Origin of the sequence: Microcoleus sp. Pol12B3 (genome assembly GCF_036701355.1) — a bacterium.
Taxonomy (GTDB): Bacteria; Cyanobacteriota; Cyanobacteriia; order Cyanobacteriales; family Microcoleaceae; genus Microcoleus.
Genome location: NZ_JAUBQS010000009.1, coordinates 1 through 115343, shown reverse-complemented (window position 1 = coordinate 115343; position 115343 = coordinate 1). Strand labels below are relative to the sequence as shown.

Annotated in this window: 95 protein-coding genes, 2 tRNA genes and 3 pseudogenes (1 of these 100 running past the window's edge); 56 read left to right on the top strand and 44 right to left on the bottom strand. The window is 46.0% G+C overall.

Features of this window, described 5'->3' with window-relative positions; all coding sequences use genetic code 11:
• On the top strand, positions 1-1036 hold the 3' portion of the coding sequence (gene crtO / locus QUA53_RS06980; RefSeq protein WP_333095838.1) for a beta-carotene ketolase CrtO. It extends 662 nt beyond the left edge of the window; 1036 of the gene's 1698 nt are visible here — the last part of the coding sequence; its start codon lies beyond the left edge, outside the window; the stop codon is at positions 1034-1036.
• Positions 1037-1108: 72 nt separating this feature from the next.
• On the opposite strand, the gene QUA53_RS06975 is transcribed toward crtO, so the two are convergent.
• Together QUA53_RS06975 and QUA53_RS06970 are read right to left on the bottom strand one after the other, a co-directional pair.
• Positions 1109-1909 (bottom strand): HEAT repeat domain-containing protein, encoded by an 801-nt coding sequence (locus tag QUA53_RS06975; RefSeq protein WP_333095837.1) that lies wholly within the window; start codon positions 1907-1909, stop codon positions 1109-1111.
• Positions 1910-2100: 191 nt separating this feature from the next.
• Positions 2101-2325, bottom strand: a complete 225-nt coding sequence (locus tag QUA53_RS06970; protein ID WP_333095836.1) for a polymorphic toxin type 34 domain-containing protein — start codon at positions 2323-2325, stop codon at positions 2101-2103.
• A 291-nt stretch (positions 2326-2616) separates the two neighbouring features.
• Between QUA53_RS06970 and QUA53_RS06965 the strand changes: the two genes are divergently transcribed.
• The 4 genes from QUA53_RS06965 to QUA53_RS06950 all read left to right on the top strand — a co-directional run bounded on the left by QUA53_RS06965 (position 2617) and on the right by QUA53_RS06950 (position 7133).
• Positions 2617-3717, top strand: a complete 1101-nt coding sequence (locus tag QUA53_RS06965) for a saccharopine dehydrogenase NADP-binding domain-containing protein (protein ID WP_333095835.1) — start codon at positions 2617-2619, stop codon at positions 3715-3717.
• Between the two features lie 392 nt (positions 3718-4109).
• Positions 4110-4460, top strand: a complete 351-nt coding sequence (locus tag QUA53_RS06960) for a hypothetical protein (protein WP_333095834.1) — start codon at positions 4110-4112, stop codon at positions 4458-4460.
• A 287-nt stretch (positions 4461-4747) separates the two neighbouring features.
• Positions 4748-5269 (top strand): hypothetical protein, encoded by a 522-nt coding sequence (locus tag QUA53_RS06955; protein WP_333095833.1) that lies wholly within the window; start codon positions 4748-4750, stop codon positions 5267-5269.
• A gap of 529 nt (positions 5270-5798) precedes the next feature.
• On the top strand, positions 5799-7133 hold the full coding sequence (locus tag QUA53_RS06950) for a hypothetical protein (RefSeq protein WP_333095832.1): 1335 nt from the start codon (positions 5799-5801) through the stop codon (positions 7131-7133).
• 307 nt (positions 7134-7440) lie between these two features.
• On the opposite strand, the gene QUA53_RS06945 is transcribed toward QUA53_RS06950, so the two are convergent.
• Positions 7441-7761 carry a hypothetical protein gene (locus QUA53_RS06945; RefSeq protein ID WP_333039230.1) on the bottom strand — a complete coding sequence of 107 codons (321 nt, stop codon included), beginning with the start codon at positions 7759-7761 and terminating at the stop codon, positions 7441-7443.
• 112 nt (positions 7762-7873) lie between these two features.
• Between QUA53_RS06945 and QUA53_RS06940 the strand changes: the two genes are divergently transcribed.
• The 6 genes from QUA53_RS06940 to QUA53_RS06915 all read left to right on the top strand — a co-directional run bounded on the left by QUA53_RS06940 (position 7874) and on the right by QUA53_RS06915 (position 17000).
• On the top strand, positions 7874-8767 hold the full coding sequence (locus QUA53_RS06940; protein ID WP_333095831.1) for an ion channel: 894 nt from the start codon (positions 7874-7876) through the stop codon (positions 8765-8767).
• Between the two features lie 58 nt (positions 8768-8825).
• Positions 8826-9173, top strand: coding sequence for a DUF433 domain-containing protein (locus QUA53_RS06935; RefSeq protein WP_333095830.1), 348 nt, complete (start codon positions 8826-8828; stop codon positions 9171-9173).
• A gap of 193 nt (positions 9174-9366) precedes the next feature.
• The gene (locus QUA53_RS06930) at positions 9367-10542 is read left to right on the top strand and encodes an exonuclease SbcCD subunit D (protein WP_333095829.1); all 1176 of its coding nucleotides are present in this window, start codon (positions 9367-9369) and stop codon (positions 10540-10542) included.
• Between the two features lie 252 nt (positions 10543-10794).
• Positions 10795-13836, top strand: coding sequence for an SMC family ATPase (locus QUA53_RS06925; protein ID WP_333095828.1), 3042 nt, complete (start codon positions 10795-10797; stop codon positions 13834-13836).
• Between the two features lie 85 nt (positions 13837-13921).
• The gene (locus QUA53_RS06920; RefSeq protein WP_445304924.1) at positions 13922-15094 is read left to right on the top strand and encodes a pyridoxal phosphate-dependent aminotransferase; all 1173 of its coding nucleotides are present in this window, start codon (positions 13922-13924) and stop codon (positions 15092-15094) included.
• Between the two features lie 16 nt (positions 15095-15110).
• Entirely contained in the window at positions 15111-17000 is a 1890-nt protein-coding gene (locus tag QUA53_RS06915; protein WP_333095827.1) for an aminopeptidase P family protein, read from the top strand.
• Between the two features lie 180 nt (positions 17001-17180).
• Here QUA53_RS06915 and QUA53_RS06910 read toward each other — a convergent pair.
• Together QUA53_RS06910 and QUA53_RS06905 are read right to left on the bottom strand one after the other, a co-directional pair.
• Positions 17181-17253: transfer RNA gene (locus tag QUA53_RS06910), tRNA-Thr, on the bottom strand.
• A 147-nt stretch (positions 17254-17400) separates the two neighbouring features.
• On the bottom strand, positions 17401-19557 hold the full coding sequence (locus QUA53_RS06905; protein WP_333095826.1) for a WD40 domain-containing protein: 2157 nt from the start codon (positions 19555-19557) through the stop codon (positions 17401-17403).
• 366 nt (positions 19558-19923) lie between these two features.
• On the opposite strand from QUA53_RS06905, the gene QUA53_RS06900 reads away from it, so the two are divergent.
• The 5 genes from QUA53_RS06900 (at position 19924) to QUA53_RS06880 (ending at position 29427) form a co-directional block, all read left to right on the top strand.
• Positions 19924-21084 carry a sulfate ABC transporter substrate-binding protein gene (locus QUA53_RS06900; RefSeq protein ID WP_333095825.1) on the top strand — a complete coding sequence of 387 codons (1161 nt, stop codon included), beginning with the start codon at positions 19924-19926 and terminating at the stop codon, positions 21082-21084.
• A gap of 89 nt (positions 21085-21173) precedes the next feature.
• Entirely contained in the window at positions 21174-22034 is an 861-nt protein-coding gene (gene cysT, locus QUA53_RS06895) for a sulfate ABC transporter permease subunit CysT (RefSeq protein WP_333095824.1), read from the top strand.
• A complete protein-coding gene (cysW, locus tag QUA53_RS06890) occupies positions 22024-22902 on the top strand; it encodes a sulfate ABC transporter permease subunit CysW (RefSeq protein WP_333095823.1) in 879 nt (292 codons plus the stop codon). The genes cysT and cysW overlap by 11 nt, the downstream gene beginning before the upstream one ends.
• Before the next feature lie 157 nt (positions 22903-23059).
• Complete coding sequence (locus QUA53_RS06885; RefSeq protein ID WP_333095822.1) at positions 23060-23419, top strand: NIL domain-containing protein; 360 nt, start codon at positions 23060-23062, stop codon at positions 23417-23419.
• Positions 23420-24090: 671 nt separating this feature from the next.
• Positions 24091-29427 carry a DUF4347 domain-containing protein gene (locus QUA53_RS06880; RefSeq protein WP_333095821.1) on the top strand — a complete coding sequence of 1779 codons (5337 nt, stop codon included), beginning with the start codon at positions 24091-24093 and terminating at the stop codon, positions 29425-29427.
• Between the two features lie 145 nt (positions 29428-29572).
• On the opposite strand, the gene QUA53_RS06875 is transcribed toward QUA53_RS06880, so the two are convergent.
• On the bottom strand, positions 29573-29953 hold the full coding sequence (locus QUA53_RS06875; protein ID WP_333067538.1) for a c-type cytochrome: 381 nt from the start codon (positions 29951-29953) through the stop codon (positions 29573-29575).
• 180 nt (positions 29954-30133) lie between these two features.
• Between QUA53_RS06875 and petG the strand changes: the two genes are divergently transcribed.
• Positions 30134-30253: a cytochrome b6-f complex subunit V gene (petG, locus tag QUA53_RS06870; protein WP_015174208.1), complete on the top strand. Its 120-nt coding sequence runs from the start codon at positions 30134-30136 to the stop codon at positions 30251-30253.
• A 128-nt stretch (positions 30254-30381) separates the two neighbouring features.
• Here petG and QUA53_RS06865 read toward each other — a convergent pair whose 3' ends face one another.
• From QUA53_RS06865 to QUA53_RS06830, 8 genes are all read right to left on the bottom strand, one after another.
• On the bottom strand, positions 30382-31464 hold the full coding sequence (locus QUA53_RS06865) for a glycosyltransferase family 1 protein (RefSeq protein WP_333095820.1): 1083 nt from the start codon (positions 31462-31464) through the stop codon (positions 30382-30384).
• Between the two features lie 93 nt (positions 31465-31557).
• Positions 31558-32628: a glycosyltransferase family 1 protein gene (locus QUA53_RS06860; RefSeq protein ID WP_333095819.1), complete on the bottom strand. Its 1071-nt coding sequence runs from the start codon at positions 32626-32628 to the stop codon at positions 31558-31560.
• A 14-nt stretch (positions 32629-32642) separates the two neighbouring features.
• Positions 32643-34772 (bottom strand): glycosyltransferase, encoded by a 2130-nt coding sequence (locus tag QUA53_RS06855; RefSeq protein WP_333095818.1) that lies wholly within the window; start codon positions 34770-34772, stop codon positions 32643-32645.
• Positions 34773-34782: 10 nt separating this feature from the next.
• Entirely contained in the window at positions 34783-35316 is a 534-nt protein-coding gene (locus QUA53_RS06850) for a hypothetical protein (RefSeq protein ID WP_333095817.1), read from the bottom strand.
• Between the two features lie 332 nt (positions 35317-35648).
• Entirely contained in the window at positions 35649-36719 is a 1071-nt protein-coding gene (locus QUA53_RS06845; RefSeq protein WP_333095816.1) for a glucose-1-phosphate thymidylyltransferase, read from the bottom strand.
• A 285-nt stretch (positions 36720-37004) separates the two neighbouring features.
• Entirely contained in the window at positions 37005-37715 is a 711-nt protein-coding gene (locus QUA53_RS06840; protein WP_333095815.1) for a M15 family metallopeptidase, read from the bottom strand.
• Positions 37716-37844: 129 nt separating this feature from the next.
• On the bottom strand, positions 37845-37961 hold the full coding sequence (locus tag QUA53_RS06835) for a DUF433 domain-containing protein (protein ID WP_333095814.1): 117 nt from the start codon (positions 37959-37961) through the stop codon (positions 37845-37847).
• A gap of 131 nt (positions 37962-38092) precedes the next feature.
• Positions 38093-38755, bottom strand: a complete 663-nt coding sequence (locus QUA53_RS06830; RefSeq protein ID WP_333095813.1) for a class I SAM-dependent methyltransferase — start codon at positions 38753-38755, stop codon at positions 38093-38095.
• An 86-nt stretch (positions 38756-38841) separates the two neighbouring features.
• Between QUA53_RS06830 and QUA53_RS06825 the strand changes: the two genes are divergently transcribed.
• The 3 genes from QUA53_RS06825 (at position 38842) to QUA53_RS06815 (ending at position 41461) form a co-directional block, all read left to right on the top strand.
• Entirely contained in the window at positions 38842-38976 is a 135-nt protein-coding gene (locus tag QUA53_RS06825; RefSeq protein ID WP_333095812.1) for a hypothetical protein, read from the top strand.
• Positions 38977-39150: 174 nt separating this feature from the next.
• Entirely contained in the window at positions 39151-39621 is a 471-nt protein-coding gene (locus QUA53_RS06820) for a MarR family transcriptional regulator (RefSeq protein ID WP_333095811.1), read from the top strand.
• A gap of 163 nt (positions 39622-39784) precedes the next feature.
• Positions 39785-41461, top strand: coding sequence for an HlyD family efflux transporter periplasmic adaptor subunit (locus QUA53_RS06815; RefSeq protein WP_333095810.1), 1677 nt, complete (start codon positions 39785-39787; stop codon positions 41459-41461).
• A 210-nt stretch (positions 41462-41671) separates the two neighbouring features.
• Here the strand turns inward: QUA53_RS06815 and QUA53_RS06810 are convergent, their stop codons facing one another.
• Complete coding sequence (locus QUA53_RS06810; protein ID WP_333095809.1) at positions 41672-42811, bottom strand: DUF4365 domain-containing protein; 1140 nt, start codon at positions 42809-42811, stop codon at positions 41672-41674.
• 286 nt (positions 42812-43097) lie between these two features.
• Between QUA53_RS06810 and rpmH the strand changes: the two genes are divergently transcribed.
• The 11 genes from rpmH (at position 43098) to QUA53_RS06755 (ending at position 51864) form a co-directional block, all read left to right on the top strand.
• Positions 43098-43235, top strand: a complete 138-nt coding sequence (rpmH, locus tag QUA53_RS06805; RefSeq protein WP_006632320.1) for a 50S ribosomal protein L34 — start codon at positions 43098-43100, stop codon at positions 43233-43235.
• 42 nt (positions 43236-43277) lie between these two features.
• Positions 43278-43682: a ribonuclease P protein component gene (rnpA, locus tag QUA53_RS06800; protein WP_333073508.1), complete on the top strand. Its 405-nt coding sequence runs from the start codon at positions 43278-43280 to the stop codon at positions 43680-43682.
• Entirely contained in the window at positions 43654-44046 is a 393-nt protein-coding gene (locus QUA53_RS06795) for a PH domain-containing protein (protein ID WP_333067527.1), read from the top strand. Before rnpA ends, QUA53_RS06795 begins: the two co-directional genes overlap by 29 nt.
• Before the next feature lie 203 nt (positions 44047-44249).
• Positions 44250-45398 carry a membrane protein insertase YidC gene (yidC, locus tag QUA53_RS06790; RefSeq protein WP_333073514.1) on the top strand — a complete coding sequence of 383 codons (1149 nt, stop codon included), beginning with the start codon at positions 44250-44252 and terminating at the stop codon, positions 45396-45398.
• Between the two features lie 11 nt (positions 45399-45409).
• A complete protein-coding gene (locus QUA53_RS06785) occupies positions 45410-45883 on the top strand; it encodes a R3H domain-containing nucleic acid-binding protein (protein WP_333095808.1) in 474 nt (157 codons plus the stop codon).
• Between the two features lie 90 nt (positions 45884-45973).
• Entirely contained in the window at positions 45974-46489 is a 516-nt protein-coding gene (locus QUA53_RS06780; protein ID WP_333095807.1) for a YceD family protein, read from the top strand.
• 18 nt (positions 46490-46507) lie between these two features.
• Complete coding sequence (locus QUA53_RS06775; protein ID WP_333095806.1) at positions 46508-48016, top strand: AAA family ATPase; 1509 nt, start codon at positions 46508-46510, stop codon at positions 48014-48016.
• Positions 48017-48207: 191 nt separating this feature from the next.
• Entirely contained in the window at positions 48208-48669 is a 462-nt protein-coding gene (locus QUA53_RS06770; RefSeq protein WP_333095805.1) for an SH3 domain-containing protein, read from the top strand.
• A gap of 456 nt (positions 48670-49125) precedes the next feature.
• On the top strand, positions 49126-49302 hold the full coding sequence (locus QUA53_RS06765) for a hypothetical protein (RefSeq protein WP_333095804.1): 177 nt from the start codon (positions 49126-49128) through the stop codon (positions 49300-49302).
• 754 nt (positions 49303-50056) lie between these two features.
• Complete coding sequence (locus tag QUA53_RS06760) at positions 50057-50245, top strand: hypothetical protein (RefSeq protein WP_333095803.1); 189 nt, start codon at positions 50057-50059, stop codon at positions 50243-50245.
• 41 nt (positions 50246-50286) lie between these two features.
• On the top strand, positions 50287-51864 hold the full coding sequence (locus QUA53_RS06755) for a peptidoglycan-binding protein (protein ID WP_333095802.1): 1578 nt from the start codon (positions 50287-50289) through the stop codon (positions 51862-51864).
• Between the two features lie 177 nt (positions 51865-52041).
• Here QUA53_RS06755 and QUA53_RS06750 read toward each other — a convergent pair whose 3' ends face one another.
• The 4 genes and pseudogenes from QUA53_RS06750 to lipA form a co-directional block, all read right to left on the bottom strand.
• Positions 52042-52569 carry a transcriptional repressor gene (locus QUA53_RS06750; protein WP_333095801.1) on the bottom strand — a complete coding sequence of 176 codons (528 nt, stop codon included), beginning with the start codon at positions 52567-52569 and terminating at the stop codon, positions 52042-52044.
• 358 nt (positions 52570-52927) lie between these two features.
• Positions 52928-54193 (bottom strand): RNA polymerase sigma factor SigC, encoded by a 1266-nt coding sequence (gene sigC, locus QUA53_RS06745; protein WP_333073525.1) that lies wholly within the window; start codon positions 54191-54193, stop codon positions 52928-52930.
• Between the two features lie 520 nt (positions 54194-54713).
• Complete coding sequence (locus QUA53_RS06740) at positions 54714-54887, bottom strand: hypothetical protein (RefSeq protein WP_333095800.1); 174 nt, start codon at positions 54885-54887, stop codon at positions 54714-54716.
• A 92-nt stretch (positions 54888-54979) separates the two neighbouring features.
• Positions 54980-55855 (bottom strand): annotated as a pseudogene (gene lipA, locus QUA53_RS06735) (lipoyl synthase); the annotation flags it as partial.
• 91 nt (positions 55856-55946) lie between these two features.
• Between lipA and QUA53_RS06730 the strand changes: the two are divergent.
• Positions 55947-56020, top strand: a tRNA-Pro gene (locus QUA53_RS06730).
• Between the two features lie 78 nt (positions 56021-56098).
• On the opposite strand, the gene QUA53_RS06725 is transcribed toward QUA53_RS06730, so the two are convergent.
• The 5 genes and pseudogenes from QUA53_RS06725 to QUA53_RS06710 form a co-directional block, all read right to left on the bottom strand.
• Complete coding sequence (locus tag QUA53_RS06725) at positions 56099-56353, bottom strand: flagellar alpha dynein (RefSeq protein ID WP_333095799.1); 255 nt, start codon at positions 56351-56353, stop codon at positions 56099-56101.
• Positions 56347-56583, bottom strand: coding sequence for a hypothetical protein (locus tag QUA53_RS06720; protein ID WP_333095798.1), 237 nt, complete (start codon positions 56581-56583; stop codon positions 56347-56349). The genes QUA53_RS06725 and QUA53_RS06720 overlap by 7 nt, the downstream gene beginning before the upstream one ends.
• Positions 56580-56894, bottom strand: coding sequence for a transposase (locus QUA53_RS06715; protein WP_333095797.1), 315 nt, complete (start codon positions 56892-56894; stop codon positions 56580-56582). Before QUA53_RS06715 ends, QUA53_RS06720 begins: the two co-directional genes overlap by 4 nt.
• A 65-nt stretch (positions 56895-56959) precedes the next feature.
• Complete coding sequence (locus QUA53_RS29140; protein ID WP_445304923.1) at positions 56960-57202, bottom strand: transposase; 243 nt, start codon at positions 57200-57202, stop codon at positions 56960-56962.
• An 87-nt stretch (positions 57203-57289) separates the two neighbouring features.
• Positions 57290-57952: pseudogene (locus QUA53_RS06710) on the bottom strand (ISAs1 family transposase); the annotation flags it as partial.
• A 431-nt stretch (positions 57953-58383) separates the two neighbouring features.
• Between QUA53_RS06710 and QUA53_RS06705 the strand changes: the two are divergent.
• The 3 genes from QUA53_RS06705 (at position 58384) to QUA53_RS06695 (ending at position 61006) form a co-directional block, all read left to right on the top strand.
• Entirely contained in the window at positions 58384-59547 is a 1164-nt protein-coding gene (locus QUA53_RS06705; RefSeq protein WP_333095796.1) for a baeRF3 domain-containing protein, read from the top strand.
• Positions 59548-59565: 18 nt separating this feature from the next.
• The gene (locus tag QUA53_RS06700; protein WP_333095795.1) at positions 59566-60258 is read left to right on the top strand and encodes an SRPBCC family protein; all 693 of its coding nucleotides are present in this window, start codon (positions 59566-59568) and stop codon (positions 60256-60258) included.
• Between the two features lie 373 nt (positions 60259-60631).
• Positions 60632-61006 (top strand): signal peptidase I, encoded by a 375-nt coding sequence (locus tag QUA53_RS06695; protein WP_333095794.1) that lies wholly within the window; start codon positions 60632-60634, stop codon positions 61004-61006.
• On the opposite strand, the gene galK is transcribed toward QUA53_RS06695, so the two are convergent.
• Positions 60996-62075: a galactokinase gene (gene galK / locus QUA53_RS06690; RefSeq protein ID WP_333095793.1), complete on the bottom strand. Its 1080-nt coding sequence runs from the start codon at positions 62073-62075 to the stop codon at positions 60996-60998. The two genes, QUA53_RS06695 and galK, sit on opposite strands and share 11 nt — an antisense overlap.
• 277 nt (positions 62076-62352) lie before the next feature.
• On the opposite strand from galK, the gene rsmA reads away from it, so the two are divergent.
• Positions 62353-63171, top strand: a complete 819-nt coding sequence (gene rsmA, locus QUA53_RS06685; RefSeq protein ID WP_333095792.1) for a 16S rRNA (adenine(1518)-N(6)/adenine(1519)-N(6))-dimethyltransferase RsmA — start codon at positions 62353-62355, stop codon at positions 63169-63171.
• Positions 63172-63292: 121 nt separating this feature from the next.
• On the opposite strand, the gene QUA53_RS06680 is transcribed toward rsmA, so the two are convergent.
• Positions 63293-64819 carry an ATP-binding protein gene (locus QUA53_RS06680; protein ID WP_333095791.1) on the bottom strand — a complete coding sequence of 509 codons (1527 nt, stop codon included), beginning with the start codon at positions 64817-64819 and terminating at the stop codon, positions 63293-63295.
• Between the two features lie 90 nt (positions 64820-64909).
• Here QUA53_RS06680 and ispE point away from each other — a divergent pair, with 90 nt between their 5' ends.
• The 9 genes and pseudogenes from ispE (at position 64910) to QUA53_RS06635 (ending at position 72756) form a co-directional block, all read left to right on the top strand.
• On the top strand, positions 64910-65887 hold the full coding sequence (gene ispE / locus QUA53_RS06675; RefSeq protein ID WP_333095790.1) for a 4-(cytidine 5'-diphospho)-2-C-methyl-D-erythritol kinase: 978 nt from the start codon (positions 64910-64912) through the stop codon (positions 65885-65887).
• A 183-nt stretch (positions 65888-66070) separates the two neighbouring features.
• Entirely contained in the window at positions 66071-66424 is a 354-nt protein-coding gene (locus QUA53_RS06670) for a DUF3082 domain-containing protein (RefSeq protein ID WP_333039267.1), read from the top strand.
• Positions 66425-66499: 75 nt separating this feature from the next.
• Positions 66500-67117, top strand: coding sequence for a DUF488 domain-containing protein (locus QUA53_RS06665; RefSeq protein WP_333095789.1), 618 nt, complete (start codon positions 66500-66502; stop codon positions 67115-67117).
• 289 nt (positions 67118-67406) lie between these two features.
• The gene (locus QUA53_RS06660) at positions 67407-68150 is read left to right on the top strand and encodes a hypothetical protein (RefSeq protein ID WP_333095788.1); all 744 of its coding nucleotides are present in this window, start codon (positions 67407-67409) and stop codon (positions 68148-68150) included.
• 1243 nt (positions 68151-69393) lie between these two features.
• Positions 69394-70126 (top strand): annotated as a pseudogene (locus QUA53_RS29135) (IS1 family transposase).
• A gap of 83 nt (positions 70127-70209) precedes the next feature.
• Entirely contained in the window at positions 70210-70809 is a 600-nt protein-coding gene (locus tag QUA53_RS06650; protein ID WP_333095786.1) for a class I SAM-dependent methyltransferase, read from the top strand.
• Between the two features lie 21 nt (positions 70810-70830).
• Entirely contained in the window at positions 70831-70971 is a 141-nt protein-coding gene (locus tag QUA53_RS06645) for a hypothetical protein (RefSeq protein WP_333095785.1), read from the top strand.
• A gap of 249 nt (positions 70972-71220) precedes the next feature.
• Positions 71221-71859, top strand: a complete 639-nt coding sequence (gene ycaC / locus QUA53_RS06640) for an isochorismate family cysteine hydrolase YcaC (protein ID WP_333095784.1) — start codon at positions 71221-71223, stop codon at positions 71857-71859.
• 144 nt (positions 71860-72003) lie between these two features.
• Positions 72004-72756, top strand: coding sequence for an antibiotic biosynthesis monooxygenase (locus tag QUA53_RS06635; RefSeq protein ID WP_333095783.1), 753 nt, complete (start codon positions 72004-72006; stop codon positions 72754-72756).
• 318 nt (positions 72757-73074) lie between these two features.
• Here the strand turns inward: QUA53_RS06635 and QUA53_RS06630 are convergent, their stop codons facing one another.
• Both QUA53_RS06630 and QUA53_RS06625 read right to left on the bottom strand, forming a co-directional pair.
• The gene (locus QUA53_RS06630; protein WP_333073733.1) at positions 73075-74052 is read right to left on the bottom strand and encodes a heme o synthase; all 978 of its coding nucleotides are present in this window, start codon (positions 74050-74052) and stop codon (positions 73075-73077) included.
• Between the two features lie 133 nt (positions 74053-74185).
• Complete coding sequence (locus tag QUA53_RS06625; protein ID WP_333095782.1) at positions 74186-75100, bottom strand: heme A synthase; 915 nt, start codon at positions 75098-75100, stop codon at positions 74186-74188.
• A gap of 529 nt (positions 75101-75629) precedes the next feature.
• On the opposite strand from QUA53_RS06625, the gene QUA53_RS06620 reads away from it, so the two are divergent.
• Positions 75630-75794, top strand: a complete 165-nt coding sequence (locus QUA53_RS06620; RefSeq protein ID WP_333095781.1) for a hypothetical protein — start codon at positions 75630-75632, stop codon at positions 75792-75794.
• A gap of 299 nt (positions 75795-76093) precedes the next feature.
• On the top strand, positions 76094-77527 hold the full coding sequence (locus QUA53_RS06615) for an ABC transporter substrate-binding protein (protein ID WP_333095780.1): 1434 nt from the start codon (positions 76094-76096) through the stop codon (positions 77525-77527).
• Between the two features lie 551 nt (positions 77528-78078).
• Here the strand turns inward: QUA53_RS06615 and QUA53_RS06610 are convergent.
• From QUA53_RS06610 to hflX, 11 genes are all read right to left on the bottom strand, one after another.
• Positions 78079-83442, bottom strand: a complete 5364-nt coding sequence (locus tag QUA53_RS06610; RefSeq protein ID WP_333095779.1) for an AAA family ATPase — start codon at positions 83440-83442, stop codon at positions 78079-78081.
• A gap of 37 nt (positions 83443-83479) precedes the next feature.
• Complete coding sequence (locus QUA53_RS06605; protein WP_333095778.1) at positions 83480-84535, bottom strand: methyltransferase; 1056 nt, start codon at positions 84533-84535, stop codon at positions 83480-83482.
• A complete protein-coding gene (locus QUA53_RS06600) occupies positions 84536-85180 on the bottom strand; it encodes an amidohydrolase family protein (protein ID WP_333095777.1) in 645 nt (214 codons plus the stop codon). It lies immediately after the preceding gene.
• Between the two features lie 20 nt (positions 85181-85200).
• Positions 85201-87702, bottom strand: a complete 2502-nt coding sequence (locus QUA53_RS06595) for a glycosyltransferase family 2 protein (protein ID WP_333095776.1) — start codon at positions 87700-87702, stop codon at positions 85201-85203.
• A gap of 673 nt (positions 87703-88375) precedes the next feature.
• Complete coding sequence (locus QUA53_RS06590) at positions 88376-88957, bottom strand: hypothetical protein (protein WP_333095775.1); 582 nt, start codon at positions 88955-88957, stop codon at positions 88376-88378.
• A gap of 166 nt (positions 88958-89123) precedes the next feature.
• Positions 89124-90962, bottom strand: a complete 1839-nt coding sequence (locus tag QUA53_RS06585; protein ID WP_333095774.1) for a CHAT domain-containing protein — start codon at positions 90960-90962, stop codon at positions 89124-89126.
• A 108-nt stretch (positions 90963-91070) separates the two neighbouring features.
• Positions 91071-92210, bottom strand: coding sequence for a Gfo/Idh/MocA family oxidoreductase (locus QUA53_RS06580; protein WP_333095773.1), 1140 nt, complete (start codon positions 92208-92210; stop codon positions 91071-91073).
• A 156-nt stretch (positions 92211-92366) separates the two neighbouring features.
• Positions 92367-93332 carry a glutathione synthase gene (gshB, locus tag QUA53_RS06575; protein ID WP_333095772.1) on the bottom strand — a complete coding sequence of 322 codons (966 nt, stop codon included), beginning with the start codon at positions 93330-93332 and terminating at the stop codon, positions 92367-92369.
• 67 nt (positions 93333-93399) lie between these two features.
• Positions 93400-93663 carry a glutaredoxin 3 gene (grxC, locus tag QUA53_RS06570; protein WP_190656887.1) on the bottom strand — a complete coding sequence of 88 codons (264 nt, stop codon included), beginning with the start codon at positions 93661-93663 and terminating at the stop codon, positions 93400-93402.
• Between the two features lie 490 nt (positions 93664-94153).
• Positions 94154-94495 (bottom strand): PEP-CTERM sorting domain-containing protein, encoded by a 342-nt coding sequence (locus tag QUA53_RS06565; protein ID WP_333095771.1) that lies wholly within the window; start codon positions 94493-94495, stop codon positions 94154-94156.
• 504 nt (positions 94496-94999) lie between these two features.
• On the bottom strand, positions 95000-96592 hold the full coding sequence (gene hflX / locus QUA53_RS06560) for a GTPase HflX (RefSeq protein WP_333095770.1): 1593 nt from the start codon (positions 96590-96592) through the stop codon (positions 95000-95002).
• Positions 96593-97174: 582 nt separating this feature from the next.
• On the opposite strand from hflX, the gene QUA53_RS06555 reads away from it, so the two are divergent.
• The 4 genes from QUA53_RS06555 to QUA53_RS06540 all read left to right on the top strand — a co-directional run bounded on the left by QUA53_RS06555 (position 97175) and on the right by QUA53_RS06540 (position 99730).
• A complete protein-coding gene (locus tag QUA53_RS06555; RefSeq protein ID WP_333041855.1) occupies positions 97175-97387 on the top strand; it encodes a chlorophyll a/b-binding protein in 213 nt (70 codons plus the stop codon).
• A 298-nt stretch (positions 97388-97685) separates the two neighbouring features.
• A complete protein-coding gene (locus QUA53_RS06550; RefSeq protein ID WP_333095769.1) occupies positions 97686-97964 on the top strand; it encodes a Photosystem I reaction center subunit PsaK in 279 nt (92 codons plus the stop codon).
• 531 nt (positions 97965-98495) lie between these two features.
• Complete coding sequence (locus QUA53_RS06545; RefSeq protein ID WP_333221953.1) at positions 98496-98648, top strand: hypothetical protein; 153 nt, start codon at positions 98496-98498, stop codon at positions 98646-98648.
• A 53-nt stretch (positions 98649-98701) separates the two neighbouring features.
• Positions 98702-99730 (top strand): hypothetical protein, encoded by a 1029-nt coding sequence (locus QUA53_RS06540; RefSeq protein WP_333095767.1) that lies wholly within the window; start codon positions 98702-98704, stop codon positions 99728-99730.
• Positions 99731-100009: 279 nt separating this feature from the next.
• Here QUA53_RS06540 and QUA53_RS06535 read toward each other — a convergent pair whose 3' ends face one another.
• Complete coding sequence (locus QUA53_RS06535; protein WP_333095766.1) at positions 100010-100264, bottom strand: hypothetical protein; 255 nt, start codon at positions 100262-100264, stop codon at positions 100010-100012.
• Between QUA53_RS06535 and QUA53_RS06530 the strand changes: the two genes are divergently transcribed.
• Complete coding sequence (locus QUA53_RS06530; RefSeq protein ID WP_333095765.1) at positions 100263-100679, top strand: hypothetical protein; 417 nt, start codon at positions 100263-100265, stop codon at positions 100677-100679. The genes QUA53_RS06535 and QUA53_RS06530 overlap by 2 nt on opposite strands.
• A 14-nt stretch (positions 100680-100693) precedes the next feature.
• Positions 100694-101023 (top strand): DUF433 domain-containing protein, encoded by a 330-nt coding sequence (locus QUA53_RS06525; RefSeq protein ID WP_333095764.1) that lies wholly within the window; start codon positions 100694-100696, stop codon positions 101021-101023.
• A 50-nt stretch (positions 101024-101073) separates the two neighbouring features.
• On the opposite strand, the gene QUA53_RS06520 is transcribed toward QUA53_RS06525, so the two are convergent.
• From QUA53_RS06520 to QUA53_RS06505, 4 genes are all read right to left on the bottom strand, one after another.
• Positions 101074-101421 carry a XisI protein gene (locus QUA53_RS06520; protein WP_333095763.1) on the bottom strand — a complete coding sequence of 116 codons (348 nt, stop codon included), beginning with the start codon at positions 101419-101421 and terminating at the stop codon, positions 101074-101076.
• A 181-nt stretch (positions 101422-101602) separates the two neighbouring features.
• Complete coding sequence (locus QUA53_RS06515; protein WP_333095762.1) at positions 101603-102892, bottom strand: cation:proton antiporter domain-containing protein; 1290 nt, start codon at positions 102890-102892, stop codon at positions 101603-101605.
• Between the two features lie 223 nt (positions 102893-103115).
• The gene (locus QUA53_RS06510; protein ID WP_445304922.1) at positions 103116-105989 is read right to left on the bottom strand and encodes a zinc-dependent metalloprotease; all 2874 of its coding nucleotides are present in this window, start codon (positions 105987-105989) and stop codon (positions 103116-103118) included.
• A 106-nt stretch (positions 105990-106095) separates the two neighbouring features.
• Entirely contained in the window at positions 106096-109611 is a 3516-nt protein-coding gene (locus QUA53_RS06505; RefSeq protein ID WP_333095760.1) for a hypothetical protein, read from the bottom strand.
• 638 nt (positions 109612-110249) lie between these two features.
• Between QUA53_RS06505 and QUA53_RS06500 the strand changes: the two genes are divergently transcribed.
• The 3 genes from QUA53_RS06500 to QUA53_RS06490 form a co-directional block, all read left to right on the top strand.
• Positions 110250-110474: a hypothetical protein gene (locus tag QUA53_RS06500; protein ID WP_333095759.1), complete on the top strand. Its 225-nt coding sequence runs from the start codon at positions 110250-110252 to the stop codon at positions 110472-110474.
• A 420-nt stretch (positions 110475-110894) separates the two neighbouring features.
• Positions 110895-114020 carry a phosphoenolpyruvate carboxylase gene (ppc, locus tag QUA53_RS06495; RefSeq protein ID WP_333095758.1) on the top strand — a complete coding sequence of 1042 codons (3126 nt, stop codon included), beginning with the start codon at positions 110895-110897 and terminating at the stop codon, positions 114018-114020.
• A gap of 137 nt (positions 114021-114157) precedes the next feature.
• On the top strand, positions 114158-115343 hold a 1186-nt coding region (locus tag QUA53_RS06490; protein WP_333095757.1), incomplete at its 3' end, for a phosphodiester glycosidase family protein.

Genomic DNA, 115343 nt, shown 5'->3' with positions numbered 1-115343 from the left:
AGGCGCAATTATGCTGGCAATGAGGCACAATCCCGGCATGGCAAGACCGCGCGGAGGGACGGGTGCATTAGTGCAAGCGCTGCTTAATGTAGTGAAAAAATACTCGGGTGTGGTACTTACCGACCAGCACGTCGAGAAAATATTAGTTGATGATGGTCGCGCTGTGGGAGTTCGAGTTGCCGGCGGCACGGAATACCGCGCTACAAAAGGTGTCATTTCTAATATTGATGCTAAGCGCTTGTTTCTGCACTTAATAGACTCCAGCGATGTTGACAGTGCCGACCCGGATTTGCGGGAAAGATTGGAGCGCAAAATTGTTAACAATAACGAGACTATTCTCAAAATAGACTTAGCTCTCAATGAAATGCCCAAGTTTGAGCGCTGGAATCATCGGGACGAATTTTTAATCGGTTCGGTTTTAATTGCAGACTCGGTGAGACACGTTGAAATCGCTCACAGCGACCCTTCAATTGGCAGAATTCCCGACTCAGACCCATCGATGTATGTGGTATTTCCGACAGTACTAGACCCGTCAATGGCTCCCCCCGGACATCATACGGCTTGGATTGAATTTTTTGCTCCTTACGCGATCGAAAATGCTGAAGGAACCGGCCAACACGGTACGGGTTGGACGGATGAGCTGAAAAACAAAGTTGCCGATCGCTGCATTGATAAATTAGCAGAATATGCACCTAATATCAAGAATTCCATTATCGGCCGCCGCGTGGAAAGTCCGGCAGAATTGGGAGAGCGTTTGGGTGCTTTGAAGGGGAATTATTACCACGTTGACATGACGCTGGATCAGATGATATTTTTCCGTCCTTTACCAGAATTGGCGAATTACAAAACGCCGATCGAGGGTTTGTTTCTCACGGGGGCGGGAACGCATCCGGGCGGATCGATTTCGGGTATGCCGGGACGCAATACGGCTCGCGTTTTCATGCACTCGCAGCAGCCTTTCGCGCAGACTTTCGCAGATGCGGCTAATACTCTGAAAGCGAAGGGTAAGTCGGTATTTCGGAGTAATGAGAAGTAAGATTTTTAGCAAGCGCAGATAAACGCAGATAAACGCAGATGAATCACATCTGCGTTTGTTTGTATTGATTTATCAGTGTGCGAGTGCGATAATTTTTTCTGGTTGATTCCCTGTGAAGGGAAAACGATTTGCGATCGCCCTCAATACCCTTTCTAAATCCGGTGCATCTTTCGCCAATGTTGGCTGCTCCTCCCGTTCTGTCAAATCTGTTAAAATATTCAGGATGATCGTTGCTAAATGTTCATCAGCATTATCCAACAAACTCAATAGCTTCTCGATATCTTCTTTCGCGCCCAACCAGTACCTGGCTCCCAGCAATTCAGCTTTTACTGATAAAGGAAGCTCTAATTTTAGATACTCTTCAAGTTTTGGCAATAGCTGCGGCGTACCTAAAAGCCCGATAGAATTAGCAGCATACCCTCTAACTGCTTTATCTTCATCAACATCAAGCAGTGAAAGTTCCAGAGTTTCTATAGCGGATGGTTCTTCTAAATATCCAAGAGTTTCTGCTGCTGATGCGCGAACCAGTGCCGAAGGGTCATTTCTGAGAATATCTTCTATTGGTGCAACCGCAGGAGTATAACCAAGTTCTCCCAATGCCTCAACTGTTTCAGACCTAACCAGTTCTTCAGGATCGTTTAGCAAAGGCATTAATTCAAGGCCAACTGTCTCTACTTCCTCTGAACCGAGATAACCTAATGCCTCGGCTGCATCGGCTCTAATTGATTCATCGGCGGATTTTAGCAATCTTAATATCTTCGGTACAGCCTCATAAACTTCTGCATCTACAAGCTGTATCAATGCTTCTGTTTGCAGGGCATAATCATCTGAATCGCAATAATCTAGCAGTGTTTCAGTTGTCAGCTTATCCATAATTTTTGCACCTCCCTAAATTTTAGTGCTTCCAGCCTAGGTTATTTTCACACTCATCAGTTAGATTGAATGGCATTACGCAAGTATCAAAATGACTAAGTGTGAGTAATTCGACATCCCCCAAAACTCTCTGAATTTCGTGGTACTACAATAATTGCAGACTAATTTTAGGAGATGTTTCTTTGAGCAGCTTACCTTTTCATTTTCTTCTTTTTGCCGCTGGAGCGGCTATGTCTGTCACCAAAGAATTTCTGGGTGCTTTTAATTTTTTCCATTTTTTCTTTATCGTTATCGCGTTTAGCTTGCTGTTTCAATATTTTGAGTGCTTCAGACTTATCTGATGCTTTTTTTTCGGCGATTAGTTGGTTAACTTCTTCTACAATACCCGTATCAGCTACATTACCTTCTGCGGTCATAGTGTTTAATTTTTGGTTTATTATAGGGGAGGTTTATTATAGGGGAGTATTAAAAATATTAGGGACTGTTCATATTCTCATAGTCTAAGTCATACATCCCAACCTTGTCAATACTTGGGTCGGCCTTTATTGAACTTGTCTGCAATTAGTTTGATTTATTGGTTTTCCCCGCCCCTCTGGGGTTATGGACATTGGTGCAAGATATGAGTTATCACAAATTCATCCTTTGTGCAGATGCAAGTTATGCGTGAAAATATAGAAACTCAGATTAGCGTTACCCTTTTTTGAGCGATGACAAACCGAGTTTTGATTGTCGGGGGCCGAGGACGAATTGGCAGCAGCGTTGCCGAAGACCTTGTTACCCATACCGACGCGGAAATTACTGTTACCGGACGCAACTCTGAAGCCTCTATTGGGTCGGGATTGCCGCCGGATAGGGTGCAGTATCAAACTTTTGATTTAGCGGACAGTACAGCCCTGCAAAAAGCAGTTTCACAGTCTAATCTTGTAGTTCACTGTGCGGGACCTTTTCACTACCGAGACGCGGGGGTGCTGAAAACTTGCATCGAAGCAGGTGTTAATTATACTGATGTCAGTGACAGCCGCAGTTTTACTCGTAGAGCTTTAGAATTGCGCGAAGCCGCTAAAAATGCTGGGATTACTGCTATTATTAACACGGGGATTTTCCCCGGTGTGTCTAATAGCATGGTGCGCCGAGATGTGGAACAATTAGATGAAGCAGAACACATACATTTGAGTTATGTAGTCGGAGGTTCTGGCGGTGCTGGTGTTACCGTCATGAGAACTACTTTTTTAGGTTTGCAAACGCCTTTTGATGTTTGGGCCGATCGCAAGTGGCAGCAAGTACAACCCTACAGCGATCGCGAAACAATTGAATTTCCCGCGCCCTACGGTAAAACAGGGGTTTACTGGTTTGATATGCCGGAAGCAATCACTTTGCCCGAAACTTTCCCGGTCAAATCAGTTGTGACTAAATTCGGTACGTCTCCCGACCTTTACAATCACCTTACCTGGTTTGTTGCTAAGTATTGGCCTGCTAGCTGGCTCAAAAATAACTCCGTGATTGAATTTCTCTCCTACGTCAGTTATGGGATGACAAGTGTTACTAATACTTTTAGTGGGGTTGGTGTGGCAGTGCGATCGCAAGTGACAGGTCTCAAAAACGGTCAACCGGCTAAAGTTTGCTCGACAGCGGTACACCCAAATGCTGCCGCCGCTACGGGCATCGGTACTGGCAGTATAGCTCAATTAATGTTAGAAGGGAAACTGGAAAAACCGGGCGTTTGGTCGGTTGAACAAGCTCTTTCTACTGAGCTATTTGAACGAGCTATGCAGAATCGAAACCTCAAGATAGAGCAGGTTATTTTGTAGTGTTATCGGTTGTTTGTTGCCATTTGCATCTGTTTGGTGAATGAGTTTTTTTGACGAACCGCAAAGACGCAAAGGACCCGAAGAAAGAAAGGTGAAGAGTAAAGGTTCGCAATTGATGGGAGAACCCCTAGATAGGGTTCGTCGCAGAAATTGCGATCGCACCTCCTAGGAGATCGGTTCCGCTTGTCTAACTAATCTATCTTTTGGTAGAAGGAATAATAACAAGCAGGCGCTTAAGATATGGGAGGTAACGGGAAACATCCCTTTTGGCTCGCTCTAGATGCGGTAGCTGCGACAAAGATTGCGCTTGAAACAAGGTTGTCAATGTGCGATCGCAGTGAAGAAGCGACAAACACCATAATTTTTGCGGAAAAATACGAGGAGAAGTTGATATGAAGCGGGTTTTAAAATCTCTCGGAAAAAAATTGAGCCAAAGCATTTTGCTGGTCTGTGCCCTGGCTTTCATTGGTCTGCTAAGTCTAGCGGTAGTACCCAGTCAGGCTGCTTACGCAGGTCAAGACAGAACTCAGGCGCCGCCGGAAGCTAAAATGACTGACCCCGCAGAAAGTTTCGAGGATCTGAATCCCCAAGCAGCTTACGATGAAATAGTCAAAACTTCTCAAAATCCCGCAAAGGTCGAGAAAGCTTACGACGAAAGCTTAAAGGAGTACAAGGGAGAACACCCGCAAGAAGGCATAGTTCAAAAAGCTGAAGATTTGATCGAAAAGGTCACGGGAAAGTAATAAATCAAGAGATTTATATCTAACTCAAGTTGCTGGTAAATACACAGCTTCGGTGAGTACAGAAGTGAGAAAATCTCAGAATTCACTTGAACATAATTATCTAGGGTGCGCCTCGGCGCACCCTATCGCTTGAAAGTAGCGTGTAAAAATACTTTTTGAATCCACAACTGTTTTATCATTTCCTTTATTTGAAAGCTAGCAGCTTCATCCTCAAGGCAGATGAATAGATATGAATTTAAAAGGTAAATTTAATAATAGTTAGAGTTAGATAAAAGGAAAAAAATATCATGAGCGATGACAAAAAAACGGTACATGAACCTGATGCTAACCTCGACCCGCTTTCGGGGGAAACAGGGGCTCATCCAGTGGGAACGGGTATTGGTGCGGCGAGTGCCGGTGCTGCGGGCGCTGCGATCGGCGGTGCCATCGGCGGGCCTGTAGGAGCAGTTGTAGGCGCTGTTGTGGGTTCGTTTAGTGGCGGTTTGGTTGGCAAAGGTGTGGCCGAGGCGATCGACCCCACGGTAGAAGATGCTTACTGGCAAAGCAACTACAGTTCCCGTCCTTACGTGGACACGAGCGCAACTTACGAAGACTATCAGCCTGCATACCGCACCGGTTATGAGGGATACAGCCGCTATGGCGCTACTGGTAAGAAATTCCACGAGATCGAACCAGATTTGCAGCGCGACTACGAAACAAATCGCGGTAAGTCTAATGTGACTTGGGAAAAAGCTAAGCACGCCACCCGCGACGCTTGGGATCGGGTGGAACGCGCTGTTCCTGGCGACATTGACAAAGACGGCCGCTAAGGGCTGAAACCAAGTATTTCTCAGTCTTGAAGACACACAAACTCAAGCATTGCGGTTATTTTTAGCCGGGTACCGGAATGGAGGGAAGTGTTTGATAAAAAAAACCGGCTGCTGCGTCTTGGACTGTTGTTGATAGGTGGCACAGTTTTTAAAGCGAGTTTAGCAAAGTTTTTGGGGATTTTCAGCCCCTCTCTACATCGGAGAGGGTATTTTTATGCTCCCTTGAAATCGCCTTTTTCAGCACGATTTTTATTTCACAGGACTGTTCGCTGTGAGAACTCGCTAAAGACGTAGAGGGTTTGCTCTGCGGGACGATCGCACTGCTAAAAAATGCTTTTTACAAAATCGGGATGCTTCCGTTTGAGATTAACATTTTTTTTTTACTATTAGCCTTAAAATTAAACTTATTCAGGACTGAGACATCGATCGCGATGGGCTTTCTTCAATCGGAGCCGGATCGTAAAGCGTCGGTGGCTTCAAGTCCGATAATTGTTAATCTAAATCCTCTCATTCAAAATTGGTATTACTTGTGGATGAAATGTTGGAAAGAGCTTGGACACTCAAGCAAAATTTAATTGACTTTGTGCTGGATGCTGAGGGAGAGTTGGCGGTAGCTTTGGAAGCTTATGCTGCTGCTCGATCGACCGGCGAGCGCTACGATATTGCTCAGCAAAATCAAGTGATTGACAGTTTTACAGTCGAAGGTAAAGTCGGAGACAAAACGCCGATCAACCTATTTGTCGAAAGTCAGCCGGATTTAACCGAGAGCGATCGTAGCTTGCTCGAAAGTTGGGAGCACAGAAGCTTCACTGGCTTATTTGAAATCACTAAACTTTCCCCCGACAAGTTTGAACTGATGAACTGGCTGACAGCAAAGCACTACGTTGTCAAGCCCAACAGTCCTAATTTTCTAGCAGAAATGTCTCGCTTTAAGTTAGGAGAAATCTTGCTGGCTCGGATTTCTCCCCTTACCGATGACTGGTGGATACTTTCGAGCTCTCCCATCCTGAAGGGGAAATTGGGTAAGCCGAAGTTGGCGGTGGCGATCGGCAATTTCAAGCAAAATCACAACAAGAACCTGTACAGCGATGCCCCGGAATTGTTAGAGCAAGCTTGGCAGTCAGTAGAAAAGTACCATGAAGATTTTACCGAATTTTTTGGCAGTGATGAATTGACGCTATCGGGATATCACCTGAATAAACAGTTGGCTGAATTTCAGGAATTCATTACTAAAAAACGCCTAGCTGATATCGGCATTGATGAAAGTAAATCTCTGGCGGATATCGTTGAAGATGCCGGAGTCGACCGAGAAGAAGTCAAAGCAGCAGCAATCGCGGCAGCAGGTGCCGATGCTAACGCAGTTGAGGTAATGATCGACAGCAATGCTAGTTCAAAAATGGTAATGCCGAAAGTCGAATTGCCCGATCGCTTCAAGAAAGCCGAACAGGTGACAGCACTTTCTCATCCTCGCTGGGGACAAACCTTTTTGTCTACTTACGCTCAATTTACTGCACTGCTAGCAGCCGAAAACTTTTCAACCGTTCCCGGTTACGAAAAGCTGGTGCGTAACTATCTGGAAGATCCTGCAATTAATGTCTGGATTTGGCAACGGTTAGCTAAAGTTAATCCAGCGAAATTAGAACAAATTTTGCAAACTGTACTGGAACGTACAAATTTTCAGATCGATCGCGATTTAGATGCCCTGCTGCAAGAGTTTAAAAAACCGTTAGAACCCGAACTCCCGGAAATTGCCAGCGTTCCCCTGCACCTGCACAACTTATTTCAGGAAGCTTTAGGCGAAGTTAATAAGTCAAAGTCCAAACCGCAGGAGAAAAAGAAAAGCTCTAAAGGCTTTAAATCCTAACTAGCTAAGTTGGTGGCATACTGCTATGTCCTAATGCGCCGGCTTGGCCAAGGGATGATACTCGATGAGATGGCCACAGCCCAGGGACAGCAGAAACAGAGTGGCAATTTCAAGTATGAGTGCGATCGACCCTAGCGATTTTGGGCGCGTTAGTCTGCATCCCTCAGATAATAAATTATTAAATAAGGTCACAGCTAGCTGTGACCTTATGGCCCGGTAAGATTACTCAAATACCTTTGCAGTCAGGACTTTAGTTTTTCTTCACCGCGATCGAAAACACTGAAGTCCTGACTACAAACACTTTTTTTTAATCTTCAACTCGTCGGACAGCCATGCGTTGCAGCGGCAGGCTGAGTATGCTAGAAGCAGTCAACAAGTAAGAAAGAACCGTAGTCAGCTTTAAACTGAGCAATAACCAGCTATCTTCTGGTAGGTGAAGTTTCAGCCCGAAAAAAGAGATGCAGTACACTATCCAGTAAGTAAAGCTCATCTTGATTAGGATTTCCTCGCTCAAAGTGCGATCGTCCGTTGGCTGCGAGTTGCGATTATCACCCAGCAGGACTAGACCCGCAATAGAAGCCACAAAAGAAACCATAACGAGATAGTCATGCCAGTTAAGCTCAACCATTTCTAAACTCCGCTTTTATCCGAATTTTTGGAATCAGACATCAGTCTAAAGGATAAGTTTTCCCGGTCAAAGCAATAGTTACAAATTGAAACAGCCGCAGTTACAAATCGCAATGAAAACTCACCAAAACCGCCAGCCACAGGCTCGTTTAGTCAGTCGCAAAGGACAATTGCCCTTAAATATTGTCAAGTTGGGAGTACCGCGCCTGCATTTTGCCGACCTGTACCACAGGCTGCTAACTCTTTCTTGGCCGCGATTTTTCATGCTTATTTGTCTCTCCTATATAGTCACAAATTCTTTATTTGCTTTAGCTTACTTGGCGGGAGGAGATTGCATTGCTAACGCGCGACCGGGTTCTTTCCAAGATGCCTTTTATTTCAGCGTGCAAACAATGGCGACGATCGGCTACGGCGCTATGTATCCGCGCACGGATTACGCTAATACTATAGTCGCGATCCAAGCGCTTTTTGGTTTGTGGGGAGTAGCGATGGTGACGGGGCTGGCTTTTTCGAGATTTTCCAGACCAACAGCCAGAGTTATCTTCAGCCGCGTAGCTGTGATCGCTCCTTTTAACGGCGTTCCGACTCTGATGTACCGCACGGCAAATCAGCGTTTCAACCAAATTTTAGAAGCGCAGCAGCGAGCTACTTTGATCCGTGACGAGGTAACACCGGAAGGAGAATTTATGCGGCGTTTTTACGATTTGCAATTGATGCGGAGTCACTCTCCGGTTTTTGCATTAACTTGGACGGTTATGCACCCAATTGAGGAGAGCAGTCCTTTGTACCAACTTACTGCCCAAGACTTGATGGAACAGCAAGCGGAAATTGTAATTACTTTAACAGGAATTGACGAAACAGTTTCGCAAACTATTCATGCGCGACATTCTTTTGTGGCGTCTGAAATTATGTGGAATATGCGGTTTGTAGATATTCTTTTGAAATCGGCGACGGGAGGGCGGGTGGTTGATTATACTCGGTTTCACGATGTGAAGCCTGTTGAATGAAAGTGTTGATTTAGCCACCAGTGCTAGAATACCTGTATGGCAAAAAAAGTTAATATTTATGAACTCAATAACGGCAAATACGACACTGAAAGAATTGCAACCCCAACTCTTGGCTTTAACTCCCGAAGAGAAGGCTCAAGCTATAGAATTACTAGCCCAAAGTTTAAGAAAATTTTGGTCGGGAATTCAAAAGACTCCCGGCGTGTGCGGCGGCGATGCTTGCATCAGACAAACGCGAATTCCTGTTTGGTTGCTGGTGAATGCTCGCCGTTTAGGTATTTCTGAAGCTGAACTCCTAGAAGACTATCCGACTCTGGGTGCCGCTGATTTGGCGAATGCTTGGGCTTATGCTGAGGCATATCCTGATGAGATTGAAACAGCAATTCGAGAACAGGAAGAGGCATAAACTGTGACAGATATTTATACCGCGATCGCACAAAGTATTAAAACTGAGATATTTTACCATTTTAAATCAGCCTTTTATGAACGGGCAAGATGCCCGTTCCACAAGAAATTCCTTCTTTGTGGAACGGGCATCTTACCCGTTCTTGAAAATTGTACAACATCTCAGTTAACATAAACAAAATACTCCTCGTACTATGCGAATAATTCATACTGCTGACTGGCATTTAGGGCGACGTTTTCGAGGAATCGATCGCACTTTTGAAATTGCGATCGCCCTCGAACAGATTTTGAAGCAAGCAAAAGCCTTAGAGGTCGATGCTGTGCTCGTTGCGGGCGACATTTTCGACGTGCCCAACCCTCCCGCTTACGCCGAACGCATTGCTTATAACTTTTTCTGCGAACTGCAAGCAGCAGGAATTCCCGCAATTGCGATCGCCGGTAATCACGATTCGGCATCCCGCATCGACAGTATCGCACAATTGCTTTCCCTCGCCGGTGTTCGCGCTTTAGGCAAACCCAGGATTTCCGCCGACGGCGGCACAATTACTCTTAATACGAAAAGTGGTAAACTTTGTGTGGGAGCTATGCCTTTTGCTTCCGAACAAAGACTGTTAGATGCTAATTCTCTGTGGCAGTCGGGCGATGCCGATCGCCGAAAAGATTACCGCGAAATCGTAGCATATTTACTCGAAGATTTAACCAGAGAGTTTAGAGATAATACTGTCAATATTCTCATGGGACACATGAGTATTGACGGCGCTCGATTGGCAAAATCTGAAGTCGCTTATTACACGCGAGAAAAATACCTGCTGTCAGCGCAAACTCTGCCCCCGGAAGCTCAGTATGTTGCCCTCGGACACATCCACATTCACCAGCGGATTTCTGAGACTTCTCCCGCTTATTATTCCGGTTCTTTAATTCAGTTAGATTTTGGAGAAGCGGAACAGGAAAAAGGATTTTGCTTGATAGAAGTTGAGCCGGGAAGTCAGGCAAAGGTGGAATTTAAGCCTGTGGCTTGCCACAAGCCGTTAAAAGTGCTTAAATGTCATAACGACAATCTCGATGAAACTTTACAAGCTCATCAGTATCATCCGGGTTTCTTGAAAGTAATTGTCGAATTGGACAGTCCGCAAATCGGACTTGCCGATCGAGTGCGCCAAATCTGTTCTCAAGCGCTGTTAATTGAACCGCGCTATCCAGATGCAGCCTTAGAACCAACAGAAATAACTAATATCGATCCCAATAATTTGGATCCGGCAGCAGAGTTTTGCAACTATTATCAAAACCGCTTGGGAACGACACCGAAACCGGCAGTATTGGAGGAATTTAAAAATTTGTACAAGAAGTTTAAGGAAACAGTTAACAATTAGATGCGTAAAAAGATACAATCCAAAATCCAAAATCTCAAATTTCAAATAGTGTTAAGACTGAAACCCACGCTCAATGTCGCTTGTAGTCGAGTCTAGATCCCTCTAAATCCCCCCTGGTTGTTGGGGGACTTTGATAATACTCTTGTCCCCCCTTGTTAAGGGGGGTTAGGGGGGATCGGGAAGACTGTAGAAGGAAGACAGTAGACCTGAATATAACAATCTAAAACCCCAAATCCTAAAACTAAAATCAGTATGCGTCCACTCGAACTTATTCTCGAAGGATTTACCAGCTTCCACCGCGAACAGCGTTTAGATTTTTCTCAACTCGATTTGTTTGCAATTACTGGTGCTACAGGTGCGGGCAAATCTTCACTCCTAGATGCCATGACTTACGCTCTTTTTGGCACGACAACTCGCAGCGGCAAACAAGTAAGTGATTTGGCAAGTCAAGGCAGCGAAAATTTAAAAGTGCAGTTGCGTTTTGCTGTGGGTTCGGCACAGTATCGGGTGACGCGGAGGTGGCGTTTCCGTCCGAAATCTCCCGAAAATAAGGTGATTTTGGACAACTGGCAAAATGGTCAATGGGAAACTTTAGGGACGAGTATCGTTGCTGTTCAAAATACCATTGAACAGATTTTAGGAATGGATTTTGATACTTTTACGCGAGCAATTGTTCTGCCTCAAGGCAAGTTTGACGAGTTTATTAAAGGGGATACATCAAAACGCCGGGAAATTTTGCGGCAGTTAGCGGGATTTGAGATTTTTGAGCAGATGCGGAAGGAAACAAATGAACTCGCAAAGTTGCTGAAACAGGAACGGGAAATGGTGGAAAGGCAGCTAGCGGATTTGAGTGCGCCGACGGCGGATGAGGTGGCTCAAAGACGATCGCAACTTTTGATTTTAGAGCAGCAGTTGCCCCAGTTCGATCGCGCTGTGATGAAAGCTCAGAAGGATCTCGATGAAGAGGAACAGCTATTTTCGCAAATCGCTCGCTGGCAAGAGCTGCAACAACAATTGGCTAAATTAAATGCTAATTCCGCCGAGGTGACAATTTTAGCACAGCGTTTGGAAAGAGCGCAAGCTGCCAATCATTTACAGGGAGATTGGGCTTTAGTGCGATCGGCTCGCAGTCAGTATGAAACTGCAGCAAGTGGCTCGGTGGCAGCGCGAAAACTGTTAATTAAAGCTCGATCAGAGCTAGCAGTAGAGCAGCAGCAATTTGACGCGGCAAAAGCTAAAGAAGAGGTGCTAGCACCACAAATTAAGGCTCGCGAAGATGCTTTAGCTGCTGCTAAAGTATATGAAGAACAGCGCGCTCAATTAGAAAAAGAAGTTGCGCTTGCCCAAAAAATTCAACAGGAAAAACTCCGCTTTTTTATGGCAGCAGATAAAGACTTGCAAGCTGCTAACACTAAAATTCAAGGTGCGGGTTTTCGAGTTACTCAAGCAGTGGCACAACTAGAACAGTATGCGCCGGGAGGAAAGCGTTTAGAGCAATTGCAGCAAATTGCACCCTTATTGATGGAATTGCAGCTAATTGCCCAGCAGCAAAAAACTCAGGAAGAACAGTTGGAGAAATCTATTGCAGAGAAGGAAAGCGCTGAACAAAATTATGTGGAGGTTGCTACTAATTTAGAAGCAGCAGAAATCCGACTAAAAGAGTGCGATCGCGAGTTAGAAGTGGCCCAAACAGCTAATGCGGAAGCAGCACGTTTAGAGAGTGTTGCTGCTGTCAGAATGTCGCTGAATTCTGGCGATACTTGCCCGGTGTGTGGGGGGGTGCATCCTGAGAGCGATCGGCTCCCTCCTTTGCCGAATTCTAATATTGTCGATGTCGCTGGTTTGCGGCGGAAATTGGCGGATGCAAATCAGGTTTTTCAAGATGCTCAAAGGTTGGCTGCTGAGGGGAAAAGTGCAGTTTCAGCCTGCCGGCAAAAAGAGTCGGAAATTGCTCAAATGCTCGAATTAACTGCGAATAGAGTTTCTCAATTGCAGCAGCAAATCACTCAAGTGCTGGAAAATCCTCACTGGGAAAGCTTGGGGTTGCAGCAGGAGTTGGCACTCCTTAAAGAGAGCGATCGCCAATACCGCCAAACCGAACAGCAGTTCCAACTCGCATCATTGGAATATGATAATTTTCAACAAAAATTTAATTTTGCTGTGGCGACTCAAGCAGCTAAACAGCAGGAATATCAAGATGCGATCGCCGAATCAGACCGTCGGCAGCAGCAGTTGCAAAGTTGTGTAAATGCGCTTTATCAAATTACCGAATATCAACCTTATGCTAACTTAGCAAAAGTCTTAGAACAAGACAAACAAGACTTGGCAAATCTGCTGAAAGTTGCCGAAAAATCATATCAAACTGCTCAAAATAAGGTTATTCAAGCCGCAGAGAGAGAGCAACAAGCTGGAGAAGCTTTTGGACAAGCCCAGGCTCATAAACAGCAGTTAAATCAGGATTGGTCAGCAAAATTAACAGCGGCTGATTTCACAGAAGAGACATTTTTAGCAGCGGTTGCGACAGTTAAGGAACAATCTGAATGGGAAAATGCTATTCGCTCTCACCGCGAATCAAAAATTCAGTTAGAGACACGGGTGAAAGATTTGAGCGAGGATATCGCAGGCAGAACTACCGATGAGAATACTTTAGCACAAGTGCGATCGGCAAAACAGACCGCCCAAGAAAACCTCAAACAAGCCAACAACAACCGCGCCGAACTGTTAGCTTGGATTCAAGTAGCAGCCCAAAATCTCGAACAAGCCGAAAGATTGTCACAGCAAATCACAAATTTCACCGAACAAGAGCAAACTTATCACACCTTAGCGCAGAACCTCAAATCCAACGAATTTCAATCTTACATTTTAGAACATTTAGAAGCAGAATTAGTTGGAAGCGCCACCTTGATTTTGCAAGAATTAACCGAAAATCGCTACAAACTAATAAACCAAGACGGCGAATACTGGGTAGCAGATAATTGGAACGGCGGCGAAGCTAGACGAGTGCGTACTCTTTCCGGTGGCGAAACCTTTGCCACTTCCTTATCAATGGCTTTAGCTTTGTCAGAAAAACTGTCTCAAGGAACTCACTTGGGTAGCTTATTTCTAGATGAAGGATTTGGCACTTTAGATACCGAAACTCTCGAAAGCGTTACTCAAATTTTAGAATCTTTGCGGCAGCGAGACAGGCTGATTGGAGTGATTACCCACGTTCGAGAATTGGGCGAAAGATTGCCCGCACAAGTTAAAGTTTCTAAATCCCCGCAAGGTTCTAAAATAGAAGTACATAGATCCTGAAGCGGAGAGGCGCGTGCGTGAAATACTAAACTTGCTTAAGGAGGTATATTATCACTAAACCTGCCCCTACAATTACCTATAATATATGATGAAAAATCACCCGAATCGAATGCAATCGGTACAGTCGCCAATAATTCCAGTAGTTGGCGAACTGATCCGCCAAAATCCGGGAACAATATCTTTAGGACAAGGCGTAGTTTACTACAATCCGCCACAAGAATCATTTGACCGAATTCCCGAATTCTTCGCAAACCCCGACAATCACAAATACAAAGCCGTGGAAGGAATTCCACAATTACAAGATTCTATCGCAGCCAAACTAAAAACCGATAACCACATAGAAATTAATAGCAAAAACTGCATTGTCGTTACCGCAGGTAGCAACATGGGATTTACCAACGCTATTCTCGCTATCACTTCAGCGGGAGACGAAGTTATTATCCAATCACCTTATTACTTCAACCACGAAATGGCGGCAATTATGGCAAGTTGCCGACCCGTGATAGTAGAAACAGACGCCAAATATCAACTTAATATCGATGCTATAAAAAAAGCCATTACTGACAAAACACGAGCCATAGTTACCATTTCGCCAAATAATCCCACTGGTGTTGTTTATTCGGTCGAAGCACTCCGGGAAGTCAACGAAATTTGTCGCCAGCACAACATCTATCACATCAGCGATGAAGCTTATGAATATTTTACTTATAACGGCGTCAAACACTGTTCGCCCGCCGCTTTTCCCCACAGCAGCGAACATACAATTTCTCTGTTTAGCCTCTCCAAAGCCTACGGTTTTGCGAGTTGGCGGCTCGGGTATATGGTAATCCCAGAACACTTGCTCGTTTCAGTGAGAAAAATTCAAGATACAATCTTAATTTGTCCCCCAGTAATTTCTCAATATGCAGCGCTGGGAGCCTTGCAAGTTGGTAGAGGTTACTGCGATAATTACGTAAGGGCGATCGCATCTGTGCGACAACTCGTATTAGACGAACTCAATAGCATCCAAGGTTTGTGTACAATTTCCCCGGCCGCTGGAGCATTCTACTTTTTCTTGAAAGTTGATACTGAAATCGATACAATGGAATTAGTAGAAAAATTAATTCGCGAATATCACGTAGCGGTGCTTCCCGGTACAACCTTCGGCATGGATAGCGGCTGCTATTTGCGTGTTGCTTACGGTGCTTTGGAGAAAGCAACCGCCACCGCAGGTATTAGGAGATTAGTTAAAGGTTTGAAGACAATTTTAAACAAGTAAAATAGGAAATTTAAAAATGGTTGCCACTAACTTAAAAGCAAATACAAATATCCAAGATACCTCCGCTGCAAAACTGGCAGACTTGCGCGATTTGATGGCAGATTATGAATTAGATTGCTATTTCATCCCAGCGGTTGACGAACACTTAAATTTATCAGTTCCAGCAGCCAAGCAGCGGCGAGCTTGGATGTGCGGTTTTACGGGTTCTGCTGGTGATTTATTGGTTGGTAAAGATGCCGCTTGGTTGTTTGTGGATTCCCGCTATTACGAACAAGCCGAGTTGCAAGTCGATACTGGAATTATTCAAATATCGAAACTCGGCTTAGAAGGAAATTTAACCTTAATTGAAACTTTAGAAAAACTGGCGGTAGAATCGGCAGAAAAATCCACAAAAGTTCGCCTGGGTTTTGACCCGTTTACAGTAGCGACAGAGCAATATCAAAATTGGGTGAAAAAATTCGCGAATGCGGAGATTGATCTCATACCAATCCGGGAGAATTTGACAGACAAAGTGCGATCGCAAACTCCTTGGCAAACAGCAGAGACTTTACCCGCGATTGATGCAGCTCCCATATTTAGCTTACCTGTATCCCTGACCGGAGAAACCGCCGCCGAAAAATTAGCCAGAGTCAGGGAAGCGATGCAAAAAGCCAACATCGATGTGCTTCCGATTACCAACCTGAATCAAATAGCGTGGCTGTTCAATCTCCGAGGCTCGGATATTCCCCACATTCCTATTTTCATCTCCTATGCCATTGTCACCACAGATTCAGCGTTTTTGTTTACAAATCCCGAACGAATTTCACTAGAAATTAAGCAAGAATTGCGGGCGGATGTAACTTTGCTTCCCTACGCCGACTATCCGCATACATTGGAAACTTGCGTAAATTTGCCAAATAAAGTTCGGGTACTTTTAGACCCGAAACACAGCACAGCAGGCACGTACCAGTTAATCTTAAACCAGCAAGAAGCGCAGTTCTACAACATCGAAATAGTTTTTGAGACGCATCCGGTAGAAGGGATGAAAGCTCGCAAAAATCCCGTAGAAATTGAGCAGATGCAATCAGCTAATTTCAAAGCAAGTCGAGCGAAAACTTTGACTTTAAAGTGGTTGAGAGAACAGCTAGAAAATGGTAATGTAGTGACAGAGTTTGATGTCAAAGAAAGCATCGAAAAATTTTACCAGCAAGAAACAGATTTTCAGACTTTAACTTTTAGAACGATCGCAGGTGCGGGAGCCAATAGCTCGATCGTACATTACGGAACCCCCAGCCCAGAAATAACGTTAAAACCGGGGGAACTGCTGCTGCTTGACTCAGGAGCGCAATATTTAGCAGGTACAACCGACGATACGAGAACAATAAGTATCGGAGAACCGACGGCGCTACAAATAGAACACTACACAACAGTCTTAATCGCGCACATCAACTGTGCAATGCAGCAATTCCCCAAAGGAACAACGGGAGCGCAATTAGATGCGATCGCCCGTGCGGTATTATGGCAACAACAGCTAGACTACGGACACGGTACAGGGCACGGAGTCGGCGCGTTTTTAGCCGGTCACGAAGGGCCCAACGGCATCAGCAAATCTGTGCAGTATCCCCTGGAAGCCGGAATGGTAACTAGCATCGAACCTGGATATTACGAACCGGGATGGGGCGGAATTCGCATCGAAAATCTCTATGTTGTCAGGGAAATGCCATCAAAAAACGCTACGGTTTGGTACGGATTTGAACCGCTGACGTATATTCCGTTTGAGCGCAAATTAATAAATGTCGATCGACTGTCAAAGACTCAACTAGCGTGGTTGAATAATTATCATGCTGCTGTAGTCGAGAAACTGGAACCCGTACTTGATGCAGCAACAATTGAATGGTTGAAAAAAGCTTGCGCTGCGTTAGGTTAAGCCTTGTAATTTGTCGCACATTTAACTTGTGCACCTATTTTTCGGGGAACTCTTGTGGGGTGGATACGCGAGGCCGCCCCAAAGGTACAAACAAAATAGCACCTATCAGATAGGGACACGGCACTGCCGTGTCCCTACTGTATTTAATGCGATATTTAATCCGATTGAAAACTGCTATAAAGCTGGTGACAGGATTTGAACCTGCGACAGGCTGATTACAAATCAGCTACTCTACCAACTGAGTTACACCAGCAGTGAAACTTAATATAGCAAACTTATAGTCATCAGCGCAACCCCCCCAGCCAATTTTTTTTTCAGATTCCCCCAAAAGCTCTCCCCGCAAGGGCGGAACAAAAATGCTCTTCCTCTGAGCAATGCCCGATGCTTTTGGGCCCAGTCACTAATCGCAGCGCCAAATCTTAATCGTCTGATCCGCACTGCCACTGGCTAGCAAATTGCCCGAAGGTGCGATCGCCACCGAGTACACCGTACCCGAATGTCCCTGAAGAGCGCTCAACAACTCCCCCGTCTGCAAATTCCAAATATTAATAGTATTATCATCACAGCCACTAACCAAAGTCAAACCGTCCCCACTGATAGCAACCGAATCGCCTCGACTCACATAATTCTGCAAAATATGCAGCGCCTCATTCGTTCCTAAATTAGTTACACCCTTTCCCTTCGCATAATTAGTATTTAAAATCCGCAACAAACGGCCCGTGTGCAAATTCCGCAGCTTAATCGTATAATCATTGCTGACGCTAGCAAGAATCTGACCGTCTGGGGCGATCGCCACAGAATTCACCCCAACATTCAATCCCGAAAGAGTCCGCAGCAACTTGCCGCTTTCCACATCCCAAACCTTGCTCGTCGCATCCGAACTGCCACTCGCCAATATTTTACCGTCCGGGCTAAAAACCACCGCATTCACATTGTCAGAATGACCCCTCAAAGTCCGCAGCAACTCACCACTCCGCAAATTCCAAAGCTTAATCGTATTATCAGCCCCGCCGCAGCTAGCAATTACCAGGCGCTTCGGATTAATCGCCACCGAATTCACCTCCATAGAATGTCCCGGAAAAGTACACAGCAAATCACCGCTGTGCAAATTCCAAAACTTAATTGTTTCGTCCGAACTGCCACTGACCAACATTTTCCCGTCAGAGCTAATAGCAACCGAATTTACGCGATCGGAATGTCCCGTCAGAGTGCCAATTAATTCCGCCGTTTCTAAATTCCAAATCTTAATAGTTTTATCCCAACTACCGCTAGCCATAATTTTACCGTCAGGGCTAATCGCCAGAGAATTCACAAACGATGAATGTCCAGGCAGCGTATATACACACCGCCATTTCTGATGTTTTAATTTGTGAGCTAATTCCTTCACCCGCTTAGCTGCCGCCTCAGATTCCTCTCTGCGTTTGAGTTCAGCCTCTTCCAAACGCTGGCGTTCCGCCTTAGCTTTCGCCTCTCGCAGCGCCAGCCGCCGCATCTCTCCCTTATAAACTATTCGCTGTTGCTCCTGAATTTCTTTAAGAGTTTCAATATACGGTTGTGCCCAATCTTTAGAAAACCATTCCTGAGCAAATTCCCCCTCTAATTTAAATAACTGAGGTTCGTGAGTAAAATCGATATTTAAATAATACAAATCAGCTAAAAAAGCCGCCAATAACTTGTGAATAGTCACAATTATTTGCCTAATAATCCGCAGACTCAGCTTTTTGTCTTTCCCCTCCGCCTCCAAGTGGTGATAAACTTCTTCCCAATTCCAAGGCTGCATTGCCACTAGAGAAACGCTCTGATTGATGACTCCCCAAAAACCCACATGAAAATTAACTTCATAATCGCTGATATCGCTGTACAGTATAGCTGTCGGTACGGGAGACAACACTGTCTGCAACCGCTCCACATCAATATCAGAAATCGCTTTTTTGAAATAGTCTCCGTAAAACTGAACCGGGCATAAATCTCCATGGGGGGGGTAGTGCTGGTTCAAAAAAGCTCTTAACTTAGCCGGCAGCTCGATATTCAGATTGTGGCGGAACGAATCAGGGCAATCTTGGCTAATTTTTGCGGGAGCAACTAACAGCAGCAATCGGTGCTGCTGCTGCTGCAAAATCTGTTCAGTTTCCTGCCTGCTCAAATTAGAAAACCAGTTGTCCCTGTCCCAAATAGTTTGAATTTCGCTCAGCTTAACTCGAATTGCTTCTGATTGAAACTCCCGCATTAAGTCGCGGCAAAGCCGGCTAATTGCCCGCTTATCTCTTACTTCTTGTGCCTTAATTCGATTAGCCCGTTCTTCCTTTACCCTTTCTTCTGCGCCCGCGAGGGCGATTAATTCTTGTTCTCTTGCCTGCTGACGCTGCAAATATTTCATTTGTGCTTTAATCCAGCGAGGGTCTTTTTTGATTTGCTGGTTTAAAGCTGAAGAACCAGAAGGTTCAATTTCTGCATAGCGTTCGTTGACAGCGCTTGCTCCCAATCTTTCTCCCAATTCAGAGGCTACAGGCTTCAACAGTTCAATTAGGGTGTCTGAGACTGGGCGGGGTAAGGACATACCAGTTAAAACTTTTTCTTAGTTAAGGACGATCGCGCGAGTCAGGCATATCTCGCTGGGGCGGCGACTCTTGGCAGGGCTATTACATTTGGGCGATCGGCCGATGGTAGTCGTAGGGCGTATCGTGCAGCCGCGCAAGTTGACCACCTTAACTCAATTATAGTATTTATACACTTTACATTTTACCCCAAATCTGGATCGAAAGCACCGATGGAAAAGACTTCAGGATATGCGATCGACCCTGAGTTCCTCCAATTCATTTTTTTTGTTGCCTTTTGACTCGCTCTTGTCTATAATCATACTTCACAACCATAATTACGGTATTCCGACCCAATAACCGTACTTTCTCGCTTAGGAACAAATATAATGAGTCCGTGGCAACGCCTAAATCAACACCTTCGCTGGCGACAACAGTCATCAGCCAGCACAAATCAATCATTTACTGCCCTGAAAAGATTTGTGTCCCTATTTTTAGTCGGAATAACATTAAGTCTCGCCGTTGCATCCTGCGGCCAAGGAAGCACCAACAACCCCGCAGCCACTCCAGGCGGTGCTACTCCAGGCGGTGCTAGCCCAGCAGCCAACAAAGGCAACGTAGAATTAACCCTAGTATCCTTCGCCGTCACCAAAGCCGCCCACGAAGCCATAATTCCCAAATTTGTAGAACAGTGGCAAAAAGAAAAGGGTCAAACCGTCACTTTTAACCAAAGCTACGGCGGTTCCGGTTCCCAAACTCGGGCCGTAATTGACGGTTTAGAAGCAGACATCGTACACCTAGCCCTCGCCCTCGATACCGCAAAAATCGAAAAAGCTGGACTCATTGAGCCCGGGTGGGAAAAAGAAGTCCCCAACGAAGGCATAGTCAGCAAATCCGTAGGAGCAATAGTCACCCGCGAAGGCAATCCCAAAAACATCAAAACCTGGGAAGATTTAAGCCAAGACGGAGTAAAAGTGATTACTGCCGATCCTAAAACATCAGGCGTTGCCCGTTGGAATTTCCTCGCACTTTGGGGTTCGGTTGTTAAAACCGGAGGAGACGAAAGCAAAGCATTAGACTTTACTAGCAAAGTCTACAAAAACGTCCCGATTCTGACTAAAGATGCCCGCGAAGCCACTGATGTATTTTTCAAACAAGGGCAAGGCGACGCCTTAATTAACTACGAAAACGAGATTCTTCTGGCAGGTGAGAAAGGCGAAAAACCGACTTATACTATTCCCGAAGTCAATGTTTCGATCGACAATCCGATTGCCATCGTCGATAAAAACGTTGATAAACACGGTACTCGCGAAGTCGCCGAAGCATTTGTCAAGTTTCTCTACACCCCAGAAGCTCAGCGAGAATTTGCCAAAGTAGGCTTCCGCCCAGTAGATGCGACAGTAGCGGCAGAACCAGAATTTGTCAAAAAATATGCCCCCATCAAAACCCTATTTACAGCTCAAGACTTAGGAGGGTGGAAAGATATTCAGCAGAAATTCTTCGATGACGGAGCTGTTTTTGACAAAATCCAAGGTTCAATTAAACAGTAAAAAAACAGAATGCTCAGAGCCCCGACTTCCCGGAAGTTGTCGGGGCTCTAAAAGATTCACTATTCTTGACAACTCAAAACTATTCACTTATGGCTGTATCATCTCCAACCAGCAACCCTGAGTCTCCGCTCGAAAATATCAAAAAGGCGATCGGCAAAATCACATTACCTTGGGGAATCACCCTAGGCTACCTCAGCTTAATGCTATTGCTTCCAGTTGCAGCAATGCTGCTGAAAGCCAGCACAGCAAACCCCGCCGAATTTTGGGCAATTGCCACCAGTCCGATCGCTCTTTCCGCCTACGATGTCACCTTCTTTACGGCTTTAATGGCGGCATTAATTAACGGAGTATTCGGCACATTAATTGCCTGGGTATTAGTCCGCTACGACTTTCCCTTAAAACGGGTTGTCGATGCAGCAGTCGATTTACCTTTTGCACTGCCCACCTCCGTCGCCGGTTTAACCCTCGCCACAGTTTACAGCGATAACGGCTGGATCGGCGGGCTGTTTGCACCCTTGGGAATCAAGATCTCATTTACTCGCTTGGGCGTAGGAATAGCCATGATCTTTATTTCCTTGCCCTTTATCGTGCGGACTGTACAGCCAGTTTTAAACGAGATGGAAAAAGACATCGAAGAAGCAGCTTGGTGCTTGGGTGCTTCTCAATTTCAAACTTTCTGGCGAGTAGTTTTACCCCCGTTATTTCCGTCTATTTTAACCGGAGTTGCCCTCGGATTTTCGCGAGCCGTTGGTGAATATGGCTCTACTGTAATTGTAGCTTCTAACATACCCTTCAAAGATTTAATCGCGCCCGTATTAATTTTTCAAAGATTGGAACAGTACGACTATGCAGGAGCAACAGTTATCGGCACTATCCTGTTAGGTATTTCTCTGGCAATGCTGTTCGCAATTAATCTATTACAAGCATGGAGAAGACGCTATGACGGCTAATATCAATTCACCCGCTGATTACAAATTTCCGCCTGCGGGTTCTAGTCGGAGTCAGGAGAAAGCCTGGGTAAAACCAACTTTAATTGGAATTGCGAGCGGCTATCTTGCTCTCGTCTTATTCATCCCCATGCTCAACGTTTTTTACCAAGCTTTCCGCAAAGGATTTGAACCATTTCTTTCTAACTTAACCTCGCCAGATTTTCTGCATGCAGCCCAACTTACCCTGATAATTTCTCTGATAGTTGTGCCTGTAAATACAGTTTTTGGTTTGTGTGCAGCCTGGGTAATCGGCCGCAATAAATTTCCCGGTCGCACGCTATTAATCAGCATTTTAGACGTGCCGTTTGCCATATCACCCGTAGTTGCAGGTTTAATGATTGTACTGCTTTACGGTCGGGTGGGATGGTTCGGGCCGTGGCTGGAGGGGGCTAATATCAAGGTTATTTTTGCCTTCCCTGGAATGGTACTGGCTACTGCTTTTGTTACCTTGCCTTTTGTGGCCCGCGAAGTAATTCCCGTTTTGGAAGAAGTCGGTACAGATCAAGAAGAGGCAGCTAAAACTTTGGGAGCAAATGACTGGCAAATTTTCTGGAATGTCACCCTTCCCAGTATTCGCTGGGGATTGCTTTACGGAGTAATTTTGACCAATGCTAGAGCAATGGGAGAATTTGGAGCCGTCTCTGTGGTCTCGGGAAATATTGCTAAAAAAACGCAAACTTTGCCTTTGTTTGTAGAGGATGCTTACAAGCAGTATGCGACACAAGCCGCATTTTCAGCGGCGGTAATTCTAGGTTTTTTAGGAGTTATTACCCTTGTGCTTAAGGAGATTTTGGAACGAAAAACTAGCATTAAGGAGGTTGAAGAATAATCATCAGTTATTAGGCTGTAGGCTATATGCAGTTGTTAGTCATTAGTAGGGTGCGTGGCTATCGACAATCAGCTTGGAAGCTCGAAAACCTCGCAGATCCGCACTCTACAAGATATTGGTGCAAAATGTAAACTCAAAGAAACATTAGGAGGCCCAAATGTTAGCTCACAACACTAGCGAATCTGAATTTGAGGCGATCGGCAATTTTCACAGAACCCAAGAATCTGATATCCCCCAATCTGATAGCGGTGACAGCAGACCAACTCAAACCCGCATTCGCATTCGTGTTCCTAAAGAGTACCATCAGGAACCTGTGATCTCTAACTTGATTTCTGAATACGGTTTGACGGTGAATTTTAATGCAGCTTTGTTAGGTGTCAAAACTTTAGATGATGGCTGGTTTGATTTGGAACTTAACGGTACAAGTAAACAGATTGAAAGTGCTCTGCTTTATCTCAATGATTTAGATGTGGAAATCTGGAGCAATTCCAATAATCCCGATGAAGAAACTTGGTAATTAGTGAGTCTTGCACGCACCAACTTGAAATAGTTAATACTCGGTACTGACAGGCAGAATTTTATTTATTCTAGCCTGTTTATTGAGTCTAACAGGCTCCAGGAATGTTAGTCATGAGTCACCATATCTATTCCTGTAAAATTACCGTTATCACGCTTCTAGTTAGGAATGCAAGTCCTCATAAAACTCAGAGGACTTGTATTGCTTACTACCAAGCAATTTGATTGCGGTTGTTAGATTGCACATACATATCATTCAGCAGCCAACCACTACCAAATAATATCAGCTTACAGCTAATAATCGTGATTGATAACTCTTGACTCACAAATATCGATGGTCATCAGTTAACTATTAGATTGACATTTTTTATAAAATCTGGTAATTTCTCCATCTCGGGCAGATCAATAAACAGCGCACAAATCTTCTCCAACATTATTGGAACAGCCGGAACAATATCTCCCTTTAAAACTTCTAAACAATCAAACTAACTCAGTTAGGGCAGGGAAGCATAAAAAAACGTTTTTGTCAATATTCAATTTAGGTGAAAGTTAGGGGCGCTCCTCTTCGAGGGCTTCGCCAACGACTCTCATCTGCAGCAGAAAAGCTCGATCGCTGTTGCGGTTGGTTTGTGATATGAATTTGATGTGTGCGTGTACCAGGAGGATTTGAACGTGGAACTTTATAAAGAACGGAAACACCAGATAGTTTTTGCAGATTCACAAGTTAAAGATTGCGAAAGTTTAACAGAAACGGTCAATCCCGATACAGAAATTGTTATTCTGAAAGCCGATCGCGACGGCATTGAGCAAATCGCCGAAACACTTAAACAGCGGCAAAACATTGCAGCCCTCCACATTTTGTCTCACGGCGCAGCAGCCAGCTTGCAACTGGGAGCAACAGAACTAAATCTCAGCAACATTGAAAGCTACCGCAATTATTTAGAAACATGGTTTGCTTTGCCAACAACTGAGGCAAACTCTAACTCTCCAATTACAGCTAAACCCGAAATTCTGCTTTACGGTTGCAACGTCGCCGCCACAGAAGCCGGTGTGGCTTTCGTGGAAAGGCTGAGCCAGCTCACGGGTGCAAATATTGCCGCTTCCGATAACTTGACCGGCAGTGCGGCACTGGGTGGAGACTGGGAACTCGAAGTAACTACGGGAAACATTGAAACACCTTTGGCTTTTTCTGCGGAGGCGAGGGAAGCTTACAGTGCAGTTTTAGTCGCCACATTTGGCGAACTGCGCGATAAGATTCTGGTGGCAAATGTTTTGACCGACACCGACACGATTGCCATCACTGGCGACATCACCTTCGCCCCCGGAGAAGTTCTGCCCAGAATTACTAACCCCATCACGTTGACCGGTGGCGGTTTCACCCTAAATCTCAACACTAACCGGGGCTTCTCTGTAGACAGCGGTGCTGCTGTCAGCATTTCTAACCTGACAATTGCCAACGGTAGCGCTGTGGGTGGTGCCGGTACAGCCGGCGGTGGCGGTGGGGCCGGCATGGGAGGCGCACTATTTATCAACAACGGAGCTGTCACAGTTAACAGCGTGACCTTTACTGCCAACACCGCTACAGGAGGCGCTGGGGCAGCAGCGGTAGCCCCAGCGGGTGCTGGTGGCAGCGCTGATTTTGGCACCCTCTTCGGTGGCACTGCTGGCTTCAACTTCACAACTGCGGGCGGTCCTGGTGCTGCTGGTACTGCTACTGCACCCAACGCTGGCAGTGGTGGCGCTGGCGTTAACAATACTTTTGGAGCGGGCGTTCCCGGCGGCCAAGGCGGTCCGGGCGGTCCCGGTGGCATCACTACCTTCGCAGGCGGTACTGGCGGCGCAGGCGGCGCAGGCGGTAGCGGTGCGGTAGGCGTCCTCGGCGGTGGGGGCGGTGCTGGCGGTGATGGCGGTGCTGGCGGTACTGGAGTTGTTGGCAACGGCGCTGGCGGGGCTGGGGGTGCAGGCGGTGCTGGTGGCTTTGGTGGCGGTGGCGGCGCAGGCGGTTTTGGTGGTACTGCTACTGCCCCTGCTGCGGTCGGTGCGATCGGCAACGGCGGTGTCGGCGGCTTCGGTGGCGGAGGCGGCAGCGGTACCGCAGGCGGAGCCAGCACGCCTCTCGGAGCTTTTACCCCGGGCGGCGCCGGCAGCGCAGCCGGTGGCGGCGGCGGTGCTGGTTTGGGAGGCGCAATTTTTGTTAATGCTGGCAGTTTGACCCTGAACAACAGCACTTTGTTCAACAACACAGCAACGGGAGGCGCGGCTGGCGGTGCGGGGGCGACACCGGGACAGGCTGCGGGGGCCGCGATTTTTGTCAACAACGGCGCTATAGCAACTCTGACTAACAACACCATTACTAGCAATAGTGCTGGTACAGATCCTGCTGTTGCCAACGGCGGGGGGATTGCGACGAATGGCGGTACTGTGAATGTCCTAAATTCGATCGTCGCAGGCAATCTTGGCGGCGCAAGTCCCGACGTGTTCGGGGCATTCGCTGCCACCAGTATCAACAATTTGATCGGGAATCTTGCTGGCAGCACTGGCTTCGCAGCCACCCAGCAACTGACCGTTCCTCTAGCAAATGTCATCGCCCCTACCCCAGGATTGAACCAGGCTACAGGCGTTCCCCTGACTTATGCTTTGGCTGACAGCACTGGGATTCCCAATCCGGCGATCGATACTGGGGATGCCACGGCTGCGGCTGCTGCTGGCGCGACTGACCAGCGGGGTGCTGGCTTTCCTCGGACGATCGGCGCTAGTGTTGATATCGGTGCTTATGAATACGGCCCGATCGTCACAGGGGTTAAATTCAACGACCTTAACGGGGATAGCCTGCAAGGTGCCGCGGCGACTGAACCAGGTCTTCCCGGCTGGGTGATTTCTGTAGGCACGAAGAGCGCTACTACCGCAGCCGACGGCACTTACATCCTCCGCGACGTAAAAACAGATACTCCGATTACAGAAGCCGCGCCCGCTGGAACGCCTGAGAATGCTTGGGTGCAGACCCTCGGCCCGACTCCGGCAAATACGGGTATTGTTAATGTCACCGGTGCCAACTTCGGCAACTTCCAACGGACATCGATCGCGGGCAAAACCTACACCGATCTCGCGGGCAACGGCTTCACGCCCGATGACACCGTATTAAACGGCGTCACGGTCAACCTCTACAAAGACACCAACGCCAACGGTACGCTAGAAGTCGGCACAGATACTGTTGTCGGCACTGCACAAACCACTGCAGGAGCCGGAGATTACACATTTGCTGATATCGGCCCCGGCAATTACCTGATACAAGCCACGGCCCCAGCCAACTCCAGCATCTCTTTCCCCGCTGCCGCAATTCTCGTTAGCGCCCAAAGCGGTACTCCCGTCACCGCCCAAAACTTCGGCGTTTTCCAAAACATCACCGTCAGCGGCACCAAATTCACCGACCTCACAGGCAACGGCTTCTCTGCTGATGACACGCCGCTCAACGGCACCACCGTTCGCTTGTTCAAAGATACTAACAATAACAGCACTTTAGATACAGGCGACGCGGAAATCGCGTCTCAAGTTACAGGCACCGCACCTGCGGCTGCTGGCACTTATAGCTTTGCCAACGTCGGCTCCGGTAGGCACTTTGTGAGAGAAGACGTACCGACTGGTTTCTCACAAACCGCAGGCCCGACTTTTTATCCAATTAACCCAGTCAGTGGCACAAACATTACGGCTCAAGACTTCGGCAACTTCCAGTTGGGCAAAATCAGCGGGATTAAATTTAACGATCTCAACAAAAATGGCATCCAAGAAGCGCCAGCAGAAGAACCCCTAGGAGGCTGGACAATCTACCTGGATGCCAACAACAACGGCGTCCAAGACGCAGTAGCCGCCGAAACAGGCACTAACGCCGCCGTCACCGATGTCGCCGGTAACTACCAGTTCACCAACTTGCCAGCCGGCACTTATACAGTGCGGGAAGTGCCACAAACAGGCTGGACGCAAACTGTACCCCCGGTCAATGCAGCTACGCCTACTCTTCCCGGCGCGTTTACGATCGCCGTCACCAGTGGCACAGACTCCCAAAACAACAATTTCGGCAACTTCAAGCCCAACTCGATAAGTGGTCTGAAGTTCAATGACCTCAACAACAACCGGGTACAAGATACCGGGGAACTAGGGCTTGCCAATTGGCAATTCTTCCTAGATACCAACGATAACGGCACTCTCGACACCGGGGAACCGAACACCCTCACCGATGCCACAGGCAACTACAAATTCCTCGATTTGTCAGCAGGAACCTACAAGGTGCGGGAAGTGTTGCAGCCTACTTGGACGCAAACTACCCCCGACCCGGATGACATCACTGTCACCAGCGGTCAAGACATCGCTAATATCAACTTTGGCAACTTCCAGTCGAGCACAATCAGCGGTCAAAAATTCAATGACCTCAACAACAACGGCGTTAAGGATGCCGGAGAATTGGGGCTGGGTAACTGGCAAATATTCCTCGACAGTATCAATCCCGATGGCATCTTTCAGCAGGGCGAACCGACTACCATCACTGATGCAGCGGGCAACTACACTCTCCGAGATATACCCGCAGGTACTTACCAGGTAAGGGAAGTCCAGCAAAACGGCTGGACGCAGACGACCCCTAACCCCGCCCCCGTTACGGTTAATCCCTCCGATAACATCACGGGCATTGACTTCGGCAACTTCCTGCCCCAACCCGGAGCGATCCAAGGTCTGAAGTTCCAAGACACCAACAACAATGGCACTCAGGATGCTGGAGAACCGGGTTTACCCAACTTCCAAATTCAGTTAACCAATGTTGTAGCTGGAACTGCTCCTGCTCCTGTTACTACTACCACAGACAACAGTGGTAACTACCTGTTCGCAAACCTAACGCCGGGAACCTACCGTGTCCGGGAAGTCAACCAAACTGGGTTTACCCAAAGCACACCCCAACCCGCCGACATCACCCTAACTTCGGGCGCTATTGTCACTGGCATCAACTTCGGGAACTTCCCAGCGCCGACGCCGACTCCGCCGACGCCGACTCCGACCCCGCCACCACTACCACCTGTACCGACGCCGACACCTGCACCTGCACCGGCGCCGACACCTGCACCTGCACCGGCGCCGACACCTGCACCTGTACCGACGCCGACACCGACGCCTGCACCTGTACCGACGCCGACACCGACGCCTGCACCTGTACCGACGCCGACTCCTGCACCTGTACCGACAGATTTGGTTTGCCCTGAGAACTTCCCCAGAATCGCTACTCCCAATGAACCCGGCACTTCTTCAGCGGGTAATGTGATCAATGGTCCTAACGGCGACGATACGATCGTGGGTAGTGCCGGCAGTGACTCTATCTTCGGATTGGGCGGCAACGATTTGATCTTTGGCCGAGGGGGCGGTGACTACATTAATGGCAATACGGCCAACGATACTGTCTACGGAGGCATCGATAGCGATACTCTCTTCGGTGGCAAAGGGTTTGACCTGATTTTTGGCGATCGCGGTAACGATACGATTTATGGCAATCGTGGCAATGACTCTCTTTCTGGCGACGAAGGCAATGACTTATTGTACGGGGGCAAAGCCGAGGACGTAATTTTGGGAGGCGCTGGCGACGATGTGCTATTTGGCGATCAAGGCAATGACACTCTCTGCGGCGGCGAGGGTAACAATACCTTAATTGGCGGCAGCGGCGATGATTTGCTCTTTGCTGACACCGGCGATAACTTGCTCTTTGGCGGCATTGGCAGCGATACCTTCGTCGGTGGCAGTGGCAGCAATGGCTTTGTCTTGTCAGCGGGCGGAGGAATTGACACCATTATCAACTTCACCGCAGGAGTTGATTCGATCGGGTTGCTCGGAGGCTTGGACTTCAATCAACTGTCATTGACCGAAACTAATGGCTCGACGGCGATCGGAATCGCCAACAGCGACCAGATTTTGGCTATAGTGACGGGCGTACAGCCGAGCCAGTTATCGGCTCAGAGTTTTAGCTTGCTGGTTTAGTCTGCAGATAAAACTCGGCAGTTGCAACAGATCCTACACTTGCCTGTCGGCCCACCAGAGACGGACTAACTGAAAGCAGAGCCTCGAAACCCATGCTTCGAGGCTTTGCCAAAGAAGGGGAACGAATTCCGTTCCCCTTCTTTGGTCAAATTTGTTCGAGATATTTCAGCAAGTCGGCCATTTCTTGCGGACTCGGCTGAAACTGCGGCATTGGTGGGGTTTGCCCGCTGGTGACTTGCCGGATCAGATCGAATTCGGATTTGCGCTCGGACACTCCGTGCAAGTTGGGCCCGACTTGACTGTCTGAAACGGATATGTGACAGCCCGCACAGTTCATTTGAAAGATGGCAGAACCCTGAAACGGGTTGCCCGTGAGGGATAGTACGCTTTTGACGTAAGGATCGGCGACTTGAAACTGACGAATTGCGATCGTTGCCAAGATGATGGCAAGCAACACCGCTACCCCAAATATGGCTAGTCGCTCGATCGGGTTTTTAATTTCATTCCTGGCAAGTTGGTTATTCAAAGGAGTGCTATTAAAAATAGTATCTACAAGAAAATTTATTTCTCATAACATAGCTTAATCGTTCGCAGCGGGGAGAGCAAGATCTCATACTCCCGGAAGGGCGTTTTTTGGAAAATTCATCTGTGTAAGTGCTGGTAATATTAAAAATAGGTTGTTAAATCTTAACGTTAAGGAGATCTCATGGTAGAACCGCTGCTTTCAGGTATTGTTCTGGGCCTAATCTTTGTTACTCTGTCGGGGCTGTTTTTTGCTGCTTATCAGCAGTACAAGCGCGGCGATCAGTTGGGTATCAATAAGTAAAAGGGGCTACAGTCCCTCACTCAGGCTGTCAGGGGGAGGGGGAATTGGGAATTGGGCATGGGGCATGGGGCATTAATCTACCTACTGACTTCTTCCTTCTTCCCTCTTCCTTCTTCCTTCTTCCCTCGTTAAAGATATCGATCGAGAATAGCAGCAGTTTCCAGACCTGTTTTTTCCCAGCTAAATTGTTTTGCTCTGGCTAAACCGAGCTCCCGCAAGTGCGCTCGAACTTTGGCATCGACTGCAAGCTGGTGCATAGCAGAGGCAATTTCTTCGACGCTGTAGGGGTTTACTAATAATGCTGCACCCCCAGCCACTTCGGGCATTGAAGACAGGTTAGAAGTGATTACAGGAGTGCCGCAGGCCATGGCTTCGAGCACGGGGAGTCCGAATCCTTCCCAAAGACTGGGGAAAACCAGGGCGATCGCTTGGTTGATGACTTTGGGCAAGTCGGCTGCGGGGAGGTAATCTAGGAATTTTACTCGATCGACCAACCCCAATTCTTGAACTTGCGCCTTCAGCAATGGCGTATAGCGTTTGTCTTCCGAACCTGCTATCCACAATTCGTACTCGGAATTCTGCTGCAAAGCAGCAAACGCTGTTACCACTCGCTGCACATTTTTATATGGATTGTGGCGCCCGATATAAAGAAAATAATTGCTTGTTGGTAAGTCTAGAAAACGAAAAAAACTGGTATCGTATCCGGGGAAAATTGGCGTAATTAAATTAGTAGGAATATTGCAAAAATTAGTGATATCTTTGGCAGTTGATTCAGAGTCGCAAATGACGTGTTGAGCCTGTCGCAGCACTTGGGGAATGTAGTAGCGGTGATAAGGTGTCAGAGGATCGAAGCGGCGGGGAAATCGCAGCGCTATTAAGTCATGTACTGTAATTATATAGCGGCAACCTGCAAATAAAGGAGCTTCGGGAATTGGCGAAAATAACAGGTTAGATTTTAGCTGCTTGTAAATTTTGGGAAGTTGAGTTTGTGTCCACAGCAATCGGTTGATGTGTCCTTTGGTTCCTTGTTCTGGTGTGAGATTGGCGGGAATTTGGTAGCAGTTACTATTGGGAAAATTTTCGGCTGTTAGTAATGTTGGATTGAGGGGTTTTAGATGGGGAAATAGGTTTTTGGCGTAGATCGCTAAGCCAGTTGGTTTGGAAATTAGGAAAGAAAGGTTGATCAGTAAGTTAGATTGGGAATTGGGCATGGGATAATATGTAGATTGCGGTTTTTTGGTGGGAGTTTTTTTAACCGCAGACGGCGCAGAGGACGCAGAGAGGAGAAAGGAAGAGAGGGATATTTAAAGATATTGCTGTAAGATGTTGGCGGTTGCTTTTCCGGTTTTATTCCAGCTAAATTGAGATGATCTGGCTAAACTAGCAGTTTTTAAGTTCGATCGCACTTTTGAATCTGTGGCTACTGTTTGCATGGCTTCGGCTATTTCTCCGACGCTGTAAGGATTGACTAATAATGCCGCATCTCCGGCTACTTCTGGCATCGATGATAGGTTGGATGTGATGACTGGTGTGCCGCAAGCCATTGCTTCTAAAATTGGTAAGCCGAATCCTTCCCACAGTGTAGGGAAAACTAGGGCGATCGCCTGATTCATCAGTACGGGCAATTGAGAATAGGGAACGTAACCGAGAAATTTTACCAAAGATTGTAAACCTAATTGTTCAACTTGTGCTGTCAACTGCGGCGTGTAGGCATTGGGAGGCCCTGCTAGCCACAATTCGCAATTTGCGCGATCGGGCAAACTCGCAAATGCAGCAATTAATCTTTCTAAGTTTTTGTAAGGATCGTGTCTGCCCGTATAAAGAAAATAATTTTTGGCGGGCAAGTCGAGATATCTAAAATTAATATTATCGCAAGCTAGGGGAATTGCGGTCATATTTTTAGGCGGAATTTGGTAAAAATTAGCAACATCTGCCGCCGTTGCTTGAGAATCGCAAATAATGTGTTCTGCTTGCCCCAAAACCTGCGGTATGTAGTAGCGGAAATAAGCTGTTAAACGAGAAAACCGTCGGGGAAATCGCAAAGGAATTAAATCGTGAACTGTGACGATGTAGCGGCAGCCGGAATACAAAGGTGCTTCAGGAATTGGGGAAAACATGAGGGTGGACTGCAATTTTTTGTAAATTTTAGGTAACTCAAACTGAGTCCACAGCAGCCTGTTAATTTGTCCTTTAGGGCCGCGATTCGGTGTCAGAGTGTCGGGGATTTGATAGCAAGTATAATTTTCAAGTTGCTGGGAAGCGAGTAATGTTGGTTCTAGCTGTTGCAGTTGCGGGAAAAGATTAGCGGCGTAAGTCCCGATTCCCGTTGGTTCGGGTGTTAAGAATGATAAATTGATTAAAAGTGGGTTAGACACGCTTGAATTAGCCTTTAAGTTCGATCGAGCATTTGAGCTATATCGGCAGGATTTGGCAGCCGAATTGTAGCATACTCTTGGTGAATAATCTCAAAAAAACTATTGACTTTTTTATCGAAATGTGCAAGTCTAAACTTCTGACTGCGTTGCTGTGCGCCAGCTTGAAGTTCTGCTAGCAAATCGGGATTAACAATTAGTTGATGTGAATGCTGGCAAAGTTCCTCAACGGTATTGAACAAAAAGCCCGATCGCCCATGTTCGACAATTTCCGGTTGGCCGCCACCGTTGAAAACAATCGGAGCACAACTATTTTGCATTGCTTCTACAGTCGCCATACCGAAATGTTCAAATCTTTGAGGATTGACTTCACCCAAACCGCAGGCGTGCCAAAATATACTCGCTCTAGCATAAAGCGATTTTACCTCATCAAAGTCAGCATTGACTTTTAGCTCGATCGCCCTTGAATCTTGCTTCAATAAATTCTGAACAGTCTTTAAATAAGGATTTTTCGGAATGCTGCTGCCCACTAAAATTAGTCGCCATCCTTGAAGTTCTTTGGGATAATCTGCTAGCAAACAGCGGAAAGCTTTAATTAGTTCAATTTGTTTTTTTGTTCCCCCAGCTTCAAACTGTCCCACAGCCAAAATTATTTTTTCTTTCGGAACTTTAACTGTTGCCATTTCCACGGGCGGATAAAGCAGAAAAGTTGGCTGTATGTTCCAGCGTTTCTCCAACCACTTAACAGTAAATTGACTGTTGGCAATAATGAAAGTGTAGTCATCGACAGCAAAGTGACGGTTGCGGAAGGTATTGGGAAAGTGGCAGAAAAATATTGAGATTGGCGACAGTGGCTTAACTTTTTCCAGTTGGTTCGCGTTGATAAAAATATCGTAGTTTTTGCTTTCTCTGGCAATTTCATCAAAGGGATTTTCCATATCTTCCACGATGATGCTGGAATCGATGCACTGCATTCCGCGTTTCTCGTAAAACGCCAAGGGCATAATTTTAATTTTGCACCCTGAAAGGTTAAGTCCGTACCACGATTCTAAGTCGGAAACAGCAACTGGTTTGTTGGCGATAAAAGTAATGTCAAATTCATTTTGTAGCAGCGAGGCGATGGTCGCGACGTATTTTTGACCGCCACCAATAAAATGCAGCCCGTGATCGTAAATGGCGATCGACATTTTGCGATCGCCCCGAACCACCTGCAATCGAGACAAAATGCGATCGATCTTCATCCGACTGTAAATCACCGCCAACTTTTCCGACAACTGTGGCAATACAGTTTCAATGATTTCTGGTTTCTGATAATCCAGCAGCTTTTTAATCGCTACAAATAAACTCTCAAACAGCAAATCGTACTGCTTGTTAGTAAAAAAATCAGAAGTATGAATTCCTTTGACTAATTGCAACGGTTCATGTTTTGCCAAATACAAAAACCGATTCCGGTTGCAGAAATACTCGGTAAGTTTGCTTCCTTTACTCGAACCCCTATATTCGTGATGGGCGATAGCTGCGGGACTATAAAGCATTTTCCAACCGCGTTTGTGGCAGCGTTTGGCAAACTCTACATCCTCAAAATACATGACAAAATCTTCATCTATCGATCCCACATCTTCGAGACATTCTCTGCGAAAAAGCACAGCCGCCCAACAAAGCCCTTCGACTTCCCGTTCTGTATCGTACTGTCCCGAATCTTTTTCGCCAAAACCGACATCTTTCCAATAAAAATTAGGCAATTGCTGAATGCCAGCGCTGTTAATCTGCCCGTCTTTAAACAGCAATTTGCCGCTAGTCGCACCTACTTCTTTATTAGTTTCTAGCCGTTTTACAAGAATCTCTAACCAGCGACTGTCTAGGGTAGCATCGTTATTTAGAAAGCCGATATATCCTCCTTTTGCCGCGCTGATGCCGAGGTTGAGGGCTTTAGCAAAGTTGTTGGCGGAGTTGACAAAAATCCGAACTTTTGGAAATAGTTCGCGCAGGGAAGTAACGGAATCGTCTTGAGAGCAATTATCAATTACAATTAAATCTAGTTGCTGTTCGGGATACGCAAGTTTTTGTAGAGATTTTAAGCAATCTTTCGTGTGGCGCAGACCGTTATAGTTGACTATAATTAACGAGCATATGGGCAGTGTTGTCATCTTTGATGCTTTATTGTTGTCGATCGAGCAATTCAGCCGTAATCTTCTCTAAAATAGCAGTATGTTGCTGCTGCACTTCTTTAATTTGCTCTATTTCCGACTGAAAAGCTGCGATCGCTCTTTGTTGAGTCTCAAGCTGTGCTGTAACTTCGGGAGATGCGCTGCTGAAGTCGGATTGAATTTTTTTCTCTATAGTTTGCTGATTTTCTTGCAATTTTTGCAATTGAATGCTCAGTGTTTGAACTACGCGGGTATTAGCGAAATTGTAAATAACTTGGCGTTCTAGTACGGGTCTGAGCAATTTTCGGACTATTTTTCTAACGGCTATGACTGCGGAACCGAGTCGCCTTTGGTAAGAGGTAATGGGGATGTTATAAATGTCGAAACCTGCTTTTAAAAGGGCGATGTCTTCGTCATCTTCATTTTGGGCGATCGCACTATTTTCGGTTCCCAACAGAGACTGCTCAGCAATACCAATTCGCGGCTCCAAAGTTTGTCGCAATTTATGTATTATCTGTTGAGTTGGTATTTCTTCGTACTGCAAACTTTCCTCTCCTTTAGATAACTTACTATGACTTATTATGGAACAGGCATCTTTGCTGTTGCAATCATTATAACTAATTGTGAACAGGCAGCTTTGCTGTGTGAATAATTGTGGAACAGGCAAGATGCGTGTTCCAGGGCGGGCAGGATGCCCAACCCTACTCCCCACAAGAAAATTCATCTCTTGTTACATCAAGATTATTGCTTCCGATATTGGCAATATCTGAATTTAAGCTATAGCCATCCTAAATCATTTGTGAATTTCTTAATCCCTCCCCTTACCAAGGGGAGGGTTGGGGTGGGGTAAAAAGTTTACGGCTTCTGCAAGGATTGCTATAACTCAATTTGACTGTCATCACCAATCATAAACCGCAGAGCTTTTGGACGAGCCGGCGCATTTGTGAGTTGAGCTCGTTGCCCGATCACGCTGTCAACAATTCGCTGGTGAATGCCAACTATTTTCGCCCCTTGCAATATTACACTGTGTTCGATATCGGCATCAATCATCGTCACGCGATCGGCAATACTGCTGTAAGGCCCGATAAAGCAATTTTCAATGCGGCAATTTTCCCCAATTACCACTGGCCCGCGAACTGTAGAATTAATAATTTCCGTTCCTTCCCCTATTTGCACTCGCCCGATAATTTGACTTTTCGCATCTACTGTTAATTCAGTTGAAGCTACTATACGGCTATCTAAAATGATTTGGTTTGCACTCAGCAAATCGTCTTTTTTCCCCGTATCCAGCCACCAACCTTCTAAATTGCAGGCTTCTACGTGTTTTTCCTGATTGATGAGCTGTTGAATGGCATCGGTAATTTCGAGTTCGCCCCGGGGCGAAGGTTGAATTTGATCTATCGCTTCATGAATACTAGGAGCAAAAAAATAAATTCCCACCAGTGCTAAATTTGACGGCGGAACTTTGGGTTTTTCTACTAACTGCAAAACTCTTCCGGTCTCATCAACTTTTGCCACACCGAAAGCAGAGGGATTGGGAACGGGACGCAGCATAATCAGAGCGTCGAGTTTCTGCTTGTTAAAAATCTCTAAAAACGGATCTAACTGATTCTGAATTAAGTTATCTCCTAAATACATAATAAACGGAGAATCGCCCAAAAATGGTCTGGCAACTTTCACTGCATGAGCGAGTCCCGCCGGCTCTGCTTGCAAGATATAAGTAATTTTGGCACCGAAGCGAGATCCATCTCCTGTTTTCGTCTTCACCTCTTCCCCGGTTTCGGGACTAATAATAATCCCAATATCCGTAATCCCAGCCGCCACAATTCCTTCAATTCCGTACCACAGTATCGGCTTATTTGCTACAGGAACCAACTGCTTAGCACCCGTATAGGTGAGGGGACGCAAGCGTGTTCCTTTACCGCCAGAGAGGATGAGTGCTTTCATTTGGTGAACTCTGAGTTATCCTTTAGGGTTTGCGGTGCTGGCAAATATTGCCTGCACTTGTTCGCTCTCGTTGATTTTAAACTACCGCTACCCCGCTGGCAATAGTTGTCGTGTCTTATGATACAAATGATTTATGCCGATCGAGCTTTTATAGTCCTGGACGCATAGAGTGTCAGCAACTTGGTTTCTTGCCGAATAAAACACCTAAAAGCTGAGGTTTTTTGTCAATAAACGTGGTTTTTCAACGTTGCGAGTGCGCCAGTCCAGATTTAATTGCGTACCATTTTAATAGCGGCCGTATCGGGCAATCAATTGACTACCACTATTGTTTTGATTTGTCAACCAAGCCCACATCTGATCGCCCAGACAAAAATGCCACCATTCGTTAGGATGTTGCTGAAAACCCGCAGCTATCATCGCATTTTTCAAGATTTGCCTGTGACGGTGATATTGCTCTTCTTGTGGTTGATTGCTGTTAGCAAAATAATCGGGATAAGAACGTTCTGATATTTCATCAATCGGAGAACCCATATCAATTTGCAGATTATTTTCACCGACTAATGCTATATCTAAAGCAGCACCTGTACTGTGAGGAGGAGGCGTCGCGCGATCCAGGCTCGGTACTGCCCAAAATTGATAGACGTGTTCTATAATCACTTGGCGTTTGTCTTCCGAAACCGGAAATTCACACCCTTGAGCTAGGGCAATTTGATTGAAAGTATAATCCACCATAAATTGCTGGACTTCGACCGGCCGATAAGCATCAAATATCAGAATTTTCCACTTGGGATGATTTTGTTGTAACTGGGTTTGAGCGGCGATTAAACTATCTACAACTCCTTGCCGCAAATAGTAAGGCGAATCTGCTTTGCTGTTGTGATAAGGAGCCCCCAACTTTTGATAAGGGTGCGGGATTTCAAAGGCAAATTGTTCTGGTGGAATGGGGACTAAAGGTTCGCCACATTCGTCGATAGCTATTTGCTGGTATGGTTTCATATCAAGGTTTTACCCTACTTTATGATTGCGGGTGAACTACAATACTCAGTATATGCTTTTCACTTGAGTCCGTCGCGCTGCAAATAGCAAAACAGCTAGAATATCCTCATTTTTATTGTCATCTATAATTTATGTAACATTCATACCAGAAATGAGTAATTCAATAATTAACTTTAGTGGATATCGGAGACCGCGAATACAATGTTTTACGTGAGCGATATTTGGAGCGAATGTGATGCGCTGCAAAAGCTGGTTTTCTATATTTTAGGATAAAATATTAAATATATCCTAACCTAAAAAACATAAATTTCGAGCGGTTGGTAGTAAGGGCTTTAGTGCTTTCAATCTCCATCTAAAGTCCTTACTGCTAAAAAAAATTAACTTTGGCGGTAAGCAACTACCGCATAAAACGGGTCGCCACTTCCTATTCGCAGCATTTGCATAAAACTCGGCAAGTTAGGCTTGCGAACTATTACTTCCGGCTTGCTAAATCCGGGTATATTCGCTCCTTTGACAGAATTAAAGTAACTCTTGACTAATTCTACCCGATCGCCCTCGGAACCTTCCCGCCATGCCGCGATCGCCTTTTGATAAAACATCCGGTTGGAAAAACTCATAATTGCTACGCCACCCGGCTTCAAAATCCGGTGAATCTCGGCAAAAATCGCATCCGGGTGCTGCAAATACTGTACCGAAACACAGTTGACAACGGCGTCAAACTCTGCATCCGGCAGCGGCAATTTGGGATTTGCGTTCAAATTCTGCACGAAATAATGATTCAGTCTGCGATTTTTTGCCAACTCTTCTTCATTCATGCCGTGCCCTTCAACATGGGCAAATTCCATCTCGTCGGGCAAGTGAGAAACCCAACTGCTCATCATATCAAAAATCCGAGTATTCGGTTTCAGCCGTTCCCGATATAAATCGGTTAGTTGCTGGATGAATCCATCGTCTACGTGAGTCACAAACCGGGGAGCGGAATAGAACAAATTGTCGTCGCTGTCGTCTAACTTGGTGCGTTGGTCGGCTGGAAGCAACATAAATTATGATCTGGAAGTAGATTTACCCTTTCTAGTTTAAGAAAAATTAAGAAATGTAAACACACCTCGCAGGGCGGACATCCGGCTTGCAGGGTGATGCTCAGAGTGCGATCGATAATCGCATGGAAAGCTACATATCCTCCGCAGCCCCACAGTCTGCAAGTGTACTAAAAAGCAGTGGCAGTCTCGACGATCGAACGATCGAGCATCCCATCAGTTAAGCTTGAATTTTTTAGTCGGTTTCAACCAAATTCAGCTTTTAGTCTGGGACTTAAGTCCCAGGGGGATTCCCGGTTTTAGCATAGCTGGCGACCTCAAAAAATTTGCTTGCGCCCCCTTGACAAAACCCCAAAAAATATCATACTCTAATAATACGAACGCTAACTAATAAACATATGGTTATTGCATCCACTGTCAAGCGCATAAATCTAGCTCAGTGGTACGACGTTCTCGCCCCCCACAGCCTGGGCTACCGTCTCAAACTTCTGGCACAGCTAGGCAGTCGCAGGCTGCAAGAGGTACTTGAACCCTTTGGCTTAACACCTTTTCACTGGCTGGTACTCTGCTGTTTGTGGCAAGAAGACGGTTTGCCGACTTCCAGCATTGGCGACAAACTGCAACAAGTAGGCGGAACGCTGACAGGCGTGATCGATCGCATGGAAGAAAGAGGCCTAGTCCGCCGGGAGAGAGACACGCGTGATCGCCGCATTTGGCGCATTTGGCTGACAGACTCCGGCAGGGAACTGCAAGAGGTATTGCCCCCGCTGGTAGCTAAAATCAGAGATCGAGCTGTCGAGGGAATTTCACAGGCCGATCGAGAACTCTTTTCCGAACTGATCGATATCGCGATCCTGAATCTTTCCTAAACCGACAAATCAATCTTTTGAGTGAAGTGCAGCAGCATCTACCTCTACTACATTACAAATATCCGTAAAATACTACGCACTCTTAAAAAAAGCCGTCTTACTAAATAAAAACTACGCACTCTAAACAAACGACATCTTACTAAAGAATCAGGAGTCAAATACAGTGAAAGGCACAAACGAAACCAACCCAACAGAACTCAACGGCAACAGCAAATCAGTCGCCGTATTAGAAAAACCGATCGACGACAGCATCGCTAAAAGCCTACCAGTAATCCCCGCCCCAGAAACAGAAATCAGCGCCCCCGCCGAAGTCAAAACAGGCGCAGAAACAGAACTGCAAGCACCCCTGCCGACGGCTGCAACACCCAAGAAAAAAGCCCCGAAAGCGTTGATATTAGCAGCGCTGGGCCTAGGGGCGATCGCAGCAGGCAGCTTCGGCTACCGCTACTGGCAATACGCCTCCATCCACCAAGAAACCGAAAACGCCACAGTTGCCGGACACATCCACCAAATCAGCAGCCGCGTCAACGGTACTGTCGCCGAAGTCTTAGTACAAGACAACCAACAAGTAAAACCCGGACAACTGCTGATCAAACTCGACCCCCGCGACTATCAAGTTAAAGTCCAACAAGCCCAAGCAGCCTTAGAAAACGCCCGCCGCCAAGCCGAAGCGGCCGAAGCCAATATTTCCCTGGCCTCTCAAACCAGCCAAGGCAAAACAGCCCAAGCCCAAGGAGATATCAGCGGTGCAAACGCTGCGATTTCCACCGCCCAAGCAGCACTAAGAGAAGCCCAGCAAGGCGTACCCGCAGCAGAAGCTACCGTTGCTGAAGCCGAAGCCGGCGTACCTGCAGCGCAAGCCAAAGTCGCCCAAGCCGAAGCCGGAATTCCCCAAGCTCAAGCTAAAGTGAAGGAAGCTGAAGCCGGGATTGCCGCAGCGCAAGCTCAGCTAGCACAAGCGCAGGCTAATCTGGTCAAGACGCAAGCTGATTATAGACGGTACGAAAGCTTGCAGTCTGAAGGTGCGATCGCCCGCCAGCAACTAGACGCAGCGAGAGCCGCCTACCAAGTAGCCCAAGGCCAAACCACCGCAGCCCAACAAGGAATTGCCCAAGCTAGAGCGCGGTTAGCCCAAGCTAAGGAAGGCGTAACCGAAGCTCAAGCAGCAGTAGCCCAAGCTCGAGAAGGGGTAAAACAAGCTCAATCCCAAGTAGCGCGCGCCCAAGTCGGTGTCGCCAGCGCTCAAGCTAAAGTCGCCCTAGCGCAAGAAGGTATCAGCACCGCCGAAGCAAAACTTGCTGCATCAAAGGGCGGATTGCAACAGGCGCAAGCTACGGGCGAGCAAACTAAAGTCAGTCGATCGCAGTATGATGCTGCTAAAGCTGCGATCGGGCAATCGGAAGCTGCGGTTAAAGACGCTCAACTGCAACTTTCCTACACGAATATCACCGCTCCCGCCGCCGGACAAATCGGCCGCAAATCGGTTGAAGTCGGGCAGCGGGTGCAGCCGGGAACTCCGTTAATGGCGATCGTCAGTAACGATTTGTGGGTAGTTGCTAACTTCAAAGAAACGCAACTGGCAAACATGAAACCAGGCCAAAAAGTAGAAATTAAATTAGATGCTTTTGGTAGTCGCAAATTTGAAGGTCATCTCGATAGTTTCTCCCCTGCTTCTGGCGCTCAATTTTCCTTATTGCCTCCCGATAATGCTACGGGCAATTTCACCAAAGTTGTGCAGCGGATTCCGGTGAAAGTTGTGTTTGATGCCGAAAGCGTTAAAGGATACGAATCGCGGATTGCACCGGGGATGTCTGCTACGGTAAATGTGGAACTGAAATAAGGGAAGAAGACGGATGAATTTAGAAGTCTGGGATTTGATTTTTTGTGAATAGAAGAGGAAATCCAAGACTTCTGGGAGTTTGAGAAGTTTGAAAAGTCTGGGATTTGATTTTTTTCGGTTAAGGGCGATCGCCCTTGCAATATCATCTGGGAAAGTTAGGGATATGGTAGTGAAAACGAAACCGAAATCTCCTTCACCAGCTAGTCAAACTTAAAGCGTGTTTGGAAACTTCAAGGGTAAAGAGTATTTGCGTCCAGACAAATCAAAATAGTGCCAAAGTATTTCTCTTCTCGGATCTGGATGCAGATAACTACCCGTCCTCCTTTCCCTTGTTTCCGTAGAAACTGTTTTACTAGCCACCAGACTAATGGCATACCACTGCCCATCCACCTTGAAAAGATTTAATTTACCTGGTGGTATTTCATACCAAGCTATTGCTGAAATAGACCTTCTGTCTACTATTACTGAAATGCTTCCCCCAGGATAACCTCCGCGTGACATGAGATTTTTGTGTAGCTCGCAATTAGTAAAGTCAAGGCTTAGTAAATAACATATTTTTTCAAAGGTTTCATGACTAAGAATATAATTTCTTTCAACTGGCATTTGCAGTAGGATAGCTTCTCCTCCTTTTAACTCACCCCAAGCTCTAGCTTTAACTTCCTTACTATATCCTTCACCACCGAATGTTTGTGCATAGACTGTAACTGGAGAACCAGGGCTTCCATATGCACACTTGGCATTAGCGATTCGACTACCTTCTAAGTAGTAATGCATTAATCCTTTGATAGTCATTCTCTCTGGCGAGGATGACCTGTCAAATTCCAGCCTCAATGTTCCCAGATAATCGCCCTGCCGAGGAGTAGCTGAAGCTTGCATATTAACTATTGATACCAATTGAGCAGGCAGTGCATCTACATCTTGCTCAAAACGATTTTGAAGAGGAACTGGAATCGAAACCGTTTGTTGTTCTTGCCAGTTTTTATTAAGCGAGCTAAGAAAATCCTTTGGGAAAGACCAATAGAAATTGTAATTTTGACGATCAACTACAACTAAAAATGTTGGATTGGGCTGGATTAACCAATAATTAATAGTCGTTACTGCAATACGAACTCGAATTGAATCGCCTTTGAATTCAGACTCTTCTGTACCTTTGCATTGAACGTTAAATAACTTTCCAGTTGGGTACTCTCCTTGCATAAGCTCACAAATGAAATCAATCCCCATATCCCGATCTTGTTGAACAGGATGAACATTACAAAACTTAGTTAAAACTGAATTAAGAAGGTCAGCAGCACTTACACCAATTCTCTGAGCGTCTGTACGTTTAGGTAAATTAGGTAAATTTGTCATTACGGTAATGGAGCTTTTTTCACAATTTTAACTAAACCGCTATCTAAGGCGAAAGCAAATAGGAATAGAAATACTTTAAGTAGAAGATGGCTTTGTCTGTGTAACTTATAATTGTATCGCAGTTTCGGTATAATACTTAATATAATACAAAAATACCGCAACTTCACTCTTACTCTCATTACATCTCAACTGTAAAAAATATTATTGCCAATAAAACAACTCTATGGTAAACTAGAAGATTGTGAATATTAATCAAAAGTAAAGTAACAAGCCGGGAGAAATCAAAATGACACAGCAAACCCTGCACGGAACCAGCCGCAAAAGAAAAAGAACATCGGGTTTTCGCGCCAGAATGCGTACCGCAACCGGTCGATTGGTAATCAAAGCTCGCCGCAGCAAAGGTCGCCACCGCCTCGCAGTGTAGCACTGCATCAAGGTTGAGAGGCCTCAACGATCGCCCTACGCCATGTTGCCCGATACAAACCGACTTAAGCACCGAAAAGACTTCAGCGCCGTATACCGCAAGGGAATGCGCCGTAACTCGGCCCATTTCAGCTTAAGAGCTCTGCGTAAACCAAAAAGCGCCGAATTAAGCAAACCGACAGCCGAAAAATCCTTGCAGCCAACTCGCACAGGCATTTCCATCAGCCTGAAAGTCAGCAAACGCGCTGTAGTCCGCAACCGGATTAAGCGTCAGATTCGGGCAGCTTTGCGACACCTATTGCCCCGATTAAAATTCGGGTGGGATTTAGTAATTGTCGTGCGTCCGATCGCACAAGAGTGCAATTATGCAGAAATTCTGCAAGAATTAGAGCAGTTGTTGGTAGAAGCCGAGGTACTAGATGGGAATTCGAGAGGAAGTATATTATGAAGGCGGCCCCGCGCCGGGAGACTTGATCCTCAATTTACTCCTGGGGCTGACTGTGGTGGGAATCCCCCTAGCAGTAGGAGCAATTGTCCGGGCTCTGTGGCTGCGGTATCGGATCACAAGCCGCCGAGTGTCCGTAACTAGCGGTTGGATGGGGGGCGATCAGACAGACGTTATCTACTCAGATATAGTCAAAATCGTCACCGTACCTCGCGGTTTCGGGACTTACGGAGACATGGTGCTCACCATGAAAAATGGCAGCCGCTTGGAACTCAGAGCTATGCCGAAATTTCGAGCAATGTATGACTACATTAACGAAAAACTGCCCGTAGCAGCTCAAAAAGCAAACGCGGCCCAAGCTAAATAACCGCACCGCTTCACCCTCAAATCAGGGTAAAGTCACTGCGACTATTGGCAAACTCATTACCACAAACCCGCAGACCGGGCGGTCGATCGACGGGCCATGTCCTAAGATAGAGACAAAACCCTAAAAATTGAGGCGGCTCGCGTTAAGCGGGTAAAAATAGTTCTCAACAGCAAACATAGAGCACCTAAATTAACTCAAAGCGAATGGATTTCGGTATCTCGTTTCTCTCCAACAACCTCATGCTCCCGATCCTAGATTTTTTCTACGGGATCGTGCCAAGCTACGGTTTAGCGATCGTAGCACTGACGCTCGTGATTCGCTTTGCTCTTTATCCTCTCAACGCAGGCTCTCTTCGCAATATGCGGCGCATGAAAGTAGCGCAGCCGTTGATGAAAGAGCGAGTAGATCAAATTCAAAAACTCTATAAAGACAATCCTGCCAAACAGCAGGAGGAAATGAGCAAAGTATACAAAGAATTTGGTAATCCTCTAGCAGGATGCTTCCCCTTGGTGCTGCAAATGCCAGTGCTGTTTGCGCTGTTTGCAACGCTCCGTGGCTCGCCGTTTTCTGACATAAATTACAGCGTCAACGTTCAAGTTTTGCCGAAAGAACAAATCGAAACTGTTCAACCGCAAGCTTTTGCTACACCGCCACAAAATATTTACGTCACAGGTACTTTTCATGCTCCTGTTGTGGGCGTAATTCCAGGCGGCGACAAACTCGCAGTCGGCGAAACAACCAAGATTAATTTTCAAACCCCAGAGGGCAAACCTCTTAAAGTTTTAGCGACAGAAAATAAGAGCGAAATCGACTTTGAACCCGGCTGGAAAGTCATCAAAGGCGAAGAAGTGGTCAAGGTAGATGAACAGGGCAACATCACGGCCTTAGCGCCCGGTGAAGCCACAGTTCAAGGCACAATCCCCGGATTGGCTTCTAACAAAGGATTCCTTTTTATTGAAGCTCTAGGCCGCGTGGGCGCGATCGACTCAGACGGTACAATCCACTGGGATATTTTGGTAATGATCCTGGGCTTCGGCATCAGTTTGTATATCAACCAAACTCTTTCAGGACAAGCACAAGGACCAAACGACAACCCCCAACAGGCTACAGTCAACAAACTGACGCCAGTCATATTTTCAGGGATGTTTTTGTTCTTCCCGCTGCCTGCAGGCGTGTTGATGTATATGCTCATTGCTAACATCTTCCAGACAGTTCAAGCGTTTATTTTGTCGCGAGAACCGCTGCCGGAAAACCTGCAAAAAATAGTAGACGAAGCAGAGGCGAAAACCAAAAAAGATCAGGGATTAGATGCCCTTCCCTTTGAGCCAAAGCGTGCCAAGAAAAAGGCTTGATTTTAACAACAATGAAAGACTCTCAAATGCAGCGCGGACAGGCATGGTTAGAAGAATTGCTACAACTGTCCGCAATTCCTTCAAAAGTGGTATGCGAACAACGAGAAGATTGCTATTGGATGACAATAGATGAAAGCAATCTGACTCCAGAACAAGTTGCAATCTTAGTCGGGCCAAACGGTAATGTATTAGATGCCATTCAGTACCTCTGTAACACGGTTCAGAATATAGGTCAGGAAGTAGAGGAGTCAATTCCTTATACAGTAGAACTAAATGGCTATCGCATCCGCCGCCAAGAAGAATTGCGATCGATGGCAGAGTACGCAGCAGATCAAGCCCGATCGACGGGAGTTGAAGTTGAAATAAAATCTCTGTCTTCGGCAGAACGCCGTCAAGTCCACAGCTTTTTGAGCGAATGTGAGGATATAGAAACTTACAGTCAAGGACAAGAACCCGATCGGCGTTTGGTAGTGCGGCTGCGCTGACGCTAAAGAAGGAAGAAGGAAGAAGGAAGAAGTTAAAAATTAACTATTCCTTTTGACCTTTGAATTCAAGAAGTAGGAAGGCAAAAGATTATGGAGACAATTTATATCCCTCATCTACTCACAAAAAGTGAGCGGAAAGAGGTCATTGATTTTGAAGAATTTATCCCCGATTTAGAAACTCTTACTCCGGTGCGAGGACGACTGCAAGTGACTCACCAAGGAAATTATCTTGAGGTGAAGGCGAAAGCAGAAACAATTGTTACTCTCACGTGCCACCGATGCTTGAAACAATACAATCATCGTTTAGCACTAAACTCATCGGAACTAATCTGGCTCGAAGAAACAGGAAATCAAACAGATTCAAGTTCAGCAGAAATAGAAGTTGCTTTAGAAGATTTGGTGGAAAATTTGTCCCCAAGCGGCTATTTCTCTCCGCGCGATTGGGTGTACGAGCAAATGTGTTTGGAGCTGCCGCACAAACAGATATGCGATACTGAATGTCCGGGAATTTCTTTAACTGATGATGCAACAAATACAGCAAGCTCCGAAACAGTCTCAGACAGTCGCTGGGCATCTCTGGAAGCACTTAAACGGCAATTGCCTTAGTCAGTTGACTAATAACTAATGACTATTTTTAGCGACGAGTTTGAACTACTGCTGCGATCGCGCTACCCCCTAATTTACATTCCCACACGGGAAGAAGAGCGCGTAGAAGCGGCGATCGCCCAAAGCGCCAAAAAACAAGGTTCTCGCGCCGTCTACATCTGGGATTTTGTTGATGGCTACCAAGGCAATCCCAACGATACAGGTTTTGGCAAGCGCAACCCGCTGCAAGCCTTGGAATTTCTCGAAAAATTGCCCGCCTCCGCGCCGGCAATTTTTATTCTGCGGGACTTTCAGCGGTTTTTGGAAGATGTCTCGATTTCCCGCAAGCTGCGGAATTTGGCGAGACTCCTCAAATCTGTACCCAAAAATATTGTCATCGTATCTCCTATAATTTCGATACCAGAAGACCTCAGCGAAGTGATGACTGTTTTGGAGTTTCCCCTGCCTGCGGCGGCGGAAATCAAAATTGAGGTAGAAAGGCTGTTAGGGGCTACCGGACAAGCCATTGAAGGGCGTTTGCTGGACGAAACAGTGCGCTCCTGTCAAGGGCTGTCGATCGAACGAATACGCCGAGTTTTGGCCAAGGCGATCGCCACCAGAGGCGAACTCCATCCCGACGACGCGGAACTGATTTTAGAAGAAAAGCGCCAAACAATTCGCCAAACTCAAATTCTGGATTTTTACCCAGCCCGCGAAAATATCTCCGATATCGGTGGTTTGGACAATCTCAAAGAATGGCTGCTGCGGCGCGGCGGTGCTTTTTCCGATCGAGCCCGCCAATACGGTTTGCCGCATCCCAGAGGTTTGTTGTTAGTCGGAATTCAAGGAACCGGAAAATCCTTAACAGCAAAGGCGATCGCCCACCACTGGCATTTGCCTTTGCTGCGGTTGGATGTCGGGCGCTTGTTTGCCGGATTAGTCGGAGAATCGGAATCCCGCACCAGGCAAATGATTCAGCTAGCGGAAGCTTTGGCCCCCTGCGTGCTTTGGATTGACGAGATTGACAAAGCTTTTGCGGGATTAGACGGTAAAGGAGATTCCGGGACAACCAGCCGGGTGTTCGGGACATTTATTACTTGGTTGGCAGAAAAAACTTCGCCGGTGTTTGTAGTCGCAACGGCCAACAACATCCAGTCTCTGCCACCAGAAATGCTGAGAAAAGGCAGGTTTGACGAAATATTTTTTGTGGGTTTGCCCAGCCAGGAGGAACGGCGGGCGATTTTTGAGGTACATTTGTTGCGGTTGCGATCGCACAGCATCAAAAATTACGATGTAGAGCGCTTGGCTTATGAAACTCCCGATTTTTCCGGGGCCGAAATCGAGCAAACTTTGATTGAAGCCATGCACATTGGGTTTAGCCAAAATCGAGACTTTACCACAGATGATATTTTAGAATCAGCTAGTCAGATGGTGCCCTTAGCCAGAACGGCTCAAGAACAAATCCAGTTTCTCCAAGATTGGGCCGCTGCGGGGAAAGCTCGCCTTGCTTCTAGATACGGCAGTTTGAGCCGCCGGATTCAAGGTTAAGCTTTTGAAGTCAGTAGTCAGTAGTTAGTAACCAGTTGTCAGTTGGCAGTTACCAGATTTTACTCAACATTCAACAGTCAACACTCAACAGTCAACCTTCTTCCCTCTTCCCTTCTGCCTTCTGCCTGACATCCGTTACATCCGTTACAGGATCCGTTGCCGAACTTCCTTCTTCCTTCATTTGCGGTTTTATGAACAGTGTATATAGCGTTTTCAAATTTTTAGTGGGTTTTCTGCTCGCGATCGTCCTGATGGCAGGTGCTAGCGTCGCTGCTGCACTTTACTTTGCGGCTAAGTTAACTACTGTGCCCGAAAAACCTGTTTTTCCCAACGACAAAACAGCAGTTCAGGTTGCAGGCGCAGCGCCGAAGTCAACAGCCCAGGCTAGCCCTGTTTCTACATCTAGCGATGCCCCGTCTCCGAAACCCCTGGAACCAGGAGCTTACCGAGCTGTGGTGACTCAGCCGATCGGCTTAATTCTCCGGGATACTGGTAGCCGAGACTCGAACCGTATTGGCGGTGTTGGTTACAAGGAAAAAGTCGTAGTTTTGGAAGAGTCGCCCGACAAAGAGTGGCAGCGAATTCGGATTGAGGATGACAATCGCGAGGGTTGGGTCAAAGGTGGCAATACTGAAAGAGTTGAGGGCGAATAGGAATTAGGCAAAATAGACAAAAAATATACTCCTCTGAGTGTGAGGGCAGCGAAGCAATTGTAGTGTGCAGGTTGTTTACCAACCCTGGGTTTTTTCCTGTCTCTGGCTCCAAATATCGAGATACATATTTATAAATAAAAGTCAAGTTAAATTTCTTTACGATATTTGCGATAGCAGTTTGATGCGCTGACACTGCAGGTGCAATCGCCCCTGCAAAATCCTGACCTTAAGATAAAAGCCCAGCAGGCAAAAGGTTTTAAAAGCTAAAACTCAACAGAAAAACTCAATAATACATAAACCTAACTTATGTGATTCAGGAGAGTATGTTAAGAACATTAGCAAAATTTTAAGGTTAGTTGCAAAACCCAGGCTGTTGTCACCGCCACAGAGGCAAGAGTGGTAGCTTGGATTACAAGATGTAAGTTTTCCGCTTAACAGCTACCAACAATAAAAAATATGTACGACAAACGTCCCGATCGAGATTTGGCGACTGCTGCTGTTACTGCAGCTTTGGGAGCTGGGATCGTTACCTCTTTTGCGGTGAGCAGAGGGCAAAACCCGCTGGTAGCCATCGCAATTACTATTTTTGCAGCGGGAGTAGCTGTAATTTGCGATCGGTTCGGCTTAATTTAACTCAATTGGCGTAAGTCCTACGCTGTAATTGTACTCAATTGGGCGTTGGGATATAAGCCAAGCAAGGTCTATGAAATAATCAAAAATTTCCTGATTTCTCACAAAAAGATGGTAAGATATCAGTGGTTGCGACCCACCCACTCGGCTGCAAACAATAGGTCACAGTAGCATTAGTATGCTTGCCAAGGATAACTGCGAGAGAAAAGGGGAAAAGACAGACCGCTGGTTATTGGGATACGTCCTAATGTGAAATACAATCTAAGTTTGTCATACGGAATAGTTTTTTGCCTTGGGAAACAGGGTTTCTGGGTGGGTTCCCTACGAAGGGATAAAGGCTGCAAAGCCAGAGATGCCGTGTAAGACTGGGATCGTCTTGAGTGACGAATATTCACCAATTGATATCCCCAACAGAGCAACGGCAAATAAGACACGAAGCCTACACGCTCACCGCAAGGTTAGTGTTAGGTATTTCACTACAAAGTCAACTTATCAAAAAATTCCCGCCCTATTTGCAACTAGCAAACGTGGGGGTTTTTAGTAGCTAGTTTTTTGGTTAATCAGCGGTACTTTCCTAGACGCACTCGCCACATGAAGAAGCCGCGTTTCTTAACAAAAAATCTGCAATTTCAGGCTCTTTAGCCGACCACAAATTAAGGTGATGACAGCCTGCTCGCAAGTCTTGTGGTAATTTCAGCGGCAGGCAGATAAAATATTAGCCAACACTACCTGACAACTTATTCTCTTTTGGTCTTAAATGCTAAGACTATGCCTGCAAACTTTTTTGCTGAGTCTCGCGTCTCTAGAAGCAGCGATGCTATCTTGGTTATTACCTGTAATTATTTTTGACGGTATTTTTTTAGAAAAACGGGTGCTTCGCGCTTTTCAAGTAGAACTTAGCGTTGGTAGAATCCAAGCCAAGCGTGCCAAAAATCATTTTTGGTAGTTTGCTCACACAACCCACCCACCATTTCACACTAAAAAATTATGGAATCTCTTGCTTACCTCGAACTTGCTCTTGTTTGCGAAGCACCCCTAGAGTCGAAAATTTTTGATAAACCCAAGTGGCAAAACCTATCGAGTCAAACTTACGTCCGTTTGCTGTCTCTGGCTTTGATGCTGTCGGTTTTGAGTGCAGCCGGTTCGGCTTTTGCTCAAATAGATCCGGGATATCCCAATTTGCGCTCTGTTCAAGACAGGTTGCGGGAACTCGGCTATTTTCCCAGATCTTCGACAGGTCAACTCGGCCCAGTTACTCAACAAGCTCTGACTAACTTTCAGCGAGACTATCAACTGTCGCTGACTGGTAGGCCCGATCGAGCTACTGTAATAGCACTTAACAGTTTGGCCGGGGATGACGATCGACCTTTTAAAACTATCTATACAAATTATAGGGAGCTGCGTTTTGGAGACGCGGGTGCAGATGTTTCGGCACTCCAGCGCAGGTTGAAGCAGCTAGGCTACTTCAGCGCGCATCCTACAGGGAGTTTTCGCGAAGTTACTCAAAATGCCGTTAGATACTTCCAGCGAATTAATCGGCTGCGGGTGACTGGAGTTGCCGATAGGCAAACTTTAGCTTTGCTGTTTGGTTCCACCCGGCCAATCCCCCCCGTTACGCTTCCAAGGGATATTTCGGGAAATGGCGGTTGCAAGGGGCTGCGGTTCGGGGACAGAGGGGCAACGGTAGACTTGATCCAGCGACAATTAAAAGCTTTGGGCTATTTTGAAGGCGGCGTTGACGGTAAGTTTCGGGAACGCACTCTCTACGCTGTGACTCGTTTTCAGCAAGATTACAATCTGGTTTCTGATGGTTGCGCTGACACTGCTACTTTGACTGCTATCGATGCCCAGATGAGGCAAGCTGAAATTACCTCATGGACTGAGGAAGATGACCAACAGATTAATGGCGGAGATTTTCTAGAGTTGGGCGACAGAGGCCGACAAGTAGAATTTGTGCAGCGGCGGCTGCAAGAATTGGGTTATTACAGGAGCCAGATTCACGGTTGGTTCGATCGACCAACTCAGGCAGCTTTGATCCGCTTTCAGAGAGATAGCGGGCTGTTCGGGACTGGAAGGGTCGATCGCAGCACTCGATCGGCTTTGCGGCAAGGCAACAGGCAGGCTGCAGCGCCTGTGCCGCAAATCGCCACTGGTCTGCGACGGGGCGATACTGGGGCTGTTGTCCGACAGCTTCAGTCTGCCCTCAGAAGTCTTGGCAAAAACCCCGGCCCGGTGAACGGAGTATTTGGAGCCGAGACCGAGTTTGCGGTGCTATCGTTTCAGCAGGAACGCAATTTGTCACCGGCGACGGGTATTGCCACTCCGGCGACTTTGGCTGCGCTCCGAAACGGATTAGCTGACCGGGTAGCTGTTCCTGCTGTTCCAATTAGCAGCAGTTTCAACTCTCGAGCGAGCATTCAGCAATTACAAAGGCGACTGCAAGACCTCGGCTTTTACACAGGCTCGATCAGCGGAGTTTTCGATGGTTCGACGAGAGACGCCCTCGATCGAGCTCAGCGCAGTTACGGGGTCAGCAGCGACGATTTGTTGAGCCAAACTTTTTAGCCCCAGGCTTGCGGACCCTACATCAAATAAATCGGGTTTCTCGTTTCCGACTCATTCCTGAAATGATGTATTTTTCTTAAGAAACCCGGTTTCCGCGTAACTGCGATCGCACTTGGGCTACCGATTTTTGTTAAAACTTGTAACAAGCCGTACTTGAAATGCGAAAATAGTGTACTGTCACTCGATTGAATCCGGGGCGCTGCTGCCGTTCTGGGCGATCGACCTCGGACAAGACCAATTGCTGGAAACCAAAGACGGCCATCCCATCCGCAAAGCTTCGTGACACACCGTATGAATGGTTAGCTGGCAGTCTAGCAGGTGCAACCCAGACTTTTCAGCTTGCTTCAGGCCAATTTTCAAAATCGAATCGTTATTAAATTCGATCGTCCTATTGCACTGAACGCAGACTAGGTGGTGGTGGTGATGCGGGTAAGGCTGGTTTATTTCATAGTGTTTGTGACCTTCTGCTAGTTCGAGTTCGCGGAGGAGGCTCATCCTTGCCATTAACTTTAAAGTTCGGTAAATGGTGGACAAGCTAATGTTTTCTCCGCGATTTTTTAACAAAGTGTACAAATCCTCCGCACTCAGGTGATTGCCTTTGGGGAGGTTCTGAAACACGTGCAAGATGGTTTCCCGTTGGGGAGTCATCCGCCAGCCTTTGTCATTGAGTTCGGATTTGAATGAGGACGCGGTATAAAGTGCCATAGTGACCCTCTCAAGAAAGTCTGCCTATTGACAATAATACACAACGATCGAGATATTTTGCAAATATCGCAGCTTATTGAAAAAAGATTGAGGAAAAAATTTGGTTTTTGATATTTTTTGACTTTTAACAAGCTTTATGAGTGAAAGCACCCAGGATAGAAGCCCCCATATTTATCCGTGGGGTCAATGCTTCAATCTAAAATCTAAAATCTAAAATCTAAAATCGATTGACTTGCTGCAGAGGACAGAGAAGTTGTTTAGAAGTAAATATTGTTACTTCTGCCGAATGCCTCATGCCTTCTGCACAAGTGCCAAATGCCTTGCTCCCCGATTAATCGCGCTGACTGACAGGCCAAATTTAAGTCAGAGACTCCAGATAGTCGCGCACGCGGTTGCGACGCTTGGGTTGGCGGAGTTTTTGCAAAGCTTTTGCTTCAATTTGGCGGACCCGCTCGCGGGACAAGTCGAGGGCACGACCGATTTCTGCCAGCGAATAGGGGTGTCCGTCGCCCAAACCAAAGCGCATCAGAATTACATCTCGCTCGCGACTGGTCAAATCTGCCAGCAGTTGCTGCAAGTCGCGGTGCAGAGCTTCTCGCATCAGCATTTCTTCTGGGGAGATGCTGTCGGTTTCGAGCAAGTCGCCCAACTCTGTATCTTTTTCGTTGCCCACTTTAGTTTCCAGAGAAACAGAACGGGGGACTCGCAGCAAAACTTCTCGGACTTGGGAGGCCGTCATGTCCAACTCGACAGCGATATCTTCGATCGTAGCTGTCCGACCTTTTTCTTGAGAAATTTTGCGCTGGGCTTTTTTGATTTTGTTAAGTTTTTCGGTAATGTGGACGGGGAGGCGAATGGTGCGGCTTTGAGTGGCGATAGCCCGCGTAATTCCCTGCCGAATCCACCAGTACGCATAGGTGCTAAACCGATAGCCCCGCGTCGGGTCAAACTTTTCTACAGCTCGCTCCAGTCCCAGAGTACCTTCTTGTATTAAGTCGAGCAATTCTAAACCGCGATTTTGATATTTTTTCGCCACCGAAACCACCAGGCGCAGGTTCGCCTTAATCATATGGTCTTTCGCTTCGACGCCTTCGGCTTGAACTCTTTCTATCGCCTCGACTGTCATCTCTGCTAACTCTGCCCACTGGCGCTTGCCTTCGGACATAATTCGCTTGAGTTCGGGCACGTCACCGACGCCGGCGGTTAATGCCCAGCGTTCCAGGGAAGGTTTATGTCCCAACTGTGCTGCTAACCGATCTCGCACTTCAATTAAATGCACAAAGCGCGCAATTAGCCCTTCTTCCTGGGAGGCGACGGTGTTGCGTAATTCCAGCAATTTGATATAGCGCTGAACTTTTTGAGCTTCCGAGACTTCTTCGTCTCTACCCAAGAGACGAACCCGACCTATTTCTTGGAGGTACAGGCGCACTAAATCTGTAGTGCGGCGGCTGGCATTTTTTTGCAATTTTGCTGCTGGGTCTGCATCTTCTGTCTCTGCTGGGTCTTGGTCGAGCAGTTCGTCTCCAGCTTCTTCAGCATCTTCGTCCAACACATCACCTTGCAAGGGATTGACTCGCAGTTGTTCGTCGAATTCAGCTTCAGCGTAAAAAGAGGTGGCTGGCATAGTGATTTTCTCAGTTGCTCCGGGTGAAAAGATGCTACGCTTAGCGGTTATTTATAATTAAGATGCCCACTTAGTTAAAACGAAGCATCACCGCTTTGTGTTTCTTTACTAACTTTCCTGACTTTTCTGCTGTTGTTCGATCGAACTTTTGCTGCCCCACTTGTTTTACCAAGATTCTGGAAAACGCTAAGAACTTTCTGATGTAACAGGTTGAAGGCCCGAAAAGTGTGTTGTACTTCTTTGTTTATGTAGCTAGTATAGATAGTGACTGGCTAGAAACAAGTGACGTTAGTCAGAAGTTAAGTTAATCTTCATCACCAATAAGCTGGTTCCCGATCACTTCGGAAAATTAACCATTTTTTTAATAAAACTTTATATAACTCGGCGCTCTAGATTAAAAATACCTTAGTGAACGGAGACGTTTAATCCATTACAGCATATGGGCTTGAGAGTTGCTAGAGTCCGCAGTAGCGAGTTATTGGCTGACGCAAAAACCGGGTTTATTCCTCAAATTTCTGGATTAAAACCTAGAAGTTTGAGGAAGAAACCCGGTTTCTGGATCTCTTTTGGGTAAGTCGCGACTTTGAGGCGACGATCGACTGATAATTGTTTTGGTGTTGGCTGCTGCTTCCGGCTTAACATCACGCCCCGAACACCAGCATTTGAAACCGGGTTTTTTGCCCAGGGCGTACATATCAAGCGCAAGTTTTTCCTCGCTGTTACCCGGTTGATGGGGTTTTAGTGAGAATGGTGCGATCGGGCGCGAGTCAACTCGAATTAAAATGGCTAGCGTGGGTAAAGTTTCATCAGTTCCCTCACCTGTTCGGCGTGATAGGAACTGCGAGTTAAGGGAGAAGCTACAACTTGCAAGAATCCCAAAGATTCGCCAAACTTTCTCCAAGCATCAAACTGTTCCGGAGGCACAAAGTTTTCTACGTTCAAGTGCTTTTGAGTCGGTTGCAGGTACTGTCCAACTGTTAAAATATCGCAGCCGACAGCCCGTAAGTCCTGCATCGCCTCCCGAATTTCGGTGTCTGTTTCTCCTAGTCCCACCATGATGCCGGATTTGGTGTAAACCCCAGGTGCGAGTTCGCGGCTTCGCTGCAATAGTTCCAAGGTGCGATCGTACTTTCCTTGCGGCCGCACCTTGCGGTAAAGTCGCTTTACGGTTTCGGTATTGTGGTTGAGTACCTCTGGCCGGGCTGCGAGAATGATTTCTAAAGCCTGCCAGTTGCCGCACAAGTCAGGAATCAAAACTTCTATAGTTGTATCGGGCATCGCCGATCGTACTGCTTGAATGCACTCAACAAACTGAGACGCGCCCCCATCCGGCAAATCGTCCCGGTTGACAGAGGTAATCACGACGTGGTTGAGTTTGAGCCGCTGGACCGCCTGCGCCAATCTTTGGGGTTCCGTGGGATCTAAAGGTTGGGGCTTTTTCTCAAAATCGATGTCGCAGTAAGGACAGGCGCGGGTACAAGCCGGGCCCATAATCAAAAATGTCGCAGTACCTGCGTTGAAACATTCGCCGATGTTCGGACACGACGCCTCCTCGCAAACCGTATTCAGGGATAAATCCCGCAAAATTTCTTTGACGTTGCCGACGCGCTCCCACTGGGGGGCTTTAACTCGCAACCACTGGGGCTTAACTGTCACGTCTGTCTCCGCCTGAGTAGTGTTTTACAAATAATTATATACGAGCTTGCTAATTTTTAACTTGAATGTGATAAGCTAAAAATATAGTGACTAATTTCGGGATGTAGCGCAGCTTGGTAGCGCACCTCGTTCGGGACGAGGGGGTCGCAGGTTCAAATCCTGTCATCCCGATTGACTTTAACTCTTTACATGTAACGGATTTCAGATTTATTACTCTCTAGGATATTCCATTTTCTGCTCATCCTTAGCTCAGTCCGACTCTTCTAAGTAGCTGAGTAGCCCCAAAACTGCTTCCATGTCCGCCAAGTCTGCCCTTGACTTTTTGCGCCGCGCTTTTAACTGATCGAGCATATCGGTCGGCTCTGCAGATTCTGCAACGGTCGGAGCTGAGTTTTTATTTTGTTCCCGTGAGCGCCGTGCTTCCTTGAGTTCTGCCTCAAACATCTGCACCTTCAGTCCTAAGTCGCCGTTGCCAGAGTATAGAACCCATTTGACATCTAACAAGAGGGTGCAAGCCTTCTAATCATCAACCTAATAAAACAAAGGTTGAGCTTGGCAGTCGCCGCTGTCAAACTTCTCTCAAAGTTCTTCACCAAAATTTTACATTTTTCCATCCAAGCATTTGACCGTTCAATGACCCACCTTGCTTTAACTGGGACAAATCCTGATTTCCCTTGAGCTTTTTTTTCAGCTTTTGATGGCTTTTCTGAAAGTTCAAACTTGATTTTTGTCATAATTTCTGGAGATTTTTTTTTAACTCTTTTGTGAGATATTCGGGATGATAGCCATTGTCTAGTAAGAGTGTAATTTTCGGAATATTTAGAGGTTTGGACTTAAAATAATCGAGATTTAAAGTCAACATTTCAATCAAACCAGCATCATCTGATACACTAGCTTTTGTACAGTGGGTAAACAATGGAAACCCAAGTGTATCAACGGCTAGGTGTCTTTTAATACCATTTGTAGATTTGTAGAAACAAAAGCCTTTTGACTCAATACTAGCATTACAAGTATTTTTTACGGCTTGTGAGTCTATCATCATCATCAATCTAGTCCATTTGGCTTTTTTTTTACCTGCTCACGCACTTGCTCATGTAATACCATCATCAGCTATTCTATTACTCCCTGTGAGCGCCACTGCTTGTAATGCCAATATACAGTAGAATAGGGGGGCAAGTCCTTCGGTAAGTCTTGCCAATTGCAGCCATTTTTTAGTTGGTAGAAGATGCCATCTAAGATTTCTCTTTTTGTCCAGTTACATGGTCTAGTTCGGTTATTTTTGGGCAATATCTCATGTAGTATTGGTTCAATTGTTTCCCATTCTGAATCCGTTAGACTGCTATAATAAGGCATGGCTGCTACTGGATAATGCTTTTACGGTCACGTTACAACAAGACCGTAAAAGATGTCAAATGGGTTGTATATGTAAAGTAAATCCTAAAATCTTTGGGTAATTGCTTTTTTAAACAACTCTTGTACTCTGGTATACAGGGATGGCTGGTTCTTTTTTAAGGTGATTACATAATCTCTTTTTTTTGACAATTGACTTCACAATTGACCTCTGGCAGCCGATACAATCAATCGGGACAATGCTTCCCTTTAATTACAAAACTTTTATTAAAACATAAATTGCTGTGATTCAATGTAGACTTTTTATAAAATTTAAATTTGCCTAAAACTAATTTTTGACTGGCCGCCCCAGCACCGATAAGATGAATTGCTTTTTTATCTTTTCCCATAGTAAGTATGGCGAAGAGTTTTGCCATCAATGGCGATTACCTCTCCTGGATTGAAGTAACTAATAGATTGAATCCAACTCAAAAAATATTTCTGAAATTACTCGGGTTTAAGACGAGAAAACACTCGCACACTTGTGTCATCATGTCAAGGTATGCCATTCGGTACTTCTAAAAATTTATTTAACCATTCGTATTTATAGCGACCGTAACTTTCGATATCCATCCATGTATCAGCAGCGCCAATCACGACACAAATTTAGATGGTGATAATATCAATTAATTCATAGCATATTGTCCGTTCAAGTTTTGGATCTTCTCAGTTAAAAAAAAGGTCGGTCATGGTAATTTTAGGCTTGAGCTTCAGAAAAACGAACTCTAATTAAATGTTTTGTACGTACTAAATAATTATTTGCTAATATACCGTATCCTGTTAACATAAAATTTAGATGCGTTCGCCCGGAGCCGATCGAGAGGAGCTAGCAGTAAGGTATAGGCAATAAATGTTGCCCAGATCAACCTCAGAAACAGTTGTGTTTTCATTATATATAACGATTAGTTAAACCAGACTCAACTAAATTATCGTAAAGTAGCAGATGAGTTAGCGCCGTCTATCTTAGGTGATAAGCAGTTCGATTGGAACAGCGGCTGCAAACCCTGTTTTAGTTCGGGGATGAAAGGCTCTACAGCAGGCGATCATTACTTTAGGCAGACGCAGGAGCCGCGCCAGGGGAGATACATTTTAAAAAATCGGTTGTTTTCATTACACCACCCTTTATTAGAAAAGGAGTTTCAGCGGTGAACTTAATATCTGTAGAGGAACTCAAAGCGCTGGTACAACAATCTCCTGGATTGTGCGTCTCTATTTATATGCCAGTAGCTCAAGGAACAGAAATTCAACAAAATCCGATTCGGTTCAAAAATTTAATCAGAGAGGCTGAAGACAAAATAGTAGAGTACGGATTTGACAAAAAAGAAGCTGCTCAATTGCTAGAGCCAGTCAGAGCAGAAATTGACCAGGAAAACTTTTGGGAAAATCAAAGCAACCTGCTGGCGATTTTTGTCGGTTCGGGATTTTTCCGCTACTATACCTGTCCGGTTAATTTTGATGAATTAGTGGTTGTGAGTGACAATTTTCACGTCAAACCGCTGATGCCTATGCTGACAGGAAATAATTTATTTTATGTTTTAGCTCTCAGTCAGAAGGAAGTGAGGCTGATTGAGTGTACGGCTTACAGTGCTCGGGAAGTTGAAGTTGAAAACTTGCCGAGAAGCCTTGATGACGCTCTGCAATATGACCCGACAGCTAAAGAGGGTCAGTTTCGGATTGCTACTTCAAAAGGAGGCACTAATAATTCTTTTCAGCATCCGGGAAGTTTTCACGGTCAAGGAAGTCCAGATCGAGATGAGCGCCAGCACGAAATATTGCAGTATTTCCACATAATCGATGCGGTCCTGCACGAATATTTGCGCAATAAAAAAGCTCCTTTAGTGTTAGCGGGAGTTGAATATTTGCTCCCGCTTTACCGAGAAGCCAATAGCTACCCGCATTTAGTTGAAGAAGGAATTACAGGCAATCAGAAACTTCTCAAGCCGGAAGAGTTGCGGGCAGAAGCTTTGCCACTGGTAGAACCTTTGTTTTTGCAGGCTCAGTCGGAGGCGATCGCACAATACCGCGATCTCATAGGAAGCGATAAAATTTCTGCTGATTTGAAAGAAGCTGTTTCGGCTGCTTATTTTGGACGGGTCGATCGACTGTTTGTTGCTCTTGGCGTCCAGCAGTGGGGTAGTTTTAATCCCGAGACGAACTCGGTGCAAATCCACCCCGAGGCAGAATTGGGCGACGAAGATTTGTTGAATGCCGCAGCAATTCAAAATATTCTCAACGGCGGAACAGTTTACGCCGTGCCACCAGAAAAAGTGCCGGAGGAGGCACCTGTAGCTGCTATTTTTCGCTATTAATTTACCAGGTTTAAACCAATGGAATCTACTTCAATGACAAATTCCGACAAACAAAACCAAAGTAGCAGCGGCGATACCGAACGCTGGGCATCTTTAATTGGCGGCGGCGCGCTGGTGCTTTTTGGTTTGTCGCAGCGTTCTTTGCGAGGTGCTTTGCTGGCAGTTGCGGGCGGCAGTTTAGCAGCCCGCGGGCTGGGGGTTGTGGAGGGTTTGCAGTCTGCTGCCGATCCGAATCAAAGCATTAAAGTTGAAAAGACGGTGACGATCGACAAACCGGCTGATGAATTGTACCGTTTGTGGCGCAATTTTGAAAATTTGCCTCGGTTTATGAAGCATCTCAAACACGTTACGGTAATAGATGAAAAACGTTCTCACTGGATTGCCAGCGCGCCGATCGGCAATAGTGTGGAATGGGATGCAGAGATTGTCCGCGAAGAAGAAAATCGCTTAATTGCTTGGGCGTCTGTGGAAGGAGCTGATGTTGACAATTCAGGCTTTGTGCGCTTTCAACCGGCACCTGCGGGACGCGGTACTGAGGTAAAAGTTGTCATCGAATACAACCCTCCGGGCGGTGCAATTGGTGCTGGCGCTGCTAAACTATTTGGCGAAGCTCCAGAACAGCAAATTGCAGATGATTTGCGCCGCTTTAAGCAGTTGATGGAAACTGGGGAAATAGCGACTACGGAAGGTCAACCTTCGGGCCGCAAGTAAGTATAGCATTTTTGGTGGTAAGCCCTTGTAGGGACACGGCGAGTGTAGGGACTTAGGCCAAGCCCATAGGTGTTCAACTTAAGCTTTTTGTCCACCAGTCCTCCCGCCCACCCGTTAGTCCGCCAGGGAATGAATTCCCTGTCTCATAGCTAAAGTCCTCTCAAAGAGGACTGAAAAACTCATTAGTCGTCTTCAGACGACTTTAGCTTTGAGGCAGGGGTTTCAACCCCTGTCGGACTATCGGTTGTACGTTAAGTTGACACCTATGGACTCTTGGAGTGTCCCTACTACACGAGCGATCGAGCGGGAGGTTGTTGAGTACAAAACGTAGAGTTTGTGCTCTCAAGCTATTTGTTGTTTACCTGATTAGCTGATGTCCTCAGAAGTGGTTTTTGGAAATGCGGGCGCTGAAGGTGCAAGTCGCGGGGGGTGGTTTGCGGGTCACTTTATGACGCCTGAAGATGACCCGCGATCGACTTCTGTTTTAGAAGTAAAATGGGGCACTCACCCTGCCGGAGATTGTAGGACTCAGTGGGCGGTAAATGCGGCAGCCACGACGCTTTCTATCCTAGTAAAAGGGCGGTTTCGCCTGCAATTTCCCGAGCAAGAAATCTTGCTGTCTCGCGAAGGAGATTATGCTCTCTGGCTGCCGGGAGTGCCTCATTATTGGTCTGCCGAGGAGGATTCGGTAATCGTGACTGTGCGGTGGCCTTCCCTACCGGGAGATAGTTCTGGAGTTAAGAAGTAACTGTAATTTCGGGAACCAAAACGCGGCCGCTATAACCTGCGCGATGGTAGCGATCGATCGCCTCGGATGCGATCGCACCCGCTTTCCCACTCTCCACCAAAGCTACGCAAGCACCGCCAAAACCTCCGCCCGTCAGCCTTGCGCCGTAGACTCCCGGAATTGACTGCAAGATGGCCGCTAGCGTGTCTACTGCCGGCACCGAAACTTCGTAGTCGTCGCGCTGACTGGCATGGGAAGCATTCATTAACTCGCCAAAACGTTTTGCTGGCAAAGATTTTACCGCTTCGAGTACGCGGTTGTTTTCAGTAACCACGTGCCGCGCTCGTCTTCTGAGGGCTTCCGGCAATACTTCGACAGCTTGGGGGTCGGCGATATCCCTAAGAGCTTTAACTCCCAATATCCGCGCGGATTCCTCACACTCGGCGCGCCGCTGGTTGTAGCCGCTTCCTGCTGCGAGTTGGTGACTTTCGCCACTGTCAATTATTAAAATTTCTGTGTTTGTGGGAAAAGGTATCGGGCGGCATTCGAGGCTGCGGGTGTCGATCAATAGCATGGTGTTGGTGTCTGCTAAACTCGACGCCATTTGATCCATGATGCCACAGTTCAAGCCGGCATACCGGATTTCGACTTGCTGTCCGATTTGAGCTAGCCGCACGTCGTCTATGGGGAGGTTCAGCAGCGCGCGCAGTCCTCTGAGGGTTGCTATTTCTAAAGCGGCGCTACTGGACAAACCGGCTCCGATCGGTACAGTCGAGGTAATGTAGAGATTTATTGGCGGTATTTTGTATCCTTCTTTTTCTAAAAGTCTCAGGCAACCACAGATATAAGTAACAAATTTTTGCGGTATGGTATCGTCGTCTGAATAATTTATGAGTTCATCATATTCTGCTGAATAAAAATGGTGTCGCTCGTCACTGCTGAAGCCGATTTGTACTGTGGTGCGCTGGGGAATCGCAGTTGGAAGTACAAATCCATCGTTGTAGTCTGTGTGTTCGCCCAGCAGGTTTACTCTGCCGGGGGCGCTGGCTGTGGTTTTGGGTAATGTACCAAATACTCGTTGGAATTTCATTTTTTAGGAAGTGGTAATTGGTTGTTGGTTATTTGTTATTGCTTATTTGTTATTGGTTATTTGGAAAAACAGCTATCCCTGTCTCCGTGACTTACGTGTTGTGCTGTTGGTAATTGGGAAGAAATAAATTTATTTTTTATCGTTTGTCCTTATTATAGTGCCCAAGTTTTTTGGTTAATTCAACCCCTGTTAACAAAAATAAACATCACCGTAGGTTGGGAAAAGTTAGTGAGCTGTGATAGAATGACAGGCTAAGATTTCTCCAAAAATTTACAAAATGCGATCGACCCGACCCCGAAAACAGTTTGCTCAACATTGGCTCAAAAGCGAGAAAGCCTTAGATAAGATTGTGAAAGCGGCTTCTTTGGATCGCGATCGTGTCCTGGAAATTGGGCCGGGTACGGGGATTTTGACTCGACGCTTGCTGCCTGCGGCTGAGTCTGTTGTTGCTGTGGAGATCGATCGAGATTTGTGTCTCAAACTAGCCAAACAACTCGGCAAAACCGACAATTTTTTACTGCTGCAAGGCGACTTTTTGGAAATGGACTTAGAAGCTGAACTAACGGCATTTCCAAAATTCCAAAATCCGAATAAAGTTGTTGCCAATATTCCTTATAATATCACCGGCCCGATTCTGCAAAAACTGCTGGGAACGATATCTGTTCCTGCTGCTAAACCCTTCGATGCGATCGTGCTCTTAGTGCAGAAAGAAGTGGCCCAAAGGCTATACGCTAAACCGGGTTCGACAGCTTTTGGCGCTTTGTCAGTGCGGGTGCAGTATTTAGCAGAATGCGAGTTAATTTGCGATGTTCCCTCTAAAGACTTTTTTCCGCCGCCAAAAGTCGATTCCGCCGTGGTGCGGCTGCTTCCCAGACAGATAGAAACTGCGGCGGTTAATCCGCGCTATTTGGAAAATTTAGTGAAGTTGGGTTTTGGTAGCAAGCGCAAAATGCTGCGAAATAATTTAAAAGGGACTGTGGACTTAGATAAACTTGTTCAAGTGCTAGAAGAGTTACAGATAAATCCTCAATCTCGCGCTGAAGATTTAAGCGTGGAGCAATGGGTAAAGCTGAGCAATATTATGTGCGATGTTTGAAGTTCAGGATTGTGTTAGATACCAGAATTTTTAAATACTTCGGATATCGGTTTTTTTAAAAACCGATTTTTAGGTGTAAATACTAACAGTTGAAGTTATATTTTCTGGCATTATCAAAGGTTTATTGCAGGCAAATCGGAATATTTATAATAAATTCTGCACCTTTCCCCGGTGCAGAAATACAGTGCAATTCGCCTTTATGTCTTACTGTGATAATTTGATAGCTAATCGATAAACCTAATCCCGTGCCTTTACCTACTGGTTTAGTGGTAAAAAATGGATTAAATAACTGGTTTCTCACCGATTCTGTTATTTCGGGTCCGTTGTTGCTAATTCTGATTTCTACCACTTCAGTGTCTAAAAGTTTGGTAGAGATTTGGATGAGGTAGGGATGAGCTTCATTGGCTGCAATCGACTCGCTGTGGATGCCATCTTCTAAAGCATCAATAGCATTAGCCAGGATATTCATAAACACTTGATTTAGCTGTCCCGGGTAGCACTCTATTCGGGGTAAATTGCCATATTCTTTGATAACTTGAATATTCGCCCAACCTGGCTTAGCATTCAATCTGCTTTGCAAAATCATCAGTGTGCTGTCAATTCCTTCATGAATGTCGGCTAATTTCATTTCTGCTTCGTCATGGCGAGAAAAAATTCGCAGCGATTTGACAATACCAAAAATTCGCTCAGCGCCGTTTTTCATAGAAATTAATATTTTTGGCAGGTCAGAGATGATAAAGTCTAAATCTATAGACTCGATTTTTTCTTGAACTATCGGTATGGGATTCGGATACTGCTCTTGATAGAGATTCACCAGTTCTAGCAAACTATTGGCATACTGGCGGGTGTGAGTAATATTCCCGTAAATAAAGTTAATCGGATTGTTGATTTCATGAGCAACCCCAGCGACTAATTGTCCTAAAGATGACATTTTTTCGCTGTGAATTAGGTTGGATTGAGCCTGCTTCAATTCAGACAATGCTTGTTCGAGCTGTTGAGTTTGAGACTTTAACTCTGCGGTGCGTTCTTCAACTCGGATTTCTAATTCTTCTTTAGCTTTTTTTAGTGCAGCTTCGGCTAATTGGCGCTCGACAATTTCCGATGCGAGGAGTCGGTTTGCCAATTCTAAATGTTGAGTTTGAGACTTTAATGCTGCAGTGCGTTCCTCAACTCGAATTTCTAATTCTTCTTTGGCTTTTTTTAGTGCAGCTTCGGCTAATTGGCGCTCGACAATTTCAGCTTCTAGGAGTCGGTTGGCGGATTCTAACTGTGCGGGGCTGGGAAGTGCTAGGGCTTGAGGCATTAAGTCTACCAAAAGTATGGCTGTAGCAAATGAAATAACGGCAGTAATTGCTTTCATTGTTCCTGAAAGCCAATAGGTAGGATGCCAAAGCGTCCAGAGTTCAAATATGTGAGTCATGCCACAGGCGACGATAAAGGCTCCAAACAGGGCAAAGATCCAGTCAAAGGGCAAATCTTCCCGTTTGGAAATAAAATAAACCAATGTAATCGGGATGGAAAAATACGCGAGTGCAATGATAGAATCTGAGGCAAGGTGAAGCCAGACTAACGGGGTATGCCAGAGATAGCAGTGGCCGTGAGGAATAAATGGCCCGGAAGTAAAAAAAGTTTTCCACATTTCCTGCATAATATTTCCTTTGAGTTGTGAGAAAATGGACTCGGACTGGTGTCAATTAATTTCAACCAGGGGTTTCTTTCACCTGCGGCTTAATCACCTATGCGTTCATATTCTCTGTTAGCTTCAGCAAAAATCAATCTGTATTTGGAAATCATAGGCGATCGCCCCGACGGATATCACGAACTGGCGATGGTACTTCAAAGCATAGATTTAGCCGATAGAATTGACTTGCGTGCGATTGGTACGGATACGATTCGCGTGCGCTGCGATCACCCGCAAGTCCCTCCTGATAAGAATAACCTGGCCTACCGGGCGGCGGATTTGTTGGCGAAGCAATTCCCCGATGCTTTGGCGAAATACGGCGGTGTCGAGATTGCCATTCACAAGCAGATTCCAGTGGCGGCGGGGCTTGCCGGCGGTTCGGCAAATGCGGCTGCGGTTTTAGTCGGGATGGATTTGCTGTGGCAATTGGGACTTACTCAGTCGGAGTTGCAAGAGTTGGGGGGAACTTTGGGTTCGGATGTGCCTTTTTGCATTACTGGAGGTACGGCTTTGGCAACTGGTCGTGGGGATAAACTGTCGCCATTGCCTGATTTGGCTGGCTTTTCTGTGGTGTTGGCGAAGTACCGCAATCTCAGCATTTCTACGGCATGGGCGTATCAAACTTATCGCCAGCAGTTCAGTAGTTCCTATTGTGCAGCGGAAGATTTGGAGTGCCGCCGGGAACGGCTACATTCGGGGCCGATGGTGGGGGCGATCGCCCAAAAAGATCGATCGAAAATTGGTCAATTGCTGCACAACGATTTAGAAAAAGTTGCTTTACCTGTGTACCCGCAGGTGTTGCAGTTGCGGCAGGCTTTTGAGTCGGCGGGGGCTTTGGGAACGATGATGTCCGGTTCTGGACCGACGGTGTTTGCGCTGGCGGAGTCTTCAGAGCAGGCTCAGCAGGTTTTGGAACGGGTTAAAAGTGCGATCGCTTCTCCAGATTTGGATTTTTGGGTAGCACAGTTTAGCAATACTGGGATTCGGATTTTTTCGGAGGGAAACGAGACGAAACAGCCGATTTCGAGGGTGTAACTCGAAGAGGGTGCGATCGCGATCGGCCGTTAAACCTGTCTAACAGCCGAGGGTCAAGATGAATCTAACTTTTCGCAGAGTCTATTGCGATCGAAGAACTGATAATATGTCATGCAACACCGATTTTAGTTTTGGTAAATTAACCAGAAATCTAAAATCTAAAATCTAAAATCTAAAATCGCCATGACTGATTTAACTAATCCAAATTCTACTTCTAAACCTCTGAGTTCGGCTGGAGATGCAACCTCTGCATCTTCCACGCCGCCGACGATTTTGCGGTGCGTGATGGGTTCGCTGATAGCGGGCGGGTTTGCGGCGGCTTTGTACGCGCTAACTTTGTCGATCGTCCAAACTTTTGCAAATTCGCCCATTCATTCTGACAATGTGACTGCGATTAATATTGGCGCGGCTGTGCGAACTTTAGTAATGGGAATTGTCGCTTTGGGTGCGGGTGTTTTTGCTTTTGCATCTTTGGGTTTGATGCTGCTGGCTGTGCAACTTGTAATTCAAAAGTTGCTAAAAAAACCCACAGCTTGAAGTCTACAAATTACAAGAATTTGGCTGCACAAACTTTCATCTGCAAAACAAAGACTGCATACTAAGATCGAAGCAATGGAATTATTTACGATCGGACACTCCAATCTGAGTATTGAAGCGTTTGTTTTGCTACTGCAACAACACGGAATTACGGCGGTTGCGGACGTGCGATCGCATCCGTTTAGCCGGTATTTACCTCATTTTAATAAATCCGAAATTAATTCTTCACTGTCAAGTGTCGGCATTCAATATGTTTTTTTAGGCAAAGAGTTAGGCGCGAGACCGGAGGATTTAAGCTGTTACGATTCTAGCGGTAAAGCGTTATACGATCGCATAGCAGCAACTCCTTTATTTTCCGCAGGACTTCAGCGCTTGCTCAAAGGTGCAGCCAATTATAAAATCAGTTTAATGTGTGCGGAAAAAGACCCGATCACTTGTCACCGCACTATTTTAGTTTGCCACAAGTTGAAAGATTTTAACTTGCAGATTAATCATATTCTGTCAGATGGCAATTTAGAATCACAGCAGCATTTAGAAGAAAGACTTTTGAGCAAGTTTAACAAAGGAAAAAAAAATAATGAGCCAATTCAGCTAAGCTTGTTTGAATTAGAGCCTGATATTAAAACTGAAAGGGTGGATTTAGAAACAGCTTATTATCTTCACGGATGGGAAATCGCTTATGTCAGCAAATAAAGCAATTAATTAATTAATCAAATATGTTCCTGTTGGCGGATTTTGCTAACCCCAAATATTTAAATACCTCCCCGCAAAACCTAATTTTGTATGGGCGGAATACGCCACTTACTGCTAGAAGTAACGCGTCAAACGATTTTTTGCGTCCTGAACAACTCTTGACATCGCATCCATTTATAAACTAAGGTACAGCCCTCCGCGCCCACCCTATTTTTATAAATTTTCTTCGACTTTTAACGTTGTTCGTGCTATAATTCTGCGGGACTGTAGCAGAAAGGGGTGCTTTTTGATGAAAGCAGAATTTTATTTTGACTGTCACAAATATATTTGCAGTTTAGTTCAAGTAGATTTTGTCAAAGAATTAAAAATAAAAAATCATCAAGGTTTTGTTTTGGCTGTTAAGCAAGGAGAAAAGATTGGGCTTTTGGGAAAAAGCCGCCATAATGCTAAAAAAGTTGATGTATCTAAGCCGCATTTTTATAATGTAATTAAAGCGGCTATGAGCGCTTTGGAATTAGAAACTAAAAATGAGGTGATATTAGAGAGAAATCGAACTATTGCTGATGCAGAAGAAATGATTCAGCAGCAAAACCGAGAAATTCGCGTTCTCAACGAACAGATTAGAATGCTTGGAACTAAGGTTGAGGAATTGTCAAGGGAAAAGCAGCAGTTATCCATGCAGTTAATAGAAAAGGAAACCAGAGAAACAGAAATTAGTCAAGAAATTGATAACTTTCCTGCTATCGAGGAAGATTTACCGGCGGCGCAAATTGAGCAGGGGATGGGAGAAACTGAAATTAGTCAAGAAATTGCACAATTCCCGATTCAAACTTTGGGTTTGGACGTGCAGTTAATAAAAACTCTACCGGATTATGAAGGAATTGATGAAAAGGAAAAAATGACCGAAAGCGATGTTAAAAGTGTCAATTTAGAATCTTTAGAATTTAGAGAAGAAGTAGAATTTCCGGAAGGCGAAACAGAAATTAAGCGACTGTCTAAAAAAGGTTCCCAGAGAAGGATGAGAAAGAAATAATGATGATATATTTTTTCTAGAGTGTGACGCGCTAGTTATAGCAAAAGTGTGCGCCATATACACGCTCAATATAGAGTTTATGCGTATCTATTGTGCATCTTCTATTCCTCACTATTTGACAAAGTTTCTCTAATTATTGTCCGCAATCAACTGACGGTTGCTCTTGCTCCGATCGCCCTGCTTTGTTCAATAAATCCAGGTACTTCTGCGATCGGCAAAAATAGAAAAGCTAAACTTTGAGCAGCACGATCGTATTTTATCTCTACAAGCTGATATAGTTATAAGGTTTGCCCCCGCTATCTTCAAAGTTAGGCAACGCCAAGGGAAGAATAGATTGTGAACCTATTTATAGAATAATTTGTGTAGTCAGACTCTATAACGAAATCCGGCGGCTGGTCTGTTTATAACTCAGTATTTTTGCTTCTGACTAAAGCTTAAGTCGGTATGTAGAAACAGGTATCTAGTTCGATTTTTAGAAGCTGATTTTTACTGGATGAAATTAGGGTATAGACGAGGAAGATAGGCAATAATGTAAAGTTTGGTGAGAAGATGCAAAACTTGTGCTATTTCCCACATTTTTTCCCGAAAGATGTCCTGGAGTCCAAAAATAGGATACAACCCACATTCCGCAGATATGACTCCAGATTACTAATATTTTGGAAAAAACTCATATAGAAAATTTTGGCTTAGCTGGATTTTGGGTATTAAATGTGGTTTTTGTGAATATTATTGTAGAACTAAAAAAATAAAAATCCGTAAAATTTTGCTACGATTATACACATCTCGCTCAATCTTTTGAATCAATAAAATACCTCAAAAAAAATAAGCGACTTAGATCGGGATGGGATGATGAGTATTTGACTAATATTCTCGCTGCTTCAGCCAATGAAATTCTCACAATTTACTTGTTGCTGACTACTATACAACTTGTAAACAGTGGTTGTCAGCTTTTTATTATATAAAACTAGGCAGCTAGTAACAACCACCATTAATCAGTTAGCCCTTTCTCTAAAACATCCTTGACCAGAGCTTCTAATAATGGTGAATTTATCTCAAAAAATAGTCACCGATGGTGAACAGTCTTCCATAATAAAATGCGTTACCATGTGCACCTTCCTCTGCCAAATAGGCAATCAAAATCCCCAATTTCCCACGGGCAGCCAGAAATTGAAAGATTGAAAAATTTGGTAGTGTTCAAGATGTAATGATATAGGAGTAAAGTTTATTTCCTTGTCGTCTCCTCATCTCTGCCTGTCCAACCTGTGCCTTTTCCCGAAGTGTCAAAAATGGCCGCATCCACAACGGTAAACATCGATTTAAGTGTCATGATTTTGGGAGGCAATTTGCCCTTGCATCTTCAGAAAAAGGTGATCGATCGAGCAATCCGGCAATTGATTGACCACTTGTTGGGGGAACGCATTTTCCTGGCGGGCATTGCCCGTGCGGTGCAGGTGTTTGAGCAATGGCTACTTTCCCGAAGTCAATGAGAAATATGCTCTTAGTGTCACACCAAGTCCCAGCGACAGCCAAAAAAAAGGGAGGTTAAGGATCAGCGTGTGATAAGTTGTGGTATGAGTGTGAACAATAAAGGAAACAATTAGTGGGTCTGGTTAGTTCGTGATGCAGATACCCGTGAAATTGTCTGTGTTTATATTGACGCACGGCATGAAGCGGCAGCAAGGGCAATTGTGGCATTCATTGCCTCCGGTTTACCGCCAGTGTGCGGTTGCTAGACTGATTTCTAGGCAGCATATGGGCAGTGGTACGCCCGCAATTCACATCAGGCGGTGGGGAAAGAGAGTGGTAAGAAAAGTTACATTGAGCGGTTTAACAACACGTTACTGCAGCGTGTTTCTCGCTTGATGAGAAACACCTTGTCATTTTCAAAGTCGTTAGACCATCATATCGGTGCTATTTGGTATTTCATCCATCATGACAGTGCATCATTACTTGTTTACCACTACCGAAAGCGTTAGGGGCCTTGGTGTAGTCTGTGCGTAGCGTGGAGAAAGATTTTAATTGTCCTGAAAATCTCGATCGACACTTATGAGGTCACTCTATGGAGCCAAATGATACATCGGCACGCTACGACCGAATTGCCCAATGGTGGCAAACCGAGCATCAAGATTCAACCTACGGGATTGCCCAATTAGAAAGGGCGATCAAATTTACTTCTAAGCAGCACGCAGCACTTGATGTCGGGTGTGGAAGCAGCGGACGTTTTATCAACAGCTTATCCAAGCATGGATTTCAGCCTGAAGGACTTGATATTTCTAGGGAAATGATCGATTTAGCCCAGCGGCTACATCCAGAAATCACGTTTTACCGGGAAGACATTTGTGATTGGCTGCCGCCGAAACTCTACAGCCTGATAGCAGCCTGGGATAGCACGTTTCATCTGCCAATCAACCAGCAAGCGCCTGTGATACAAAAGCTATGCGATGCGCTTGAACCCAATGGAGTCATCCTGTTCACTTGTGGCGGGGGACATACAAGCAGCGAGGTTTCGGGAGCATTTCAAGGTCAAGATTTTGATTACAGCACTTTGGGTGTAGATACTTTTGTGCAAATTCTGGTTGAGCATCATTGCACCTGTCGCCATCTCGAATATGACCAGTATCCAGAAAATCATGTTTATATCATTGCCCAAAAGACCTAATTTATCATTCGCACCATTAAAGTGTGGGATGTCGCAACTGGTGGCTGTATTAGGACGTTGATGGGCGATCGGCTGTATGAAGGCATGAATATTCGAGGGGCAACGGGATTGACGATCGCTCAAAAATCGACGACATTGAAAGCGTTAGGGGCGTTGGTGTAACGTGTGTCGAGATTAGGGCGATCGCGTTAACTCAGCGCTTAACTTGCGGATCTTGAGCGGTGAAATTTGGTAAGATTTTGCACACTGAGTTCATGCCGCAACAGGTTACGCCATAAGCCATTTAGAAAAAATAGACGTTTCGCTTTTAGTAAGGAAGCACATTTAATTGGTACAACTCAAGGCTTTCTGATTCTTGACTCCATTCGGCAATTCCTCATTCACCCATAACCCACATAGGAGAAATACCTGATGTCTACATTCAAATACAACCGTTTAGACAAGAATAATGCTGCGGTTCTACTGGTCGATCATCAAACTGGACTGTTCTCACTTGTGCGTGATATTGGTGCCGCCGACTTCAAAAATAATGTGCTGGCGCTAGCAAGTGCAGCCAAATTTTTCAACCTGCCTACAATTTTGACAACTAGCTTTGAGCAAGGCCCCAATGGAGTTCTCATCCCTGAACTGAAGGAGAAGTTTCCAGATGCTCCCTTTATTCCGCGTCCCGGACAAATCAACGCTTGGGACAACGAGGACTTTGTTAAAGCAGTAGAAGCAACAGGTAAAAAGCAATTGATTATTGCCGGAATAGTCACTGATGTATGTGTTACTTTTTGTGCGCTTTCGGCATTAGAGGCAGGTTATGAGGTTTTTGTTGTTACCGATGCCTCTGGAACCTTCGATGAAGCCTGTCGCTATGCAGCTTGGGATCGAATGTCTCGTGCTGGAGTTCAGTTGGTCAATTGGTTTAGCGTTGTGTGTGAATTGCACCGTGACTGGCGCAACGATATTGAAGGATTGGGTAGCCTCTTATCAGGGTTTATTCCTGACTACAAAAACCTGATGACCAGCTATGCAGCAACGGCAAATGCTGGAGATCCAAATTAGTAGTGAGAAAGCGCCTACTTTATTTAGCTCGTGTTTAACTGAGTTAATATTGTCATCGTTAGGTTAGGAATTTTACGTGCAACTTAGCGGTGACTACTACTTGGTTGTAAGTCACGTATAGGGTGTTTTTAATAGATATTGTCAATGATTGTAAGCTTTTTTATAGTCATTTCCTCTCATGCCCAACCTTCGCGATCGCATTCGTTAATCTCCCTTCTGTTTCAAGAATTGCTGGCGAAAATTGCTGAGCAATTTGGTGTCTCTAGGGTAGTTGTTCAGAATAAAAATTTTCTCTTAGTTAATTCTTTAAATTCTATGTTGGAAGAACCGTTGGCGAGCAATACCAGTGAAGACAACTATCTAGTCACCGCTGTGATCTCTCATGTAGTGAAACCTGGGCGCGACGAAGGTTACGAAGCATGGTTTCATGGCATCGCCGCAGATGCACGAAAATTCAAGGGACATCTGGGTGTCAGCACTATTCGACCCCAGCATCACGCTCATCCTGAGTACGTTGTCATTCTCAAGTTCGATTGCTACGACAATCTTAAGACCTGGCTAGAATCTGACGTTCGGCGAGAGTGGATTGAGCGATTGCAGCCCTTGATTGAAAGGCCAGAAGATATTCAAACCCTGACCGGATTGGAAACCTGGTTTACGCTGCCCAATAAATCGATGAAGGCTCCACCCCCTCGCTACAAAATGGCGTTAGTTACATGGTTGGGAGTGTTTTGTACCATTTCTATTCTCAATCGTTTGCTTGTACCGCTACTATCTGGGCTTCCTGCCTTGCTCACATCTCTGACGATCACAGGTCTCACTGTTATATTGCTCACCTATTTGGTCATGCCACGCTTAACAAAATTATTTCGCAAATGGTTGTATCCCATTCCCTAAAGTAAGCTTACTCCGGCCTTTAGGCACGGAGCTTTAGCCTCAGATTTGAGCGCTCGCAAAGAGAGACAATTGTCCCTGTAGTTGACAACTCATCCCCGGACTTTGGGGAGGGAGCATCTCAATGAAAGCAGCCCAGCCCAAAATTGGAGGCAGGAGACAGGAGGCGCGAGGCTGCGAGGAAAGATGCAGAAAGAAGGAGACAGAAGAAGTGTTTTTACAAATATGAGATGCTGCCGAATGGCGATCGCTATTTTACCATAAACAAACAAAACCCGCTAGAGGCGGGCTTGATTTTAAGAATGTCAATTTAACTCATTACTACATCACAACTGCACTAATCAAAGTTTGCACATTTTCTACAAGAGCAGTAGTGAAATTATGAGTCACAGGTAAACTGTCAACCACTATTCCAGCGCACAATAGCATCAGGTACAGAATAGAGTATTTAAAGAGCGATCGCGCAACAATCTTATCCTCGGGAGTCTGCAACAGCAACCAAGCTTTTTGGGCAAAAATAGCACCGAGGAAAATAGCTGTCCCCGCATACACCGCACCCGCTAAATGCAGGGGATAAACTAACAGCAAAGTGGCAGGAATCATCAATAGCGTGTAAATCCAAATTTGGCGGGCTGTCTCTTCGTCGCCCTCAATTACCGGCAACATGGGCACGCCTACTTCCTTGTATTCGTCGCGAATCATCATTGCTAATGCCCAAAAATGCGGCGGTGTCCAGAGGAAGATAATCCCAAACAGCAGCCACGCACCCCAACTCAAATCTCCTGTAACGGCAGCCCACCCAACTAGGGGAGGAATTGCCCCTGCTGCACCGCCGATGACGATGTTTTGCACGCTGTGACGCTTCAGCCAATGGGTGTAAATTAAGACGTAGAAAACGATACCTGACATTGCTAGCAATGCGGCTAATAAGTTGGCAACAACTGTCAGCAATGTAAAAGATATTGTAGCTAGGGCGATCGCAAATATCAAAGCATCCCGTTTCTTGACACGCCCTGAAGGAATCGGCCGCCAGCGGGTGCGCTCCATAATATAATCGATATCACTGTCGTAGACACAATTAATCGTATTCGCCGACGCAGAAGCTAAAGCACCTCCAGTAATAGTTGATACCAGTAATAGCGGATCTACTTCTCCTTTGGCGGCCATCCACATTCCTGCCGAGGTAGTGATTAGTAGCAGTAAAATAATTCTGGGTTTTGTTAGTTGATAGTAACTTTTCACAACTTGCGAAAAGTTTTCGTGGAGGCGGGGCCGGTCGTTGGTAAGGATTTCTTGCATCGGTTGTAAGCTGTTAGTAATTATTTGTGAATTCGTCATTAGTCATTAGGTTGTAGGGGCGGGTTTTACGAGAAATATTTGGTGTAGCTACAAGGATTAATAAACCCGCCGCCTGTTACTTTAGTCTTATCTCTCAAGCTGATAAAACTCGATCGCGCCAAGCTAAAACACTAAAAGCTATCATGGTTCCCAGCAAAGCAGCACCGACTGCTTGGTGGGCGACTGTCAGCGGTTCTACCTGAAGGTGCAGCCGGAAAGTTGCTAATCCTAGAACTAATTGAGCAATTAGGCAAACACTCGCCCAATTAGCCAGTTTTCGCAAGTTTGGACTCAGTGCAGGCTGCCGCCAAGCCATGACTGCTACGGCTAAAGTCGCTGCGGTAGCGGGTACGATACCGGCGATGTGGCTGTTCATTACCGAGCACAATTCTGAGGAATCCAAACATTGGTGCAGCGCCCATCTAGAGCCTACTAATGCTCCTAGCAAACTTTGCAGGTAAACTAATAATGCTGCGATCGAACTTACCCAAGCTAATTTGCCGACATTTCCTGTAGCTTCGTAGGGAGTCAGCATGAAACCGATGACTAGCAGGGCGCCAAAAAATAGTAAAGCTGTTCCCAAGTGAGCAGTAACGATGTCAAATCTCAGCAGTTGTGTTACTGTCAAGCCGCCCAATACGCCCTGAAAAACGATTAAAAATAGTGCTCCGGCGCTCGCCCAAGGCAGCCATTTTGGCAGGCGGCTGCGGTAAAACAAAGATAGTCCTAAAAGTGCGATCGCGCTTAAGCCAATTGCCGCAGCGTCCAACCGGTGAAACCATTCCAGAAATACTTGCAAATTCATTTGCGCTGCGGGTATTAATTGACCGTAGCACAGTGGCCAGTCGGGGCAAGCGAGCCCCGCATTCATGACTCGTGTGGCGCTGCCTACAGCCATTAACAGCCAGGTTGCGATCGCAATTTTCCAGACTAGGCCGCGGATAATATCTTTTGGCTGCCACTGCACTCCTGCTGCTGCGTTTGGCTGATTTAAAACTGAGTTTGCCATGGAATTTACCTTAGCCTTTGTTATCGATCGAACTTAATTAAATATCGAGGTTTTGCTTTGACTGAGCTTAGCCTAGCTTAACACTCTTTTTCTCTGACCAACCGTCATTTTTACTACCTTAGCGACACTTTTATCCAATTAGTTTGTCTTTATAATTTTTTCAACTTTCTTCTTTATATTACAAAAGATGTCCTTTATTTTGTCAAACTTAAAAAAACTTTAATCTTTCCCCGCCCCTGGATAATTAAAAACTCCCCCGCTGTCGAGACTCGCCGGGAAAATAAAGATATAATTAAGAAAAAGAATTTAGGTGATGATTGTGATATGAGGGACTCAAAAATGTTTACAAAAAGCTAAGCAACATAAAAAAACCTATAAAGTAGGATTCGCAGCAAACTATATTGAGCTGATTGTTTTACCCTAGTAGTGAAGTATGACTGCAGATAAAACGGCAGTCAACAAGTTAAGCAAGTTATCACCCAGCGACTCTTTGCTCCAGGCTTCGTAGCCGCGAGCAAGCTGTTCAAGGATGGAAAAAAACAAGAGAAATGCCAGCTTCCCTGTTGGCCCTAGTTGGCTGCATAGCGATCGCATTCCACCGATCGCAGACTTAGGAGACAGGGTGCCTGAAACAGCACCAGAAATCACACCAGAAAGGGCTCCCACCCCCAGCAGCGCCAGCCAAATACGGTAAAGGAGCCAAACCCTCAGAGACGGGACAATCCGCAGGTATCACAGTCAACCTCAGCGGGATCTAAGCTGCTACACAGCTAGATTCTATAATATCCAGATCAAATAAATTAACAAATGCTAAAATATAGGTATATGTCAGCCCACAATCATCTATCTCAAGTATGAGAATTAGCATAATTGCTACATAAATTCTTAAATGAAAGAGAACTTGTTATTAAATGTTTTACATCCCATACATTGCTCGTTGCCGAACTTCCTAAGTCGTTGAATCTAAAACCTAAAATCTAAAATTTTGCAGCCATGTCCCAAAAAAATGAAACCGCTGTTCTGGTATTATCGCTCCTAATTACGATCGGGCTAGCCGGTGCAGGTATTTGGTGGCTGACAAGTCGAGGCAGCATCAATGTCGGGGGTTTATCACCCCAAAATCCGACTTTTCCCAACTCTGCGACGGGGAATTCGCCGCAATCAGAGCAGGCAATTGGGCAGCGTCTGAGTGCTGGCGAAAAACTGTTACTTCCAGAGCAAGCCACAACAACCAAACAAGAAGCAGTACAGGCGATCGCATCTGGCAACTATAACGCAGCTATTTCCGACTTACAAGCTTCGCTGAAAACCAATCGCAACGATCCCGAAGCACTAATTTACCTCAACAACGCCCGCATCGGATCTCAAAAATCCTACACAATTGCAGCAGCAGTTCCCATTGGCGGCGATATCAATGCTGCTCTAGAAATTCTGCGGGGGGTAGCTCAAGCTCAAAATGAAATCAACCAAAGCGGCGGCATTAGCGGTACTCCCTTAAAAGTTGTAATTGCTAACGATGACAACAAGCCAGAAATGGCAGCACAAATTGCCAGTGCTTTGGCAAATAACTCGGAAATTTTAGGAGTAATCGGGCATTTTGGTTCAGATACAACGCTAGCAGCCAGCAAGATTTACCAGCAAAAACAATTAGTAGCAATTTCTCCGACAAGTACGTCGGTGCAGCTCTCAGGAATTGCCAACAATATATTTCGGACAGTGCCGAGCGATCGGTTTGCGGCTAATGCTCTTTCCCGCTATATGCGGGGAAAATTGCAAAAGCAAAAAGCTGCTGTATTTTTCAATTCTGCCAGCAGTTACAGCCAATCTTTAAAAGATGAATTCACTACAGCTCTTTACGGAGATGGAGGACAAATCGTAGCCGAATTTGACTTTGCTAAGGGCAATTTTAATGCAGCCGATAGCGTTAAAAGTGCGATCGCCCAAGGAGCAGAAGTGATTCTGTTAGCATCCAATTCAGCCACGATCGACCAAGCTTTGCAAGTAGTGCAAGTAAACGCCAAACGGCTGCCGTTACTAGCAGGAGACGGTGCTTATACTGCTAAAACACTGCAAATCGGTGGCGCAGGAGCAACAGATATGGTGCTAGCTGTTCCTTGGCACATTCTGGCAGATCCGCAGTCAAACTTTCCCCAAACATCCAAACAACTTTGGAATGCTGAAGTAAGTTGGCGCACAGCTTTAGCCTACGATGCGACGATCGCGTTAATTGCCGGTTTAGGGCGCAATCCGACTCGTACAGGCATTCAACAAGCTTTATCGGCGTCAGATTTTTCGGCAACTGGAGCATCGGGGCCGATTCGATTTTTACCTTCGGGCGATCGTAATCGAGCAGTTCAGTTAGTAACTGTTAAACCCGGAAATCGCACCAGTTACGGTTACGACTTTGTGCCGATCTCCGGTTTGTAAACTATTGGCGATAACCCAATTTAGGTTATACTATTCATTGGTAATTTCTAGGGCTGGTCAAGCAAAAATAAAATACTTACAAGATGAGTAATTATATCAAATCCGCTTGCATCGGAATTAATATTACCCCCAATCAGGACACGGCAGTGCCATTTGCCTACAATTAATCGGGTGAGAATTGCATCTCTCATTAAGTGTTCTTGATTATTTAACCGTAGAGACACCGTGAGTGCCCATTGGTGTCAACTTAAGCTTTTAGTCCATCAATCCTCCCGCCTACCCGGCAGTCCGCCAGGGGTTGAAACCCCTGTCTAATAGCTAAAGTCCTCGCTATGAGGACTGATATCAATTCCGGTTACACTCCTTATGATGGGGAGTGGGGGAATGTGGAATTGCGCGACTTTGACTTTATCATTCCCACCCAACCGGAAACGATATTACAATAAAATTTTTTAAACTCATTAGTCCTCTTTAGAGGACTTTAACTTTGAGGCAGGGAATTCATTCCCTGTCGGACTGTCGGACAGTCGGACTACTAAATTCTCCCATACTTACTTCTGTTTGATTACTACCAAAGTAATATCATCAAATACTTTTTGCTCCCCGATGTATCGCCGCACGTCGTCAATAATAGCTTGCTTGATTTCTGCTGTTGACTTTTCCCTGTTAAGGGCAACAAGTTCAATCAATGGCTCAATACCGTATTCCTTTTGATTCATATCAAAAGCTTCGGTAATTCCATCTGTGTAGAGTACGACAACATCCCCGGAATTTAACTGTATTTCAGTAGTAGCAATGAAATCGGTAATATCTGGTTCCAAGGCGATGGGAAAGCCTAACTCGATGGTATCAATCTGCTCTACTTCGCCGCTGGAACGCACGACAATCACCTCTTCGTGCTGTCCGCTCAAACGCAGGATGTTGTCTCCCCGATATTCCAGCAAAGAAAGGCTCATACTTTTACCGCAATTCATGCGCTCTACGTTGTCAAAAAGCGTTTGGTTGACTGTCTGCAATAATTTAACTGGGTCGGTTTCATTGTGAACCAACAAAGTGCGAATTGCTGTTTGCGCCATAATCATTAACACGCCGCTTTCTAAACCGTGTCCTGTCACGTCGCCGATGCCAATTGTGGCTTTACCGCCGTGATTTAGTACGTCGTAGTAGTCACCGCCAACTTCATCAGCAGGTTCCATGAATGCAGCAATTTCTAACCCTGCAATTGACTCTAATTCCTGCTGGTGAGGCAAAATCATTTGTTGCAGGCGGCGGGTTACGTCTAGTTCGGCACTCATGCGAATATTTTCTAATTTTAGCCGTTCGTTCAAACTCAATATTTCTGTATTAGCTTGGGCTAATTCTGCGGTACGGTCTTCTACTTTTTGCTCTAAAGTTCGGTTGTAATCTTCTAATTGTTCGTAGAGACTTGCATTTTCAATGGAGATCGCAGCTTGAGCGGCGATGATTTTTAATGTTTCCACTCTTTCCGAGGTAAATGCGCCGATCGCCAAATTATTTTCTAAGTAGAGAATACCACCTAGTTTGCCTTGATTGAGTAGGGGAGTGCAGAGAATCGATTTGGGTTGAGTAGCGGTAATGTAAGAGTCGCGGGTAAATTGTCCTTCATCGGTGGCGTTATTTAATACTACATTTTCGTGGCTGCGAGCGACGTAGTTAACTATGGCGGTTGATAGCAGGCGAATTCCAGTTGCAGGATCTACAGAATCTACGGGAATGGATTGCATAATGGTAATGATCTCGCCCTCTACTGCTGCTTCGGCTTCTATCGCCCAATTCCCGCCTTTATCCAGAATGAGAAAACCTTTTTGGGCGCCTGCGTTTTCAATCACAGTTTTCATCACCTGGTTTAACAATTGTTCGAGAACGATTTCACCGGAGATAGCTTGGGATGCTTTCATTACAGCGGCAAAATCTAGCGCTTCCCCGGAATTGCTACCAGTTGTGGTGATTGGATTGATGGTATTATTTTCAGTAGCTGTTCGGGTTGAACCAAGCCACTGGAAATATTTTTCATCTAAATTTTCTACTTTGCGTTTTGCTCCCCAGATTTGATAACCTTGGTATGCTCTTTTTAAATAAATTTGGGCGAAGTCAGATTTTTCTTGGGAAAACCAAAACTTGGCGGCTAGTTCGTTGGCGAGTGCTTCATCCTGAATAAACTCATTTTCTTTAGCCAATTTGATCGCTCGATCGTATAAATCGATCGCTTCATACCACTTACCCGATATTCTGGTCATTTCTGCGGCGACTAAAAGATACTTATGCAGAAAATTTTCCTGGCAATTATTTGCCCAGTTTTGCATTTGTGCTTGGTTAGCCTCGATTTGAGTCCAGTATTCTTGTTGCTCTTCTGGAGAAACAGATGGATGGAGTGCAGCTAAAATCAGGGAATAGTAAAAGTTGTAATTAGAAACTTGAATACTACCGGAAATAAACGCTAACACTTCCCGCGTTTTGGCTATCGATGCTAACGCTAGTTGCAACTCGCCATATAAATAGAGAACTTGAGCGTTGAAAATGTAATAATAGCAGATTGCGTTTGGGGTTCGGCTAACTTCCTCTGGATTTAGATAGTCAGATTCGTGAATCTCATCGCAACCAAAATAAAGCTTATCTTGCGTTTGTCCGAGGAGGTTTTGTAAGATTATTTTCTGTCCCAAGGTACAATCTACAGACCATTGGTTTTGGGTTTTTTGGCAAAAAGGGAGAATGTCAGATGCCTCTTGAGGAAGTAAAGATAGATTTTTTCCTTGGTAAATTCCATTTAATAAAGTATGAGTCATGCTAAAGCCAGCATATTGAAGCATACCCGACTGTAACCCAGCCTCAATTGATTCGGCGTTAATATTTTCAGTTTGCTTGATATGCTTAACCCATGACAAAGAAAAATTGGCAAGTACGTTAGCTGTTTGACTTATAGAGTATAAATCATCGAACTTTTTACTTAACTGATATCCTAGCAGGGTGAGTTGGTAACTTAACTGATAGTTTCCTAATATTGTCTGTAGTACACCAAATATACTGTAGCTGATTGCCGATTTGGATTTATGACCGTATTCCACGCTCAGATTGGCAGATTTAGCCATAACGACGCCCGAAATTTCTGGAGCGCCTAAGTAGGCTGGAGGTAGCATTTTTATCAGTAGCTCTAAGGCAATCTGCTGGATGGGGTCTTCCATTTCTGGATTGTCAATCAGCGAAGCAACTTCTCGTTTTCCTAAAATTTCGCTAAACTTACCTAATTCAGCTTCAACAGCTTTGTTAAATTCGCCATCTGGAAAGTCGATCCCCAATTGCCGTAAAGCTGTTCGACCGACTTGAATCGCCTCCAAGTATTTGCCCTGCATGGTATATAGTTCGATTAGCAAATAATAGAATTCCGAGCGTTCTAGCGGTGACTTCACTCTATTAATACCCAATTCAATCAGCAATTCTGACTCTTGAAAGTTGCTATTGAGATATTCAACCTGAGCTAGGTTTTTATATAAATCCATAGCCATTTTATAATTATTTTTCCCTTTCCATATATTTCCAGTAAAAAAACCCTTTGCCGATATAAAATATTCTCTAGCAGCCGTATATGCGGTAGCTTCTTTGGCTTTTTTACCTGCCTTGAGATTCAATTGACTCAACTGCACTTTTTCTGCCTTGCTGGCTATCAAGTTTTTTCCTTTATTAAGATGATCGACTATAGTAAAAATATTTTCTTCCTGTGCATCTGAAAGTGTACTTGCAAGTAACAACCTGCCAATTTTAAGATGAACGGTTTGCTTGTGATTTTCATCAATCAAGGCATAGGCGGCTTGCTGGACGCGATCGTGTTGAAACTTATAATTCAGGATAATCAAAGAGGCATCAATAGGATTGTTCAAGGTAGTTTCTAGCGATGAAGTCGGTTGAATCAGCCCGGACTGGATAGCAGGTAGTAAATCTACAAATGTATCTGTCAGGGATTTTTCACAGACTATAGAGAGCGTTTTCAGATCGAAGCTATTCCCGATACAGGCAGCCAGAAGCAACGCCTGCTGAGGCGCATCAGGTAGTTTTTTTAATTTGTCTATCAGCAAATCCACCACATTTTCTGTGATACCTAAAGCATCGATTTGCGGGATATCCCACACCCAACAACGCTGTTGCCAATCAAACTTTAATAATTTTTCTTGAGATATAGTTTTGAGAAATTCATTGACGAAGAAAGGATTACCTGATGTTTTGCGATAAATTAACTCAGTTAGCGGCTCTACCAATTCTAGATTGCTGTGGAGAGTATCGGCAATCAATTGAGCGATGTGAGGAGCAGCTAAGGGGGCTAATGTTATCCTATTGAGAATGACTCCCTCTTTTTCTAAACGATTGACGGTTAAGATTGAAGGGTGGGTGGGGCTAACTTCATTGTCTCGATAAGCACCAATCAAGAGCAAATATTTCATCTGCTCGTCAGTCAAAATTAATTCGATAGACTTTAAACTAGCTGCATCTGCCCACTGTAAGTCATCCAAAAAAATGATCAGTGGATGTGAGCTTTGGCAAAACACCCGAACAAATTTTTGAAACACCAAGTTAAACCGATTTTGCGCCTCCATCGGCTCCAGTTGTTGAATCGGAGGTTGAGGCCCAACTATTAGTTCTACTTCAGGAATCACGTCAACGATGGCTTGACCATTAGAGGCAAATGCTGCCAGTAGTTTTTCACGCCATTCTGATAGCTGTGCTTCATCTTCAGCTAAAATTTGCTGTATGAGAGAGCGAAAAGCAGCAGCAATTGCAGAGTAGGGAATATTGCGCTGTAACTGCTCGAACTTACCAGAAATAAAATAGCCTCGCCGAGCTGTAATTGGCTTGTAGAGTTCCTGTACCAGCACAGACTTACCGATGCCAGAATAGCCGGAAACGAGTACCATCTCAACGCACTTTCGTGTCGGTTTTTCTGAGCTATTTGCTGAGGCTATCCGCGCCAAGTTTGATAATAATGTCTCAATTTCTCGATCTCTACCGTAAAGTTTCTGCGGTATACTTAACCTGTCAGAAAAATCTTGTTGTGCTAGCGAGAAATCTGCAATTTCTCCGCATATCTGAAACTGTCTGAGGCATTCTTCCAGATCCGCAGCGATGCCAAAGGCACTCTGGTAGCGTTCCTCCGCGGTTTTCGCTAACAATTTCACAATCAGGTTAGAAACAACTTTGGGTATATTGGGATCGAGTTCGTGAGGCGGTAGAGGCTGTTTGGCAATGTGGCAGTGTACTAATTCCAAAGCATCGCTTGTATCAAAAGGTAAATAACCAGTTAGTATTCGATAAAATGTCGCCCCCAGAGAGTAAAAGTCTGTAGTGTAGTCGAGGGTTCGATTCATCCGGCCTGTTTGTTCGGGCGACATATAAGCCAGTGTGCCTTCGAGAATATTTGGGTTTTTAATTGTGGGATTTTCCCGCGTAAATAGTGTAGAAATGCCAAAATCAATAATTTTCAGGATATCTGTTTTAAAATTCCAAACAATATTGTCAGGATTGATATCTTTGTGGATAACATTAGCAGCATGGATTTCACCTAAAGTCTTCGTTATTTTAATAGCAATAGCAAGAAATTCAGGCAAGATAAGTTTTCTATCTCTCAGGATAATGTCTAAGGATTCACCTCCAAAGTCTTCTAAAACTATTGCTAGTGTATTCTGATATTTTTGCAAATCATAAGCTTTAATCACTCCATCTATATTCAGGGAACGAGTAATTTCATACTCTTGCTTATATCTGGTTAGCTCCGCAGGGGTAGGATAATCTTCTTTGAGAACCTTGAGAATAACAGGTTGATTGTCATGGCGGCGGTTTGCTCGATAAACTAGCGAATTCGAGCTTTCAAAAATTTGGGCGATAATTTGGTAATTAGAAAAAATTTTCATACTTAAGATTTCCCTCAACAAAAAATACAAACAAAAATTATGGTTTTTTAGCGCTAATCAGATGATAATAAGTATGAGTGGGTATTGACTGAAAATCAATAAACCCTACTGAGGATAAGATTTCTTCTATTTCCTTTAAAGTATACTGCTTACCTTTCTCATACATCAGTAATATGGCTGACAAACAGGCGACTGTGAGCGGCCCATCTTTTGTGTCATGCAAAGGCATTTCATGCAACAACACTTTCCCGCCAGATTTTAGTACATCGAATGCTCGTCGAGCTAACAAATAGCAATGTTCTAAATCCCAATCGTGAAAAACATTGCCAAATAGAATAGCGTCAGGTTCTCCAGGCCACGCCTCTTCAAACATATCTCGCGCAACGGTAGTAATTTGTTTTTCTAAGCCATATTTGGCAATGTTTTTTTGTGCCATCTCGCATACAGGCTCAAGATCCATAACCGTGCATTGAATCTGCGGATTAAAAGCTGCGATCGCGATCGCCAGCGCTCCCGAACCACCTCCCACATCAAGAAGATGCGATATTTGACCGAACACAGGTTGTTTGGCTAAGTTTCCTGCGGTTGGCAGTATCATCATGTGCATCCGATCGATGAAGCTGTGCACCATCTCAATTTTGTGCTGATTCATCGCCACCGCCATCGGCATTGGTGGTTGAGCGCCACCGATTAATTTCATGCGAAGCAGATCCAGATACCATTCATGGGGAGGGCAAAACCCCGTATAGTAAAATGGGCTATCTGGAATCATGTATGTTTTTGCCACCTTTGTCAGGCCAAACCGTCCATCTTTCTGTCTTTCGAGTAATCCAAATGCGGCAAGAACTGCCATGAAAGCTTCAGAGATTATAGGTGTAATTCTGAGGTGTTTGGCAGCATCTTCAATTGTTTGCGGTGCTTCGTCTATCAGCTTGAATAGATTGATTTCTTGCGCTACTGTTATTACTGGCCCGATGATTCTAGAGCAACTTAGATCGAACAGTAAACGCTTATCGACTTCTGGAACGGGAAACGGTTCGTTGAACATATTTATGTAGAAGAAGGGAGTTGGGTCGTTAGGTTTGAATGACATTCAACCGATCCCGTAGAAACGAGCCGGATTTTCCCACAAAATTTTTTCTACAGTTCCCTGGGGCAGTTGCCCCTCAAGAGCAACTACTTGCTCCACAATATCCGATCCGTATTCTCCATGAGGATAATCAGAACCAAAGAGGACGTTATCGGAGCCGATATACTCAATAACTTGAGATAAGTGTGGTTCCGAAGGCTCCATAGAAACAAAACACTGACGGCGGAAATACTCGGAGGGCTTCATCTTCACATTATCGGCCACTTCCCAGCGCGAACTCTCGTATTCTCGATCGAGCCGCCACAACCAGTAGGGCAACCACCCGCATCCTGACTCCAAAAACCCAACTTTGAGTTGGGGATGGCGTTCGAGAACGCCACCTTCAATCAATGTTAGCAGAGCCATCATTTGTTCCATCGGATGGGAACAGGCACGTAAGGCAAAGCGAGTATTAAAGCGATCGGCCCCAGCAGTAGGCAGACGGCTAGGAGTTCCCTCGTGAATGCCAACGGCGATCGCCAATTCCTCACACTTCGTCCAAAATGGCTCGTAGGCGCGATCGCTCAGTAGTCGCCCTTTTACGGGATTAGGACGCAAAAAGACTGCTTTCAGGCCAAAATCGGCGATTCGTTGTAATTCAGATACCATTTCTTCAATTTCATGTCGAGCTAAAGTTGCGAAACTGCGATCGGTCTCACTGCCCTATTCCTCTCAAAAACAGCCCTCGGTTTCAAAGCAATTCTCAACAACAGCCACAGCGATCGCCATTCTCCGGGAGTTTCCTGCCGCTGCCACTGGCCAGGGCGACAGTACAGCATTTCGATCAAACAGCGGTGCTGGCTAATGTTCAGGCGATCGAACGCAATTCGCACAGTCGGGAATTCCACAAAACTGCACTCTTTTCCATCCCGAAAACTCGACTCCAACTGAGATTTATCGCTCACCAACTCAATCTTAGCCACAGGAACAAAACAGTTCTCTTCCATAATTTTCAGAGTCGCCGAATCGCAATCAATCAAACCTTTTGCCAAACGACGTTCAGTGCCCAACTCAACAACAGGCGGCGCTAGCGATCTCCTTACCTTGACTGCGGCACTGCGAGGGAGCGCTTTTATTTTACCCTGGGATAAGCTGGTCTCAAAGGCATATTTTGGCAAAATCTCTGCTGCTGTCAAACTTTCTTTACTGCCTTTATTTTTCATCGCAAAACTTGGCCACTGCGTCAGAGCAACTTCAGCGCCACTTTCCGAAATTACCGTTGTTATACCCCAAAAAGTTTGACCGCCAATATTCAATTGTACAACCCTGCGTAAATTGAACCATTCGTAAATGTCCGGTTTAGGAATATCCACCAAAATCAGTAATGCAATCCCCATCATCAGCAGGTTGTACGCGCTCCAAATCCATCCCAAACTTATTCCTTTAGACAAATGTGTACTTTCTGATATTGACTGGACAGTGTCCCAATTTTTAACTAAATTAATATTTAAATTGTGCCACAAACTGAATGCTGTAGCTGCGAACAAGACAATCAAAGGCCATCCCAAATTCCAGTTAAAATGAAAGCGATCGCTCGCCATTCCTTTTGGAGTCACCTGAAACCCTTTCCCAAAGGGATTCAGCATGGAACTCACCACGGTCACTGCTAAAGGAATACACTGAACGAACGAATAAATATCCGAAAGCAAAGCCGATCCCGATCTGCGGTTCAGCCAAGAAAACACAGTAAGTTGTACCAAATAGTAAGGCAGGAAAAAGTACAGCAATTCCCGCGCACTTGCCCGCAAAGGAATTATGTCGAAAAACGAATAACCTAAAGGTATCAACAGATATAAAACCTTGGTTAAACTGGTAAACCAGTGCAGCAATCCTTCCAAATGAGACAGCCTTTGTACGAATGTGAGACCGCGAATTGTTAAAGGATTGGAATCAATAAAAAATGCCTGAAGCGTGCCTCGCGCCCAGCGTAGCCTTTGATTTAGATGAGCCTCTATATTTTCAGCAGCCAAACCAGCACTCAATTTTTCATCTAAATAAACTAAGCGATATCCGGTTGCTGACAGCCGAATTCCGGTAAAATAATCTTCGCAGATTGAATCTGTGACCAAGCCTCCGGCTGCTTCTAAAGCACTCCGCCTCACTACAAAAGATGTACCGCAACAAACTACGCTGTCGGCGCTGTCTTTGATGATTTCAATTTGCCTGTAAAAGATTTCTTCTTCCGGCGCGAGTACATTTTCTAAACCTAAATTACGGGAGATGGGGTCGTGGTTGTAAAAGCTTTGCGGTGTTTGAACGAGGGCGATTTCGGGATTTTGAAAAAATCCAACTGTTCGAGTTAAAAAGTTTTTAGTAGGAATAAAATCGGCATCGAAAACTACAATTAGTTCTCCATTAGTTAGGGCTGTGGCATGGTTAATGTTTCCAGCTTTGGCGTGAATATTATCGGGTCTGGTTATATACTCGCATCCGAGTTCTTTTGCCAGCAACTTGATTTCATGGCGCTTGGTATCGTCGAGCAAATATACTTTTTTGTTGGCATAATCTAAAGCTTGACAGCCGATTACAGTGCGCCGTAAAATAAAAGCCGGCTCGTTGTAAGTTGGGATAAAAATATCTACGGTCGGGGTGAAATTTCCAGCTTCAACTGCAACTGCCATGCGATCGGCTTCTCGACGCCGGTCTTTCATTCTCAGCATTAAATACAGTTGAATACTGGTGTTGAAAACCAGTAGCATTTCTAGGAAAAACAGCCCCAAGCTAAAGATACCGTTGAGGGGATCGGTTAAATTTAGAGTAGCGAGCGATCGCCATAAAACGTAGCGAATGGTTAAAGCCAGAACTATTGCAACTACTACAGCGCGCGACCATTTCTGCGGTTGAGGCGAAATTTTAATTGCAGCTAAAGCAACGGAGAAAAGCGCGATAGTCGGCACTAACAAATACATCTTGCTCGTAGCAGGCACTTGCAGCCACACAGGCGGGTTTTGCTGCCAAGAGTTGATTGTGGCAAAAATACCGCTGACTGTACCTTCACGCGCAAACCAGGCTGCGACGATCGCACCTGCGAAAGCAACCGCCCCCAACACGACTAGCGTTGCCGTCGGCATCCGCGAAATCCGCCCAAAGCGGCGTTTCAAGTCTTGAAAATCAAATCTTGAAGTTGTCATAAAATAATTTTAAAGTCCCGATCGTGCATGCAAAAGTAAGGGTTTCTTGCTGTCCACTTTTTAATTAAGTTGAAAATTCCGACACACCTCAATTACTCTCTTTACATTTTTTTACATTTTGACCCTTGTATGATAATTCATCTTGCTTGCGGTTGCCAAACTGCTTAGCGAGTCCCAACCTGGCAAAATATAGCAGAAGGAAGAAGGAATAAGGCTTTAGTTACCGACGAGAGAAGTCCTTTCAATTTCGGTAACACTGGAATGATGGGGAGTCGGAAGTGGGGAGTGGGGGAATGTGGAATCGTGCGACCTTGACTTTATCATTCCCACCCAACTGGAAAAAATATCAGAAGCAATCTTCAGCAATATCAGCAACAGGCTTTCCGGCTTGTTCCATAATAAAAAATAATTCTTGTGGGCCGTTTCTGCGACGCCGCCCATAAAAAGCTGATTGAAAATGCTGCCACATTTGAGTCCTAAACGTCGGGCGCGCTTGCTATAGTTAAAAAAATTTATCTTTTCTACAAATCAAATAGGATTGCTATATCAAACTATAGCAATCCCTAGGATTTAACAATTAGACGAATTTGACATCTAACTAAAGGTAGATTAATTTTATATTAGTTAAAAAAAATTACCGCGATCGCAGCACAAAAACCCAGCCATCACAGAACTAATCAGCCATTTCTAATTGCGAGATTGCATAGCGGGCGACAGCCAAACTAACTCTGGCTTGTTCTATTTCCGACAATTGGGCCCAAGGTCTTTTAGTCGCCATGACCAATTCCCCCCCTTCCGAATCAACATCTCGCATGGCATAAGCCAAAGGACGTGCCAACACCTGCAAATCTTCCTCAGCCCACTGAGGCAAAATATCTAAGACGCACTCTACCATCTGGTCAGCTAAAGATTGATACTTAACCGTTGCGTTTTGCACGCTTTGAGCAATGCGGGCCAGAAAATCTTGAGGAACGCGAGCAAATTTTTCGTGCAAAGACTTTTGCAGAGCAGTCGTCAGCCAAACTTGTTCTAATTGCGAGAATAAAGCTTGCGACTTCAGGGCAATATCGCTATCGCTGAAGGAATCAGATAGCGCAAATTCCTGCTCTAGGGCAGCCAAATAAGATTCTGATTCAAGCTGTGCAGGATTCCAGGGATAAGCAACGTCAGTCTGAACTATTGTGGCGAGAAGTTCCATCTGGGCCTGAGTTTGTGAGTCGCGAAAATATTCAGAATCAGGAGATTGGGTAGCCATGATGTAATACCTCAGGGGGAAAAAGAAAATATAGAAGGGGGACTGTGCCAAGAGCTAGTTGGGAGCTATCAGTGGTAAGTAACTCTTTTAAATTCAGATTGGAGACTCAACGCCCAGAACTTTGCTGTGCCACTCGCCGCTTGCCTTCCTTAGCTACACGCGCACCTTAATTCGTTCCGCAATCAGTCTCACTGTAGCCCGAAGTTTTGGGAACCTCAATAGTGAACTCAAAAATCTGACCTTGAGAACTGCCAAATTTTAGCTGAGTCCCGCTGCGTAGCAGCAATTCTTGGTGGTGAACTCTCTGCCATCCATCAGAGCCCAAAACTAGAGTCCCGTAGCGAGAAAAATCGCGCAGGAAGTAGCTAGGTTCTTCCCGGCTATCTCCGATCGTGTTTCGGCAGAAAATCTCGGCGTGTTTTTGAGAAACCCACTGTTCTCGAATCACTACGTCGTTTTCTTCCCAGCGTCCGACTCGAACCATACCTGCGCGAATCGGCCAAACCTGATTGGTCGAGTCGGTGGATTTGGCATTTGGTCGATCGCGCCCCCGCAAATAAGCACAAGACGGCAACCGTCCCAGCCAAGTAGAAGAATTTAAAGGCAACTCAGTTTTGAGGTCATCTACCGGCTCAGTTAGCTGACCGTCAAACTCAGGGTGCATATACAGCACAGGCAGCGTCCAAGCCGGTTGATTGAACTTGTAAAGCGTTAGTAACTGCTGTCTGGCGACGGCGACGGCCCGGTCGATCGACATCCGTCCGGCCAAAGCTTGGGCAAAAGTTTGGATAAAACTCAGGGCCTCGCGATCGGCGATCGAGTCCCGCATCCCCAACACCGCCGGCACGCCGTGATGGATCAGTACCTCAGCCAAACTGCTGCGGGCGATCGCCTGTTGCTGGCCGTTAGTCGAGTGCAACCTCTCCACCGCCGGCTGAGCTCCCCAGCAGGCATTAAACACCGCCAGAGTCACGCGGCACCGAACTAATACCTGAGCCAGTTCAGTACCGTTAATCGCAGTGTCCGGCCCCAAAAACAGCAAACCGCCGTCGGGGCCCGGTATCCCGTGGCCGGCGTAAAACAGAATGTTGTAAGCTTGCGTTTCCAGCCGAGAAATTAGTTCTGCCGGAGTAGGTTCGATCAGAGTATCGACGCGAGTCGGAACGCTGATGTCAAAATATTTGCCGCTGTCGTCGGTTTGAAAAGCACTTTCCAGAACGCCCGCTAAGGCGAGTGCTTCTTCTCCCAACTGCAAATGACCGTTATTGCTGTTGGAAAATTGAGAATTAGCACCGCCGCCTGGTTCTGCTTGTCCCAACACTAGCAAAATGTTGAGCGACTCCGCAGGCTGCAGGGGTGGCAAAGGTTCAACATTGCTGGTAGTGCGGCTGAACAGCAGTTGCTGCGACAGAGAAATTGCCGGTTGACCGGCTTGAGGCTGCATAATTTCCCAAGGCAAAGCAATTAAATACGGTTCGCGCAAGTCTATGCGTACTCGCAGGGGTACATTTTGCCCGATCGCAATACCTTTACTTTCCTGGAGACTACCCTGAATCGGCCCTTCAAACAGCCACTGCCAAAGATTAATCCCCAAATGCTGCATCAGGCGGCTGCTGTAGCTTGCCGGTGGCCGAGGCGGATGCTGAGTCCCCTTGTCGCCCCTCTCCCCTTGACCGAGGTGGAGCGGCACAGAGGGCGTTGCTGGAGCGAGGTCTAGCGACTGAGGACTTCGTTGTTCAGCTTCTGCCAATATATTCTGGTTGTTTTCCGGCGAGACGAAACTGCCATCAGGATTTAGGGGCAATTCGTGAATTGTCCCGGAGGGCGAAAACATTTCCTGCCAAGCTTTCCAAGATTGGGAGAGGGTATCGGGCCACATACAGTCGTGGTGAACGTACCCGCTGGGATAGGGAGCTTGTAGAACCCAAGTGGCAAAATGGTTTGCCCCAGCGGTTCTCAGGCGAGCGATCGCTATACTGAGGCAAGGACTTTCAGGGCGCGCCATTCACAACTATCGACTCTGGATATAGGGTTGGATTGAGTTTATCTATTCGTAGTTTATCGGGTTTGGGGTGCGATCGAGTGCGTGAGATTGCTTTGGCAGTTTTTACTTTTACTTAGTGTCCAAAAATTTATCTATGCTCGGTAAATCTACCCAAGTGCCCGTAGCATTCGACTCTTGGGTCAAATCCATCAACAACTGCGAGTAAACCCCTTCTCTGAGGGACGGTATCAACGATTTACCTGCATCAATTGCTTCTACCCACCTATCTACTACTCGAATAAACGGTGCAATTCTCCCGTCTGGATATACTTGAGGAAACTCCAATCTTTGAGGAATTTTGATTTCAGCTAAAGGTTCTCCACCTTGGGAACCCCACAAGCGAAATCCGTGGACGTAATCTTGCTGGTTGTCGCTTCCCAACACCAACGTACCCTTACTCCCGTATATTTCCACCCAGTGTCCCCGGCCTTGATAAGTAACAGAACTCAAACAAACTTGACAAGGAGTTCCCCCGGCTAATTCCAACATCAACGTGCACGAATCATCGGCATCAACTAATTTTAAACTTCCCCAATCATTCGGATCTGGCCGCCGCGAAATTCCTGTAATCAAATGCCCAGAAAGCCTCTGCGGCGGGCCGAACAGCCAGCTAATATAATCAAAAACGTGAGAACCTGTCGCGCCCAAAACTCCGCCGCCTCGCTCTTTTTGCGCGTACCAATTCCAAGGGCGAGTAGCATCAGCGCGACTCGACACCAGCCAATCAATCTTAATTAAACGCTTTTCTCCCACATATTCTGCTGCCAATAATTCTGCTAGCATTTGCCATGCGGGGATGAAGCGAAACTCAAAGTCCATTGTGGCAATTGATCGGGAACCACCATTGTTAAAATCGGTTTGAGATTCGTTGTTTGCCAATCGGTAAAGTTCCCTGGCTTCATTTGCTGTAAGGGCTGTGGGTTTTTCTAATAATAAATGCTTGCCTGCTTCCAATACGGTTTTTGCCATTTCATAATGCAAAAATGGTGGCGTGGAAATGCTGACGCCTGCTACTTCTGCAATGGCTACTATATCGGCGATCGAGTCGCAAGCGTAGGGGATATTGTGGGTAGAGGCGAGATCCTTTGCTTTGTCTAAATTCCGGTGGTAAACAGCCACAACCTCTGTCCGGTGATGGGCTTGGAATCCGGGAATGTGCACTTTTTGACCGAAACCTGTACCGACTACTGCAACGCCAATTTTTGACATAATTTAATAATTGAGAATTGGGAATTGGGAATTGGGAATTGGGAATTAGGAATTAGTAGCAACTAATAAATAACTAACGACTGCAACATCTGCCTGAAGGTCGATAATTAATCCGTGTATCTGTATCCTCATCTGTGTCGTGCTTGGCTTCTTCCCTCATCCTTCATCCTTCTCCACCCATTCAATTACTTGTTTGCCCAAATTAACGCCGTCAAACAAGTCAATTTCTCTGATTCCTGTAGGGCTGGTGACATTAACTTCTGTGAGATAACCGCCAATAATATCAATGCCGACAAAGTACAGTCCGTCCCGTTGCAGCACGGGTTCTAACTGAGCACAAATTTGCAGTTCGCGATCGGTAATTTCTGTTTTTGCGACTCGGCCGCCGACGGCCATGTTGCCGCGAAATTCATTGCCGGTGGGAATGCGGTTGATAGCACCGATTGGCTTGCCGTTCAACAATATAATCCGTTTATCTCCCTCTTTGGCTTCCGGCAGATAGGTCTGAACCATCACTGGAATTTGCCCTTGTTGAGTGCTAATTTCCACCAGGGAGTTGAGATTGCGATCGCCCGCTTCCAGAAACAAAATCCCCTCCCCAGCTTTGCCACCCAATGGTTTAAGAACTGCCGCTCCTTTTTTCTCAACAAATTGCCGAATTACGTGTTTGTTTTGAGAAACAATGGTCTCCGGGATCGCTCCCTCAAATTGCAAAGCATACATTTTTTCATTCGCCGCCCGCAATCCTTTGGGACTGTTAACTACCAAAGTTTTAGTAGGATCGATGCCGTCTAGAAGGTAAGTAGCGTAGAGGTAAGGAATGTTGACTGGTGGGTCTGTCCGCATAAATACTGCGTCCATTGCTTCGAGAGGCTGCAAAGTAGGCTGTTCCACCTCGTACCAAGCCTCAGCAGCCTCCCAGCGTCCATCTACCACTTTTACTGGGGTCAGGGCTACCCGACTCAGCATTGCCCAGGTTTTGCCGCCGATGACGCTTAGTTCGTTGGCTTGAGTCGCCCAGACTTCGTGACCCAACTCTTGAGCGGCTTCCATCAGCGCTACGCTGGTATCGTGTCCTGGAATTAGTCGCGCGAGGGGATCGATGATGAATGCAAATTTCATTGTCAATTAAAATTAAGAATTGGTCGCAGGAAAATTAGGGCTAACTGAAAATTCGACAGGGAATGCCTCATTTTGCTGCTAGCAGCGGGTCTAGCTGGCCTAGAGCATCAAGTTTGTGGATGTCGTCGCAGCCACCTATGTGTTGGTCGTTAATGAATATTTGTGGCAGGGTACGGCCTCCGTTTGCTCGATCGCTCATTTGAGCCCGTGCTGCTTCATCTCCGTCGATGGCGTACTCGGTAAAATCAATCCCTTTTCGCTTTAGCAGTGCTTTGGCACGAACGCAAAACGGGCAGGTTCTCCAGGTGTAAATTTCTACTTTAGGGGTCATGGACGCTCAAGCAATAACAATATTTTTTAATTGTAATCTTAACCCTAGTGCGGACTGTTTTTAGTTCCTAGGCTGAAACCATTGATTTTTCGTTGGTAGTCAACTTGCCTTGGAGCCTTGAAAGCCTTATTATACGGTTGACTCTCAAAAGCTATCGGAAGGATTGATCTTAACCAATCTTAATTTTTATTTTTATTTTTATTTTTTAATTTTTATTATATATAGCAACCTTATCTTTGTTGGCACCGGAAGTTATTCATTGCTGAAACCCTTGCCGGGAAGTGAAATAGCCTTCTTGCTTCTTCTTTTTACCCTGACTGAAGTCGCTATAGTTTTCTTCCTTCAACATCCGGCTCTATTTGCAGCGCACAAGCTAGGTGTGAAGTTATTTTTTATACAATTTTTATTATTTTATATATTAAGTAAACAAATACCCATGCTTAAATAAACGGAGACATTGGGAAGGCAAACAGTTTGGTCCTCAGCCTGTCTAGCGCTGCGGACCAACCTGCTTGTTTCGCTTTCTGCACGACGAACAGATCATTCCTGCACCTGTCAGTAGGACTGCGATCGCAGTACCTGGTTCAGGAATAGAAGTTGAGTTTCTCGAAGGTGTGGTTGTGTAGATTTTTTGGGACAAACTCGACTGCGGCGCCAATTCCGGGCCGGGTCCCGTTGCTGTTGATGTCTGGCTGGAGGCACAGGCACTAGAATAATTTCCGGGACCGCAAACATCTACTGCTGAAGCCGGAGGGGCGGCAGCTAGATAGTAAAACGCTGTTGCCAGCGTGGCAGAGAGTCCAATTGCTAGTTTTGCCAGTGGCGTACACATAACTATTTAGTTAAACAGTGGTAAAATCGAAAAATAGAAATAGTCCTAGAGATTAGCGCTGTACGACGGGCAAGGGACGGGCAAGGATTTTAGAGTTCTTACAATAAATGGATGTATTCTCTCACGGACGTCTGTAAAAATAGTATAGCGCTTGAGGTGAGTGCCCAAACACTTTAATAATATTATTCTCTTTTACCTTGACATCCCGTACTGTGGTTTGCACAGCTAGTTTGCACAGGTAGTTTGCACAGAGTTAAGCAACATCATTATTTTTGCCACCTCTGAACCAACAGCCCTTACAGCCATTAACAAAGAGTCTTTTTACCTTGACCGCGACCTCCGGAAATTAATTATTGAACCTATCGCAAAATAGAGATGCTGTATTGTACTTTGCAATGCACAATCTGACTACTCTTTTATAATCTCACAGTTCGACTAGATCTGTCCTCAGTATATGTACGTATATTCCCCCATGTCAACTATTCAAAAGGAATATTTAAGTATTTACCGAGGGTAGAGGGCGTATTGAATGAGCTGAGCTAGTCTCTCGCGGAGAGTTTCCATCCCGAGACCTTTGGCAGCAGAAATAAATACTGCTTGAGGAAATTCTTCTCTGGCAAGGGCGAGAGTATCTTCATCTACGGCATCGATTTTGTTGAAAACTACAAGGGCTGGGCCGGGAGTTACGGGCATATCTGTCAAAATATTCATGACCGATCGAATTTGGCTCTGCCAAGCGGGATGGGAGAGATCGACGAGATGCAGCAAAGCATCGGCGTCAGTGACTTCTTCGAGGGTAGCCCGGAAAGCGTCGATCAAGGCAGGGGGCAGTTCGCGAATAAAGCCCACTGTATCTGTGAGGACGATCGACAGGGGTTCCCCGGTGACGCCGGGAATGGTCAACCGTCGAGTTGTGGGGTCGAGGGTGGCAAATAACTGGTCGGCGGCGTAGACCTCGGAATTGGTGAGCAGGTTAAGCAGAGTCGATTTACCGGCGTTGGTGTAGCCGACGATCGCCACTGAGGGTACGTCGTGATGATGGCGGTTCTGCCGCAGCCGGAAGCGGTGCGCCAGCAGTTGATTTACTTCTTGCTGCAATCGAGAAATGCGTTTGGCGATCGTCCGCCGTTCGGTTTCTAGTTTGGTTTCCCCAGGGCCTCTGGTACCGATGCCGCCACCCTGTCTCGACATTGCCTGACCGCGACCTCTGAGCCGGGGCAGGGCGTACTCTAGCTGAGCGAGTTCGACTTGCAATTTACCCTCGCTCGTTCGAGCTCTTTGGGCAAAGATGTCGAGAATTACTTCTGTTCGATCGACAACGCGAAGACCTATCTGAGTTTCCAAGTTCCGTATTTGTGCGGGGGCCAGGTCGCGATCGAATACCACCAGGTTAGCGCTAATTGTCTGAGCGGTGAGGGAAATTTCCTGAACTTTGCCTTCGCCGACCACTGTTTGCGGATGGGGGCGCGATCGTTTTTGGCGCACTGTTTGCAATACCTGACCCCCGGCGCTTTCTACCAGCCGCGTGATTTCTGCCAGCCCGTCCTCAAATTCCAACTGAGTCATGTGCTGAGTCATTACACCTACCAACAGCACTTTGTCTTGGTCTGCATCGACCTGCTTAGCGACAAACTCTGCTTGAAACTCTGCTTCGAGTCCTTCCACCAAATCCAGAAAGTCTTGGTCGGCGAGTTCGTCCAAATTCAGCGGTTCTGATATTTTCCAGGGAAAGTGTTGAGTTTTGATTATTGACTTTGGAATTGAAGGCTCTTCTATTTCATCAGTTGCATCTGGTTCTAACTGAGCGCTCAAAACAGAGAACTCAAAATTTGGCTGGTCTCCCTGGGGTATCAGGTGAGCGAGATAAGTTTCTTGAATGTAACCAGTCGCACCGCCGCCGCGGCGCTGAAATCCTCCGCCGGTCAGTGTCAGCCAAACGAGGGCGTCCAAGCGCTGAATTGCCATTGCTGTGAGGGCTGCTTCGCTTGGGGTTTCTGGCTTTAGGTGGGTGGCGATGCAGCGAATGCCGCTGAGGCGACCTCCCCCGTAGCGGGGCAATTCTAGGGGCGCAATCTGCGTTTGCCGGGGTGAACCCACGCCGACGCGAATTACTTGTCCGCGACGGTTGATGTAGGTGCAGATTGGTTTGTCTATTTCCGTGCTGATGGCGGCGACGCGCTGGGCGAATTCTGCAGTGGTGATGCGATCGCCCGGTAGTCGCTGGTGGTAAAGCTTTTCGAGTTGCTTGAGCTGGCTGGACTTTAAACCTTGAAGATTGCCGTAGATGGTTTCGATAACTGTTTCTCCCGATCGCTCTGTTTATCTCCTATTTTAATTAACTCCCGCGCGATGTGTTCGGCTTTTCAGTTGAAATTTACTAAATTTTCTTGCGTCTAGGATCTCGCGAATTCAGTATTGTCGAGTCACCAGCGCCGTTGTTTGTCGCTACGACGGGGCGATGGAGCCTTTCACAGCGGCCATATCAACTTGCAGTTGTATTTAATATCTACAGATACAGGCGATCGCTTAAAAAATCCCCCTCAACAAAACTTAACACTTTATTCTCCGCTTCAAAATCCTCCTTTAGACTTGTGTGTATCTTGAGCCTACAGGCAGATAGCAAAGCAGAAATTAGGCCGCTACCATGAGAAGCGAAACATTGTTAAGGAATGTAAAAACATGGAAACTCGTCCTACTAACTTGCCTCCTACAGCTAATGCTTACAACGGCAAAGATCGGAATGCCTTTTTGTTTGGCTTCAACCCGCAAGCAGAACTTTGGAACGGTCGCTTAGCGATGATCGGTTTCTTAGCTTATTTGCTTTGGGACGCCGCTGGATATAGCGTTCTCCGTGACATACTTCACTTTCTGCCTACCTACATTGCTCAGTAATGAGTAGCGGTATTTCCTGTCTGGCAGCGTGAGTAAATGCCACCACTGCCAGACAGGCTAAAAGTTACAAATGGCAGCGAGTATGGTTTGGTTCCTTTGTATCTTTCGTTACTTTTGAATGGCATTAAAAGACTTTTTGCTGTAATTCGATGATTAGGGGTGGGGGCGCTGTCGCTGGCGCGGTGAAGATGAACAGCAACAGATATTTATTGCGTAAAGGCGATCGCCCCTACTGTATTTTTGGCAATAAATCTCATCGAGCATTTCTGATAATTTATGAAAAATAGGAGCATCAACGATGATTAACTCAAATTTACTGGCAGTAGTAGAATCGACTTTGGCTGACACAGCATCAGGAAATTGGCAAAAACCAATAGTGATGTTGGTTTGCAATATATTAGCATTGCTAGTTCTCAGCCGCCGAATTTGGCATCCCCACGTCGGACCGAAAATGCCTCTACCCTTCCCCTCTTTGTTCAACAATGTTAGCGTACCGGCATTCCTGGCTTGCATGAGCGCAGGTCATTTGCTCGGAGCATTCATGATTTTGACCCTCAACATCGACAAGTATTTCTAGCATAAATGGCGTCGATTTTGTGGTGATTTATTGCTAGATTTTTTAGTAAGTTAAAAAGTGCCAAATAAATGGTAGGGGTAAGTGAAAAGCGCTTACCCCTAATTTTATTTTGCTTTGCTAATTTACGGTATGAAAGCCTAAATAGGCAAGTCATAGAAACCAGTACCCACAAAGCTTGGGAATTTTAAAATGATTTTTTTCATACCCTGATTAAACAACGCGTTAATCAGGGTATAAATTAATTAACTTTTCTCGGAAATTACAAAACTCACCCTCCGAGGGCTTATAGCAATTGGGAAATCTAAATTCCTACCTGTATTCAGCAACAGATTAATGCGACTGAATTTGCGAATTCAAAACCTTAGAAATTCGATCGCGCGTTGCTCATAATAGATGAAAACCCTATAGAGGCGCACTGGTTATGAACTGGAAAGCACAAATTCACTTATTTATCGCTTGCGGCTGCGATAGCCAAGAGGTGTAATTTATTTGCGGTTTAGTCCTCATACGCCGGAAGAACCAGCATCACTATTGTTAAATTTATTACAGACCGAAGGATTGCAAGTTGAGGAACGGTTTAGCATGGTGGAGGGCGATCGGATTCGTCAAAGCCCATACCGTAGTTATTGCCGGAAGCAAGTAGTTGTGTGGATTGAGGCAGGCTTTGGGTTTAGCAGTCCTTAATTCACACTCGATGTGTTACACTTGTACTACAAGCTTGACTCACTTATGATCTTATGATGAACCTCGAACGTAAAACACATAGAGATGGCAACTTATACCCTAAAGCATTTAATTGTCTAAAACTTCTCCCTGAAAGCTTTACCTATCATAACGAGCACACCCAACGGCATCCGTTCTCAATCTACAGTAGCTCGATACAGGAAGTCATGCAGTCTTTCAATGGTGTTCTGGATGAAATCGATCAGATTTATACGGCTTTGTTTAATGCTGATGGAAATTTAGATTATCCTTTAAAGAAGCTGCCTGATTTACAAAAAAAATTACTACACGCCTTACAATCTCACATTGATGATTGCTATTGGATTATTAAAGTTATTCACCCATATGATAGCAATGTTCAGGAAAAACATCCAGACCGTTGGTTGGATAAGGTCAAACACCCTGCTTATAAGCCTTTTCGGAATGCAATCAATGACTACAGAGAATCATTTGCTCCTATTGTTAATAAGATTAAACACAATGGTGGTCAATTGCGTCCCATAATGATGTACTCAATGGGACGTGGCATAGTTGCACGTACTGTAGACAAAGGTATTCAAACTTTTCCCAAAAATGCTCGTATTGTTGGGTATTTTCTAGAGGGGATGCAACCTAATGGGCGTATAGGCCCTGATTGTGAAATTCATCCCGATGGTATAACCGCTATTTCCTTAAATCGAGACCTACGTTATCACTTTGCAAATCTCTACCGAGTGGGTGATCATTTGAGGGCTGCAATTGCGAGAACGGTTCGTCACTTTCACGGAGAAAAATTGCGTCGCGATGTCGCTGTTAATGATACCGCCTCCCAATATGATATAGAGTCAATTGCAGAACGCGTCAGTAAGCTGCCACCTCTATTCTTTGAGAATGAGTTTTCTAAGAAAACACCAGATATTAAGTTCCACCGTCATAACGGGAATGCAGATTTGATTTTGGAGGTTCCTGGTTCTCAGTATATGACTTGGGAGGGAGAATTAATGATATATTATGAAATACAAGTAGATGCTGTGTGCCCTTACTATCAACTTCCTTACAGGTAAGTCAGAAGCGTTTGTAATTCCATACCCGGAATGCCTAACAACGAAATAACATTGTCTAGGTTGGGTTTCGTTCCTCAACCCAACCTAGGTGAATTTTAATTTTTAGCCTTAACTGAACTGTATTAGTTCATCACCAATTTGGACTAACAACCAGGAGCGATCGCCCACACCACTCTTGTTATCATTAAAATCAATGGCTGCAAAAGGGAGCTTAGATTATGCTTGCCCTCATCTCACCATAAAAAATTCAATGGGCTGCGGGTTCTGTAATACGCTTACCTACGACTTGGCAAGATTATCAGAGTTTGTACGATCGCCCTGGAGACGGCTCAATTCCGCGTCTGAAGTATCGCAACCGAGAAGTGCGATCGCCATTTCGATCGCCAATTTCCCCGACACAGAAGCATTAGGTTTCGTAGATTGCAAACCAGGACGCGGACAGTAAAATCGAGAAGTTCCAGGCGATTTAGTTCGAGATAAGGTGAAAGCCCGATCGCTAAAATTATAAATAGATTTTGCTGCCAAGATAACCATGACCACCATCACCCTCAACCTCTCTCCCGAACTCGAACAGCAGATCCGCACTGAAGCAGCTAGACAGGGCGTTGAACCCGATCTCTACATCCTCAACGCCCTACAAGAACGCCTCCAGCCTAGACTTCCAACCACCCAACCTACTGAAGCCGACTTGCTGCAACAAATTAACATCGGCTTTAGTGCACAAACCTGGGAAGAATACCATGCCCTCATCGCCAAGCGTCATGCCGAAACCCTGACTCCCGAAGAACACAAGCAACTGATCCAAATGAGCGATCGCCTTGAACAACTCAATGTTGCCCGCATTCAAGCCTTAATTCAACTCGCAACCTTCCGCAACCAACCTCTGACAGACCTCATGCAGACCCTTGGCTGCCTGCGGGTTCTTCCGTCTATGATAATAAGTAGTTAGAATCAAAAAAATGTATGCCAGTTGTAGCAGTTAAAACTTACATAGAGTATCGGAATGATGCCTATTGGGTTGAAGGAACTCGGATTTCTCTTGACTCGATCGCCTATGCTTTCCAACAAGGATTATCGCCCGAAAGTATTGTTCAGTCTTTCCCACTACTGACACTGGAACAGGTTTATGGCGCGATCGCCTTTTATCTAGCCAACCGCGCTGAAATCGACGCTTACCTAGCCGCCGAAGAAGCCGCATTTGATGCCATGCCTCAACCTCTACAAACCAGCGATCCAGCTTTGTACAACAAACTGATTGCAGCTAAAGCAGCAAGACAGCAGGTGCGATCGTGAATGTGCGCTATCAAGCTGATATTATCTAAAATCTCGGTCAAGACGAGAAGCTATGCGATCGCATATCCAGTGAACTCTCGGACTTCCGGTGGATGAAAAGCCAGAACAATCCGATCTTTGGGTACGCCAGAGGCGACGAGTTCATCAGTGATGCCGTCTTCAATACCATCATAATGAATCCAGATTTTGTCATTGCGAATTTCGGCGTGAACCACAGTACCATGAACTCGCAGATGATTTTCCCAACCTTCATGTATCAGCATAAAATGGTCGCGATCGCGGCTCACCACCACATAGGTAATCACATCCCCATAAGTATAAGGAAGATCCGCATAGTATTGGAGAATTTTCTCCAACGTCTCACGCCATTGGTCTACGGGTTGATTTGCGGTTGCCATTTGATAATCTCCTCCGTGTTTGGGTCAAAAACTATCATGCGAAAACCCGGTTCTTCTAGCAGCAATTTCCCAGCTTCCTCTTTAAAGTACGATGCAATTTCCGATATCTCTATCCGCAGCCAATTCTCAACACGATCTGCATCAGATATTTTTAAGTTATGCTGATACCGATTATTTTAAATTAGTATTTTGGGGCTGGTACATCGTTATTTCCCTGTAACAATAAACCCACTAGGGGAGATGTGATTAGGGTAGTAAAAATCGCCATTATTACCATAATAGTAAATAAAGTAGGAGTAATTACACCTTGCTCTAAACCAATATTGAGGATAATTAATTCCATTAACCCTCTAGCGTTCATTAATGCACCAATAGTCGCAGATTCCCGCCAATTCACCCCTGAGATTCGGGCTGCTAACAAACAAGCTACCCCTTTCCCTAAAATAGCAAGCCCTATAATTACGATGGTAATGACCCAGAGTGTAGGGGTATTTACTAACCCAATTTGGGTATTTAAACCCGAGAATACAAAGAAGATTGGCAATAAAAAAGAAGTGGTGATAAACTCAGTGTATTGTCTTACCTGTTCAGCAAATTCCCCGCGAGGCATAACGCTACCTAAAATAAATGCCCCAAATACCGCATATATACCCATATAATCGGTAAACCAGGAGCATAACATAAGAATTATTAAGACTAATGTGAGAGTTTGCATGGTTACTTTACGATCGCGTTTAGTCCAACGACTAAATATACTAAACATGGGTCTGCCGACAAAAATCATTAACAATACATAGCCAATTCCGCCACCAATTGCCAAGGCGGCAATACTGGCAGAATTCTTAATACTTGCTAATACAATTGCCAGTAAACACCACGCACTCGCATCATCGATTGAACCTGCTGCTAATGCTAAAGTTCCAAAGGTTGTTTTCGCAATACCTCTTTCATACAACATCCGGGCCAACATCGGAAAGGCGGTAATTGACATGGAAGCGCCTAAATATAAAGCCGCAGCCCAAGAGGTTATGTCAGGATTAAAAAGTTGTGCATTGCTGTACAAAAACAAAGCGAAGATCGCTCCCAATGTAAATGGTGCTATGATACCAGCAGCCGATATCAGAACCGCACTCCTGACATTACTCTTTAACAAATCGGCGTTCAATTCCAAGCCGATCAAAAACATATAAATTACTAAGCCTATCTGACTGATAGCGAAAAGAACAGACATGGAAGGATTGGGAATTTTTATTCCTGTGGCCAACAATAGAGAAGTATGAGGAAATAGCCATTGCTGCAAATCCGGCGCCACCAAACCAAATAGCGATGGACCCAACATTACCCCAGCGATCATCTCACAAACAACCTCAGTTTGTCCTAAATAACGCCCAATCATTGATACAATACGACAACTTCCCAAAATAATCGTTAGTTGTAGCAAGAGCTTTAGCACGATCTCAAAATTAGACATATATTTATACCAATTCTCCAAATTCTTGCAACAACCATGGGTGTTTTGTTTGTTTGCGCTCAAGGGCCCGAGTAGGTGCACTCGCTCATCAATTGTCGCTCGCCTTTAGGAGTTAAGGGTGACGACGCACCCTACCACTACTTTGTTGATCGGGACTTACGCACGATGCCGGGGTTAGACTAAATTTTACTCTGTTTATGACTAATCTTTTGTTTCAGTCTCTTTAATTCGACTGAATCTGTGCATTCAAAACCTTAGAAATTCGATCGCGCGTTTCCTCCAAATGAGCCCGCGTATAAGCATCAGCATTCCGATCCAAATTCCGAATACTCTTGCTCAAACCCTCCCGCAACTGCCGCAACTCGTACCAAGCCAAACTCCGCGCATCCTCTGGAACATTCGTTTTTCGCAGCACCATTCCGATCAAAATCGCCAAATGTTCCCGCTGCAAAGAACGCCGAAAAGTTGAAATTTGCATCTTCTTTTCCGGCTGCAAAACCTCCTGCCAGATATCCTTTTGCACAGTATCCAACACTTCCGGCAACCTCAAAGCAGTTTCCGGCGCTGATTTTAACTCGGCATCCCGCAGTCTCGCCAAGCGCACCGGAGATAGCAAAACCCGCAACACAAACCGCTGCAAAAAAGTAATTCGATCGCCGATCGGGTAATCTAGAGGAAACACCAAAGCCGGACTTCCCCAGTGTTCCCAGCGCGAAGGCGCCAATTTGTTGAGCAATTCCGGCGCAAAACTAAACGCATCCGGCGCAAAAACGTACTTTTCCAGTGTTGCTAAAGCTTCTCGCTGCTGAGAAAGTTCGATCGGCACAAACGGCAACTTCGCATTAGCGTCACCGGGGCGAATCCGATTAAACGACTGTCCCCCCACATACAAAGTCGCATTCATCACCTGCTGAACATAATACCCGAACACCGAATCAAACATCACCCGCAGTTCGTTATAACCGTCTTCCCCAACCGGAATTCGCTTTTCTAAACGCTTCCACATCGCCCTCGCATTATCCAATTGCCATTGCGAATACCTCAGCATATTGGCGCTGAGATCGAAGGTATTTGCAGCGGGGTCGAGAATATCAACAGAATCCTCATCTGGCGCGTAAGCTAATTGGGGTTCCGCAGCGCGGCTGGCAATTTGTTGCAGCGCTGGTAAGTCGCTGTTCGGGTTTGCGCCGCCAATCACTTTGTAACCGTACTCGATCGCCCAATCGTCGTAAGGCCCTACAATCGTCGGATAATAGTCGCCCTGCACAGTTCCCTGCGGTGCCAAATTAATCGGCACATAATCCATCACCGACGCAATCATACCTTGCGTGCGAGTTACCTGAGTATTGTTCAAATCCTCCGGTTGCAGCATCGTACTCCCGTGAAAATTGTGCCTCAAACCGAGAGTATGACCGACTTCGTGGGCAGTCAAAAATCGGATATATTCATTAACATAATTGTCAATCGTCCCACTGCTAGGCGCTGCATTTTCCAACAGATCCATCGACATTGCCCCGATCGCAAACTGTCGGCTCGATTCCAACCCAAAACACATATCCGAACTCGACATCAACCGCGATAAATGCGATCGCTTTTGCTCTTGGTATCTTTCTACCAAAGTCGGCAAATCATCAGCAATTCCACCTTGAGCATTTTCCCCGCTGCTTTTTCCTAAATCCCCATTTTCTAGCACCTTCAAATAGCGAGAATACATCCCAAACTGACAGGGATTAGTATTAGAACCGTTTCGCCCTTGAAAACTCTTAGATAGCGAGCGATTTTGTTCGACCAAAGACCGATAACCCTGTTTGATTTCCCGGACAACATTAGCATCCAACAGAATGTCAGCATCCAAAATTTCCCCCGTCAGCGGGTTAGTGCGAGACGGCCCGATGCCAGCAAACTGAGGCTCAAAAGAACTCGCCCAGCGGATAGTATTGTAGCGAACGTCAGCCGGGTCCCATTTAGCATTGTCCGGCATTTGTTTGACCTGAATTGCGTCAGTAAAACCTGCCTTTTCAAAAGCTTTGTTCCACTCCAAAACGCCCTCGCGAATTGCGTTTCGGTATTCGGGAGGCACATTATTTTCAATCCAAAAGACGATCGGCTGTACCGGAGGCGACATCGGCGCTGTCGGGATTTGCTTTTGCAAATGCCAGCGATTAATATAGCGCACAAAAGGCTCCCGGCTGCTCTTGTCAGAAAAGTCCTTATATGCTGTAAGAAAATAGCCCACTCGCTCGTCCGCCAGTCTGGGGCGGTAGCCGTTATTTAGCGGCACTTCCGAGAAACTGTAATGAATGCGGAGGTTAAAAGCCCGACTGTCAGGAACCGAAGGTAAATAGTTAACTTGACTGTCATTATCGCTAGAAAAACCATAGACAGAAGCAATCTCCACATTCAGTGGAAACGCTTTAACATCTTTAAAAGAAGACTTGTCTGCATCGATCGAGTACGAAGCGCCCAAAATCATCGGCAAAATCGCTTTTACCCCTGGTAAATCGCGTTTTTCGCTCATTAGCAAATCTCCTAAATCGATTAGCAGAGTTTGTTTTTGCGGATGAATGCTTTTGAGAGGCAAAGAATAGAGAATCGAATCGCTAAATCCCCGTGCTACCGAACCTGCTTGCGGATCGCCCGGAGTTGTGCGAAAATTTACATTTGGTATCACAAACTGCACGTTATTTTGGACGCGCCGCAGTTGAAACAAGAAATCGCCGAGCGGCATTCCGCTCAAAATGCCCGATTCTCCCAAACCCGATGCCAATGTCACAAAGCAGAGGAACTTTTTGTTGAGTTGTTCCGGTTTAATTTCCAGATATACTTTATCAGTGGCTTGATTGCGGTAAAGAGTAAATAATCCCTCTAACTGTTGTGTGTCTTTAACCACCTGTTCAAAAGGTGCCAGAGTTGGCTGTTCGCTACTTTGTTCGTTGCTGGGCGGCCCAGAGGATAAAGCTAAAGGTAAAAAGAAACCTTTATACAAACTGAAGCAGAAAAATGCTAAAGATAATATAAAAAATATCAAAGGCAGATTTTTTCTATGATTTTTTATCTGTGTATTTTGGCTATTTTCAGGAAATATCAATCTTTTCATTTTCAGTATTTAGCCGCCGGAAAGAATAGTTTTGAGATCGTCGCGCAGCACTCGCCACGCTGGATCCCTTTAACTTCTAAAATAACTCAAAACTCAAAAGTCAAAACTACTGTTTCGCCGGCCAGGGAATCATGGGATCTTGAGCCAACCGCTTAGACACTGCAACTGCACCGTAACGGTTGAGGTGGCTGGGGTCGGAAAAAGATTCCCGCGCCTGCGGCCACAATAAACTCTTATCTAGGAAAATTAGTCCGCTTTGGGCTGCTAATTCTTGCATATATTGCCGGAATTCTTGTTCGTAACCTGTCCGCACCGGATCTAAATAATCTTCAGTCAGAGGCATATTTACAAACACGAGATTGATGTTGCGAACCTTGGTAAATTCGATAAGATTTTTGAGTGCTAGAGCTTGTTCGCCAATCAATTTAAAATTTTGATAATCGGAGTCGTAATAACCAGATACTTTCGGGTGCTTCTGAAAGTATGTTTCGGGATTGAAGCGTATATCGATCGGCAAAAAGCCATTTGGTTGATACTCGCTGACTGGTTTACTCGCACCGGTTGGCTGGGCATTTTCCGTTGTTTGTTCGCCCAGGGCTGCGGTTTGGGGGCTGTCGGTTGCAACAGGAGCTGATGGATTAACGATCGATCGCAAAAACCCTTTAAGTCGATCGCGCTTTTTATAAATTGCAGAACCCTCAACCAACTTCTGACTCACCAATTGCTGAACGTTAGCTTGAGTTTGTCCCAAATTGTTTACCAATTCAGTGGCAGTCGCCACCGGATTGTTGGCGCTTTCGTTCGATGTTTCGGATTCTAATTGATTGGTGCGGATCAGAAAACTACCTCGGCTCAATTGCCTGTAACCTTCCGAAGAAGCGATCGCACTAAAAGTCAAATCCGGCCGCCCGCTGTTGAGAGCCCTCGCCCCGTCCGCCAACACCAGCAATTTCGGCAGTTGTTGCGGCGGCAAAATCCGGCGGACGATCGAATCTACAACCTGCAGAGTAGCTCCATTCACTCCAAAATTGTAAGCCGTCAGCCCCGGGTAGCCCGAAGCTGCCAAAGCTGTTTCCAACACCGCCGGGTCGATGCCCCGCAGCGCCCTCGAACTACCGACAATTAAAATATCCGGCGGTTTTTTGTGCAGGTGGATGTACTCTTGATAGCGCGCTATCTGGTCGTCAAGCTGCTCGCTCCTCAAAGTCGGGAACACCGGAGGAGCAGAAACATCAGCTACAGGAACGCTAGTATTTCCCGGTTTCGTAAACCCAGAACCATTGAAAGCCTCTTGCTGGTTCGCCGACGGCGACGGCTGCAACGGAATTTGAGGCAAATTCACCTCATCAGCAGGGGGAACGGGGTTCGGCGTTTCCTTCGGAAGTGAGGCTGTAACGTCGCCCAAAGCCTTGGGAGCTGAATTTTGACAGTTGGGCCCTCTGCAAACTTCGGAAGCGCTAGGAGCTTGACTGACAGTCGCAGATTGCAGAAATAAACCCAGCAGCCAATCGGTATTGAAAGTCAGCAGACAGCCGGCGATCGCCCAAATCAAAGCCATGCCGGCCGCGCGATCGGCTCTCACGCCCCCCGGCGCAGCAGCATTTGTTGACAAACCATCGTTGGGAACAAACAAACCCGAAGCGACAAGCGGTTGCACCGCAGCTTGAACGAATTGCTCGCCCAGATTGTATCCGGGGAGTCTGATTTTGAAGCGGGGCCGCCAGGAGTTGGGCATCGGAGCATCGAACACCAAGTTGTCGCCCAAACCCGAAAAACTCCCATCCTCGGCCGGCGCAAACTCCGGCACCGGTTCCTTTTGCAACACAGCCACTTGGGAGGGAGCCGGTGCGGGTGCCGCTGATTCCTCGTTAACAGCCGTTCTGAGGTCGATTGCGTAGCGCCACAGGGGCAGTTTCTGGCCGGCGCGCCGTCCGTAGACTCGCACCCCTGCCACTCCCGGAATTTGTAAGTGCCGCAAAAATTTCGCCACCGGCGGGCCTACCTTCGACTGAGAAGGGCAAGTCAGAGCTTCTGTCATGACGTGCAGCACGTTGGCTTTTTGCAGCACGACAGCCCGAATCCCTCCTGTTTCCAGCTTGCGTCTGAGATTGGGGTTGAGCAACCTGTTCAATAAAAAAGTCAGAGCCAATTGGTCGCCCTCGACTGCCAGCGTTCTAGCGTTTGCAGCCAAGTCGGGGTGGTGGGCGGCAGGCAAGTCCACCCAGTCTATCCACACCGGGGACTCCGGCGCCGCCTGAGAGTCCTTGGCTGGTTCTACGCCGTAGATAGTAGCTGCGCGGATGCCTTGGGGCGCAAACGAGGCTAACAAAGGGGCGATCGCGTCGGTGGTTTGGTGCTTATCCGGGTATTCTTGCCGTTTAGGCTTTTGTCCTTTTTTGGCAGTTTTGCTGCAAAACAGGTGGAGGGTTGCTTCTTTGAGGGTAGCCCGCACTTCGACTCTCGATGCAGCCAAGTGTTGATTTAGCAGTTTGGCGATCGACTGTACGTCTCCCCACCTGGCCCATTCCTTGAGAATTTTGTCCGGCGAAGTCAAATCCACCCGCAGCAGCCAGTCCGGCTTCGCTTCGCCGCTGACTTGGCTGGCGATCGCGGCTTCCCGGAAATCCTCTAGTTGCAGTTTCCGCAGCCGGCCGGCGATGGGTTCGGCCAGCAATGAGGGGTCTGGGCTGTAAGCTGACTCGCACAGCACCAGCAGTCGGCGTTCCTTGGGCTTGATATTTTCCGGCGCATTCACCGGCAGGGTTTCCCGGCTGGTTTTGAGTTCTTTTTCGCGAATGCTTACTTTCACCGAAACTCCCATCGGGCCGAGGATTTCGCTGAGATAGCTGGCGATCGCATCTGGATAGCCCCGGCGCGCCAACGTTTCCGGCGAAACTGTCAATGTTCCACCGCGATCGCCCTCGCCTGAGTCAGCTTCGGGGGATTGAATCAAAGCCACCGCGCCACGGTTCGCTTTCTGCTGCGGGGGAACGGTCCAAGCGAAAGCTTCCCGCGTCGCAGCAGCCGAAGTGTCGATCGTCACGGGGGAAGTTTCAAAAGCTTCTGGGTATTGAATGCGGGAGGCAATCGGCAGACTTTCGGCGTCAAAATCCAGTTCTTCCCGTACTTGCGGCGGGTGGGCCGCTGTTTCTACTGGTTTTGGTGTCTGTTTGAGTTTCTGGTTGTCATTCTTAAATTTGCCGAAAAATCCGCCTCTTTTACGGCTTCCTGGCGTTTCGTCGGGGGAGATCGCTGGCGGCGGCGCTTCGGTAACTTTTGGTTCTGGTTGCTGTGGCTGTTGCTGTCGCTTGGGACTGCTGCAATCGAGCCGGACTGTCCAGTCATTTTGTCGGGAACCGATTTTGCGGCCGCACAGAAACAACTGGTAAATTTTAGGTCGATCGGGCAGCAGTCGCGTTAAATCAGTGTGTTCGAGGGCGTTGGTAAATCTCGCCGTCACCAATTCTTGAGACGGACACTGCGCTGCTTCGCACAAAATGTGCAGGTGATTTCCCCGCAAACGCGCTTGTACTTGAACTTCGGGAAGCCCTAAAGCTTCTTGCGCCCACTGCGACGCGCTCGATCGATTGTCTGCCAATATGCTCCCGTTCGCATTCAACATGAAACTCTAAATTTTGCCAAAGCTGGTTTTGTTTTCTAGAAATAGCACAGTTACAGATTTTACAGACAATTATTTGATTTGCCGAGGCTAACCGTTTTCTCTGGTTTAAGCCATGCTGGACTTAGTGTCTTGCCTTGTATCCCCTCGGCTTTGAGCCGTTGGGGAATATTTTTTTGATAGTACCTCGACATTTTGGCACAGATAGGTCCAACTTAAGCCAAGCAATAAGTTATTCGTCATTAGTCATATCGTTTCCGTTTGCATCCGAATAATAATTAGACATCTCTCATGATTCTTGTGGAACAGGCATCCTGCCTGTTGAAGACTGGCTTTTCGGGAAATGTCTATTATTTTCCGACTGTAGTGCTGTGGTTTCGTCATGCTCCGCGGAGAGAGTCGCACGATGATCGATACCATTCGGGGAGTATCCGGATTTTATACAAAGCGTTTTTTCCGAGTGCGAGCTTAATATCTCGCGAGAAGATATTTATAGACTTGGCTGCGCGGGGACGATCGCTTGCAGGATATCATTCCGATGTCACCCGATTTGAGTTCAGAAGTCATTAGTCAGAAAGCAGCGGTCAAGATGATTATTTGCCTTGTAAACTGAGGATTACGGATTGACACAGGAGAAATTTATGCCGTCGGAAAACCAAGACTTGCTCAAAAATAAAACACCTAACAGTCCAAAGTTGCCAGTTCCCTCAGACATTTTATTGAGCTTGGTCGCCTTACCCATGCTAGGCGGGTTGGTGGTGGCTAAAGCTGCTGCTGAGTTTGTTGCGTCGATCGGCGTTGAAAGCGAAGAAGTCTTTCGGGGGTCGCGCCTCCCCGTGCTCAACTTTCCTCAATCACACGACTAGAAAGACCAAGGAAGGATGCTGCAGCTAGAAGTTTAATTTTTTGACCCCGCCTAAAAAGGCATACTAGCCCCCGACTCCTGTCGTGGAGAGATAAAAATTTTCGACCCTAGTTTAACTTCCCAGATTCATCTTTGGAGTAAATCTAAAATTGTTCGACTGAGCGCGACTCAACTGAGCGCTCGCCGAACGTCTCAGGCTGAGCGTCTAAAATCTAAAATCGCAAGTCAACTGATATGAAAGCTTGACAATAGGTACAATCTGTGGCCTAAGAATTAATCTTTCCTTATACTTTGTACATAAGTGCCTTCTACTTTCTACGTTGCAATAAGTTGTCTCAAATTTGACTGCAAACAAAAGTGTTTTAGGCGAAACTAAACCATACAATTTTCTTGACACCCGCAGCTATTGAGGAACAGCCCGATGAGTTCAGTCCTCCAGTCTTCAGAACAGGCTATTGATGCAACATCTATTTCCTATTCTCCCGCTTACTCAAAATCAGACCTGTTTCTGCGCAATCGCCTCAAAGTAGTAGAGGACTTGTGGGAATCGGTGCTGCGACAGGAGTGCGGGCAGGAATTGGTGGATTTGCTGCAACAAATGCGATCGGTCAATTCCGCCGAGGGACAGGCCACTCACTTTCGCGAGTCGAATGTCGTACAGCTAATTGAAAAGCTCGACCTTAACGCCGCCATCCGCGCCGCTCGGGCTTTTGCACTGTATTTCCAGTTAATCAACATAGTCGAACAGCACTACGAACAGCGAGACCAACAGTTAGCTTACACTAGCAGCAACGATGCTGGTGGGCGGATGTTTTCTAAGCTGCCAGGACAAGCAACGGATGCCCCCGATCGCCCGCGGCACAGGGAAGGCCCAGACCCCGCCCAAACGCCTCTGAGCAAGGCAGACAGCAGCGAGACGATCGCTCGAGATGCCGGCACTTTTCACCAACTTTTCCCGATGCTGCTGCGCTTGAACGTGCCCAGCCAGCAAATTCAGCGCTTGATCGATCAGTTAGACATCCGCTTGGTATTCACCGCTCACCCGACGGAAATTGTCCGCCACACGATCCGCACCAAGCAGCGGCGAATGGCGAAGATTCTCCAACAGCTAGACCAAGTTGACGAGAAATTTCAGGTGATCGGGGCCGACTCTCAAAGCCCCTACCCGGTGTCTTGCTGGGAAGCAGCGGCTCTCCAAGAGCAACTGATGGAAGAAATTCGCCTCTGGTGGCGCACTGACGAATTGCACCAGTTCAAGCCGACTGTGCTTGACGAGGTGGAGTACACTCTGCACTACTTTGAGGAAGTGCTGTTTGATGCTATTCCCGAACTCTACCACCGCTTAAAGCAAGCTCTGCACGCTTCTTACCCTTATCTGAAACCGCCGAGTTACAATTTTTGCAAGTTCGGTTCTTGGGTGGGTTCTGACAGGGACGGCAACCCTTCTGTGACTCCGAAAGTTACTTGGCAAACGGCTTGCTATCAGCGCCACTTGGTGCTAGAGAAGTACATCAGCGCGGTGAAACGGCTAAATGAACTGTTGAGTTTGTCGCTGCATTGGAGCGACGTGCTGCCGGAATTGCTCGAATCTCTCGATCGCGACAGATCTGAATTTCCCGAGGTTTACGAGCAATGGGCAATCCGCTACCGCCAAGAACCTTATCGGTTGAAGCTGGCCTACGTGCTGCAGCGGCTGGAAAATACGCGCGATCGCAATTGGCGGCTCTACAAAGGAGACGAGTTGCAGCGGGAACGCGAAGCTTTGTCGGAAAATCCCGGAATGACAGGCCTTTATCGATCGGGCGCTGAGTTTTTAGCCGAGCTGCAGCTCATCGAGCACAATTTAGTGGAAACAGGTTTGAGCTGTCGGGACTTGGAAAATCTGCTCTGCCAAGTAGAAATTTACGGGTTTAATTTGGCTTACCTAGATATCCGCCAAGAATCAACAGTACACTCCGACGCTTTGAGCGAAATTGCTGAATACTTGCAAATTTTGCCCAAGTCTTACAATCAAATGTCGGAAGGCGATCGAATTATTTGGCTGGCAACGGAACTGCAAACTCGCCGCCCTTTAATTCCAGCAGAATTACCCTTTTCTCCCAAAACTTGCGAGACGATCAATACCTTCCGAATATTGAGGCAAATGCACCAGGAGTTTGGTCCGGAAATTTGCCAAACATACGTGATCAGCATGAGTCACGATGTCAGCGATTTGCTGGCGGTTTTGTTGTTAGCAAAAGAAGCAGGACTTTACGACCCGGCGACTGGAATTAGCAGCTTTCAAGTAGTTCCTCTGTTTGAAACGGTGGAAGATTTGAAAAAAGCGCCTGCAGTAATGCAGCAGTTATTTGAATTACCGCTTTATATGGCTCTACTAACAGGAGGATACGCGCAGGAATTAGCGGAAAAAAGTGCAGAAAATATCCAAGGTTCAATTGAAACTCTCAAATTGCAAGAGGTGATGCTGGGCTATTCGGACAGCAATAAAGATTCGGGTTTCCTCAGCAGCAATTGGGAAATCCACAAAGCTCAAAAGGCTTTGCAAATGGTTGCGGAAAAATACAATGTAGAGTTGCGGATTTTTCACGGCCGAGGCGGTTCGGTAGGGCGCGGTGGCGGCCCTGCTTACAAGGCTATTTTGGCTCAGCCTGGAAAGAGTATTAGCGGGCGAATTAAGATTACTGAACAAGGCGAGGTTTTGGCTTCTAAATATTCTTTGCCGGAGTTGGCGCTTTACAATTTAGAAACGGTAGCGGCGGCGGTAATTCAAGCTAGTTTGCTGCACACTGGTTTCGATGGCATCGACCCTTGGAATGAGATTATGGAGGAGTTGTCGGTGAGATCGCGATCGCACTACCGCCATTTAATTTACGAACAGCCGGATTTAGTCGATTTCTTTCACCAAGTTACCCCGATTCAAGAAATCAGCCAGTTGCAGATTAGTTCTCGCCCGGCCCGGCGGGGTGGTAAAAAAGACATCAGCGGTTTGCGAGCAATTCCGTGGGTTTTTAGCTGGACTCAAAGCCGCTTTTTGCTGCCTTCTTGGTACGGTGTCGGCACAGCTTTGCAAGAGTTTTTGCTGGAGGAACCGGAAGAACACATGAAACTTTTACAGTATTTCTACTTGAAGTGGCCATTTTTTAGAATGGTAATTTCTAAGGTGGAAATGACTTTATCTAAGGTGGATTTGCAAATTGCAGAACACTACGTGCGGGAGTTAGCTTTGCCGGCTGAAAAGGAGCGTTTTAAGGCTTTATTCGATCAAATTGCTGCCGAATTTCACTTGATTCGCGATTTGGTTTTAACGATTACCGGACACCAACGTTTGTTGGATGGAGATCCGTCGCTGCAGCGTTCGGTGCAGTTGCGAAATGCGACGATTGTGCCTTTGGGTTTGTTGCAAGTTTCGCTGCTGAAACGCTTGCGGCAGCACGGTAGTGGCGGGGTTCCGGGGGTGATTCACTCGCGTTACAGCAAGGGTGAATTGTTGCGGGGAGCTCTGCTGACGATTAATGGCATTGCTGCAGGGATGCGGAATACCGGCTAGGGAAATAGTTTTGAGTTTTGAATTAGTGGTAAGGTGCGCTGCAGGCACCTTGCTACTGGTAGTTTCAGAATTGGCGCGATCGCCGATTGTAGTCACAGCCATAGAAAACTGTTCGCTATCCTAGCTGAGATTTTTTTATGTCTAAACGCAAACAGTCTGAAGGTTGTCGCCCGATACTGCGGCGCACTTTTTTATTTTTAACGGGCATAGCTTTGGCGCGGGTTGCGGCTGACTATTTTGCGATCGCCCAAAACCGAGATAGTTTCTTGACTCTCATGGGTCAACTGTGGCAAAAGTCACTCGCTTTTTTATCAAGTATACAATCAAATCAACCTCCTCAACATCTGCCCAGCCATCCCGTTGTAAAATCAGGGAAAACTCCTCAAACTCTGTCCAGAAATCCCATAGTAAAATCGCCGCAAACTCCTCAACGAAATGCCGCCAATTATCCTTTTGTGCAGTCTCAACCTCAAATTATCAGACGTTCCGCTAAGCAAGCAAAACCTGTACAAGTTAGCAGTCAAAATGTAGGTGGCACAAGTTTTTATCTCACAACTATTGACCTCGCCGATCCAGAAATTTACATCACAATTGGGTTAGCTAATAATGCAGATTTTGCAAATACTTCTAAAGTAACGCGGGGCGACGAACACTTTGAAAATATGGTGTCGCGTTACCGGGCTGCTGTTGTTGCTAACGGGACTTTTTTTGGTAAAGATGAGCAGAAATCTGTGCTGGGAAATATGGTGGCAGCGGGTAAGTTTCTTAAATACAGCCGATGGGAAAATTACGGCACGACTTTGGGAATTAAAGCGGGAAATCAATTGGAAATGGTGACGGCTAGAATCGAAGGTAAGCCGGATTGGAGTCAACATTGGTTTTCTCTGACTTGCGGACCGAGATTGGTGAAAGGAGGGAAAGTTTGGCTGTCTCCTTTATCAGAAGGTTTTAAAGATTCTCATGTTTTGGGTGTGGGTTCGAGAACGGCGATCGGCTTTCCGGCTTCGAGAGATAAGTTATTTTTGGTGACTTTTATTGATAGTTTGTCTTTGGAAGCAGAAGCTAAAATTATGCAGGCTATCGGCTGTTTGGAAGCGATGAATTTGGACGGGGGCGCTTCGGTGGGTTTGGCTCATCAGGGGCAGGTTTTATTGCCACCGGGCCGGAATTTGACGAATGTGCTGGTGGTTTACGATCGCGAAAATCGAGCGCCGGCTCAGTTAAAGGAGTCCTGGGAACGCTTTCAAACCCACATTCCGCAGATATTTAAGCAGAGAGAAAGGAAGATAGATTCGGCAACACAAAACCCCCAAACGATTGCTG

What these genes read in the sequence shown, in the direction of transcription:
- QUA53_RS06975 (WP_333095837.1), bottom strand. Translation starts at nt 1,909, where the DNA reads ATGGATAAGCTGACAACTGAAACACTGCTAGATTATTGCGATTCAGAT.
- QUA53_RS06970 (WP_333095836.1), bottom strand. Translation starts at nt 2,325, where the DNA reads ATGACCGCAGAAGGTAATGTAGCTGATACGGGTATTGTAGAAGAAGTT.
- QUA53_RS06965 (WP_333095835.1), top strand. Translation starts at nt 2,617, where the DNA reads ATGACAAACCGAGTTTTGATTGTCGGGGGCCGAGGACGAATTGGCAGC.
- QUA53_RS06960 (WP_333095834.1), top strand. Translation starts at nt 4,110, where the DNA reads ATGAAGCGGGTTTTAAAATCTCTCGGAAAAAAATTGAGCCAAAGCATT.
- QUA53_RS06955 (WP_333095833.1), top strand. Translation starts at nt 4,748, where the DNA reads ATGAGCGATGACAAAAAAACGGTACATGAACCTGATGCTAACCTCGAC.
- QUA53_RS06945 (WP_333039230.1), bottom strand. Translation starts at nt 7,761, where the DNA reads ATGGTTGAGCTTAACTGGCATGACTATCTCGTTATGGTTTCTTTTGTG.
- QUA53_RS06940 (WP_333095831.1), top strand. Translation starts at nt 7,874, where the DNA reads ATGAAAACTCACCAAAACCGCCAGCCACAGGCTCGTTTAGTCAGTCGC.
- QUA53_RS06935 (WP_333095830.1), top strand. Translation starts at nt 8,826, where the DNA reads ATGAACTCAATAACGGCAAATACGACACTGAAAGAATTGCAACCCCAA.
- QUA53_RS06930 (WP_333095829.1), top strand. Translation starts at nt 9,367, where the DNA reads ATGCGAATAATTCATACTGCTGACTGGCATTTAGGGCGACGTTTTCGA.
- QUA53_RS06925 (WP_333095828.1), top strand. Translation starts at nt 10,795, where the DNA reads ATGCGTCCACTCGAACTTATTCTCGAAGGATTTACCAGCTTCCACCGC.
- QUA53_RS06920 (WP_445304924.1), top strand. Translation starts at nt 13,922, where the DNA reads ATGATGAAAAATCACCCGAATCGAATGCAATCGGTACAGTCGCCAATA.
- QUA53_RS06915 (WP_333095827.1), top strand. Translation starts at nt 15,111, where the DNA reads ATGGTTGCCACTAACTTAAAAGCAAATACAAATATCCAAGATACCTCC.
- QUA53_RS06905 (WP_333095826.1), bottom strand. Translation starts at nt 19,557, where the DNA reads ATGTCCTTACCCCGCCCAGTCTCAGACACCCTAATTGAACTGTTGAAG.
- QUA53_RS06900 (WP_333095825.1), top strand. Translation starts at nt 19,924, where the DNA reads ATGAGTCCGTGGCAACGCCTAAATCAACACCTTCGCTGGCGACAACAG.
- cysT (WP_333095824.1), top strand. Translation starts at nt 21,174, where the DNA reads ATGGCTGTATCATCTCCAACCAGCAACCCTGAGTCTCCGCTCGAAAAT.
- cysW (WP_333095823.1), top strand. Translation starts at nt 22,024, where the DNA reads ATGACGGCTAATATCAATTCACCCGCTGATTACAAATTTCCGCCTGCG.
- QUA53_RS06885 (WP_333095822.1), top strand. Translation starts at nt 23,060, where the DNA reads ATGTTAGCTCACAACACTAGCGAATCTGAATTTGAGGCGATCGGCAAT.
- petG (WP_015174208.1), top strand. Translation starts at nt 30,134, where the DNA reads ATGGTAGAACCGCTGCTTTCAGGTATTGTTCTGGGCCTAATCTTTGTT.
- QUA53_RS06865 (WP_333095820.1), bottom strand. Translation starts at nt 31,464, where the DNA reads ATGCCCAATTCCCAATCTAACTTACTGATCAACCTTTCTTTCCTAATT.
- QUA53_RS06855 (WP_333095818.1), bottom strand. Translation starts at nt 34,772, where the DNA reads ATGACAACACTGCCCATATGCTCGTTAATTATAGTCAACTATAACGGT.
- QUA53_RS06845 (WP_333095816.1), bottom strand. Translation starts at nt 36,719, where the DNA reads ATGAAAGCACTCATCCTCTCTGGCGGTAAAGGAACACGCTTGCGTCCC.
- QUA53_RS06840 (WP_333095815.1), bottom strand. Translation starts at nt 37,715, where the DNA reads ATGAAACCATACCAGCAAATAGCTATCGACGAATGTGGCGAACCTTTA.
- QUA53_RS06830 (WP_333095813.1), bottom strand. Translation starts at nt 38,755, where the DNA reads ATGTTGCTTCCAGCCGACCAACGCACCAAGTTAGACGACAGCGACGAC.
- QUA53_RS06820 (WP_333095811.1), top strand. Translation starts at nt 39,151, where the DNA reads ATGGTTATTGCATCCACTGTCAAGCGCATAAATCTAGCTCAGTGGTAC.
- QUA53_RS06810 (WP_333095809.1), bottom strand. Translation starts at nt 42,811, where the DNA reads ATGACAAATTTACCTAATTTACCTAAACGTACAGACGCTCAGAGAATT.
- rpmH (WP_006632320.1), top strand. Translation starts at nt 43,098, where the DNA reads ATGACACAGCAAACCCTGCACGGAACCAGCCGCAAAAGAAAAAGAACA.
- rnpA (WP_333073508.1), top strand. Translation starts at nt 43,278, where the DNA reads ATGTTGCCCGATACAAACCGACTTAAGCACCGAAAAGACTTCAGCGCC.
- QUA53_RS06795 (WP_333067527.1), top strand. Translation starts at nt 43,654, where the DNA reads ATGGGAATTCGAGAGGAAGTATATTATGAAGGCGGCCCCGCGCCGGGA.
- yidC (WP_333073514.1), top strand. Translation starts at nt 44,250, where the DNA reads ATGGATTTCGGTATCTCGTTTCTCTCCAACAACCTCATGCTCCCGATC.
- QUA53_RS06785 (WP_333095808.1), top strand. Translation starts at nt 45,410, where the DNA reads ATGAAAGACTCTCAAATGCAGCGCGGACAGGCATGGTTAGAAGAATTG.
- QUA53_RS06780 (WP_333095807.1), top strand. Translation starts at nt 45,974, where the DNA reads ATGGAGACAATTTATATCCCTCATCTACTCACAAAAAGTGAGCGGAAA.
- QUA53_RS06775 (WP_333095806.1), top strand. Translation starts at nt 46,508, where the DNA reads ATGACTATTTTTAGCGACGAGTTTGAACTACTGCTGCGATCGCGCTAC.
- QUA53_RS06770 (WP_333095805.1), top strand. Translation starts at nt 48,208, where the DNA reads ATGAACAGTGTATATAGCGTTTTCAAATTTTTAGTGGGTTTTCTGCTC.
- QUA53_RS06765 (WP_333095804.1), top strand. Translation starts at nt 49,126, where the DNA reads ATGTACGACAAACGTCCCGATCGAGATTTGGCGACTGCTGCTGTTACT.
- QUA53_RS06760 (WP_333095803.1), top strand. Translation starts at nt 50,057, where the DNA reads ATGCTAAGACTATGCCTGCAAACTTTTTTGCTGAGTCTCGCGTCTCTA.
- QUA53_RS06755 (WP_333095802.1), top strand. Translation starts at nt 50,287, where the DNA reads ATGGAATCTCTTGCTTACCTCGAACTTGCTCTTGTTTGCGAAGCACCC.
- QUA53_RS06750 (WP_333095801.1), bottom strand. Translation starts at nt 52,569, where the DNA reads ATGGCACTTTATACCGCGTCCTCATTCAAATCCGAACTCAATGACAAA.
- sigC (WP_333073525.1), bottom strand. Translation starts at nt 54,193, where the DNA reads ATGCCAGCCACCTCTTTTTACGCTGAAGCTGAATTCGACGAACAACTG.
- QUA53_RS06740 (WP_333095800.1), bottom strand. Translation starts at nt 54,887, where the DNA reads ATGTACGCCCTGGGCAAAAAACCCGGTTTCAAATGCTGGTGTTCGGGG.
- QUA53_RS06720 (WP_333095798.1), bottom strand. Translation starts at nt 56,583, where the DNA reads ATGACAAAAATCAAGTTTGAACTTTCAGAAAAGCCATCAAAAGCTGAA.
- QUA53_RS06715 (WP_333095797.1), bottom strand. Translation starts at nt 56,894, where the DNA reads ATGATGATGATAGACTCACAAGCCGTAAAAAATACTTGTAATGCTAGT.
- QUA53_RS29140 (WP_445304923.1), bottom strand. Translation starts at nt 57,202, where the DNA reads ATGCCTTATTATAGCAGTCTAACGGATTCAGAATGGGAAACAATTGAA.
- QUA53_RS06700 (WP_333095795.1), top strand. Translation starts at nt 59,566, where the DNA reads ATGGAATCTACTTCAATGACAAATTCCGACAAACAAAACCAAAGTAGC.
- QUA53_RS06695 (WP_333095794.1), top strand. Translation starts at nt 60,632, where the DNA reads ATGTCCTCAGAAGTGGTTTTTGGAAATGCGGGCGCTGAAGGTGCAAGT.
- galK (WP_333095793.1), bottom strand. Translation starts at nt 62,075, where the DNA reads ATGAAATTCCAACGAGTATTTGGTACATTACCCAAAACCACAGCCAGC.
- rsmA (WP_333095792.1), top strand. Translation starts at nt 62,353, where the DNA reads ATGCGATCGACCCGACCCCGAAAACAGTTTGCTCAACATTGGCTCAAA.
- QUA53_RS06680 (WP_333095791.1), bottom strand. Translation starts at nt 64,819, where the DNA reads ATGCAGGAAATGTGGAAAACTTTTTTTACTTCCGGGCCATTTATTCCT.
- ispE (WP_333095790.1), top strand. Translation starts at nt 64,910, where the DNA reads ATGCGTTCATATTCTCTGTTAGCTTCAGCAAAAATCAATCTGTATTTG.
- QUA53_RS06670 (WP_333039267.1), top strand. Translation starts at nt 66,071, where the DNA reads ATGACTGATTTAACTAATCCAAATTCTACTTCTAAACCTCTGAGTTCG.
- QUA53_RS06665 (WP_333095789.1), top strand. Translation starts at nt 66,500, where the DNA reads ATGGAATTATTTACGATCGGACACTCCAATCTGAGTATTGAAGCGTTT.
- QUA53_RS06660 (WP_333095788.1), top strand. Translation starts at nt 67,407, where the DNA reads ATGAAAGCAGAATTTTATTTTGACTGTCACAAATATATTTGCAGTTTA.
- QUA53_RS06650 (WP_333095786.1), top strand. Translation starts at nt 70,210, where the DNA reads ATGGAGCCAAATGATACATCGGCACGCTACGACCGAATTGCCCAATGG.
- ycaC (WP_333095784.1), top strand. Translation starts at nt 71,221, where the DNA reads ATGTCTACATTCAAATACAACCGTTTAGACAAGAATAATGCTGCGGTT.
- QUA53_RS06635 (WP_333095783.1), top strand. Translation starts at nt 72,004, where the DNA reads ATGATTGTAAGCTTTTTTATAGTCATTTCCTCTCATGCCCAACCTTCG.
- QUA53_RS06630 (WP_333073733.1), bottom strand. Translation starts at nt 74,052, where the DNA reads ATGCAAGAAATCCTTACCAACGACCGGCCCCGCCTCCACGAAAACTTT.
- QUA53_RS06625 (WP_333095782.1), bottom strand. Translation starts at nt 75,100, where the DNA reads ATGGCAAACTCAGTTTTAAATCAGCCAAACGCAGCAGCAGGAGTGCAG.
- QUA53_RS06620 (WP_333095781.1), top strand. Translation starts at nt 75,630, where the DNA reads ATGGAAAAAAACAAGAGAAATGCCAGCTTCCCTGTTGGCCCTAGTTGG.
- QUA53_RS06615 (WP_333095780.1), top strand. Translation starts at nt 76,094, where the DNA reads ATGTCCCAAAAAAATGAAACCGCTGTTCTGGTATTATCGCTCCTAATT.
- QUA53_RS06610 (WP_333095779.1), bottom strand. Translation starts at nt 83,442, where the DNA reads ATGAAAATTTTTTCTAATTACCAAATTATCGCCCAAATTTTTGAAAGC.
- QUA53_RS06605 (WP_333095778.1), bottom strand. Translation starts at nt 84,535, where the DNA reads ATGTCATTCAAACCTAACGACCCAACTCCCTTCTTCTACATAAATATG.
- QUA53_RS06600 (WP_333095777.1), bottom strand. Translation starts at nt 85,180, where the DNA reads ATGGTATCTGAATTACAACGAATCGCCGATTTTGGCCTGAAAGCAGTC.
- QUA53_RS06595 (WP_333095776.1), bottom strand. Translation starts at nt 87,702, where the DNA reads ATGACAACTTCAAGATTTGATTTTCAAGACTTGAAACGCCGCTTTGGG.
- QUA53_RS06590 (WP_333095775.1), bottom strand. Translation starts at nt 88,957, where the DNA reads ATGGCTACCCAATCTCCTGATTCTGAATATTTTCGCGACTCACAAACT.
- QUA53_RS06585 (WP_333095774.1), bottom strand. Translation starts at nt 90,962, where the DNA reads ATGGCGCGCCCTGAAAGTCCTTGCCTCAGTATAGCGATCGCTCGCCTG.
- QUA53_RS06580 (WP_333095773.1), bottom strand. Translation starts at nt 92,210, where the DNA reads ATGTCAAAAATTGGCGTTGCAGTAGTCGGTACAGGTTTCGGTCAAAAA.
- gshB (WP_333095772.1), bottom strand. Translation starts at nt 93,332, where the DNA reads ATGAAATTTGCATTCATCATCGATCCCCTCGCGCGACTAATTCCAGGA.
- grxC (WP_190656887.1), bottom strand. Translation starts at nt 93,663, where the DNA reads ATGACCCCTAAAGTAGAAATTTACACCTGGAGAACCTGCCCGTTTTGC.
- QUA53_RS06565 (WP_333095771.1), bottom strand. Translation starts at nt 94,495, where the DNA reads ATGTGTACGCCACTGGCAAAACTAGCAATTGGACTCTCTGCCACGCTG.
- QUA53_RS06555 (WP_333041855.1), top strand. Translation starts at nt 97,175, where the DNA reads ATGGAAACTCGTCCTACTAACTTGCCTCCTACAGCTAATGCTTACAAC.
- QUA53_RS06550 (WP_333095769.1), top strand. Translation starts at nt 97,686, where the DNA reads ATGATTAACTCAAATTTACTGGCAGTAGTAGAATCGACTTTGGCTGAC.
- QUA53_RS06540 (WP_333095767.1), top strand. Translation starts at nt 98,702, where the DNA reads ATGATGAACCTCGAACGTAAAACACATAGAGATGGCAACTTATACCCT.
- QUA53_RS06530 (WP_333095765.1), top strand. Translation starts at nt 100,263, where the DNA reads ATGACCACCATCACCCTCAACCTCTCTCCCGAACTCGAACAGCAGATC.
- QUA53_RS06535 (WP_333095766.1), bottom strand. Translation starts at nt 100,264, where the DNA reads ATGGTTATCTTGGCAGCAAAATCTATTTATAATTTTAGCGATCGGGCT.
- QUA53_RS06525 (WP_333095764.1), top strand. Translation starts at nt 100,694, where the DNA reads ATGCCAGTTGTAGCAGTTAAAACTTACATAGAGTATCGGAATGATGCC.
- QUA53_RS06520 (WP_333095763.1), bottom strand. Translation starts at nt 101,421, where the DNA reads ATGGCAACCGCAAATCAACCCGTAGACCAATGGCGTGAGACGTTGGAG.
- QUA53_RS06515 (WP_333095762.1), bottom strand. Translation starts at nt 102,892, where the DNA reads ATGTCTAATTTTGAGATCGTGCTAAAGCTCTTGCTACAACTAACGATT.
- QUA53_RS06510 (WP_445304922.1), bottom strand. Translation starts at nt 105,989, where the DNA reads ATGAAAAGATTGATATTTCCTGAAAATAGCCAAAATACACAGATAAAA.
- QUA53_RS06505 (WP_333095760.1), bottom strand. Translation starts at nt 109,611, where the DNA reads ATGTTGAATGCGAACGGGAGCATATTGGCAGACAATCGATCGAGCGCG.
- QUA53_RS06500 (WP_333095759.1), top strand. Translation starts at nt 110,250, where the DNA reads ATGCCGTCGGAAAACCAAGACTTGCTCAAAAATAAAACACCTAACAGT.
- ppc (WP_333095758.1), top strand. Translation starts at nt 110,895, where the DNA reads ATGAGTTCAGTCCTCCAGTCTTCAGAACAGGCTATTGATGCAACATCT.